The following is a 90,491-nucleotide window of genomic DNA, read 5'->3' as shown; positions in this document are numbered from 1 at the left end:
CCTATAAACTAGACACTTTTTTTATATGTGTCCGGTCTATAGGTACCATTTTAAAGATTATATCTCGATTTCATACCTTTTTATATTTTCACAACTATTACCCTAGCTTAGTGATAATTACTATTTTCTTTCAACCAATCTTAATTTCCATATACCATCCATTATAATTTAATATCCAAAAATTATAATCAGCTTTCTAATAACTTATAAATCTCCTCTTCATTTTCTGTTACATTTTCCTTGATATTAACCATATTCCTATTATCTAAATACCATTTATAGCAATACTTTAGCCCCTCAACCATAGATGTTTCCTCTAAAAAGATTTCATGTATATCACTTACATCTAACACATTATCATAATTAAAGAATGGGAAGAAGTCTCTTTCCCCATACCCTTTATTCTCATAGTAAAAATGCTTCTTAATGGCACTCTTATTTGCGGCTCTTTCACAAAGCTCTATCCATTCATTAAATGTTACAGTTGCACTATTGCCCACGTTATAAACTGATATATTTCCACTTTGTTTCTTTAAAAATACTGATACTATTTTAGCCAAATCTTTAGAATAAATAAATTGAATTTTAGTTTCACCTTCATTTGGAATCAATATAGCTCTTTCATTGATAATATGATGAAAGATAAACCCTTCTCTCGCTGCATAATTATTTTCACCATAAACATATGGAGGTCGAAGTATTACTAACTCTGTATTAGTGTTTTTAAACTTGTCAATTAAGAATTCCTCAGCCTGAATTTTATTTGTTCCATAAGATCCCCAATACCTATTTTCACCCATTTTATCGTCTTCATTAATAGGGATTTTACAGATTCCAATATCATATATAGCACTTGAGCTTATAAATATAAATTTCTCTAACTCCTTATAATTAATAGCTTCATGAAGTATTTCTAACTGAATTTTATCTAACGCGGATACATCTATAACATAATGAAAATTATACTCTCTAAGTGCTTCCTTCATATTTTCTAAATTATTTCTATCACAAACTATATTTGTAATTCTTGTATCTTCTACCTTTCTACTCCCTCTATTTAAGGTATAAATCTTATAATTACTATCCACATTTAATAAATCTTCAACAATTGCTTTTCCTATAAAATAACTTCCACCAAGTATTAAAATATTTTTCATTACTTCCCCTCTACTTTCATAAACTTTATCTAATTCCCAACTCTTCATACTTATTGTACCATTTATTCAAATTTATCCACAAACATTTTCTCTCTATATAAATTATAAACATATACATACTTAATATATTTTTATATGCACGAGCTTAAGATAACACCCTTTAATATAATATTTAGTTTACATAATAAACATAGAAACACCTAAGAACACTGAAATTCTTAGGTGTTTTAAACATAGATTATTATTTTATGGATTTAATTATATAGCAGTCTTTAGGCACATCACAAAAGTTATATCTTCCTCTATAATCTGTATATGTAAACTGTATCGGAAAATATCTCTTTTCACCAATGACCCTATATAAAACTACCACAGCTTTATCAACTGGTTCATTACATTGATTAGTAATATATCCATATACCTTACTATGTTTACAAGGATATAAACATATTTTGCAACTACTATTTTTACATAGGTTGATTACAAATTTTTCTATTTTATATCCTTCCTTATATACTATAACCTTATAGCTGCCTGTTGAAATATTTTTAAATATAGCTCCCCCATCACAATAAGTTAGCTTCTTTATTAAGCACTTTATATTACACGGCTTAATTATTATAATTGCCCCATTAATAGCTTTATTGTGTTCATCGCTTACATTAAATTTTATATTTACTTTCATATTATCTTCATTAAATAATATGAAGATAACTAGAAAAAGAAATATTGCATTATTCATATTTCATACCTTCTACAATTAATTGTATTTATTAAAAGAAAAGCTGATTACTAATCAGCTCTTCTACAGTTTTATGGTATAACCACATCTTCAGTTTGATTAGATTTAACTTTATAACTTCCTTGTGGAACATTTATAAATAGATAAACACCAGATGAATTAGTTTGAGTAAATGCAATTGCAGTAAGTGAAGTATCTAGGTTAACTTTGTATAATACAACATCTGCTGCTACAATAACTTGATTATTATTATCAGTAATTATACCAGAAACAGTACCTCTTGAAGCATTTGGATTTTGATTAAGTGCGATTAATGCAGGAACTATTTGGCCTGAAGTAGTTATACTAACTGTACTAGATGTCCCTATATATCCTAGCGCAGATACCCTTATTGAATAATTCCCTATTGCTAGTCCTCTAAATACGAACTGACCATATTGGTTTGTATAAGTTATTGCTTGAAGAACTTCAGTGGTATCACTATTAACTAGGTATAATGATACTACAGCTCCATTAATTGGTGCAGAATTTGATAAATCTGTTAAATCACCAGCAATTATTCCAAGTTGAGTAGATGGATCACTTGTAAGTGTAAAGTTCTTAGTTATCACTTGCCCTGCTGTAATAGTAAAACTAACACCTTGTTGTAATGCCATTCCTGCCGCAGTCGCAAAAATATTATAACCTGTGCCAGCTGGAAGATTATCTAGGGTATAGGTTCCATCTGCTGCGGTTATAGCGTGAAGAATTGGATTATAATTTGAATCCATGATTTTGATTAAAGCATTAGGAATTGGATTTCCTAATGTGTCTATTACTGTACCTGTAACTTTCCCTGTATTATTTAGCGGTTGAGGAGTTAACTGCAAATCTAACCTAATTTCCTCGCCTACTGTTTGAATTTGTTTTGTTTGAGATTGACCCAATATATAAATATCCTGTTGTATGGTTGACATAATTTTAACCACCTTTATATAGTTTATATCTACATCATATGAATAATAGTATTAAAGTGTTATTCATATTTCACAACTTTAATTTCTTTCTTCTACCCTTATATAAATAATACTAAAGGCCTATCCCAATATAGGTTTTTCTGAATATAATATATTAGAAACTCACTTTATGGAGGTGTAAAATGTATAATCCTTCTAATTTTGTAATCAATCTAAATGCAGGTCAACTAATTAATATTGTAACCGGAGGCACAGCCTCTTTAATATTTAATATAGAAAATAAAGATTTAGTCGATACACTATATAATTTATCCTTTACTTTAACCCTTGGTGATGGAGTTATTTTAATAAATTCTTCAATCCCTTATACTTCAGTTAATGGAAATATTTATTCATTTACTAATATAAAAGATCTTGCTCCAAATGAGATAGATTATAAAGTTACTATAGATATAAAACTAAACACCACAACAAGTAACGGTAATCCGATTCCCTTTGGAACATTAATACCTTGTAGTTTTCAAGCTTCAGCAGATACTATGCCAAGAGGAAATTATGATAATAATAATGAGATAATACAAGCGCTATCCTCATTTTCTTTTAGTGCAAGTAAATATATCATTTATAAAGTAAATCCCCCAGCTCTACTACTCGGCAAATCTTACTCTAGTAAGATAATAATCCAAACTTCTACTACTACCGGTATAACCTTCGATAGTATTAAAGATATATTGGGTAATGGTTTAATCTATTTAGGAAATCTAATTATAACTGGCTACTCTTCATCAGCCCTTAGTAATGTCCAAGTTATAATGCCTAGTGGATCAAATAATAGTTATCAATTGTTATGGAGTAGTATATGGATTCCAGCAAACACCATTGTAACTATTCAGTATGATGTTAAATTTAATGAAAGATATTATATAAACGGTTCTGCTACAGGAGCCTATATAGAAAATGGCTCTTCTATTTCAAACCAATTACTTTGGATTATTGAAGGTATAACTCTATCTTCTAACTACACCTTTATTGCATATGAGATAATATTACAAATAGTATTGTCAAAATATGTTGTTGATATAAATGAGTCATTAATTTACTCTATATATTTTTATGGCAATTTATATCATGATTTATTAAGTCTAAGTGGATATCTAACTACTTCAGATGGACAAATATTAGCTAACAGTAGCACTCCTATGTATGCCTCAAAAAATATTTCTTCGGGTGGAATTACTCAAGTTACTTGGAACGTAGGAAGTGTTGCTGCTGGATCTACTGCTGTTATAACTATAGGCGGTACTATAGCTAGTCAATATCTTAGTAGTGGATTAAATATTTTAGCTGGGGACACCTTAAATATTTCATCAATTTGTAATGCAATAAGTGCCGCAAATAATAAAGTCATAAGTTCTTCTGATTCAGCTATTCTAAGTATAGGAATCCCTTCTGTATCCAAAGTTATTACTGGATATTACTACGCAGATAATACACCTAAATCCTATAATGTTTTAGCTCCAGGAGACCATATAAGTTACAAATCCACTTACAACAGTACTAATGTAAGTGCTCCTGCAAATCAAGTTAAACTTTTCGACTTTTATCCTTATATGACTACTAATATAAATGGAATAAACTATGAATATTCCTCTACCGATTACCCTGGTACAGGCGTTGTTCCCGTTGATCCAAATGGGGTTCTGTGGTTTGTTAATGAAATCCCTGGAAATCAATCCTTTGATATTAATTACAACACCCAAATTGACTATACTAACAACGGTATTGCCTTTCCTTATAATTTATTTAAAATGCAAGTAGTAAATTCAAATGGTATCGCTTATTCCAGTAGAAGTCAGGTTGAATTCACCTTAGGAACTCCAAATTTAATACTAAATAAAACTGTATCACCTAATGATCCCAATAATGTTAGGATAGGTAATATTTACACGCTTTCAGCCACTTTAACTAACGATAACTCAAAAACAAATGTAACCGATGGATTTAATATAACTTTTACTGAATCTCTTCCAAGTGGTGTTACCTTAGATTCACAATCTATTGTAGCTAAGTTAGATGGTATTACAATTCCATCAAGTATCCTTGGAAATTCAATAATAATCAATATTCCTAATTTAGCTCCTGGAAGCATATTTACTCTAACCTATAATATATCTATAAATGACACCTTAGGACCAAATGAAAATTTTATTTTTATAAGTTCTTCAACTGTCCCATACACTCAGGTTTACGATGAAACTAGAACAAACCTTCAATATAATTTAAGTGGCCTAACAGCTCAAGTAATCTTAAGTTCAAAACCTATTTTGCTAACCTTAAGTAGCGATACACCTACAAAAATTGTAGGTGATACTGTTTACTATACCTTAAATATTACAATTCCTATTGGGCAAAAATTGTCATCTTTATACGGTTTAATACTAATACCATCTGCTCAGTCCTATTCTGATAATGCTTGGTTAAATGACACTCCGATAACTGCTACTCTATCAAATAGTAGAGTTATTTTCCCAACGATAAATAATATAGATACTACCACATCTTCAATAACCTACAGCTATAGGATTCAATGTTTAATTTCTAACTCAATTATTTCAACACAAAACCCACTTTACACTTTAGAAACTTATTATGGAAATCTAGGCTATGTAACTATGTTAAATGATTCTAATAATATAGGAGTAAATAATACCTTAGTAATAAATCACCCTCATGTAGATATAAATATCGGATCTTCAAATGTTATGAATGGCTTTGTATCCTCTTATATTATAAATAACACTAATACACTATATACGAAGGTTATGGCATCTAATATAAGTAGTGTTACAGCTAAAAATATTGATTCAACTATTACCCTTCCTAACTATTTAAATTTTAATTCGGTAGTAATTTCTTCAAGTGGAGTTAATTCATCCTACAATAGTCAAACTAAAACATTAACCATGACTGTAAGCACCATTAATTCCTCAGACAGTCAATATTTAATTTTTAAGTCCAACCTTTTATTAGGTGTATACGCAAGTAACACCTTAATTATAAGTGGCAATGTAAATGAATATTTTAATTCCATTTCCACTACAAAAATATACACTTCTGATTTGATTTTTAATAATCAACTATATATAAACAGTCTTCTGAGCTTTTTACCACTAAGTTTTTATGCCTTGGTCGGCAGTAATGCTGCCATTAATTTATCTAGAATTGGGGAACCAACTCAAATCGAATATATCTTAACTAATACGGGTCAAGGTATAGATAGTTATACTATAACACTAACCCCAATAGCTTATGAGTATGATGTTTATATAGGAACGACCTTCATAGAAACCGTTGCCCCTAACTCCTTTACAACTGTAACATCACCTTTACTAACTAATATCAATCCAGGAAACAGTAAATATATAACATTAAAATATACAATTCCTCTAGGTACTCAAGAACCTTTCTACGGAACTACTTTAGTAACAGCAACTTCTCTAAATAATTCGAATACAACTAAATTAATTCCAACAACATTACAAGATCCTTAAATACAAGCCAACTGTATTAAATTAGAGTAAAACCTATGCTAATGGCATTTGTGAAAATCTTACTATACAACTAAAAGCTGATTCTATAAATATAGAATCAGCTTTTTAAATTTATAATTATGATTGATTTGAATTTTCTTATCTATCTATACTAACCTTACGCTAATTTAAACTGCTCTTCATCGTAGCCAGCGAATACTACTAAAACTATAACTTTAATTACCTCAAATACTTTTTTCATAATTTCTACCTACCTTTGTTTATCATATTTAAGTTTAGAACATTTTTGTTTTTACTTATCTCATTGTCCGTTGTTCCAACCCCATGACCTTATTATAAGGCAGATAGTTATATTTACATATTTAAGTTTATTACATTTACATTTCATTTTTGTAATGTAGCTATATTACTTAATAAATATTAGTTGTCCCTTAGAAAGTCCCCATGTCTCATCAGCAAAGCTAGCAACCCTTTTAGAATGAGTTACAATAATTATGCATTTCCCCTCTTTATGGGCCAGCTCCTCTAATATTTTAAGTATTTCATCTTCAGTTTCATTATCTAAATTACCCGTCGGTTCATCAGCTATAATTATATCTGGATTATGGGATAGAGCTCTAGCAATTGCAACTCTTTGCTGTTCTCCCCCTGATAATTTTAGAACCTTTCTTAATGCAGTTTCATGATTTATTCCAACTCTGCTTAATAACTCTAATGCGTAAGTTTTTCTATCAGAGACTTTTACCTCACTAATATCCATTGATAATAATATATTTTCAATGGCTGTTGTATTAGTCAAAAGATTATACCCTTGAAATATAACTCCAATATCCTTTGCTCTATAATTATCCTTGTCTATACTATTTAATGACTTATCATTATATAGTATATCTCCACTTTTATAGTTATCTAGTCCAGAGATTAGTGATAGTAATGTAGTTTTCCCTGCACCTGATTTCCCTACTACTGAATAAATTCTCCCTTTTTCAAAATCTACACTTATATCCTTTAAAATCAACTTTTTGGTGCCTTCATATGAATAGGATACATTTTTTACACTTAGTACTGCCATAATACCCTACCCCCTCTCTGTAAGTATTCTTCTTGGTTCATATTTTGTAATGTAACTTACTCCAACAACACTACTTATTAAAACCATTAATAGTGCAACTCCAGTTACTTGTAATAACGCTTTTTGATTTAATGTTACATCGATTTCAGATATTGTATCTTCCTCTACCTGGCTAGATATAGACCCTACACTAACTGTCATCCCCTGACCTGCCATACCTTGAGTTGTTTTTTGTGCTTCTATTTGTTTTTGTAATAATGAATTTGATACAGGTTGTGATACTGCACTACCAACACCTATTCCAATCACTAAACACATTGTGGTTATTATTAATGACTCTGCTATTAACCCTCTTGCTACTTTACTTTTTTTCATTCCTATAGCACGTAATACTCCAATTTCATATTTTCTTTCTCTTATTGATAATGTATTTAGCAATATCAATATTACTGAACCTAGTCCTAATACCACGAGTACAAACATTAGTGTAGTAGATCCTAATCCTTCTACTGGTGCTACTATTCTGTTATAGCTAAATTCATCAGTAGTCACAGTATATATATCTGGCAATCCCTTAGATCTTATTTCTTTTTCAAAATCCTTAATCATATCAGGATCCTTTAAATAATACTTAGCTTGAACATAAACTTCTCCATTCCCTACTATTCCATCTATGGTTTCAAAGCTAGTTAATATTTCATTTCTTCTGTTCATGAATGCTTGTTTAAACGGCATTCCACCATATTCCTCTGTAGAATCCAAATATATACCTGTTACCTTTAATTTATATGAATCATCCTTTGTTTCCATAACTCTGTTAACTTCTATAAAATCTCCAACTTTAATATTGTTTAGTTCCGAAAATTCTTTACTTACAATGCATTCATCTTTTTCTTTATATATTTCACCATCACTTATTTTTCTCTTACCATTTTTAAATTCTTCTAGTGACTCTAAACTTGAATTGCCGATAACCTTTATTGTTGGTGGAATCATCTCTATTGGTTTTCCATTTTCGCCAATCATTTGACTACTTATCATCATCCCATTATTTCCATTATCAACATCTTCATCAAGTGCTTTTAATGTGTCTGAAATTGCTCCAATATCTGATGAAAATATGCTCTCTTTTAAATATTCAGATTCAGCAAAATCAAAATATTCCTTAGGCTTTATTTGTTCTACAGGACCCATAGACACAAATCCACCTTGCCCTTCTTCTTTATTTTGACTCATTATTTTTTCCATATCTGGTGTTATGGAAACTTCGCTTCCAAACCTATTTTTATAATCTTTTATGATTTCATCTGTTGTTGTATTAATGCTAAAAGCAACTACAGTTGAAGCTATTATCCCTAGTATTATTATTCCTATTAAAGTATTCCTACCTTTGTTTAACCAAATATTTTTCATGGCATTTTTTAAAATATACATTGCAAATCTCCTCCACTTCACTTTCTGTGTCTATAGTATCAAAAGCTATGTTAATCTATTGTTAATGCCTTAAATGCCATATAAAATTTTGCACCTTTCCCACTTTCACTATCTACAAAAGTAATTCCACCACAAAGACTAGTTATTTGATAAACAAGATTAAGACCTATACCATATCCATCTCTCTTTAAATTTTCACCTCTATATTTATAGTTAAATATTTTATCAATAATTTCTTTATCTACCCCATTCCCACTATCTTCAACCCGAATTATAGCACTGCCATTTTTCTTATATGCTTTAACTATAATTTTACTATTATCACCATATTTTATTGCATTTTCTATAAGATTGCATACTGATCTATATATCCAAATTTTTCTTCCTTTTATCATAGGTATTTCATCTTCATCTATTTCAAGTTCTATATTCTCATAAATTTTACGATGCTCATCAACTGCTTCAGCACATACAATTCCCAAATCCACTTCTTCCTCATATTTCACATCTTCTGTTGCATTTAATGCTAAAATATCATCTAAACTCGAACTCATTTTATCAACTAATCCTATTAATTCATCATGTTCTCCAAGTTGTATTTTCGCCCTCATTATTGCTAATATATTCTTCTGCTCATGACTTATATATGAGTTAATACTATTTGCTTCATTCAATAATATTCTTATTTTTTCTGAGGACTTAGCTAGTGAATTTCCTATTCCACTAAGTTCTCCTACAAATATATTTTCATTTATTTCATCTGCATTTCCATTAATTATATTTGGCAGAGATGATGCTATTTTCTCTATAGGGTATATTATTTTTCTACTTATAAATTTAGATATTAATATAGATATAACCATTACAATTGCAAATACCGCTAACATTATTGCAATACCACTCGTAATTATTTTTTCCTTGTAATTTCTTTGCATATCCATACTTGTAATTACCCTTGACGGTAACTCAGATACCTTCGTTGAAACAGCTCCATAAGTTAATCCGAGTCTAATTTCATCTTGACTATATGAAATTAGATAATTACCTACCTTTGTTATCGGTTTATCTAGCTTAGTAATTAAAGCAAATCCTAATATTAGCACTATCATAGTAATAAAAAATGAATATGTTACTAATAATATGTTTAATTTCCCTTTATACGTTAGTCTCTTTCCCATATTTTGTATCCTTTCCCCTTCAATGTTATTAAAACATCTCTTTCAGCTACAATCTTTAGTTTCTTCTTTAAATTAGATATATGTACCCTAAGTACCGAAGAAAAGGGATCAAAAAACTCATCATAAACATGTTCTGCAATATCCTCACTAGAAACAACCTCTGGATGATTATTAGCAATATACTCTAATATATCAAATTCTTTAGCTGACAGCTTCACTTCTTTTGAACCATAATTAACTACTCTAGTTCTCGGATTTATCAGTAGCTCCCCTATCTTTATCTCTGAATTTACTCTTCCATAAAACCTTCTTACAACAGCATGTATTCTTGCTCTTAACTCCATTAAGTCAAAGGGTTTTACAACATAGTCATCAGCACCTAAATCTAAACCCATAGCTCTTTGCTTTATTTCATCTCTAGCTGTAACAATTATCACAGGTATACTTATACGCTTCTCTCTTATCCCCCTTAAAACTTCTAATCCATCCTTATCTGGTAAATTTAAATCTAATAAAATAGTATCATATTCATTAATAAATATTTTTTCTTCGCCTTCTGCTCCTGTATTTGCTATATCAGAACAAAATCCAAATTTCTCTAATCCGCGTTTCACTATGCTAGCTAATTCTTTATCATCTTCTATAATAAGTACCCTCACACTACACCTCTTTACTTCAATCGATTAATTATAATATAATCCATGTTAATCTAATGTTAACCTTATTTCATATATATTATATTGCTGTTGTCTTTATTAAACATATATATTTATTTAAAATATATATGACATCTCGTCTATTCATAAGTTTTTTGTTTATCTATATCTATTTAAGGTATCCATTTACACCTATACCTTTAACTACTAAATTACAAACATATTAGGTGCAATAATAAAAGGTTATCTCAAAATGATAACCCCTTATTACTAATATTGATTTCTATTTGTTTTTTCTTCTCTTTATTAGTGCTACAGCACCCACACCCGATAAAGTTACTCCCCCTAAAATCATAAATCCACTTCCAATCATTACTCCTGCTTGTGGTAGTTTATCTTTATTTCCACCTTCTTTATCTGGATTTATTGTTTCATCTATATTAGGTTCTTCTGGATTTGGTTTTGTTGGTTCCTCTGGATTTGTAGGCTCTTCTGGGTCTGGCTCTACAGTTCCATCCCCTATAGCACTAAAATCTACCCCAAATATTTTTTGTACTTCCTTGTTATAAATAGCTTTAGAATTTCCAAATTTGTCATTAAAAATTACATGACTGATTTGCCAGTCATTACTGTCCACTAAGAATTTTGCATCCCCTACGTATTTACCATCTTCATAGTTTAAAACTACTTGTTGCTTTTCATTATCTTTCCCTACATATTCTACATACGCATTATCTCCATATTGTGTATTTGGAATAATGTATATCTTATCATTTTCTGATTTTATTGCTTTAATTAAATCATTTTGTTGTATTGTGTATTTAGAACCATCATTTCCATTGGCTATATGGACTTTCGCCGTACTTCTATCTCTACTTTCATCTGTTACAAACACTTTCAATCCATAGTTTTTTAATGTTAATCCTGATGGAACTCCTGAGTAATTCCCTGTATAGTCATTACCATCACTAAATATTGGATTCATAAATTGACTATTATCCTTTACAGTATAAGCATCTTCTCCTGAACCACCGTTGATTTCAAGTTTACTTCCAGTTCTCAAGCTAAATGCAGCATCATGCATTTGATAATTCATTTTATCTATACCTGATTTGCCGTTCTTATACTCATATTTTATAGGATTTTGATCTGCATCTACTATCCCTACACAAACTTCCCCTGGATGATTACTTGTATTTTGATCTGGTTTAAATCCATTATACTTTTGATTTATATACCATATTATTAAACCCGGATCATATTCTAAACCCGGCCTTCCAATATTAATATTTTTCAACCCTTGGTCAACTAATGTACCAGCTCCACTGTTTCTCCATTCTAGCATATAATAATGGTCATATACTTCTATTCCATTGCTTTGTTTAAATCCATCTAAATTAAATTTAGTAGTGCCTTCTGCATTGTCTACAAATATTTTTTTATCACTATCTAATATTTTTATTTCATCAAAATATATTCCTTCTTCTGAAGTATTTGAATCTGACTTAAATCTAAATCTTATGTCTATTTTTTTATCTATAAATTCACTTAAATTAAAAGAAGCATTAAGCCACTGGCCTCCTGAAGTACTAGTTATACCCCAACCTGGGTTTCTCTGCTTAATACTATCCGGATCATTTTCAACTATCCATGGATCTACTTTATCTGTAGTTAATCCAGTTTCATCTTGTATTGTTTTCCACTCACTTGTCCCGACTTCTTTTACTTGAATAGATGCAAAATCAAAACCTGGATCTATACTATACCATGTTTTAAATGTTAATTTTGGTGAAATTGTACCTGCTAATTCTATCGATTCTTTTGAAGTCATATAATTTTCTAAGTAATCCCCTTTACTACTAAAATAGCAAATTTCGCCTTCTGATGGAGTTACTATTTTCGCTCCTTCTGCTTGTGGTAATTTTATTTTTATAGCATCATTATTTTGCCCTTTTAATGTAGCTTGGTCTAGAACTATATCAATACCTTTTTCATCAATATTTTGCAAATCAAGAATTTTGGAATTTTGCCAATTAGCTGTTCTTCCCCTTTCTTTAGAATCTTGTTGTAAAAACTCCTTACCCCAAGCTCCATAACTTACTGGTTGAGACCCTCTAGGATTCCCAGTATAACTCCCACCCATAATAGACCAATTCTCTACTGGTGGTTTTGAAGTTCCATCAGTACCATATAAGTCCGGAAGTCCTAGAACATGTCCAAATTCATGGTTGAAAAGATCTACTGGCAAATCCTGTTCAAATATTGTGAAATCTTCCATTTTAAATTTTTTTCCACTTTTATCTATTACTTCTGGATTCTTTTCTACCAGCTTTGCTCTTTGTTCTACTGAAAGTTTAGTCATATCTTCTCCAAAAACATTAAACCCCCATCTAAAAGGCCATATAGCATCCTCACCAAGTGATCCTCCACCCCATTCTTCACCTAATCCTGGATGAAGAACTACTAAACTATCTATAATTCCATCAGGTTCATTATAATTTTTATCACCATCTAAATCCCACTTATCTTCTATATCAAACTCAGATAATTCTAAGTCTTTTGATGCTTTCTCAATGGCTTCTTTCACTAAATTTCTAGCTCGTGGTTGATCACTGCCATCTTTATTAGATCCATATTCAGCTGCATTATTATCTGCTGTGTACCATCCCATAACTTTTCCTTCTAACTCATAAGCTCCACCAGACTCCTCTTTAAAGAACTTGTTTACTGTTATGTGCTCCCCTCCATCAGACGTTTTATAGGTATCATCTCCAAAAAATAATTCCTCATAAAACTCAGCAGTAGTCTCTGCCCCTGAAAAAGCATTAATCCTCCAATCTTCCCTAGCATCCAACTCAGTATACTTATAATCTGGAAAATCGATTAAAATAACTAATGGTTTTGCTGTGAATTTTTCACTACTATACCCCCTTTTCTGAATAGTTGATAGCGGATTATTAAATCCCCCATCTGTATCTGAATAAACAGATACTGCTGAACCAATTACACCCAACATAATAGAACCTGATAACGCTAAGCTTAGAAGTTTTTTGTTTTTCATATTCATCCCTCCCAATATAATAAATGCTCTATTCTAGAAATATCCCCCGGCATACAATTTCAAACAATAGAATTAATTTTAATACCTTCTATCATTTTTCAGAATATTTCACTAAAATAGATTATATACCATATTTGTAATTTTTTGAATACTTTTTATATATTTTGTGAATTTTTTTATAACTTTTTTATTTTGCATATAATTATCAACCAACTATATTCACCTTCATGAAATTTGAGAACTGTAATAAATAATAGCTTTAAAGCATTTATAATTATATAAAAAACCTTGGTGTTAACTTAACTCCAAGGCTTTGATAATTAGATATTATTTACTTCTCTCTCAATTCTTTTAAGGGCATCTGTCAATACTTCTCTACTTGTTGCTATATTCATTCTTTGAAACATGTCACCAGCCTGTCCGAACATGCTACCTTCATTTAACCATACCTTGCACTTTTTAAGAAAGAAATTTTTCAGTTCTTCTTTTGACATGCCTAAGTCTGTACAGTCAAGCCATAATAAATATGTTCCTTCTGGTCTTTGGATCTTTATTTTAGGAATTCTTTTTTCAATAAATTCTATAGTATAATCAATATTACTTTCCACATACTCCATCATCTCTTGATACCATTCTTCTCCCTTTGAATAGGCTGCTTCTTGTGCTATAGCACCGAGAATTGTTGGTCCTTCTACACAATCCCTATCCATCTGAATAACATACTTATCTCTTAATTTCTCATTCTTTATAATTATATTGGCAGTTTTAAACCCTGCAATATTAAAGGTTTTGTTTGGTGCGGTACAGATGATTGAATGCTGTGCAAACTCTTCACTAATTTTAGCAAAAACAGTATGTGTATTTGGTTTAAATACTATGTCAGCATGAATTTCATCTACTACTATTAATATATTATTTTTTATACATATTTCCCCAACTTTTATTAACTCTTCTTTTGTCCATACTCTCCCTACCGGATTATGAGGACTACAAATTATCATCATTTTAGATTTTTTAGTTATTACTTTTTCTAAGTTTTCAAAATCCATTTCATATCTACCATCATTACAAATAAGTGGGTTTTCTACAACTTGACACCCTTTATTTTTAATTATTTTGTAGAATGGATGATACACTGGAGTTTGAATTATAACTTCATCTCCAGGTTGTGTAAAAGCTGCAACTAGACTATTTAAACCTGGTACAACTCCCTCTGCAAATTTTATCCAATTCTTCTCTACATTCCAATCAAACCTTTTTTCAAACCAATCCATAGCGGCTTTGTAATATGAAGGTTGTATACGTGAATATCCAAAAACAGGATGCTGTAATCTATTTGTTATTGCCATTGCTATTTCCTCTGGCACTTTAAAATCCATATCAGCAACCCATAAAGGTAAAATTTCACTATCACCATGGGTTCTCTCTATTAGTCCCCATTTTAAAGAATCACTATTTATTCTATTCACCTTTTCATCAAAATTGTATTTCATAAACTTTCCCCCTATTTTTTTAAATCATTTTTCGTAATTTTTCTGCAACTTCTACTGCTAGTAATCTTATAGCTATTTAAAAACAATTTAATCTCTATTAATCTAACTATATATAAGTTCTATTTCCTAATAATATAATTTAACTGAAAACTCCTTTAATCTTCATTAAATTACATACTTATACTAATATTATATATTTTCCATTATCATATATCACTACTTTACAGTAAAAATATAATTATATTTCTAATTTTTTATATAAGTTCTATGTATCAGATTTATCAATAGGTATAACACCATATATAAAATATCACTATAGTTCATAATATTTTCTAAATTCTGTGTATAATCTTATATAGAAAGACTTGATAAAATAATTTGATAGGAGAATTAATATGGATATAAAAAAAGATTTACCTATAATATTTGACGAATTTGCAGAGGCACGAAGAAATTCCTTCATAAAGGTAAAGGAATTAAAGGATAATAACATACCTGTCATTGGAGTATTTTGTACATATATGCCACAAGAACTTCCCCTTGCAATGGGTGCTACTGTTGTATCCCTTTGCTCAACTTCTGATGAGACTATTTCTGAAGCTGAGAAGGACTTGCCACGTAACTTATGTCCTCTTATAAAATCAAGCTATGGTTTTGCTAAAACGGATAAATGCCCATTCTTCTATTTCTCTGATCTAGTAGTTGGTGAGACAACCTGTGATGGGAAAAAGAAAATGTATGAATATTTAAGTGAGTTTAAACCTGTTCACGTTATGGAGCTTCCGAATTCACAAAGTGAAGAAGGCTTAAAACTTTGGAAAAGTGAAGTTATAAAGTTCAAGGGAGTTCTTGAAGAAAAATTTGAAACTACTATAACTGATGATAAAGTTAAAGAAGCTATCAAGATTAAAAATGAAGAAAGAAAGGCCCTTAAAGCTTTCTATGAACTTGGAAAATTAGATCCACCTCCAATGTTGGGACAAGATATGTTTAAAGTACTTTATGGAGCTACTTTTAAATTTGATAAAACTGAAATTCCAAATGAAATTTACTCATTAATAGAAAAAATTAAGGGTGAATATGAAATTGAGAAGAAATACGATAAAAAACCTCGTATACTTATAACTGGATGCCCAATTGGTGGTGCAACTGAAAAAGTTATAAAAGCTATTGAGGATAATGGTGCTAACGTAGTTGCTTTTGAAAACTGCAGTGGTGCAAAAGCTATAGATGAATTAGTTGATGAAAACAATCCTGATATATACGATGCAATTGCTCGTAAATATTTAAACATCGGATGCTCTTGTATGACTCCAAACCCTAATCGTCTTACTCTACTTGATAAAATGATAGATGAATATAAGATTGATGCTGTTGTAGATGTAGTTCTTCAAGCATGTCATACCTATGCAGTGGAGACTCTTCAAATAAAAAGATTTACAAACACTAAAAAAAGCATTCCTTATATTAGTATAGAAACTGACTATTCAACAGCTGATATTGGACAACTTAATACAAGAATGGCTGCTTTTGTAGAGATGCTTTAAGCCACTTGAAAATGGACAACAAATTAAAGGTGCTAACTTATTTATTTTTGGGGGATTCCTAAACTATAATTATTAAATTATATTCATTAACATAATCGGGATGTCTAAAATTAACCATATTCTAAACTGGCATTAAAATTCCGTAATCATTATTTGAATATTTTTAAGCACTATAACTTACAGGAGGAAAACTATGTTTTATATAGGTATAGATATAGGTTCAACTGCAGCTAAGGTTGCAATCTTTCATGATGATAATATTATAGATACTTTTACACTTCCAACTGGGTGGAGTAGTTTAGAAACTGCTAAATCCATTGAAAAAATCTTGGAAGAAAGAAGTATCTGCAAAGAAAATAGAAGAGTAATTGCAACTGGATATGGTAGAGTATCTGTACCCTATGCAGATAAATCTCTTACTGAGATTACTTGCCATGGTAAGGGTGCTGCTTATATATATGAAAATAATTGCACTGTAATTGATATTGGTGGGCAAGATACTAAAGTTATAACCGTAGAAAATGGACAAATAACTAACTTTACTATGAATGATAAATGCTCTGCTGGTACAGGTCGCTTCATGGAAATAATGGCAAATACCTTAGGTGTTGATATAAATGAATTATGCAATTTAGCTACAAATGGTAAAGATGCAACTATTAGTTCAATGTGTACTGTGTTTGCTGAATCAGAGGTTATAAGTTTAATTGGTAGTGGAAGAAAAAAAGATGACATCGCCTTTGCTATTGTAGATTCTATTATTAGTAAAGTTTCTACTATCTGTGGAAAACACTCTGTATCACAAAACTATTTTTTAACAGGTGGCCTTTGTAACTGTAAATATATTATAGATAGTCTATCTGAAAAATTAGGTGCTCCAGTTAAGTCAAAGGATAATGCAAGATTTGCTGGTGCCATCGGAGCTGGGCTTCTAGCTATGAAGCTTAAGTAATTTATATACCTAATTTATTAATAATTGCTTGTAACATATTTATCTCATAAATAATGAGGCTATCTCAGGGTTTTCCTTGTGATAGCCTCATTGAACATATTCAAAAATAAACAAGTCAGTACATTTTAATATTTGACTTGTTATTTATTTTCTCATGCCTTACTTTAATTTTCACGGTTCAGTAAGTTATTACCCATTTCTTGCATTAATTTTAATAGCCTCACAATCTATTCAGTAATTTTCATGCTAGCTTCATCTCCTTTTCATTGTAGGTTCAATTTATACCATTAAAACTTACATTCCCAGTGATAATCCACTGTTTACACTTTAATAACTAGCAATTTTTTTCTAAATAGTGCTATAATACTAATAATATTGAAACACACCATTAGAAATTTTAAGGAGATATTACAATGCATAAACAATATGTTAATTACTCAGCAAATATGCCTGTGTCCATAACCTATGAAACTATTAAGAATTACCCTATTCACTGGCATTATTGTATTGAGATTTTATATGTAATAAAGGGTACTATTAACCTTTATATAAATACTGAAAAATATGTTATAAATGAAAATCAAATTGAGATTATTAATATCGATGAAGTTCACAGTATCGAAAGTGATGATCCTGATAATAAGGTTATTATCTTCCAGATAGACCCCTACTTCTTTCAAAAGTATTATGCCGACATAGAAAATATGTTTTTTTATACTAAATCAATAGCTGAAGATTCCCAATATGGGGAAGAATATGAGGATCTTAGAATATTTCTATCCCAAATACTATGTGAAACCGTTCAGAAGCAAGATAATTATGATGAAGAAATTGAATCAATTTTAGTAAAATTACTTTATCATTTAATAAATAATTTTAATTATTTAATTTATCAAAAGGAAGAGCTTAAAGATAATAAAGATCAACTTCAAAGGTATCACAGCATTTCAAAATATATTTATAATAACTATCAGAGCAATATAACTTTGAAGGATATATCTAGCAATGAATACCTTAGTACCCATTATTTATCCCGTGAAATAAAATATGCTACTGGATATTCATTTACAGATTTTCTAAACTTGATAAGGGTTGAAGAATCGATAAAACTGATTTTAGATACAGATATGACACTATCTGAGATTTCCGAAGAGATTGGGTTTTCTCATACTAGATACTTTAATAAACATTTCAAGATTCACTATAAACTTACACCTCTTCAATTTAGAAAAAAATATAAAGCTACATCTCAGGAATTAGATAGGGCTACAAAGTTTGAAGTTTTCCACCTAAATGATAGTATCGAATCCTTGATATATTATTTGGAGGACTACGATAGATTTAATTATGAAGATAAAATTCACCAGCTTAACTTCGACATGGAGAATTTCATTGGATCCTTCAATAAAGATTTTAAAAAAACTATCACCATTGGAGATGCCTTTGATTTATTAATTGAAGATAACAAAGATACTCTAGAAGAACTTCAAGGAGAAATGGATTATGAATTCGGAAGAATCCTAAATCTTTTCAGCACAGATATGGCAATATTCCCTGGTTCAAAGTTTCACAACTGGAATAGAGCAAAAGATGTTCTTGAATTTATAGAATTTCTTGATATAACACCTATCATTGTTTTAGACTTAAATAATCAAAGCTTAAATAATGATGAAAATATTAATTCTTCAGTGATAAATATTAATAATCCTAACGGTAGCAATAGCTTATTTGAAAATATAAATACTATATACGAAGACTTTAAAAATATTCTTACTTCCTTCATGGAATACTTTAATGCTATTGAAACTCTTAACTATAAAAACTTTAAGTTTCAATTTGCTTCCAACTTTCCAATGGATTTTAAAGAAGATATTATAATTATTCTAGAAAATGATAATCTTGAAGTTCTAGACGATGTCTTTGCCATAAATAATGAAATAAACAACATATATGATACTGCATATATGGTTCCTTACATTATAGATAATGTAGTTAACACCCAAGGTGATTTAAGTTTTATAAGAGCCTTTGACGTTCTCGATAAACAGGTAAATATAACTAATGAACTATTCTTTGGTTATCCTGGATTAATAAATGATAAGGGAATAAAAAAACCCTCCTTCTATGCTTATTCCCTTCTTAATAAATTAGGAGATACCTTGGTAACTAAAGATGATGGCTATGTGGTAACTAAAAGCGATAACCAATATCAAATTTTACTTTATACACACCACGATAATATTAGTGATTTGATATCTACAAGTAGCTTTTCAAAGCTTAGAGGTCTTAAAAATGCTACCTCTAAAAAATTATCCCTAAACATTACTAATATTCATTCTGATATAAATGTAACTACTTATAAAATCAATGAAAAGATAGGTTCTTCCTATAATTATTGGATTGATATGGGTAGACCTACTAGACTTAATAAAGAGGAAAATGGCATCCTTCATAAAGCTTCCTATCCTGAAATTAAATTTAAGTACTCTAAGAAAAGTACTGTAATAAATATTTTAACTACCCTTAAAACCTATGGAGCCATATTAATTTTAATAAATGAGGTACAAAAACCTCGTAAATAGTTATGAAAATTTGTAGGTTCCACTAAAAATGCTTAAAACTAAGTACAAAAACATCTTATTTAAGGTGCTTTTGTGCTTTTTTACTTATTTTTAAAATTGTTAACTTGGTGGATTAGTACTTTTTGCTGGGCACTTAAGTGAATGTCTGACGATGCTTTTTAGCATATAATAATATTATAGAAAAAATTTTATAATACACTTTTAATAAACTTATATCTATTTTAAAAATATAAATTTATAAACTAAAATGTTCCTACTACAGATTAATAGTAAGAACTTTCGAAATATTTAGTCATCAGAGGTGGTACTTATGGGAATTAACCCAAACATTTTTTTAGACAATAAACCTTATAGAATTCTTCTTAAATTTGCAATACCAGCAATATTTTCATTGTTTGTTGCAGAACTTTACAATATGGTAGACACAGTATTCGTTGGAAGATTTATCGGTCCTAACGCAATAGGTGCATTAACTGTAGCATTTCCTATTCAACGTTTTCTTATCGCCATGTCATTTTTAATAGCAATAGGTGCTTCAACCTATGTTTCTAGATTTTCTGGAGAAAAAGAACCTAAGAAAGTTAAAGGAACTATAATAAATTCAATAATAATTATTATACTAATTCAAACTATAATTCCATTTATATTGTTTTTATTTAGAGGAACTATACTTTATAAATTAGGTGCTAGTGATGTTACCTACGGATTAACAAATTCTTACGTGTCTATAATTTTTCTAGGGGCACTTTTCCAAGGTCTTACTATTGTTTGTTCATATATAATGACTGCCCTTGGTAATTCCAAAATTGGACTTTACGCAAACAGTATAGGTGCAGTTTTAAACATTATAATCGACTATTTACTAGTAGCCCATTTTTCAATTGGAATAGCAGGTGCTGCTATAGCAACTGTATTTTCTCAGTTTATAGGCTTACTATTTGTACTTTATAAATTTAAGGATGTAATTAAACACTTTGAAATTAAATTCTCACTTAAACAAATTATATATAGTATAGATATATCATTACTTAAAGGGTTAGTTGCAGTAGGATTTTCAACCTTTGTTATTGAAATTTCAGATGCCGTGGTAGCTGTAGTTTTAAATAATCTATTAATAGTTGAAGGTGGCGATGCTGCGATAATAATTGTAGGAGTAATAACTAAAATATCCATGTTTATGTTTATAGCTATAATAGGTATCAGTTCAGCTATGCAGCCAATCGTTGCCTTTAACTTTGGAGCTGGCAACCATTCTAAAGTGAAGAGTGTAGTTAAAGCCTCAATAAAAACTGTAACTGTAGTATCATTAATGTTCAGCGCAATCTTAATGTACTTTGCTCCTCAAATGATAAGTTTATTCTTAACTGATGTATCCTTATTACCTGAGGCGGTTCGTGCCCTTAGAATATGTATATCACTACTTCCTTTAGTTGGATTCTATTATGTAGGAATTTACTACTACCAAGCTATCGGAGAGGCAAAAAAAGGATTCAGATTATCTTTATTCAGACAGTTGATAGTATTTATACCTTTAGCTGTAGTTTTTGTAAATACATTCGGGATTATGGGTGCATGGATTGCATACCCAGCATCTGACTTAATATCCGCAGTGTCATCTTTCTACCTACTAAATAGCACTTGGAGAAAAGGTGAAAATATAGAAACAATACCAGTATAGAAAAAAGTGGCCGTCTCAGAGTAGCCGGCCACTTTTTTCTAATTATACTTAACTTTTTCATAAACCTAAGTAGTATAAATTTTAGTATCGCGAAGATTTCCCAATAATCAAAGCCGACTTTTTCAAAAATTTATAATTGATGGAAAGCCTTATCTGCACCGATTAATTAATCTTATTAATCTACCGTACTGTTCCAATATATTATTTCTACCTTTGTTTTGTGAGTAAATATATACTTGCCCTCAACCTTTTTAAAGTTTCTTTTCACAAAATCATGTATTACTGATTTTTCCTCTATATTTCCAATTTCAGCTTTTATTCTTCCATATATATCTTCTAAACTTTCAAATTCAATTTCACTTTCAACATCTATATACTGTATATTTGCGCATATGTTTAAAGAATGAAGAATGTTTGGTATATAAATATAATCTAAACAAGTCTTATCGTTAAATCCTAAATTCATATATAAATCATTAAAAAAAGGTTTCTGTATAGTGCGAACTATTATTACCTTTTCTCTAGCCATGTTATTCATTTTAATAAGTGCATCTCTTATATTCCATATTCTATATAATGAATTTACTGATAAAATATAATCAGATTTTTCTATATTTACATCTCCCCATTTCCCCACCACAGTTTCTATATTGGTAACATTTAAGTCTTTCGCTTTACTCTTAAGAATTTCTAACATATCACTTGAAAAATCAATTGCTACTATTTTTCTACACTTACTTGCTAATGGAAGTGTAAACTTTCCCGTTCCCGGTCCAATTTCAATCACCTCTTTATTTTGAAGAATTAAATTACTTGTAAAATTAAATACATCCTTAGAATAGTCATAAAGTGTAGGTCTATTATCATATTTGGGCGCTAATACCTTCCAGAAATCCCTCTCTATATTATCATCGAAAGCCCTCTCCCTAGCATAGCCATCCTTCTCTTCCATATATTTTTTCCAAATTTTTTCATAATCTATTTCCCTATAATTCAAACTCATAATTTACTCCTTACACTTAGTAATTTTATTACACATATACCTTACACTGTAATAATTCTTAAAATTTAGTTCAATATATTCACTCAACCTACTACCTTAAATTATTTTATTACGCACTTTGTTATAACTAAAATTCACTTTGTATACTATTCTTAAAAACTAACAAAATCCTCTATAAGCATCTTTGTATATTCATTTGTAGCATCCTCATACAGTCTATCTGCTTTAATAGTCTCAACTATTTTTCCATTCAACATTATAGCTATATCGTCACTAACCGCCCTTACCAAATCTATATCATGAGATATAAATAAGTACGTTATTCCAAACTCCTTTTGTACTTTTCTTAAAACTTGTATAACCTGTGCCTGTACAGATACATCGAGCATGGATGTTGGTTCATCTAAAATGATAAATTTTGGATTGAGAAGCAATGCTCTAGCAATTACAACTCTCTGTATCTGACCACCACTCACCTGATGCGGATATCTTGATAATATTTCTTCACTAACTCCTACAAATTTTAAGTAATATTTTATTAATTCTTCACTTTCTCCATTTTTATAAGTCCTATATATCTTTAATGGTTCAATTAAACTATTCTTAATAGTCTTCTTCGGGCTTAGTGCTGAATCTGGATGTTGAAATATTATTTGCATATTTCCTCGAAGTTCTCTCATTTGTGAAAAACTATAATTACTTATATCTTTTCCACTAAAAAATATTTTTCCGCTATCAGCCTTTATTAGTTTTAAAATAACTCTAGATAATGTTGATTTACCACATCCACTCTCTCCAACTAATCCCAATGTTTTTCCTTCTTCTATTTCAAAAGAAACATTGTCAATAGCTTTTATTATCCTCTTATGTATTAATCCACTCTTAAATTCCTTACTTAAGTTCTCTACTCTTATCATAAAGAAAGCACCTCACTTTAGAACTATCAACAGAGTACATACCAGGTTCTTCGTTCTTACATCTCTCCCTTGCATACTTACATCTAGGGTTAAATCTACATCCGTTCGGTAATTTTGTTAAGCTAGGTGCCATTCCTTCTAATGGAATTAGTTTTCTGCTTGGTTGCGCATCTATTAACCCTTTAGTATAAGGATGCTTTGGATAATTAAATATTTCATAATTACTTCCCTGTTCTAAAACTTTACCAGCATACATAACTACAACTTCATCACATAGCTTCCTAGCAAGCATTAAATCATGTGTTATAAGAATCATGCTAACTCCACTATCTGTCTTTAGCTCTTTGAATACGCTATATACTTGCTTTCGTATAATTGCATCTAATCCTTTAGTTGGTTCATCTGCAATTATCCAGTTAGGATTTAGTGCCATACCCATAGCTGTTAATGCTCTTTGGCTCATTCCACCACTTAGCTGAAAACTATAAGAGTTATATACACTCTCAACACTTGAAAATGAGAACCGCTTTAAAACATCTAAAGCCTTTTCTTTACAACATTTTTTATTTTCATGATAATAAAACAATTCATTAATGTGCTCTCCCACTTTTAGAATAGGATTAAATGCGGTTGAAGGATTTTGTGGTATAAGCGCTATCTCTTTCCCTCTTATATTGCGTATTTTTTCACTATCCATAGATAATAGGTCTTCATCTTTATAAAAAACACTTCCGCTTCTTTTAGCATTGCTGGCAATAAGATTTAGAATCGAAAGCCCTAAAACTGATTTTCCACTTCCAGTTTCTCCAACTATTCCAGTAATTTTTCCGTGACTGAAAACTAAATCTACTCCATCTACAGCCCTTACCATCCCTTCTTTTGTATAAAAATGAACTACTAAATCTGATATTGTTATATCTTTGTCCATGATTTTTTCCCTTTCAAAGACATTAATTTCTTTATCTTATACTACGTCTTCATTATCTTATGATTAAACTTATATATTTAATTTGAAAATGTTTATACCCTATTTAATTACCATTATAAATGTCTTACTAAATCTATCTCCACATAAATACATCCATAATTATATATATTTTTTCTATATTACCCTCTTATAAATATTGACTAAAAAAATCTCTCTTTTCATCAAAAACATCTCTTAATGCATCCCCTATCAAATTTATGCTAGAACAAAGCATCAATATGCTACATCCAGGGGCTAATAGAAGATGAGGATATGACCTAAAGTAAGTTTTTGCATCATTAATCATAACTCCCCAATCTGCTTGTGGTGGTTGCATTCCTAGCCCTAAAAAGCTTAAAGAAGCCATAGATAATACAACTTTTCCTATTCTAATTGTGAAAAGCACAATAAATGGTGCAAAAATATTAGGAAGTATATAATGTATTATTATATGAATATGGCTAGCTCCCAAAGCCCTAGCTCCTTCTATATATTTTTCTTCCTTCACCTTCAAAACCTCTCCACGTACTATTCTTGAAAATCCCGCCCAAGAAGTTACAACGATTGCAATTAACAAACTTCTGATTCCAGGACCTAATACTCCTGCTATAGCCATCATAAAACTTAACCCTGGCAATCCTTGAAATATAGTTACCACAACCTGAATTATATTATCTACAACTCCTCCACAGTATCCAGAAATAAGGCCTATAACTGTTCCCATTATCATAGTGCACACTGTTGCTATAAATGATAGAAATATAGATACCCTAGCTCCATGTATAATTCTACTTAAAACATCTCTTCCTAGTGCATCTGTTCCAAGTAAATGTGCCTTAGATATTCCCATTAACCTCTTAGTCATATCTACCTTATTTGGATCATATGGTGATAAAAATTCTGCAAAGACTCCTGTAAATACCATTATGATAAGTATTATAAATGATAACTTGTAAATCCATGAAATACGATTAAATTTATCCATTCTACTCCCCTCCAAGTCTCATACGAGGATTAAGAATTAAGTAGCATAAGTCTACAATCAAATTAAAACCCACAAAAATTAATCCTGTAAATACCACATACCCTTGAACTACTGGGTAATCTCTACTCATTATTCCTTTTATAACATAACTCCCCATGCCAGGAATACCAAAGATAACTTCAACTACTGTGGAACCACCTAAAATACCCCCAAAATAATTTCCTAGTAATGTTACTATTGGCATTAATGAGTTTAAAAATGCATATTTAAATGTGATAACTCTTTCTGTTAACCCCTTTGACTTTGCCGTTATTATATAATTTTGACCCAATGCATCTATTAGCGTTGCTCTATGCAACCTCATAATTGTTCCAATAGTTCCTGCTGCCAATACAAACCCTGGCATGATAAGATGTTTAATTGTTCCGTATCCACTTGTCGGTAGCCATCTAAGCTTTTCACAAAATATACTGAGCATAATAATTGCTATCCAAAATCCTGGCATTGATGATAAAATTAGTGATATTATCCTCCCTATCTTATCAGTAGTTGAATCCTTCTTTAATGCCATAATTACGGCTAATGGTATAGAAATAACTATTACAAAAAACATTGCCATTAATGAAACAGAGAAGGTTATTGGAAGCCTTCTCTGTATTTCTGTCCTTATTGGTGTTTTCGTTATATATGACACACCTAAGTCTCCACTCAGTGCTTTTTTAGTCCACTTTCCATATTGCACTAATATATTTTCATTTAATCCTAGTTTTTCTCTAGCCTCATCTATCTCCTCTTGTGAAGGTGCAGATATGCCATCCATGCTTAAATATTCAACTGCTGGATCTCCTGGCGCAATCACCCCTAGCATAAAAGCTAAAAATGTTATTCCTATTAAAACAGGTATAGTCATTATTAATCTTTTAATTAAATACTTGAATGAATTTTTCACTATTTATTCCACTCTAGATTAGATAATGTAGTTCCATAAATTGTAGCTTTATAACCAGTTATTTTCTTGTTGTATGCAATTAAGTTAACATCTTCAAATAGAGGTATGCTTGATGGATTATTCGCTGATATATCTTGAAGTTCATCATATATCTTTCCTCTTTCATCTAAATCCATAGTTACTTTTAATTTTTCTATAAGCTCATCTGCTCTTTCATTTTTATATCCTAAAGAATATGCCTTATTGCTTGAACCTTCACTTCTCATATAGCCATCAAATATAGTAAAAGGCTCTGCATTTGGAAGACCTTGAGTATGAAGTGCCATGTTATAATTCCCAGTCTTTTGCGCTTCCTTGAATGCTGCTCCATCAAGTATAGTAATAGTAGAATTTAACCCAACTTCCCTTAAAACAGATTGAAGGTATTCTGCTACTGATTTATATGGATAACGGTCAACCCCATAAGATGGTATTATAAATTCTAACTCTATAGTTTGTCCATTTAACTCTTCTTTAATAATCTCTTTTGCTTTCTCCGGATTATAAACTGATTTTATTTCTTTAGCAAAAGGTGATGCTTGATTTAAAATATTTATTGTTGGAGTACCATGTCCACCATAAAATTCATCAACTATGGTTTGTCTATCTATTAATAAGCTTAATGCTTCTTTTATTTTAGTATTGTTAAAAGGTTCCTTAAGTCCATTTACAGACATAAATTGAGTAATTGTTGAAATTGATGTAGAAGTCTCAAAGTTTTCATCCTTTAATAGTTCTGTAGCAAGTTCCGGAGTGATAGCTCCTAAATCCATAACACCCATAATCTCTTCAGACTTTAATGCTGTGTAACGAGTTTGAGAATCTGGTATTACCTTTAATCTAATATTTTTAACTTTACTCTTTTCTCCATAATAGTTTTCATTTCTTTCAAGTAATGTGAATTGGTCTTTTTCACGGTCTATTATTTTAAATGGTCCAGTTCCTTGGGCAATTGTAGTAAAATCTCCTGTAACTACATCGAAACACTCTGGACTATACATAGCACTTCCAAATCTAGCCATATTGTATATTAATGTTGATATAGGCTCACTAAACGTAAGTTTAACTTCATAATCTGACACTTTTTCAAAGCTTTCTAAGTTTGGATATGTTTTATCCACATTGAAAGAATAGAACGGTGAACCCTTAGTTTTCATATTTGTATATCTTTCAAAGTTCTTTATAACTGCATCTGCATTTAAATCTACTCCATCATGGAATTTTACACCTTCCTTAATTTTGAAAGTCCATTCCTTATAATCCTCTGTATTTGACCACTTTTCAGCAAGTTCTGGAGTTGGAGCTCCATCATCACCTAACCCTATTAATGGTTCCCAAACATATAATATAGAACTTGTATAATAAGCATCTGTTTCTCCTGGTGCTAAATCTCTAGCAGCTGCTAATACAACTTCATTCTCTTCATTTAATTTACTTGCACCTTCATTTCCATCTTTACTTCCACTTGCACATCCTGTCAATACTAGCGCAAATACAATAATTGCAAGTACAATGATCATTAGTTTGTTTTTGATAATTTTTCTCATAATCTTTATCCCCTTATTTTAAATTAGAGCAATAAAAAAAACTCTAGCAAATTGCTAAAGCTACCCATATCATGCTTATAGTTTTAAAAGATGTAAACTCAGTTGCTCCCCCTGATTCTACAATTACTAATATCTAAGATGGGTATTCTGACTTACACTTCTTCCGCCTTCTACCCTTCCCAGAAAAAAATCCAGTGGTTATGTAGAACTTGTCCATGATTACAGTGATGGGTTCGTGACGGAATTTAACCGTGCTTCCCTTATCCTAAATACGTTTATTTACTTTTACCACACTTATGATATAATGTAAAACGATTTTTGTCAATATTTTAAAAATATATATAATACAAAACATTTGAATAACTATAAATCTAAGTCCCAATACAACATCAAACATTATAGGTATATCCTTGCTAAAACCTTAATTCACGATTTTAATTTTGGAGGAATACATCCCTTATTAGTCCAGATTTATTAGAATATTTCTAACTTAATAAGTGTGAACTATTCCAATTACAAAAGTAGGAGCATAAATTTAAACTTATGACCCTACTTTATAATATTAAAACCTACATATATTTTATATTGCTAAATCCTTCTTATTATAAATAACATAAGTTATTACAATAGATACAACTATTATTCCTAATCCTAAAAGCACAAATTTCATATCAAATCCATCTTTTATAATATTTGCCGGTGCTACATATTCAAATGGAGACAAATATAAAAACCCTTTTAAACTCTCTTTCAACTTTCCAATGACACCTAAAACATAGGTAGTAAAAAATATTCCTAAAGAAATAGATATTGCTTGTTTACCATTTTTCAGCAGCACTGATATTAAAAACCCAACTGCCATAAATATATATCCCAAAAATGCCATTCCTATAAGTATAGTCTTCACATCTACAATTAAAGTCATAATCTCCACATCTTCAGGCTTAACTATAATGGAAACCCCCATGGTAATAGCTCCGACTATAATCATAAATATCATAAATATAGCTGCTGAAGATAATAATTTTGCAGTTACTATCTTACTTCTTGTAATTGGTTTTGAGTATAAAAACTCAATAGTTCCCTCACTTTCTTCCTTAACTAGTGCAGACACACCAAGTATTGCTCCATAAACTCCAGCAGCCATTGCTATATATTGAATTACATACGCCGTATAATCTGCAATCTTACTAAAATCTACAGCACCACTAATATTAAATGCTTCCATCATAGCTGGTGGAAATGCATCTAACTTAGTAGAAATTAATTCTTGGAGTCCGCTATCTTTCATACTTGGATAAAAAGACATAAACATTATTATTAAAAGTCCACAGGCTATACCCCATATAATTGCTGCTTTCAAAAGCCTTCTAAATTCAAATTTAAACACATTCATATTACTTATCCTCCCCACTTATATAATAATCCATAAAGGTATCTTCTAATGTATGCTCACCTATTAATAATTTCTCAACTTTAAACTTAGACATTGATTTAATTAAATCATCAATATTTCCCATATAGCTAAATGTAATCTCACCCTTATTATTTTCTATTACTTCACCTTTATTATCTTTTATAACTTTTTCATCTATGCCATCACCCTTTAGTATAATTTTAAATCCAGACTTTTTAGCAATCTTGCTAACTTCAAGAACATCAATGATTCTTCCAGCCTTAATAACCGCTACTCTATCACATAAATTTTCTACTTCGACCAAGTTATGTGAGGATAAAAACACTGTTGTTCCCTTAGCTTTCTGTTCCTGTAATATATCAAAGAGCTTCTTTTGCATAAGTGGATCTAACCCATTTGCAGGCTCATCTAAAATAAGTAGCTTTGGATTATGAATAAGCGCTTGAACTATTGCAACCTTTTTTTTATTTCCAAGACTAAGTTCACTCATTTTTTTATCTAAATCCACCTCTAGATATTCACATAACTTATCTATTTTTTCCTGACTACAGCCTTGATAGAATGTTGATGAATACTTAATAATATCCTTAACCTTAGCTTCATCGTAAAATTTTATTTCACTTGGTACATATCCAATCTGCTTCTTTATTTCACTGCTTTCCTTAATTATATCCATTCCGAAGATCTTACCTTCACCATCAGTCGGGAATAAAAAATTTAAAATAGTACGTATAGTTGTAGATTTTCCAGCTCCATTAGGACCTACAAACCCAAATATTTCCCCTTCTTTTACTTGTAAGCTTACTTCTTCTATACCCCTACTTTTTCCATAACTCTTTGTAAGTTTCTTTGTTTCAATAATATACATTTCTCTTCCCCCATTTTTATTATTTCACTATATCTTAAGCTACTTTCCATTACTCTTACATTTACTACACCAGCTTTACTTATCAATATTCTCTACCTACCTTTTACATATATTACAATTTGATTTTTAATATACATAGACATAAGTTTCCATCACAATTTTTCCTTTGAACTCTTATATATCTTAAGCTTTTCATTAAACTGTTCTCCCGTAGCCTTATTATATATTGAAATAGACCATGTAAATGCCAAAAACCATGCTGTAAATATTACCAATGAAATGCCTATGTTTTTTATACTTCCTACATCAAACCAATTAAAATACATTGCCCATAAATATCCCATTATCACCAATATTACATAATGAATAAATATCTTTGTACAAGTTTTTGTTTTAAATAAAAAATTTGATGTATATATTAGATATTGTAATCCCGTTAAAATTATAGATATGATTAGCATTTGCCATATTAACCCCAATGATATGTTGTCTATTCCAAAGAATGGAGCCATTAGTGTATATGTTATAATCTCCCCTGCAAAAAAAACGCTTGCTATAAGTTTCATTTCTGTTGAATTTTTAATTAAATCTCTCATAACTCTATCCTCCTTTAAAAGTTTAACTTACTTTTAAGTTTAGGTACGTATTGCCTCGATACAACTAGTTTCTCATTATTCTCTAATAGAACCTCTAACCTTCCACCAAACATATGAGTTATATTCTTAATTTTTGCTAGATTTACTATATTGGATTTTGATCCTCTAAAAAAATCTGTACTCTCAAGCTTCTCTTCTAGTTCATATAATCTAAGATGGGTTTCGTAAATTTCCTTATCCATATAGATAAATGTCTTTTTGTCTACTGATTCAAAATAAAATATTTTATCTATATCTAAAATGAATACTTGTCCATCTCTTATACCCTTTATTTTTTTATCTAAAGCCTTAATTTCAGCTATAATTCTGGATACTTTATCATCCTCCACTCTGCAATTTATAATAATTTCAATATCCTCAAATTCCTCAAATTCATTTACTATAATCCTCATTCAAAGCCTCCCATTCACTACCCACTTTAAGTATATAAGTTGAATTTTAATAAAACAACAAATTTATACTAAGTTGCATAAATATAGCACTAAGTTGCACTTCAAATAAAATTGAAAACCTTGTGGATATTATAAATCAACCAAAGCCTCCGATTCTAACCTTTCCCAAATTATCTATATGATTATTATTGTAATAATGCTACTGCTGTTAGTCATAGAGTAAATATAAACAAACTAAAAACCACACTAACCTATGAACAGCCCCCCGTCTACTTGACAGGGGGCTGTTCACTAAAATGATTAATGTGGTTTTATATCTATTCTACATTACATATATTTTAATAATTTTCACATTTTCTTTCAAAATATGCTTTTGGATGAGCACATACAGGACATGCTACTGGTGCATCTTCACCTTCATATATGTATCCACAATTACGGCATTTCCAACCTAGTGGCGCTTCACCATTAAATGTTTTTCCCTCACGTAGGCTATTTAGTAATTTCAAATAACGTTCTTCATGAGATGCCTCAACTTCTGCAACAAGTTCAAACTTCTTAGCTAGTGCTTCAAAACCTTCTTCTCTAGCTTCCTCTGCCATATGCTTGTACATATCTGTCCATTCATAATTTTCACCAGCAGCTGCTGCCTCAAGATTTTCTTCTGTTGTCCCAATTCCATGAAACTCTTTAAACCACATTTTAGCATGTTCCTTTTCTTGATTAGCTGTTTCTAAAAAAAGTTCTGCTATTTGCTCAAATCCAGCCTTTTTAGCTACTGATGCAAAATAAGTATACTTATTTCTAGCCTGTGACTCACCACTAAATGCCTCCATTAAGTTTTTCTCTGTTTTTGTACCCTTATACTTAGACATATAACTACCTCCAATAATCTATAAATTTTAAGATATCTAATATTTATTATCTTAGTATAAGATTAACACTACGATTAATTACTGTCAAATTTCAATTGTCAGTTACTTTTCTATCACACTTATTCCTTTGTCATTTACTCTTTGTATAAACTCGTCCTTATCTTTATCCTTAAATTTACAATTTTCTAACTCTATAATACTCAAAGTCTCTGACTTTAAAACTTCATCCATATTATCAATATTATCAATGTATATATCTGTTAAATTAAGAGTAGTTAACTTAGGAAATTTATCTATACCTTCGAAGTTAATATTTTTTGCAGAAACAATATCTATAGTCTCTATCTTCTTATGTCCCTGCAATTTATTTATTTCTATATTTCCACCTTCAATATCTAAAACTTTTAAGTTCGGAAAAGCTTCAAGTCCTTGAAATTCACCCTCATTAGGGTATATAATTCCTAAGGTTTCTAGTGAATTCATTGTATCTAACTTTGAAATTTTATTCAAATCTCCATACCACACAACCATCTTATTTAAATTACTTAATTGACTTATGTAAGAATAATCTTCAATTTTTCTAGCATCCCATATATATATACTCTCAATATTTTTCATATTTTCTATACCTTGAAGCGTATTCACATTTCGATCATAAGGTGTTGATAACTCTTTTATATTTAATAAATCCGACTCTTTTATCTTTCCCTTAATTAAATTTTCTTTTTTCACATGTATATATAAACCATTATCCTTTATAATATTGTCCATATAAATATAATAATCTAAAGATAAAAAACCTAATATGAGTATTAGAACACATGCAGTCTTAACTTTTTTACATCCGGACTTACTCTTATAATTATTGAATAATAAGACAACTGTTATTACTATTATTGTAACAATATTTATAGGTATATTAACTCCCATTTCAATTAATATGTAAGAAAAAAAGATCATAGTTGGAATTAAAACTATTGATTTATCCGCAGTATTATTTTTTATACTCCAAATTGCTATCCCGGAAAATAAATAAAGAAGTGAAATATACACAACTTCCATCCATATCTTCGTATGAATCCCTATAATCTCAGCTATCATTAATCCAATTATAGTTACCAGCAAAAATATTTCATTAATCATAGTATATTTTTCATTTTTATTTTTTGTATTATTATTGCAATTACTGTATTGTCTTGGATTCATGTATTTTAATTCCTCCCCATACCTCACGTTATATTCCATTGTCAGAACCTTAATTAATGCTCTACCTGATAGTTAATAGAACTACACAAATATTGTATCACACTTCTCAATTGTATTGTACTTAATATTATGAACTGAATTAACTCTTCATCTACAACTAAAATATACCCTATATCGTAGACAATTTTAAAATTATCTATGATATAGAGTACATTTCTCAGTTTATTTTTACACTAATTTAAAATCAATTTATAGTTATTAAGGTCATTTGAAAACATTTTAATAAAAATTTATTATTAATAACTATTTACCTTCTACAATACCATTAAAATCTACTTTAAACCCTTCCCCATTAGATTTTATTATATGGCCTGAACTATAAGGTTTTCCTTCTATTGTTATATATACTTCTTCCACACTATAATAATTTCCTAAAGTATTAGCTATGCTTTGAAGTAACATAAGCTCTGGTCCTGATCCAAGATTCATATCCTTTACAAAGCTACTTGTTAAATCTACATGAACTCTACCATCATCATTTAGATATAAACTATTAATAGTTACATTTGAACTAAATAGAGTTCCTTCATCATTTCCCGGAAAATTTTTAAATATATTTTGCAATATTAGCTTAGTTATATCATTAGTATTAAATACAATCTCCTTATCCTGATAGTGAATTTTATCCACATTAATATTTGGATAAAAAATTCTCACTGTTTGAGTCAACTTTGCACCCTCTTCAATTCCTTGTAATGTTGATGTGATTTTCATATTGTCCGAGTCGCTAACATATTTTACCAGCCCTTTATTAATAGCATAGTAATGTAAACTCTTCTCTCCACTTTTTTTCTCTGTAGTTACCTCAATAGTGCTATAGTTACCACTCGGTGTTGATATCTGTACATCTACACCAGATATATATCGCTTACCACCATCTGGTAATGTCCAACTGGTTCCCTTAACTAATGGTTCCTTTAATAAAATTTCACTAGAATCTGATTTTTTAGTTGTAAAATTTTCTCTATAATAACAGGTATTCCTTTTAAATGTTTGTATCAATTCTCCATCCTTAACCTGAAAAACATTTACTGTTTCAGTTCCACCATTATTACTTCTTATTTGAAACTTATCTCCAGCTACATAATCTACATAGGCTACATACTCTGCATACTCATGATTTTCTCCTTTGTAGCTATATTTCACATTTTCCTTAATTTGAATGTAATCATTTATTTTATATTTAGGGACTTCCACGGCTTGTTCATTACTGCCAACTTGAGAATTATTATTTACATTTCCATCATTACTTACAACGTTATTTTTAACCTGACAGCCAGTTAAAAATATTCCTATGGATAAAATAATTACATATGCCAATTTTTTATTCATTGTATTTCCTCCTTAACCTGCTATATACTATACATTATATATTATATACGCATTTGAATACAATATAATCCACATAAACCCTAATTTTCTATTAACTATTGATTAAAATATCAATCTACAATAAAAAGTATATTTTAAGTGCACCGTTTCATTATTCCACAACAGTTTACTCACCCTTCAATACATCTAACAATTTAATATCCATACCCCTACTCAAATCCTCTAGCTTGTCTACCTGTTCCCCTGCTAACTTACCCATAGAGTATCCCTTACATGCCAAAATCACACCATCCATACTACTAATATATTTCTTGTGAATAAAATTAATTTCATCACTATGCTTCAATCCTTCTGCTTGATTTTTTAAATCAACTAATTTATTTATACCCTCTTCTGTAATTTCATCTTTCTTCATGTCATCTACAATCTTATATGCATCTCTGGATATATCCTTTACATCCATTGTATATGCAAAATCTGTCTTATATCTGCTCATTTCATAAGTTATAGATTTTTTTGCTATAAATATGTTGTAACAAGATATTCCAACTGTTAGCAAAAGAATTATTGCTATTATAGTTTTAAAAACTCCTTTAAGTACTTTAATCACTAATATAAGTAACCCTACTCCCACCAGTAATAGAACAATGTTGTCTGTTGTAAATCCTGTCATATCCATTTCCCCTCACTTATAAATTATTAATAGACCTTATATAATACTACTCAATAAGCACTCTCTTATTCTTACTAAATTTTGCTGTAATAAACCTTCGAGTAACCTTAAAAGTTGTTAGCCACTGAATATGAGCATTGTTTTTCCCATTTTTCAGCATCCTAGGTACAAGAAATTTTGCTACAGTTTCTGGTTTATCGCCAAGTATATTGAATATCTTCTTAAAACTTTCTTCCTCTATGGCTTTTGAGTCACTTCCATCTGGAGATTTTGTTATAAAATCAGTGAGCATCATACCAGGTGATAACCTTCCAATTTTCACCGATGTATCTGCGAGTTCCTTAGCTAAAGCTTTTGTAAAATAAGTAACGGCTCTCTTCGATGTACCATATAGAATTGTTTTCTCAATCATCCTGCCATCTGAACCTAATCCCTCCATATTCCAAATCTGTCCATCGCCTTGTTCAATCATGTACTTAGCCGCTATCTTTGAACCATAGATTACCCCTTTAATATTAGTGTCTATAACTTGCTCAACAAATCTGTCCTCAGTATTCCAAAGCAATTCATATGAACAATTTTTACCAGCATTATTAATCCAAATATCTATATTTCTCCATCTATCTTTAGCTTGAAACCAAATTCTTTCAATTTGAAACTTGTCCATAACATCGCAAATCAAAAATTGAACTCTTCCTTTATGCTCAATTAATTCTTCCTCACACTTTATCAATGACTCTTCTGTTCTTCCACATACTGTGACATTACATCCTGACTTTAAAAATTCCCTCGCCATTGAAAGCCCTATGCCCCTTGTACCACCAGTAATAATAACATTTTTCAATACAATCACTTCTATCTTCCCCTCTATTTTTCTTATTTATATTGTGACTTTCACTATTGTCCATGTCTCACTTATTATTGTAAAGATTTGTATATATTAGATTATAATATATTTTACAACATTTAATAAGATATTTTCTAATTAAATTTTATTTTATTTTCCACCTAATTATATTCAATAATAGTAGCTAACATTTCTCTTGTTTATTTTGTAAATTTTAACACTAAATAAGTGTGAATCCATATTATATATTAAACTAAGATAAAATTAACAGGAGGCTACAAATGATTGGTCTAACTTCAATACACTATATTTACTTAATTTTCATATTAATAATTTTAATTGCCATGATTAAAAAAAGAGATGTATCCTTAATTTGTATTATAGGTATATTTATAATTGCATTAATTAGTACTAAATCTATTCCTCTATCGGTCATTAGTCTATTTAATGGTTTTATATATGCCATAACAGAGCTACTACCAACAATTCTTATTATTTCAATAATAGCAGCATTAAGCAAAATTTTGAGATATACAGGAATTAATAGAGTTATGATAAGTCCATTTGCCAAACTTATTAAAAATGATTTCATGGCTTTTTGGATAATTGGTTTAATAATGATGGTTGCTTCCTACTTCTTTTGGCCATCCCCAGCAGTAGCTCTAGTTGGAGCGGTTCTCGTACCTGTAGCTATAAAAGCCGGTCTTCCTGCAATAGGTGCTGCAATAGCAATGAACTTATTTGGTCACGGCATAGCACTTTCCACTGATTTCATTATCCAAGCTGCGCCTAAATTAACAGCAGATGCAGCTGGTGTTTCAGTTCAATCTGTTGTTGCTGCAAGCGTTCCTCTAATAATTGTAATGGGACTTGTAACCACTATTACAGCTTTTATAATGTTAAAACGTGATATGAAAAATGGTACTCTCGAAAACTTAGTTTATGATGAAAAATTAGATGAAGAGGATGAAATAAATGAATTAGTTTTATCCAACGGTTGGAAGATTGCATTTGCTATACTAGTTCCAGCACTTTTTATTGTTGACGTGTTTATTATGATATCTCTTGGTCTAAAAGGTGGCGATGCTACAGCTTTAATTGGTGGTACAACACTATTTTTATTGATGGCTATAGCTATAAAAACTTATAAAAACAGTTCTCTTGAAGAATTAACTACCCACTTTGTATCAGGGCTACAATTTGCATTTAAAGTTTTTGGTATAGTTATACCAATTGCAGCATTCTTCTATATTGGAGATAGTGGATTTTTAACTATTATAGGAAAATTCTTACCTGAAGGCTCCTTAGGCATAGTAAATGATTTAGGGTTTGCTTTATCTCAAACAGTTCCTCTAAATAATATATTCAGTGCCTTTACTGTAACAGGTATAGGCGCAATTACTGGCCTTGATGGCTCAGGATTTTCCGGAATATCCCTTGCTGGATCAACTGCTAAGCTATTCGGAACTGCAACAGGTGCAAGTATACCTACTTTAACTGCACTAGGCCAAATAGCCGCAATTTGGGTTGGTGGTGGAACTATAATTCCTTGGGCAATCATTCCAGTATCTGCAATTTGTAAAGTATCTCCTTTTGAACTGGCAAAACGAAACTTTAAACCAGTAGTATTAGGATTGATTGTTACATCTCTATTTGCACTATTTCTATTATAACTAAATTTAATTAAACTATTTAAACCTATGTGTTGAATGACTGTTTAAAATGAACTTTACATCATCTAAGACATAGTCTAATCTATAAACCTAAATAAAGATGTTATCTTAATTTTGCTTAGATAACATCTTTACTTTATTAGTTGAATATTCGTCCTATTAAGGTTAATATATATAATGATTTAAAATTAATGGAGGTATATATATGGATGTAATCTTAGGACTTATTCTATCTACCATAATATTTATTTTTAGTGTTATCAACGGTGTTGACACTTTAATTCCACTATCTACTGTTTTACTAATATTTTTTATTATATCCCTTAAAAAAGGTATTACCTTCAAATCTAGCATTAAAAACTTACTTAACGGCGGTAAAAAATCCTTAGGTGTCTTACAAATTTTCGTATTAATTGGTTCCATCGTATCCCTCTGGATGATTTCTGGCACTGTACCTTCCATCGTATATTATGGTATTAACCTTATCCACCCTAATCTATTTGCTATCAGTGCCTTTATACTTTCGGCTTTAATTTCAATGCTTCTTGGAACCTCTTTTGGCACAATTGGCACTGTTGGAATATCTTTAATGGTAATGGCAAGGGCTGGTGGTGGAAACATATATGTTATAGCTGGTGCTATCCTTTCTGGAGCATATTTAGGGGACAGGTCTTCACCAATGTCTTCAAGTGCAAATCTTGTAGCATCAATAACAGACACAAATCTATATGATAATATAAAAAATATGATTAGAACCTCTATAATTCCTTTAACCTTAAGCTGCATACTTTACTTAGTTTTATCGATAATAAATCCAGTAGACTACGGCAGCTCAGATATTTTAATTCAGCTTACAAATAATTTTAATATAAATCTTATTGTACTACTTCCAGCCTTAATAATTATAGTACTTTCATTATTTAAGGTGGATGTTAAAACCTCTATGTACATAAGTATGTCAGTAGCTGCTGTTATCGCCTTTGTAATTCAAGGTGAAACAATAATATCAATATTAAAAACAGCTATATTTGGCTTTAGCTTGCCCGTAGATAACTCACTTCACCACATTATTAAAGGTGGTGGTATTGTATCTATGATAAAGCTTGTTATTATCGTATTTCTTTCTTCAGCATTAACCGGAATTTTTGAAGGAGCAAATATGCTTAGTTTTATTGACTTAACCCTATCCAAAATCGAAAATCGTAGCATGCTATTTTTAACTACTATAATTACAAGTATTATAAGTGCTATGGTTGGTTGTACACAGGTTCTTGCTGTTATGCTTACAAACATGACCCTTGGAAAAACTTATGAACGGCTTGGATTTGATAAAACTATACTTGCACTTGATTTAGAAAACACTGCCATTGTAATCGCTCCGCTAATTCCTTGGAATGTTGCAGTGCTTGTACCTCTCACAACCCTTGGCGTTGATGCAAGAGCTATTTTATTTGCTTTCTATTTAATGTTTATACCTATATTAAATTTAATTTATATATATATTAAAAGTAGTAAGTTAAATAAAACTTCTACATTCAACGATGAAGTATGTTAATACTACAATAAATCTTCCATAAGGAAAGGTAGCTTACTTCGCTACCTTTTCTTATTCATATTTTTAACAACTAGAGATACCCTCATTTTACTCTAATTCATGTTGTTCAATCTATAAAGCTTAAACTCCTTACCAATCTATCTTCTCCTATTATTGTATTACTAAATACAGACTTTGCATTGTGTACAAATTCATTTGCATCTAACATAGCTGGACTAAAATGAGTTAATAATAATTCATTAACCTGACCATCTTTAGCTAAAGTTGCCGCTTCCCTATATGTCATATGTTTATTTTTTATAGCCTTATCCATATCTTCATCCTTGCCATATGTACCTTCACATATAAATAAATCGCTATCTTCTATAAAACTAGGTATTGTGTCTAAGGGTCTGCTATCCGTTACTAAACTAACTTTAATTCCTTTTCTTTCATCTCCTAAAACCATATATCCATTATACTCTTTGCCTTCATGTATCACCCGCTCTTCTTTCTGTAACTTGCTCCATATAACTTTAGGCACATGATTTTTCATTGCCTTTTCAACATTAAATTTTCTATCTCTATTAAAGTACATACTATAACCGATACACGGTGATGAATGCTCTAATTCTATAGTCTTTAAAATTACATGCCCTTTCTTTTCATTGCTTACATACAACCCATCCTTATTAAGACTTAATTCAACTACAGACAGATTTTCTATTATCTTGATTTCATAGGGTAGATATTTTGCTATTACTCTAAGACCATTTACTATTTCCGTAATTCCTTCTGGCCCTATAATTGTTAGTGGCGTATCTCTCCCACTATTACCTATTGTAGAAAGTAATCCTGGCAGTCCAACGATATGATCTCCATGATAATGCGTTATACATATTACATCTATTGTTTTAAATCCCCATCCAATAATTCTCATAGCAACCTGTGTGCCTTCACCGCAATCTATAAGTATCTTTCTTCCCTTGTAACTTAATAAAGTTGCAGAAAGACCTCTAAATGGCATAGGCATTCCACCCCCACAACCTAATAAACAAATGTCCAACATATTACTCACCCAACCCTTTCTCAATATTAAATCACTTAATATATTACCCCATTTAATTACTGTTAACCTATTTTTTATAAGTACATACAATTAAACACAAGAATATTTTACATTGTATTACATATTATCGGTGTATTAAAAAATAATTTGTTAATTTCTTGTTTTTTGTAGTGTATTTTTGCTCTATATGTTATAAAATAACTATGGGTGAAAAAAATCATTAAAATTATATTTTACAATTTTTAATTCATTTTTCTAATTTATCAAAAATATTAATTAAAATTATTAATTTGGATTAATGTGAAATTTTTTTCTACGGATTTTACATTCGCTTAATATAACTTATTTACATAACAGGGGGGTTTATTATGGATTTTCTATTAAACGGGATAATGAATATGACTTGGCAACAAGGAATAATGTGGTTCATTGGTGCAGGACTAATATGGCTTGCTATCAAAAAGGGATTTGAACCAGCACTTTTATTACCAATGGGTTTTGGTGCTATACTTGTAAACATACCACTATCAGGAGCTGTTACCCAAACCATTCATGGTATTGCTGAAATAGGTATAATTGATAACCTATTTAACATGGGTATCGCCAATGAACTATTTCCACTAATATTATTTATTGGTATTGGAGCTATGATTGATTTTGGTCCACTACTTACAAACCCAAAAATGCTTTTATTTGGAGCTGCCGCACAATTCGGTATTTTCTTTACAATAAGCTTAGCAGCATTATTAGGTTTTCCTTTGAAAGATGCTGCATCAATAGGTATTATTGGTGCTGCTGATGGCCCTACTTCAATATTTGTTGCTAACTTCTTTAAGAGTAACTATATTGGACCTATAACTGTGGCCGCTTACTCATACATGTCATTAGTTCCTATTATCCAGCCTTTTGCAATAAAGCTTGTGACAACAAAAAAAGAAAGACAAATAAGAATGACATATAATCCTTCTTCAGTTTCTAAAACAGCAAAGATACTATTCCCAATAGGAGTTACTATGATTTCTGGTCTTATAGCACCTACATCTGTGGCTCTAATAGGATTCTTAATGTTCGGTAACTTAATTAGAGAGTGTGGAGTTCTTGAAAGATTATCTTCTACTGCACAGAATGAATTAGCAAACCTAGTAACATTACTTCTTGGTATTACAATAGCTTCTAAAATGAAAGCTGAGTTTTTTGTTACTTCGACTACTTTTATGATTATTGGACTTGGACTAATAGCCTTTGTTTTTGATACTATTGGTGGAGTATTATTTGCAAAGTTCATCAATCTTTTCTCAAAGCAAAAAATCAATCCAATGGTAGGTGCTGCTGGTATTTCAGCATTCCCTATGTCTGCTAGAGTAATTCAAAAAATGGGACAAAAAGAAGATCCACAAAACTTCCTATTAATGCATGCAGTAGCCGCTAACGTATCTGGACAAATTGGTTCAGTAATAGCCGGCGGATTAATCTTATTCTTAGTTGGAGGTGGAATGTAATGAATATTGACGCATTTATACAAAGTTTGGATATAATGTGGAAAGGTATGGGCGGAATTTTTGTAGTAATGCTCATAGTATTTGTATTCATAAAAGCTCTAACTTACTTTTTCCCAGGAGAAGACTAAAATACAAATTTTAAGGAACCCATTGCGGGTTCCTTTATTTTGCTTTTATTACGTTTATACTTCCTATCTAAACTTATTTTATTCATATTTAAATTAATACCCTCAGTGATTGATTCTAAAACTTCTTAAATATCTACCTTCCCCATCCACATTATGTGGTGTTGCAACAAACCCTACTTTCACTAAATATTCATTAGTGGCTCCAAAAATTTGATGCCATAATTCATTTGCTATTTCTTTCATATCTACTTCATGCCTTACTGATGTTAACCGAGATCCACTTATATTAAAATTCTCAAATACGTCTTTTACTATTGGATATATCCCATTAAGTATAGTATCTGATATTTTTTTAATAACTGTTTTATTTTCAAATGCGTGAAATACTGGAACTTTTATAACTACGGCATTATTAATATCATCAATTTCAACATATTCTAATTCCTCTAAGAATCCAGCTAACCCTTTTTCAGTCTCACTTAATTCATTATATCTAAGGTTATCACTAATAATTTTACATATTAATTCTCCACACTTATTGGCAGTTTCTCTATTCATCTCATCTACAACTTTATTGTAAGATATGTTTAAATCATGGAATGGACTTGCGTTATCAATACTTTTTTGGGTAAGTCTAAAAAACCTATACAAATCCTTCCTTGATCCATTTGAATCTCCAAAGCTATTAAATACAAATTCAGAAGTCCTATAGTTATTACTACTGCATAATAATTTATTACTATGATTTTCTACTGCTTTGCTATTTTCATAAGCAACTATTAAATAATCTCTATTTCCTGGTTGCAATTTTGAAGTGCAAAATGTATTTCTTTCTTCAAAAAATTCAAAGGCTGTGCCATCAAAAACTTTATCACAAATTATATGATAAAGTAACCGCTCATTACTGTGTTTCTTTGAACACCTAAGTTTTGCAACATTACTATATAATATATCTTTCATAGAAATTATTTTTCCCCCAATAATCTCTCCTATATTATTTATGAGGCTCTCCATATTTTTAACATCGTCCTCTAAAAACACCGGAAATTTTATTCTATAGGTATTGTCCTTAACTTCTATTGCATTAATCAATTTGAGCTCATTAATAATACCATGAATTATTTCATCATTTTCCATGTTTAAATTCTTTGCAATTTCATAATTTGATATTGAAAATGGCTCATTAACTGCAATTAAATATAATATTTCAGCTGCATATTCTTTACTTGTTACATATGCAGGATTGTAACAATCATACTCACCAATCTCTCCAAAAAAATAGAGATTTAGTTTTTTATTATTCATATTAATTTTCTCCCATATTTTATATTTCTGATATCATAGTCCACTTATCTATATCTTCAAATCCTAATTTCTTATATATTCTTCCGGCTAATGGATTATCGTAAAATAAGCATAATGTTTTTCCTTCACTTAGTAGGTCATAACATAATTTAGATAAACAGTTTGAAGTTAATCCCTTATTTCTGTTTTCTTTACTAGTTGCAACACCTACAACCATGGCTGACTTAGAGTTTTCAGCAGTAGTTTGAGAACTTGAAATTATCTTTCCATGTCCATCTTCAATATAATATATTCTTCCAAGATTACTTTCTATAGTTTTAGAAATTTTATCTTCTATACTATCTTTATCTGCACTAAATTCATTAATACTATTAATAAAATCACTTAATCTTTTTACGTCATCGATTTTTACAAGCTTTACACTACTGTCAAACGCTCTTAACAATTTATCATTTGTCAACTCACAAAAATAAGTTTCTCTTTCCTTGTAATCCTGAAAAACATCTTTAAAATCCTTCATTATACTTCTTTTCCCTGAAATCATTTTCTTACCTTCGGCTTTTTTAATCATACTTTTAAATTCATCTATATCACTATGGTACTTCTTATAATACGGAATATAACTCTCATAAAATCTTAGTAGAATTCCTGTGATATTATTCCTATCATCAAAACTTCCCCAAGTCTCCATAAATTCAGTTTCAAAACCAAAGTTTTCCACATCTCCAATTATAAATAAATTAATTGCAGCTTCCTCACTTAAAAATTCAATGACCATCTCTTTATCCTCTTCCATTAACTTTCTTATCATACCATCCACCTCTTCCTCTTAATATTTTTCAATTTTATCTGGCTTATAATTTTCCCATGAAAATCTATGTTGTTTTTTCTGAATAATTATTCACATTCAACAACTATAAGCGGCACCATCATTTCCCACTCCGTTAATCCAGCATGAACTCCAATAAACTTTTTATATTCCGCTTCTGTATTAAATATGGAAATTTCACCAATTGCTATTGCTAAATAATCTCCTAAGAAACCTTGAAATCTATTGTGCTCTTCCCCATGTCCAAAAAGTTTCTTTTCCACTACTTCTTCTCTAGATAAAAGTATAAAATCATTTCCAAATTCTTTTAAAAATTCTTCTTTAAACTTCTTGTCCATTCCTTCTTTAACGTGAAATGCAAGGGATCGTGGCTCTATAGAAGGCATCCACTTTAAACACCCAGTAATTTCTTTATAATTTGATATTAATTTATTTTTCCCATCTATATGTCCATGATCTGCCGTAATAATTAAAAGTGTATCCTTTAACTTTCCACTTACCTCTTCCACCATTTCATTAATTTTAGTTATCCAATAAATACTCTCTTCACTTGAAATCCCCTTAGTATGCATAGATGAATCTGGTTCTGGCCAGTATGTGTAAAGATACTGTTTTCCATCTTTATTACAAAGAGTTTCAACCCCCTCCATAAGCTCATATATATCGCTAATTAAATAAGTACCAAATGGTGATACTGAATGAGCCTCGGACTTTCCTATAGCTTTAATTTTATCAACTACATTCTCATAAGGAATATAACGTGACGCTACATGATAATCTGCAACCTTTTCTCCATTATCATTAGTGTTAATAAAAATATTTACATTCTCCTTAACTTCATCAAAATGCAAACTCCACCCTAGCCATGAATGTTCCATTGGTGCAAGTCCACTTTCTAGAGTCGTTGTTGCTGCTGTTGTAGTCGGTGGATATACAGATGTTATTTCATCTATCATATGTTTTCTAAGAAAACTATCCCTCGGTAAAATGCTTTCAATATTTTTGCTTCCCATGGCATCAAAAACCATAACAACTACATTTTTATAGTTTTTTTCTAAAATACAATCAAGTTTTGGTAATGTAGCATGAGTATGCTTTACTTCAAAGTGCTTTAAAACTGAGTTTGTTAGATTTAAAATACTGTGATTATAATCTGGATATGTTAATTTCATAATTTACTCCTTTTCTCCGCTAGGATGCCTTAGCATTTAATATACTTAAATCCATTTAGGCATCTGAAAATAAATAAATCAGCCCCCTCTAACACTTTGCTTATTATTTATTTTCAGATGCCTTATTTGAATTTCAAATTGCTATAAATTATTCCTATGCAACTCATCAAAAACAATTTTTTCTATAGAATCAACTGCAGATGAAAAACATTCACTTGTAATGTTAGTTATCATAATAATCTGTATATTTTCTTTAGGAAAAACTTTGCTGCATGAAAGAAATCCAGGTATTCCACCAGTATGCCATACTTTCTTTCTAGTCTTTCCACCAAGTTTTACATCATCTAAGAATAATCCATACCCATAGTAATCATTTCCAGTATAAACATGATTACTTAACATTTTATCCAAAGAATCTTTACTCAGAACCTCACCTTCAATTAGCTTCTTATTCCAGGTATATAAGTCATCCAAAGTAGAATATAAAGCCCCTGCCGCATACGGCACACTCATATCTATAAAATCACAGTTAATAAGTTGATTCTGTTCCTCATCGAATGAATATCCACTAACCCTGTTATTAATTATTTTTTTATGATTATCATACCCTGAACCATTCATGGAATATTTATTGAAAATATCTTCTTGCAAACATTCCTCATAGGTCTTTTTAGACACTTTTTCTATTATATAGCCTAATAATATATACCCAGAATTTGAGTATGAAAATTTTTCTCCCGGCTGAAAATCATAAGGTAAATATTTAAATTCTTCTATCAACTCCTCCACACTATGGTGGTTTCTCATATTTTTTGAGAACCCTTCAATTCTAGTAGAATTGAATATTCCTGAAGTATGAGTTAAAAGGTGATGAATCGTTACCTTATCCCCATTCGGGTAATCTGAGATATACTTATCTAAAGTATCCTCTAAATTTAATAAGCCCTTTTCATATAGTTTCATTATTATAACTGCTGTAAATTGCTTTGTTACAGACCCAACTCTATATTTCATTTCTGGTGCATTAGGAATATTTAATTCATAATTAGCCATGCCATAACCTTTATTTATTACCTTTTCATCTTCAAAAGAAACTAGTGTAACTCCACTAAACTTCTCTTCACCTTCAAGTTCATTAAAATAATTATTAATATGCATTTTAATATTCTCTATTATTTGTGTCTTTTCCATATGCTTTTCCCCCTCTATTATAAAATCTTTCTCATAACCACGTTGTTCATATCTATTAAAATCATCTAGTAAATTTCTCAATTTATTCACACTTATTATTAATAAGTTCCAACATATTCATTACTAATTTAGCTGAATTATCTGCAGCTATACTTTCAAAATTGTCATAGCTCTCAGTTGCATTCTCATCAGCATTATCCGAAATACTTCTAATTATTAAAAATGGGATGTTATTTATATGAGCTACATGTCCTATAGCTCCACCCTCCATCTCTACACAAAGCGGATTATATTCTTCAATTATTACATTTTTAACCTCATTATCTGATACAAAACTTTCACCTGTTACAATCCTTCCAATGTGATAATTATGCTTCTTCAAATCACTAATATCATAGGCCTTTACTGCCATATCCTTTAAGCTTTCACAAGACTTAAACTCCTCCTGGAACGGAAATAACGATTTCATTTGTCTTTTTCTTACATCATGATATGTAACATTATCTGAGATAACCACATCACATATCTGTACATTTGTATTTAAACTTCCTGCAATTCCTGTGTTAATTATTTCAGTCACATTAAACTTAGTAATTAATACTTGTGTACAACTTGCTGCATTTACCTTTCCAACACCACAAGAGCATATTACTATACTTAAATTTTTATACTTTCCCAGATAAAACTTAACACCTGCATAGATTATTTCTTCTATTATATTTACTTTAGATTTTATAAGCTCTATCTCAACATCCATAGCTCCAATTATTCCTATAGTTCTCATAACGCACCTCCAATTTCAAAATTAATCATCATATGTTTTAAATTATTCTTTAATAATCCAGTCTCATAATATGTTCACTCCCAAATACTTGTCCATTAAATTCAAATCCACAGTTTTTATAGAGTTTTACTGCATACTGGCTTTCCTTATGGACCCCAAGAAAAATCTTACTATGATATTTATCCTGTTGTATAACTTCCAAAAGCTTCTTTAATGCTTTCTTACCATATCCCCTCGACTGATAATTTTTATCAATCATCATGCGATAAATCCAATATTCACCATCATCTTCATCCACACAATACATCACAAACCCCACCATTGTGTCATCATCATAAACTGCTAATGGTATACATTCTGTTTGCACCTTAGATTGTCCTATCGAAACCGCATTAGATGTAACAAAATCAGCTTGTCCATCCTCAACCTCTAGACTAACGCAATCCCAAAAGTTTTCTTTATTAATCTCTTTGAGTAATATCATTATTTCTTCCCCCAGTTTATGTTATTTTCCTAAATCTCCAAAACATAAGAATAACCATTGTTAGTTTCTTTATACTCATCTCATCCAATATCGATTCCTAAATTTCCTTCTGCAAAATCTCTTGTTTCTTTATGTTAGCATTCTCAAAATTATGATAAAACTTCTGAGCTTCTTCATTTTCTGCAACTGTTAAAAAGTAAAAATCTATACCTACATTCTTTAAATATTTCTCCATTTCCGTAAATAGGCATTGAGCAATTTTTTTATGTCTATATTTTTTTAAAACATAAATCCAATCCACATACACTTGCCTTGATCCCGAAAATGCATAGGAGCTTAAAATACAAAAATCTAATCTACCAATAGCTTTATTATCCTCCAAGCACAATAAGGTTCTAGCATTTTGAAATTCAATGTTATTTAAACTACTTAATGTTTTTTCATAGAAATTCTCTTCTTCAAAGTTTCCATATAAAACCCCTGGTTCTGTATCTCTAGCTTCCTTTTCAAATGTAACACACTGCCTTAAGTTATCTTTATTTAATAATTCAATAATCATAATTTGTATTTAGTGATGTATATTATATTAATAATGTACATCACTAAATCTATCCCCCTTGCATACTAATTGTTATTAATTCATCTCACTTTTGATAATATTAAATTTCTCCTTAGTCATCCTTACTAAAAATATATCTTCATTATTAGTAACATGTTCAAAGCCATACTTTAGGAAAATTTTCTGAGCATTAATATTATTTATAGCAATGTCGTCTTCCATAACTTCTCCCCCATACTGGTTAAAATAATAATCTAGTATCAAATCCAAAGCCTCTTTTGCATACCCATTCCCTCTATGCTGCCACTCTAGCTTTACATTAAAGGTTGCTTTCTTATAGTCTATGTTTGATTTTCTAAAGCTAATTTCACCCACTGGTAAGCTTGACTTATTATATATTAAGAAATATTTATTTAACCCGTCTCCTGGTGAAACCATTCTTTCAAAGAAGCCATCTCTATCCTTTAACTTAAAAGGCCCACCAATCTCCCCTGTTGTCTTTACATCACCCCAAAGTTTTTCCACATAATCTAGTTCTTCATACTCTGGCTCCTTTATATAAACTAGGTCACCTTTTATTTTTAAAAATTCATTATTATTTTTCATATATTAATTCCCCTTATAAGTTTTACTTAACTATAATTAAATTCTACTTTTTTTATTTATGCCTTTGGTATACTACATTTATCTATTTAAATATATAAATCCATTAAAACCTCATCATCATAAACTCCATCTATATCAAAAAAGTTTTTATGGATTCCAACCTTTTGAAAACCCATCTTTTCATAAAGCTTCATGGCTATAGTATTACTAGCTTTAACTCCAAGGCTTATATTTTTGATGGTACCGTGATTTCTTGCATAGTTTATAAGTTCATCCATTACAGTGGTACCTATACCTAATCCCCAATACTCTTTTTTTACTGAAATAGCTAAATCCGCATTATGAGCTATTCTTTTTCTTTTTGGTGCACTAATTTGTGAAATACTTACAATCTTATCATCTATAAAACCTAAAATCATAAAAGTATTGTCATCTTCATTTACACCTTTAATATGCTCCCTTTCTTGTTCCACCGTAAGACGAAACTCATCCTTTCCAAATAGAAGGTTATCACTTTCTCCACCAACTATATTTAAATATTTAATCATAGCCTCTGCATCATCTACAGAAGGTTTTCTTAACACTAACCTTTGTTCATTTTTCAATTCTATTTCTCTCAAAATATTATTCATGTACCAATCTCCTCACGTATATCAAATGATTCTACTCAGAATTTTTATTAACCAAGTTTCATCTCCATAATTCTACTTCTAGTTTTCATATTTTCATTCTCATAAAATTTTATTGCACTTTCATTGAACTCCCATACCATTAACTCTAAACTCTCTACATTAAATTCCAACGCAAGCCTTTTTCCTTCATCAAATAAGCTTTTACCTATTCCTTGCTTTCTATAATTTTTAAGAACACATAAATCCTCCATATAAGCAACTGATCTTGGCACAAGTGCATTATTTTCACCTACATTCTTGATAGAAATAATACATAAACCTACAATAATTGAATCAATCTCTGCTAAAATTGAAATCTTTTTATCATCATTAATAATATTAATAAACTCTTCTTTAGGAATTATTATGCATATATCTTTATAAATATCAGGTCTATTCTCCACATGCAATGCATGCACATCATCCATTAAAATATTTATATCAGTAAAGTCATTAATTTCAAAATTTCTAATTACCACCTTCGACATATCTTCCTCCTTATAACTAAATTATATTGATAATGATTCACATATTTTCGATTCGCAAAATTCTGAATTTAACATATCCATGAAAACTTCATCAAATTCATTTTCACCATATATAATAGCTTTTCTTCTTCTCCCAATTTCTTTAAATCCTACCTTTTTACATAACCCTATAGCTCTTTCATTAAATGAAAAAGTTTCTATCATAACATTTCTTAAATTAAGTACATTAAATGCAAAATCTAATATTAATTTTGTTGATTCTGTCCCAATACCACTATTTCTGCAACTTGAATCTCCTATGAATATTCCAAGTACAGCATTTCTATGAATAAGATTTACTCTCATAAGCCTTATAATTCCTACCGCATTATCACTTTCTGAATCAACTATGTAAAAAGCATATCCACGCTGATTCATACTATTTAAATAATCCTTTTGTGTCTGGAATGTTATCATATCTGATATATCTCCCGTTCTTATAGACACTCTTAAATCATTACTCCACTGTGCTACTTTTTCAGTTAATCTATCATCAACTGGAGATAAGTAACATTTATCTCCCACTATTTTTTTTAAAAACTCCATTTATATTCCCCCAATTTGATAAATATATTAATCTTTATCAACCTATATTATTACTGCTCCTTAAACCATTCTATAGTCAAAATTATCTTCCAATATCTTATAACCTATCTTTGAATAAACTCCGTTGGAGATTGGGTTATTCTTATCTACAAAGAGACTACAAAACTTATTTCCCCTTTCTAGATATAGCTTACTTAAATGATAAACTACAGCTAGTCCATATCCCTTTCCACGTTCTTTGCTATTAGAATAAACTAGACTAACTGAAACTCCATTAACTAACTGCCTTGTCGTAGCTGCCATGGAAACAGGTATATGATTTTCATCTTCAAATATATAAATGCATTTATTTTCAATCCTCATTGTTAGCTTGTCTTTAAAATCTTCATAGGTCATATCCTCATTTAATGCTTCCTTAGCAAATTTAATATGCCAATCTGATATTATATTTAAGTCACTCCAAGTTGCTTCACGAAAGGTTCCTTTCGGTAATAAAATATCCTTATTTATCTCGCTTAACTCCATAACATCCATAGCTAAATATTCCTTAAACTCACAACTACTTCTTACGCTATACCATGCTATAAATTCATCACAAATCTTTTTATTAGCATTAACACCATTTATATTAGTTTCACTATCTAATAAATAGTCAACCAAAGCTCTAACTGCCTCACCTGTATTCTTCTTTAGATCACTTATTAATAAGTTATGGGGAGTTACATTACAGAAAATAATATTTACTTCACCATCATCATCTTCAACTCTTCCAAATAACATCTCTTTACTTACTGTTTTATCTTTATTTGTATAACTATTAAATAAAATCAATTGAGTTACAGCTTCTTTTTCTAATAAAATGTTCTCATTACTATCTAAAAATTTCTTAACGGTATCATATATAACTATATTCATATTAACCCTCCCCTAATTTTTTATTTCTTTCACTATATATTCCATGATTAAAGCCAATCATTAATTACATCTTACATAACTCCAGATTCAACTATACTGAATTTATTTTCATCACAATTTATTTCGCCAACAGCTCCATAAGGAATAATCATCATCGGAGCTGTATGTCCAAAGTTCATATTAATCATAATAGGTAGCTCTGTTAATCCTAGTTCTTCTCTAACTACCTTTAAAATAACACTTTTGTACTCTTCATAATACATATTGTCATAAGGCTTTCCAAAAATTATTCCATTAATACTATTCAAAATTCCTTGGGAACCATAATTTCGTAACCAATACTCAAAATATTTAGGACTTGGTTTATCCTCAGAGGTTTCTAAAAATAATATAGTATTATTCCATATTTCCTTATTTGGCCATAGTTCTGTTCCTTTAACCATCTCTAAAACCTCTATGCATCCACCTATAAGTTTGCCTGTTACACACCCTTTACCCTGTAATACTTCATAACCACTGCTTGGATAAACAGCCCTCTTTATATCTTTATTACACTCATCCCAAGGTAGATATTCACTTGTCCAATTATCAGAAGGAAAAATATTTCCTATAGTATCATTATCAAATAAAACTTTATTCACCCAATGAGATGTGTAATCATGCATCTTCACATTTTCAGCAAACTCTGCTAGCACTGAAGGACCATAAAAACTAGAAAGCCCTGCCTTTAAACACATCATGTGATTTACTGTAGTATCTGAATATCCCATGAAAATCTTAGGATTATTCCTTATTGTTTCAAAATTAATGTACGGTAGCATTCTAATACTTTCCTCTCCACCAATACATGAAAAAATAGCTTTTATGGATTTATCCTCAAAGGCCATCATAAGATCCCTTCCACGACTTTCAGGATTATTATATATATACTCAGTACCCTTCAAAGTATTTGGCATCTCCACCACGTGAAGTCCAAATTCCTCCATTAGCCTTTTCTTCCCTTGATTATATCTCCACAATATTTCCTTATCTCCAGCACCACCCCAAGATAAACTTATTGTAGCTACCTTGTCTCCTTTTTTTAGCCCTAAAGGCTTTATTAAATTCATTTAATCCCCTCCCTATAACCATTCGTTTAAATATATTTATTCTAATCAAACTCCAGTAAATAAGTTCTTTGAACCCATGTGTGGCATTGTGAATTATTTTAAATCTAAATATTTAGTATTAACTCGACCCATTATTATTGAATCTACATAAACTCCATTGCCTAAATATTTATCATATTTTAATAAACCTTCTTCTATAAACCCAAATTTTCTATATAAACTTATTGCTATTAGATTATTCAACTAATATTTTCCCCAAATAAAGAATTAAACATTTCATTTGATATCTTTGTAAATTCTTTCGGTGTTGAATACTGGTTTTTAAGATTAACACTTTCCCACGTTGCAGTCCAAATCAAATATTTATCTAAAAATAATGTATTTTTCACTTTTAAGTGACAGCCATCACGAACTAACAATCCATCCTCAGCTATTTTTTTTATATCAAAATATAACCTAGCACCTGGCTTATATTTCATTTGCTCATCCATAATAATTTCATTATTTTGCTTTGATAAGACAACAATTTCACTTGAAACTGTGCCACCAGAAAACATTATATAATCACTATAATCTTTTGGATCACCAAGCAATCTTCCGATTGGTTCCTCTTCGCAATTATAATGTTCACTTCTTAAAATATTCCAACATTTTAAACATCCATCTGTCCTAATCTTTTCCCAATTTTCTCTTGTTGTGCTATGGACTAAAACTTTGGGTTCATTTTCCCTAAGAAATGCCTCATTATAATGATGATTGCTATATGTTTCTTTTGCTTTTTCTAAATCCTGTTCCCCTACAGACAAAATTATATTTTTACAATAGCTATTCTCATATCCTATAAAATCCATCAAATTCAATTCCCATTTATCACAGTTCTTACTAATCTTCAAAGAATATACATTTGAATGACTGCTACCATTCATAATTTTATATTCTTTAGAATCTGTTAAGGCAAAAACAATCCAATCATCTGTGTATTTTTCTCCTGTAAATGGGTTAATATCTTTAGCTTCAAAACCTGTATCTGTTATATATACCATAATCTCACCACCATACAATATCTTATGTTTATAATAGATTATCTAACATTCTCTTCCTATATTTCTTCTATTTTAATAACCTTCATTTGAATTAAACTATTTCTTATAAATTCCTCAACTTGATCATTAGTTTTTAGCACTTTAATATAATCGATAAACTTTTTTTCCAATTCATCTAATGAAATCTTAAACTTCCCAAGAAATCGATCTTCAAATTCATTATCTAAAGAACTATAAAATTCCTTGAACTTATTTACTCCAAAAATATCAATAATATATGCTACAAAAGCTCCTGCTATGGTATAGGTTATTATATGATTATGTTTATAAAATCCTTCTTTGTTAATTAATTCTCCTATATTTACATATAACCCTCTATTTATAAAAAAGTTTACCCAGCTATAATTAGGTACCCCCCAGTATCCTTTATCAAAGAACATCGCTAGTCCCTCTCTAATAAATGTCTGAGGTGGTATTCCTAATGTATTGTATGAGATAACATGAGCATCCTCATGAAATCCAGTGCATTTAACTTTATCGTTATATACTGCATACACTTTATCTGGTTCACTAGCAAAACCATTACAAGGTTCATTATCACCGTATATTTCCCCAACTTCCTCAGGTGAGTTGCATAAATAATAGTTAATTTTAGATACCATTTTAACATCTAAGTAATTACATATATATTCATGACATGTCTCTTGTAATTTTATTATTTCCTCAATATCTTTTTCTGCATTTGAACCCATATTATAATTAAATATATAATTTTTACTTTCGCTTTTTTTCAAGTTCCATCACCTCAGTATTTTATTTCTTCCTAAATAAATCTTTTGTTTTTAATCCATTAGCTTTAATCCCTTGCCTCCATCCTCGTTCCCCTGCAAGTTTATAGGCAAGCCTTGGAAAATTAGGTTTAATAAATAAATTCTCTCCGCTCTGGCCTTTTAAAATATTATTTGAAACTACTTTTAATGCTTCTCCTAAATTTTTATTAGGTCCATGTCCAAGTGGAACATTTTTAACTGATAACAGCATTCCACCACCGCCAATACCAATACCTTGCCCCCATTTGAGCTTTGATTTTTCGCACCAGTTTTCTATCATATTAATGGCTAATATATTCTGCTGACCTTCATAAAATCCACAGTTTACTAAGGCATAAACTCTAATATCTTTCTTATCTGTAGCACTAAAAAATTCTTCTAGTTGAATTAAACACCTTAAAAGATGAGATGGAATTCCATCTACATACAATGGAAATGCAAAAACTATGGCCTCACACTGACTAATCTCTTTCATCTGATCATTATCAATCTGATGCTTTCTAAAGGAATACTCAAAAATACTATGACTTTCATCAAAAAAACTTTTAAGACCTTGTAATATATGCCCTGATCCACTATCCTTTGCTTTTGGACTTCCATTAATAAGAGCTATCTTCATAATATATTCTCCTCCATCTCATCAACCCTATTAACAAAGGTTACATTGCACTCCTCATAGTTCATATTAGCTGAGTTTGATGCAACTAATTTTTTAGCAGTTTCCCTTTCCTTTTCTGCTATATTTTCCCCATAAAACCATACCATCATATGAAATTTATTATTATATCTTCTTCTATGGTGCATTTCCCCATTCTTTATCATAAAATAAGGCTGAACATAGGAAATACTTCTATCAAATACATTCTTCACAAAGGGACTAAATCCACCATAACAACATCTACTGATAACAATAACTTCATCACATTTTGATAAGTATTCTCCCATATCCCCATATTTATCTCGTATTACACACGTAGCTGGAGTCTTTATCCAACATCCAAAACACCCAACACAGTGATTAATTGTCCCATCATCTGATATTACTTGTGTATCCTTCAACGGATTTGGAAATAATCTTTCAAACTCTTTATGATTTAAATCATGTATTAATAATTTCATTTTAAGCTCCTCCCTTCAACCTATTATATGATTTGGACTTGCAACATTTTCGCTATACTTTCTAAGTTCAAAATATTTCTTACTTAGGTAACTAAAAAAACACTTCTTAAGCTCTACCTATAAATAATCCATGCTGACTATACCCAAGTAAGCTTTCTTCTTTGCAAGTTTCAAGATGATATTCCATCCATATATTAAATTCTGTTTCATTAAATTTGTTAATTTTTTCTTTTAGAATTATGCCCATGCCATCTGTACCAATATGTTCTAGCTTAGATACATTACTTTTATTCATAAGTTCCTCTATGCCCTTAACTGTTGAGAAATAAAAGCAATCTCTTTCATCATCATACTCTTTTCCTTCTATATATATTTTCCTTATACCTTCATCATTTATGTTCTCACTATCTCTATTAATCATATCTATAAAAGTTGAAAAACGATTAATATATGCTGCGGCTAAAATTCCTTGTGGTTTTAATACCCTCTTACATTCTTCTATACACTTAAATCTATCTTCTTCACTCATGAGATGATACAGTGGTCCAAGGCACAATACTACATCAAAAGTGTTATCTTTAACATTTTCCAGATTCAACACATTCCCCTGAAAAACATCTAAATTCAAGCCTTCCTTTATAGCTCTTTCTCTCATAATAGATACATGTTTTGGTGATAAATCCGATGCCGTTATATCCATACCCCTTTTAGCATAATGGAATGAATATCTCCCTGTTCCAGCACCTATATCTAAAACCTTAGTATCTCTATTAATGTATTTATTCAAGAAATTTATTGTTGTAATAAACTCAACTTCATGAGCCTTATCCTTAATAAGTCTTATATCTTCCTCATATGCATCATAATAATTCACAATAGTCTCCATAATTATCCCCCATTTATTTTTTATTTAGCTATCTTTAATTAACCTTTTTAAAAATTCAACATTTCCATAATAATAATCCGTTGCTTGTACATATGCCCAACTACAGTTTCCTACTCCAAAGGTTAATAGGTAAACATATATCCTTTCCTTAAATCCCCTATCAATATTTAAGTATTTGTTATATCCTCTTAGAAATGAAGCTTCTAATTCCTTATCATCTAAAAAGTATCTATAATATAGGCTACTAAAATCTTGTTCTACATTTCTTGGATAAGCCGTTTCGAAATCAATTACTCCAGATACCTCATAGGTATCATTATTTCTTCTAACCAAAATATTTCTACCATCAAAATCTCCATGAACAAGTCTTGGCTCAACATCACTATTTATTAACTCATAATTACTTCTAATTTCATCAATAGCCTTACTTATTATTTCTTCATCTGGCAATTTCTGATTGTAAATATCCTCTATGTTTCTTTCACTACATCTCATGAAATATTCTCTGTAATCTTTAACTGGATTTATAGGAATTCCACCTTCATCCCATTCTCCAATGAATTCAAAAATCTTAAATGAATGCAATTTTCCAAGTTCTTCTCCCATCGTATTAAAAATATTTATCTTATTTTCATAAGATAATTTATCCATTACACAATCTAAAACTTCCCCTTCAATCCACTCCGTAATTAGCCATTGCTCTCCGGTGTCTAAATTCCCATAGGCATATACACTAGGGCATCTTACACTACTTCCTTCTAAAAGCTTTAGAGTTGCAATTTCTCTTGCCCGACGCTTATCTATATAATAAAGTTTAAATATATACTTTTTCCCACTTTCCAATGCTATTTCATAAACCAAATGCCTTTTAATACTGTGATTTCCTACAGGTTTAATAGTAAAATTACTTTCTTTTAATATTTCTTCAAGTATTTTTTTTATTTCTTCATGAGAATAATTTAACATCTTTTCATCTCCCACTAGCTAAAATAAGCCCTATTTATCAAGGATCCTACCAGCAAATTCCCTAGCACCATTAACAGCTTCCACAGTTTGAAATGCTACTTTGTCATCCTCGTCCCCATCCCTTACAGAATACATTCCTAGATAAAGTAGCTTTGAATGCTCACAAAGACGCTTTATCCCCATTTCAAATGGTTCAGCTGCATACTTCACATCATATCCATGGGTTGCAATTATTGCACATTTTTTTCCATCCCAAAGGGAACCTTTACCACTTCCATAAAACTTGTTCATTCCATAAAATCGATCAAGCATTGCCTTCATTTCTGGCGGGCAATACCAGCTGTAAATAGGTGTTGCTAAAACAAAGCAATCCGATTGAAGTATTTTTAATACAATATCCTGCATATCATCATTTTGCTTACACCCATATTCCCCTGTTACATTTTGACAAGCATAACATCCACCACAAGAAGAAATATGTTTGTCTGCAAGTGTAATATAGACTAACTCCGCGCCATTAACTTCTAATTCTTTAATAAATGGTTTTAATAATTCAACTGTATTTCCATTAAGCCTAGGACTCCCCATTAAAATACAAACCTTCAAATTTCAACACCTCCCAAATATGTTAATTCACTTAAAACCCCAACTAAGTAAGTCTCACTTTATAATCCTTTTATATTTTTAGAAAAGCTCTTTCTATCCTCTTGATCCTCAAACAGATTAAACCAATCACATATTTCTATTGCAAAATCGATAAATGCTATTCCCTGAGCAGTTATAATATTCCCATCTCTTACAACTCTCTCTGAAACAAAATTTTCTCTTGGGAAAGGGTCCTTCTCTCCAAATACCTCAATATGTTTCTCTGTCCATTCAATCGCAGGTGTTGTATATTTCACATTATCAAGAATACCTGCTTTGGCTAAGAATATTGTTCCTGCACCACATATAGCACTTATTAATTTCCCTTTCACATTCAAATTATTAATTAACTCCATTAATTCTGGCTTAGTATCACCATACCATCCACCTGTAATTATTAAACCTTCTGCTTCTTCCTCTAACACTTCACTAACTAATTTTGATGGCTTATATAAAATTCCAGAACGCCCTTTAATTATTTTATCTTCATATGCAATTGTAACTATTTCTTTATCTGCACTTGTACTTAATAAGTGAGTAATTAATGTTATCTCATAATCTGTCATTCCATCGAAAATAAATACTAATATTTTATTCATGTGAATTCACCTTCCCATATTTCTAAATCTCATTTTTCAAAATTAAAATTCCTTTTTAAGACGTCATTATTTTCTGTGTAATCAAAAAGTTAAACTCTAATCTTTACTTCTATACTACAATTCCAACTTAATTAACCCTATTTTGTCATATACCCTTTTTCTGCCAAACTAATAAATCCTAATTTATCATAAAATATTTCTGCATCGTTACCTACTGTAATATTTAGCCTTATAGCTGGATATTTTCTGAATAATAAACTTAATGTTCTTTGAATCATTTTTACTCCTAATCCTTTTCTTTGAAACTTTGGATCCACAACAAAATCAAGTATATAAGGTAACCCATTAATAAATCCAACAATACATGCACCAATAAATTTATTTGTAATATTATCAAAAATTAACGTAGACCACTCATTCTCAATATTCATTGCTTGTATATGGTTAAAATATACTTGAACATTTGAAACTTGATCATTATATGATTGAGAAGCAATACACTCAAGTTTATTATTACTATAGGTGTCAAAATAAAGCTTTGCCATATCTCCAGCATACTCAATTTGGGGAGCTATGATTTTATACCTTTCTTCCCATGTAACATTAAATTCATTAGTAGCACATACCATAAGTTTCTCAATTTTCTCCAGTCGAAACCCAACATTTTTAAAATGCTCCATTAACCTTAAATTAGAATCAGGAATTACTATGACCTTGCTTTCATCAGATATAAAATTAACATACAATGCTAATTTTTCTATTAATTCCTTATTGTTATGAAATGGTGGAATAGTGAATATACACTTAATAATATTGGGCTTTATAAGAGCCCCACCTATTCTTTTACCATCTCTTTCTATCCAATAAGCAAAATCAAAATTCTTGTACCGATCAATGTCATTCTGAAAACTTAATGTCATCCATTCATTAAAATTGCTTATCCTATAAATAGCATGATACCTTGCCCACTCTTCCGGATTGGCCTTATAAATTTTATATTCACCCAAGTTACACAATCGATTCCATCCCCTTTTATCTAACTTATTTATTTTGAAATATACTTTGTATTGTAGTTTGAGATTTTATAATTTCTTCATCAGTATCAACTACTTCAAATATAATTTTTCCATCATACTCTTTTAAATAATTTTGAAAAATTAACTCAAAGTCAAGTTCACCTTGTCCTATTGAAAGATGTTCATGTTCTACACTAAAGTGCTTGTCTGCTATATGTATGCATTTAGGAAACTTCACTTCAATGATTCTTTGCAAATGTTGATAGTCATCAATGTGGGCAATGTCAAGAAGCAATTCAACATCTGGGTTTCTATCAAATACTATTTTCAAATCATCTGGTGTATAATTAATCTTATCAATTACGCTATTATTCTCAATATATAATTTTATCCCCTCATCTTTAAGCAGTTGATTTGTTTTGTGAATATTATCTGCAAGTAGATATATTGTCTCTTTAGTTACAGGAATACTTTCACATACCGGATGTATAATAACTTCCTTATGTTTTAGAAACTTCAATATTCTAATCAATTCACTATTGTATTTATCATAATCATCAATATCATAAACCGCATGAATTATTACCGGAAATTTAGAATTTAAAACATATTCCGCTTTCGGTGCTAATACTTTATCAAGTATCAATTCATCCTTCACAAACCAGATTTGCATGAAACCAAATTTATTAAGTTGTGAAAATTCTACTTCCTCTTTATAATCATTAAACCACCTTATGCTTCTTCCATATTCAATCATAACTAAACACCTTTCTTTTTTATATTTTAAGTGGAGTTTATCTCTTATATTTGTTTGTATTATAGTACCTATATATAATTACTAATGTCTCTTTTCTAAGATTTCTTAATCCGCTTAAAATAGATAATAAGTCAAAATAACCCATCAGACTCACTCATTCATCTTTGAAGATGCCTTAAGTTCATTAATCAATAGCACTTCTTATACTATCTATTTCATTTTGTATAAAATCTACAAATTCAATTAACAATTCTTGTTGGATGTTAAGTTCTATAGAAACATCATTATGTGAATTTAAAGCCCCTTGAATAATATTCCTATACTTATTTGGGCAATTTAAGTATCCCCATTCTCCACCTTCTTGTTTTGAAGATATTATTCCTTCCTTTAAATAGTACAAAACCCTACATAGATTCAACACATAATAAATTGGATTATCAAATACTTCTTCTTTTACATTAGAAATATCCTTGATTATTGAATCTATATAATATTTCCTTGGAACTTTTTCAAATACCTGCTCTATAGGTTTTCCACTTATACATCTTCCTCTTTCACATAGTACAGCAATATGTGCAGCCAAATCATAATCTACTGAATTTGAACAAAAATAATCCAAGTTATTTTCATACCTTACCTTATGATAATCTGAATAATGTAACTGAAATGGTGTTGGATATTTGAATCTTCTACAATTGCTTTCTAAAATAACACTCATCTCAAATCCCTTTTTAGGACCATCCTTTGATAAATCAAGTAACACTTCAACTAATGCTCTCATAACATCCTTGCTAATTTCACTTTCTATAACTACTAAAAAATCAATATCGCTTGATTGTTCATTAAAATCATTCATGACTAAAGAACCATGTAGATATATTCCTATAAGGTTTTCTTGTAAAATACTTTTATAAGCATTCACTATCTTTTCTAACAAATACTTAACTGACTTCATTGCATGCACTCCTTTACTATATCAATTTAATAATTATTTAATTGATAACTCTACATGCCTAGTAATCTCATTGAATTATCAAAGTGAATCCCAGAGAAATTATTCTCTCTTACAATATATTTATTTACATTGTTTATTTCACACCACATAATATCATCAACTTCATTAGACTTTCCAAAAGGTCTTGAACTAACAAAAGCTATAAACCCGGACATAATAAGTTCTTTTGGTTTGAAATAATAGCTTGTAACATATTTCATACTTTCAACACTCTGACCTGTCTCTTCCATTACCTCTCTTACTACTGTTTCTTCTAATGTATCTCCATTTTTAACATAGCCTGAAACTACTCCCCAATTAGTTTTTGAAATATAATTTTGCTTTAATAATAATACTTGATTCTTCTCATTAATAACTAAAACCTCAACACAGCTATTGGGACTATCAAAGTAAGGTGTGTTACAATTAACACAAAATTTAACCAAACCCTCATCTCCGATATCTTTCACCCCAAGTTCTAACCCACACATTGGACAATATTTAAATTTCATAAATCATCTTTAGCAAAAGTAACTATAATTATTCTAGCTCTCATGCTAACTCCTCCCCTTTATCTTGATTATTAAATTTATTTGCCTACTAAGTTATTTTCCATTTCATATTCAGATGATAAAGTTCCTTGATGAAAAATCATTTTCCAATTTCCATCATAATATTTCCATACTGAGCTGCGAAGCGAATTCTTTTTATATTTATCAATTTCATTATGTTTTATTAAATTATACATTGCTAATACACAATCATTTGATAATTCTTTTACTTTAAAATCTAAGACTTCCCAATCTAATATATTATTATCATCCACCGCTTGATGAATATCACCGTTCTTATAATTATATACATTTCCCGAACTACAGAATTCGATGAAATCATTTGATAATATTTCATTTATTCTTTGTGATGATTTTCTTACTTCTGACTTTAATAAATCTTTCTCTAATTTCAATATATGATCTTGAATAGAATTCATTTTATCTCACCTCTATTTAACTTGATACTCCCCTTACTTTTCCCTTGAATAAAGCTCTGCCCATGCTGGGAAAAAACCTGAGTTTATAGCAATGTTCTGTGAGTGAAAATGAGATTCTACCGTTCCATAAAAAGGTACCTTCCCTCGCTTTAATATCTCATTTTTTAATAGCGTAACTAACTTTGTTCCTATTCCTTTACCCCTATGCTTTGCCAAAACATCAATACCAACTTGCCACATAGTCTCACTATCTTCACTTGCACCTGCCATACCCATTATTTCATTACCATCAATAGCCGCAACTGCAAGGATGTCTGGATGATTTTCATCAAATGCAAAAGCTTCTCCGAATCTCTCATCATCCCTAAACTGCAAAATTTCTTCTTTCTCATACCATTTCACAGCAATATTACTAATAGATTCTATTGTTGTATCACTTTCATTAGGATTTGGTAGATAATACTGGTGAACATCTGCTATTTCATGTCCAAACTTTTGAATTTCCTTATCTATCGCTCTTAACCTTGGATACACCAAAAGCCATGCTGAGTTTGCATTAAGAAGCTTCTCTTCAAACCATGGCATCATTTTAGGTGATGTACTTATAATTGCTTTGTTTCCAAAACATAATATTTTCAACGCACATCCGTCACTATTATAAATTCTTCTACCCTCAACTAAATTATTTTCAACTATTGTATTGTTTTCTTTTTCAAAATCAGATATTTCACAACTATAGTCCAAAGCTAACTGAGCCTTGGCAATTTGTATAATTTCATGTTTTGTGTACATATTATCACTACCCTTCATACAAATAATTGCATTTGCTCTATATTATTGTTTTACTCAACATTTCCGCCATTGAACCATCATCAATTTCATATGTTTTCTGTGATTCAAACCCCTGATTTAACAATATCTTTTTTGATGCTACATTATTAGGATCTATTATTGCTGTAACTCGTTGTATACTTTTTCTTTCTTCAGCCTTGTTCAATAAGTTCCCTAAAATTTCACTTCCATAGCCTTGTCCCCAGTACTCAGGGATCAATAAATATTCAACCTCAGCTTCAGCAAAATCCTCACTTGTTGAAATATCCCCTAATCCTATAAAATTATTTGTAGTAGCTTCAAAAACCTTAAATGATCCAAACTCTTCACACACTTTATTATTTTCCAACATCTTTTTATAACATTTTTTTGCTTCTTCTAATGTAAATACTCTCCCATAATTCATTACCATTACCTTTTCATTAAAAGCTAACTTTGAAAAATATTTAAAGTCATCCTCTGAGATAAATTTATCAAAATATATCCTCTTATCCATTTTCTATGCCTCCTGTAACTACAATTACGAAATTATCTTGTCCAGTCCTCTTTTAAAATTGAATATACAGCTAGATCATAGAATTCTTTGTTATCACGAAGTTTAACTTTTCTCAAGATTCCTTCGTGCTGCATTCCACTTTTAATCATAACTTTTCCCGAAGCACCATTATTTGTATCATGTCTTGCTTCTATTCGATTAAAACCAACCTCAGAAAACAAATAATCAATTACTGATTTCAGAGCTTCACTTGTTATACCCTTGTTCCAGTAGTTTCTTGATATGTTATATCCCATTTCACAAGAATAGTTCTTTTCATCCAACTTAACTACGGAAATTTGACCAATTACTTCTCCACTCTCTTTTAACTCAATAGCCCAATCATATATATTATCATCCTTATACTCCTTAACCCACATCTCTACTATTCCTTTAGTAACCTCTATGTTTTCATGGGGTTTCCAAGATAGAAATTTTCTCACTTCACTATCAGCTGCCCAATTTTTAAACATATCATATGCATCATCAAGCTCAAATTTTCTTAACAAAAGTCTATCTGTATTTATTACCTCTGTCCCTTTATGAGTTAACATAACAATCTCCCCCTTTTTATTAGTCACCTTTATAAGACCTTCCATACATTTCTTTTTCCTGTATGTCGTCAAATAAATTGAAATATTCTAAGATTTCTGCACCAAAATCTACAAACGTTTAATTTATTGTTTATATTATCTTCATCTAGATAAGTTTATAAATTTTCCAATGTCTCTGAAATTGCTTTAGTGAATATTTCCGGACTTTTTTTATACAACATTTCAAAATATAGGCTCCTTAAAAAATTCCTTATATTCACTATAAGATGATGTTCTTCAGGGTATTTGCCAGTCTTTTCGATATTGCTAAAGTCTTTTATCCATTCTACTATTTCATTGTCATCAATCAAATTCCGGCTAAAAACAGTCATAACCGCGGTAACCAGTCTATCATCTTCTTTATTTATATATGTATAATTATTTATACATACTCTGTTTTTAATTGCATGTAATATTTCGAGCAATTCATCGTAATTAATATATTGTGATTTTGCAATTTCATCTAAAGCATCAGCACCATGTGCCGTAGAGTGAGCCCATCCTTTCTCAACTACATATCCTCTTATATCCTTTTCAAGTTCTAAATACTTAATAACCCTATCCTTGATGTATATCGTTTCTTCCTTAGTTAAAAATTTAGTATTGCTATCTAAATACAATGCAAGCGGAATAAATAAAAGTGAAAATGTACGGGTAAAAACAGAATCAGTATCTTTTTCGCCTATTTTATAAAATAAATGTTCTTCATCGAGACTTATTTTTAACAATTGGTGCATTTGTTCTGATGTAATCACATTATTAATAGTCCATTTAACGAAAGTTGAATATATAAGTTCATCCCTTAACTCATAATCTACAGAACCAATACACTTCATCATATCTAATGATATTTTAATCACATTATCTGGATCATTATTTATATAGCCATTCATCTTTATTTTAATAAGTTTTTCTTTCAATAAATTTGAATTAATTTTATCTAACATTGTTAGTCCCCCCATAAATTCATGTTTATCTAGATTAAATAATTTATGCGATGCTAATCCAATATCTTTGAATTACTTCTCCATCATAAATAACTTCATTCTCTAGTTCTCCACCATTGCTTATTATAGTTTTTGCTGATCCTATATTTTCTTTATCACATGTAACTAAAGCCTTTTCTATCCCCAACTCTTTAGCAATATTTAATGATAGAGAAAGCATCTTCGTAGCATAACCTTTTTTACGCTCTGAAGGCCTAATTCCATAACCTATGTGACCTCCCCTACTTAATAGAAAATCATTCAATTCATGTCTAATGTGCAATGCTCCGTAAATTCTATTATTATCATCAACAAGAAAATACAAGGTCGCTGGAACAAATCCTAACTCTATTGCTTTGCTTGTTTTTTGTTCTGCCCATCTTTCAATTAAGGTGTTATAGTCATAGTTATTTCTCCTTGAAGCACTTGGCACTATTTCACCCTTTTGCTTCTCCCACTCACCTATATAATCCATATATTCCTTTTCCATTTCAATAGTTGGCTCAACTAACTTAAAAATCATAATACTACAACTCCCTTACTTCTCAATACTTTAAAATTATTGGTTTAAGTTATTCAAATCTATCCTTCAAATATTATCTATCTAAATAATTAACGATTATTCTAAGTCAAGTCTGTAGGTATAGTTATCATATATAATATCAGTTCCACATTTTTTAAAAGTACCTTCTTTTTCAATATAAAAGTTAAGTTTTTTTAATACTGCATTTGAACCAATATTTTGCTGTGCTACATCAGCCGTAATTTTTCTGCCTCCACTTATATAACAAAAATCGATTAGTGATTTTATCATTTCTGTAGCATATCCTTGACACCAATACTTTTTATGAATGGCATATCCTAAATCCCAATGTTTTTTGTCTTCGCTTGGAACCGCACTACATGTTCCAATATAATTTCCTGTTGCCTTTGAAACTGCAATAAAATAATAGCATCCATCATAATTTTCTACATTTTCTTTCCATCTCAAATACGTATCACCAGCTTTATCACGAGGGGGGTCTGATAGATATTTCCCCATTTCATTATCCAACCATATATCAAAACAAAATGAAGCGTCTGCTTTCTTAGTACTTTTAATCATTAATCGATTTGTTTCTAAATTTTTTATCATCATATTTAATCCCCCTTGAATTCCATAATATATATCTTATATAATCTCTAACTCGTCGTTAAAGCTCCTTCTCCATAATCGTATTAGCTTCAAACACTTTAGATGGCTTATAACCACATCGTTCATGTAATGCATGATCTCCTTCATTGAAATTAAATACATTTAATCCAATTTTATTGTATCCATGTACTCTTGCACCTTTTTCTACTTCAAGTAAAGCTGCGGTTCCAGAGCATTTTCCTTTGTTTTACTGGCTGAACGAATTAAATTTTCAGCATAATCCTTAATTGAATACTGTTTATATTTCTCAAATTCCTCTTCGGTAATATTTCTAAATTTAATCATCATTCTCCCCCAATAACATTAAAACTTATGTATAAGCTAGCTTTAAAATTATTTTTTCATACTGTCCATCTCGCTTTATCCTAAAACTACACACTAAGTAATATGAATTTCCATACCATCATATGCAAATAATATATCATTGTACTGACTTTCTAATTCTAAATAGTCATTATATGATTTTCCCCAATCTTCTCCTAGGTGAGTTACTATAATTTTTTTTATATTGTATTCTCTTTTTATATTTTGAATTTCATCCATGCTGAAAAGCTCTTTTTTAAGTGGATTATCGCTTTTTAAAATGAAACCATCCTTAAGAATATCACCTACAATAGTACTTCCAATTATTAATACATCTGCATTTTTAAGTATTTCGTTATTAGGGAATGGCTTTACATTACAGGGAGCATATATTACTTTTGTATTATTTTCTTCAAAAACAAATATAGTTGCATGATTTACTTTTAAACAACTTATCTTTATATCATCTATAAATATAGAGCTATCAATAATTTCTCTTTTAATTAAATTTCTAGTCTTTTCATAATAATCTAAATATGCACCAAACTTAAATTGTATAGAATTTATATCAGACATTACATGTTCCATTGCATATACATTTATTGGATTATTGCATTCTCTCCCCTCAGAAACTTCAAGCCAGTTCACTCTAAGTTGCTCAAAAACTCTCATACCAAGAGTATGGTCTGGGTCAACATGACTAAATAATACTGAATTAATACTTTTAATATTTGAATAGTTAATTGCATGTACTATATCTTCAGGAGTATCAACTAATAGATTTATATCTTCTAAAAACAGACTACATCCATATCTTGAAAAAGGTTTACCTTTAGTTCTCGCTTCATTACAAACTTTACACGTGCATAATGGTCGAGGTATTGCAAGGCACCCTCCACTACCAATTATTTTAAATTTCATATATTCTCTCTCCTTATCCACAATTTACAAACTATTACCTTAGTTCTCAACCTGAAATTTGGCACTAATACTATTTGATAATTTTTCTAATGTAATCTGATACAGATTATTCTCATTACTACCAATTTTCTTTTGTTGTTTTTATACACTTAAATCCATTATTCAAATACAGCTGGATAGCTTTATTATTCAAATCTGCTACATATAATGTAATTTGATTAATTTCTGCTTGTTGCAAACGGTTAATAGCAAAAAACAAAAGTTTCCTTCCATATCCTTGATTTTGATACTTTTCCCTAACAAACAAGTGGTCTATCACATTTTCATATATTTCAACAGATCCTATCATCTCTCCATTTGTAAATAGAATGAAAACTTTAGACTTCTTTTTCATCATTTCCGCTCTTGTATAAAATGAATCTGGGTCTTGATTTGTGGCTATGCTCAAACTACGAAAACAATCACAACAAATTTTTCTATAATCATTGTAATATTCATCGTTGTAATTAACTACTTCTATACTTGAATTTACTTTTCCCCCATAATATTGCATCTCATGCACAATAACTTCTGTCATTTTTATCCCCCTTGATTTCATATTCTGTATCTTCTATACTCTCTAACTTGTCGTTAAATCCCCATAACGCTACTATTGATAATAATCTAAGATTTCAATATTGGGGTTTATAATTTAAGTCAGACTAAGCACTTAATCTAATCTGCAACTTAAATTTATGTGCTATTTTTAAGTCTCAACATCACAATCAAACCAACTATCTTACCACCCATGGTATTGTGAGTTAATATACCTTCTGATTGTGCTTATTTTGCAGGAGTTAGAGTAACTTATTCATTGATGTATAATTTGATACTCCAAATCCAAGATTTCCATATAATTGTTTCCCTTTTTCAGTCGCCATTAAATCAACTGCGGCAACCCCTAATAGCTTTGCTTCTGATAAAAGTTCAGTCATAACTTTCGTTGCAATGCCTTTTCCTCTATATTGAGGGTATGTAAAAACATTGTATACCGTACCCACAAGATATGATGAAAACGCTATTATCGGAGGTCTTTCCACTATTGACATAAATGCAGCTGCTAATACTTCATTTTCATTCTCGGCAATGATAGCAATAAATCCCTTGTTAAGGTGCTTAGTAAAATATTCTTCTAACTTAGCTCTAATATCTTGCACTTCTTCTGAAGAATACACACCTTTTTCTGCAAACAGGTATTCCATACGAATCTTTATGAGGAGGTCAATATCCTCTTTACCCATTTTTCTTACTTTCATATTTTTCACCACCTTATATTTATAATCTTCTGTTTGCACTTCACTAAAATTGTTCGTCTAAATCTAATTACTAAATTATAATTATTTTCTATAAATCTTTGCAATACATAACCTCAATAGCATCACTAAATTTCTTAGATTTTTCTGTTAAAACAAACCCATGATTTTCATAAAATTTACGTGCTCTATGATTTTCTTTAAATACCCATAACATTACTTTACTGTATCCTGCATTTTTAATATTGTTTAAGATATGGTTCATCATTTGTGTTCCATATCCTTTTCCCCAATTATCACATAAACTATGAATACATATAATCTCTGAATATCCTTCCATTTCCTCATCTCTTGTTTTATCCCAATAGGCGATACAATGAGAATTTTCTTCAATTGTCAGTATAAATCCATTCCCAATATTTTCATTCAACAACTTATTATATAAATTTACTGCTCTATTCACATCAGTATATCTATCTAAATCCTCTTTAGACAAAATACTATTAAATGCACTTTTCCATGATTCCGTTTGTATAAAAGCTAATGTATTAGCATCACCAACATCTACTTTTCGTATATTAATAACTTTCCCCACAATATTCCTCCTTTAATTTCCACAATATTTTTTACGCAGTTTATAACTAATGCCTCTTAATTCCATTGAATTATTTTTACTACTTAATATATAGGCTACATATAATATGTAGCCTATATTATGAAATATCTTGGCCCTTATGCTCCCTCATTTAGGAATCTGTATTGTGCCATATAAAGGTTATAGTAGAAGCCTCTTAGTTTTAGTAGTTCTTCATGGGTTCCACTTTCTACTATTTCACCACCATCTATTACCATTATTCTGTCACAGTCTCTTATTGTTGAAAGTCTATGAGCAATTACAAAGGAAGTTCTACCGTGAAGTAGTTTATTAATTCCCTTTTGCACTAAAATTTCTGTTGCTGTGTCAATGTTTGAGGTAGCTTCGTCAAGGATTAATATTCTTGGGTTTGCAAGAAGTGCTCTTGCGAAGGATATTAGCTGTCTTTGCCCCACTGAAAGTCTTGATCCTCTTTCATTAACATCAGTGTCATAGCCTTTTTCTAGCTTCATGATAAATTCATGGGCATTAACTGCCTTCGCTGCTGCTATAATTTCTTCATCTGTAGCGTCTAATTTACCATATCTTATATTCTCTTTAATGCTATCTGAAAATAGGAATGTATCTTGAAGCATTACACCCATTTGGCTTCTTAGGGAGTAAAGGTTAACTTTTGATACGTCTTTTCCGTCGATTAAAACTTCCCCTTCAGTGGCATCATAGAATCTACTTATTAAACTTGTTATAGTAGTTTTTCCTGCTCCAGTTGGTCCAACTAATGCGATATTTTCTCCTGGTTTTATCTTGAAGCTTACATTATGAAGAACTTGAATATCTTTCTCATATTCAAAGGTTACCTTTTTAAATTCAACAGTACCTTTAATTGTTGGCATGTCTATACTTCCTTCCATTTCATTTATGGTTGGAACCACGTTCATGATTTCAAAAATTCTCTCTGCCGCAGCAAAGTTAGTTATTAAAGTATTATAGTAAGATGAAAGATTTAGTATCGGTCTCCAAAACATGGTTGTATATGATATAAACGCTGTAATTGTTCCTATAGAAATTTCTCCACTTCTAGTTAGGTTTGCGCCAAATAGAAATACGATTAAAGTACTTGCTCCAAAAGAAACCTCCACTAGTGGCCATAACCAGTCATTAAGTTTAACTGCGTTTAAGAATCCATTTCTAACCTCGCCTACTGCATTATTAAACTTATTTGTAGTTTCACCTTCAAATGTGAAGTTTTGTATAATTTTCATTCCTGAAAAAGCTTCGTGGGTAAAACCATTTAAGTTAGAACGTTTCTGCCTAAAATTTTGCCATCTCTTTCTTGATTGGGTTTGTATTATAACTAATGTTATAAACAATATCGGCAATGTAAGTATTGAAACTAATGCTAGCTTTGCATTCATTGAGAATATAATAACTGCAACTGAAACCATTGTTAGAAATTGTGGAATTAGTGTTGTAACTGATTTATTAAATAACTCTGAAAGAGAATTTACATCTCCCACAACCCTAGCTAAAATCTTTCCAACGGGTCTATCGTCAAAGAATGAGAATGATAACTTTTGTATATGAATATAAAGTTCCTGTCTTATTGTTAGCAATATACTGTGAGTAGTTTTATTCATATTGTAGGTTGAAAACTTACTGGCATACATACCAATAAGATTCATCCCTATAAGTCCAAAACTTATTAATATAAGTCCATTTACATCCTTCGCGCCTATATAATTATCTATAGCTACCTTTAAAAGCATAGGACTTAAAAGCCCAACCCCCATTACCACTAACATTAGTAATAATATTAGACAAACCTTAACCTTGTAAGGCTTTAGATAGGCAACAAGTCTTTTAAATATATCTTTTCCCTTAAGGGTTATAATTTTTTCATCTTGATTTACTGTGTTCTTTGCCATTATGACACCTCTCTTCTCTTTAATTGCGTAAGCCTTAACACCCCTTGTCATTGTTTATTCCCTTATGACTAAAAAGTATATTCAGCCTTGTGATTGTTATAATCTATAGTGTTTATTTTAGACATCTTAAAATGAATAATAAGTGAAAATAGCCGAACTGACTGCCTTGTTTATTTTTTGAAGATGCCTTAATGTTAGAAGCTTGCAGCTTCGTCCTCTGATAACTCTAAGAAATCTTTAAATTGTGTTTGATAAATCTCAAAGTATTTACCCTCTTTCGCAAGTAGTTCTTCATGATTTCCCTGTTCAACAATTCTTCCATCTTCCATATATAAAATCAAATCAGCATTTTTTACTGCGGATATTCTATGAGCAATGATGAAAGTAGTCTTTTTCACTTCTCCATGGTATAGATTTTTAAGTAGTTCATACTCAGTTTCCATATCTAAAGCTGAAGTAGAGTCATCTAAGATTAAAATTTTACTAGCTCTTAGAAGAGATCTAGCAATACATAACCTTTGTTTTTGTCCCCCTGATAATCCTAGTCCTCTTTCTCCAATTAATGTTCCATAGCCTTCCTCTAATGCATCTACAAACTCTTTAGCACAAGCAAGTTCAATGGCTTTTTCCATCTCTTCTCTTGTTGCATCATTCTTTCCATATCTTAAGTTACTTTCAATAGTATCTGAAAATAGGAAGGAATCTTGAGGCACTATAGAGATGCTATCTCTAAGGGATTTTATATCAAGACTCTTAACATCAACTCCATCAACTTCAATGATTCCTTCAGTGGCATCGTAGTTACGTCCTAAAAGTCCCATTAATGTTGATTTTCCTGAGCCTGTGGTTCCCATAATTGCTACGGTCATTCCTGATTTAATATTTAAATTGATATTTTCAAGAACATTTTCCTCATTGTACTTAAAGGACACATTTTTAAAGGAAATTTCACCTTTAATCTCTTCTGGAACTATTGCATCTTCTGTATTTGATATCTTTGCATCTATTGCAAGTATCTTATCTATTTTTCCGATGGAAGCTCTACTTCTAGACATTAAGTTTATAAGCCATCCTAGTTCTCTCATCGGCCAAATTAACATCCATAGATAACTTGAAAATGCCACTAATTGACCTATAGATATTTTGTTGTAAATTACAAGAATTCCTCCAACACAAGTTACAAGCACTACTGAAAGATTTCCTAAGAATTCTTCAAGTGGAAAAAATTTAATCCAGATACCTGTGTGTTCCATTTGTAAATCATAATTTTTAGAGTTATATTTTAGAAACTTTAAAATTTCATGTTTCTCTCTACCAAAGGCTTTTACAAGCTTAACTCCTGCAATATTCTCCTGAGCTGTAGTATTTAATTCTGCAATATGATCACTGATTCTATCATAAACATCATCCATCTTTTTCTCAGATTTCAATGTGATATAAGCAATGATTGGCAATGTAGATAATGCCACTACTGTAAGCGGTACGCTTATCCTTAGAAGTAGTACTGATGCAATTAGAAAATAGATTACATTTTCTATGCATAGTCTAAGACCAAATCCCATAAGTTCTAGAATATTGTCTGCATCCTCCCCAACCCTAGACATTAATTCTCCTGTATTAACCTTATCAAAATAAGAAAATGATAACCCTTCTATATGTTTGAAAAGAGTTTCTTTAACTCCTTTAGATACTGTAATTCCTAAATAATCAAATAAGTATTCCTTTAAGTATCCAAATACAAACCTAACCAAAGTTATACCAACTATTGTCCATAAAACTACAGATAATAGATCATAATTTTTTGCTGTTATTACATCATCTATGAAAATTTCAGTGATGTAAGGCATTGTTAAGTCCGCTGAAATTACCATCAGCATTGATATAGTACCAAGTAAAGTTATTAATTTGTGCTGTTTTACATAGCTTAAGATTTTTTTCAAGTAAATCCCTCCTTGCTGGGTCTAATAAAAATATTTCATTATCTGCAAAACTCTGATGTCTTAAAAATTATTTATAATAAAAAAAGTCATAATCTTATACCCCTCAGGTATAGGATTATGACTTACTTTTACTATAGCGTGATTTCTTAATGAGCTTATCTCACTAAGGGCAAAACTCATCCTTGGCTTATAATAATATACTTCCTTTAACATCCATCAAGTTATAATGATAGTGTTAAATTTATAAGCATGGATAAATATATAAAAAGTCCTTGGTTACCCTAGGACTTTTCTCACAAAATAGTTATTTAAAATAGTCTTTTAAAAACCTATATTTTGAGGTAGGGTTATATTTCTAATATTAAATTGTAGTGAACTATAATTACTGGTATGCGCATTATTTCCATTAATAAACATGGATCTGACACGTACAAAATTATTATTACTTAACATATTTCCTACCTCCTTTTCTTTCTTATATTTTAACTAATCTCTATTTTTAATAATATGCCAACCTATTCTTTACTTATTTAAATCTTATTACACTTCTTTACTAAGTTTTGAAAGAATTTTTATAGTAATATAAGAATTAATTAGTATAACTAATATTTAGCACTCCTTTATTATAACCAGGTTTAGTATTTTATGTCAATACAATTTTCTGAATCTTTTTAAATTTCTTTGTATTTGTCATTTATTCTAAAATTTATTCTACTAAACTTAGTGCTGATGCTGTTATTTCTTCACTAGCAGATGCTATTTCTTGCATAGATGCTGATACATTATTAATAGCCTCATTAACTATTTCTATTTTATTGTCTAATATTTTTGCAATCTCTGTTACTTCCTTCAATATTCCCATCATCTCGTATTGATCTTCACTAGTCGATGTAGAAACTTTTTTCGAATACTCAGATAACTTTTTCACCTCATTAGCTACAACCGCAAAGCCTCTCCCGCCTTCACCAGCTCTTGCTGCTTCAATTGACGCATTTAACGATAATAAGTTTGTCTGATCCGCCACCTTAACAATTTCACCGGTAGCATCACTAAATCTATCCATCTTTTCACTCATAAGATTAATACTTTCTTTTAATTTATGTGCTGTATCCTTTACATGTAATGATTCAATATTTATTTTTTCTACATTGCTCGCATTTAAAGTATTTTGTTCCGTAACTGCTTCTATTTCAGCCATTATTTCCCTAACACCTTTATTTAAAGTTTCTGCTTTCCTAATTCTCTCTTCGCTTAATTTATTATATTCATCTAATATTTTAACTTGCTCATCCTTTTCTTTTAACATTTCCAACTCATTTACAATTTCTTTTTTATTATAATCTATACAATTAGAATATATATTAATCTCATTATGTATTGCTTTAACCATAACATCACAATAATTATATCCACATGAAGAGCAGTTTATTTTTCTTTCGTTAGCAGTTATTTTATTTAGTTTATTAAAAATTTTATCACGTTCTATTTCACTTGGGTCTTTAATATATGACTTAATGGATTTGCCTTCATATTTCCTAAAAAAATCTTCTACTCTTAAATTCTTATCAAAATTATCGAATAACCACTTTTCCTTTTTCTTAGGTATTCTACCCTTTTTTTCTTTCCTTTTTATATTTTTTAAGGAATTAAAAATCAAATCACTGTCATCTAAAAATGAATCGCCTACAGAATCATCAAAATTTGTTCCTGTTCCTAAATTACATCCGTAAGAGCAATTAAGAATGTCTACTAAAAGCGGCAACTGCTTATTATTTTTAGTACTCTCACTATAACCATTTAAATATTTATATGCATGATGTTGACCTTCTATTTGTCTAATCCAAGCATCTGGCATATTATATTCCACATTTTCCCTTAACCCTCCAGGTCTGCTGAATAAAAATCCTAATCCACAATCTACTTCATCAAATTCATACTCTTTGTAAGAATCTATATTTATTTTATTATTTTTAATATACTCCTCTAACCTTTTAAACGTAACATTATAACTAATGTATCCTTTAGTATTTTTATTATGGATTTCATCTGATTTAGCTATACACGGTGATAAAAAAGCTATTCTATCCTTAATATTTTTATATTTATTCATGTAAATTGCTGTACATATCATTGGACTATTTATCGGTGCAAGTTTATCAATTAATTCGGTTTTATACATCTCAATATAATTTACAATTGCTGGACAAGGCTGTGCAATTATTGACTTACCCTTATTCTCATTTATCCATTTTAAATAAGCCCACACTACTATATCAGCGCCATAAGACACATCATATATAAGGTTAACCCCCATTTTTTTCAAAAATCCAAAAAGCTTTTTATAGTCTTTAGTAGTTGCTCTAATTGCTGGAGCTACTACTAAAGATATATTAACCCCTGATTTTAAATCCTGGAAAAATCCCTCTGTATCATCCTTAAATCCTCTCGCATTGTGATCACAAACTTTTATACATTCACCGCAATGAATACATTTATCCCCGTTAATTTTTATCTTATTACCTTTTTCTGTACTATAAGCTATATTCGCTTCAAAAATAGGACAGTTACTTATACACTTGTTACACCCAAGACAATTCTCCTCATTTAAATAAATTAGCCCCTCATATGTATACATATTATCTTTCCCCCAATATGATAATTTTATCTTATAATGCAAAATTATACATTAAGTGCTATATAATTACAATAATTGTTTGCGATTGTTTATTTTAATAAAACTTATATTATTAGGTTCATTTCTTGAAATTCAGATTTTTTACATTACTAAAATAACCCAAACATAAATAAAATAAACAGGTTAGTTAGGTAACGTTCAATTACCTAACTAACCTGTTTAACCCTAATATATTAAATACATATTTGAATTATTTGTACATTAAAATCATTTATACATTTGATACATCTGAGCTCTACATATTCTGCATATTATTTAAACTCTAACGCTAAATCTGTTAAAGCCTTATCACACACTCTATATACAGTCCACTCATCCATAGGTATTGCTCCAAGTTGTTTATAGAATTTTATTGATGGCTCATTCCAGTCTATACACCACCACTCAAATCTTCCACAATCTCTTTCAACTGCTAAGTTTGCTAAGAAAGCAAGAAGAGTTTTCCCAAGACCTTTTCCTCGCATTTCTGGCTTTACATATAAATCCTCTAAATATAAACCGGGTTTCCCAGTAAATGTTGAAAAATTATGAAAAAACAATGCAAAACTCACCGGCTTTCCATCATATTCACCAATTATAACCTGCGCTCCCTTACGTACAAATAAGGATTCCATTAGAATCTCCTCTGTTGCAACTACCTCATGCAAAAGCTTCTCGTAATCTGCAAGTTCCTTTATAAATTGCAAAATTAATGATACGTCTTTTTCCTCTGCAAATCTTAATACATATTTATCTACTTTAGTTTTTATTATGCTTGTCATTGTTTAATCCCCCTAGTAATAATCCTTTGTATCTTGTTATTTATACATGTATAACTTTAAATTTATTCTAAGCTATATATATTATATTCGTTGATAGAATGTAAATTTCCTTTATTTATACTTAGACAAGTCCCATTTGCCAGCTGTAGGTGTATTGTTTTTTTTCTTATTAATACTTTGTTGTATAACTAATACCATTGCAAATGTCGTACAGGTAACCGTAGTAGACTTTTGAATTTCACTTTTATTTGCTTTAAATATTTTTTCCTCTTCCGCTAATTCCAATTTTTCCTCTTCTGTTAAAATTTTTGATGTTTTATACTCTATAGCATCTTGTTCTTGAATTAATACCATACCACTAAATGTACCTAAAAATGTACCATAAGCTGCTATGCATATTAGAACCATTATACTTGTATTTTTAAGCCAACTATCTGATAGTTTATACCTACATATTACATTTTTACCAATGTAGATGACTACCCCAATAAATACCATAATATTTAATATTAGCAATAACGTTAACATATTAACCCCTCCTCAATTTATACTGTAATTATATCATATATAATTGATTTAATTGCTTTTTTTTCCATAAATATAATTTGATGATAAAATTATAACTAAGTTTATATCATTTTTGAATTATGTAGCTATTTTGTGTGTATTTTTTGTATTTCATATATAATAATAGATATTGACTGAAAACATTTAAGTGAATAATTAGTAACATAATGAGTAATATAATTATAAATCTATGTTCTAAATAATCAATTATAGTGAATTATTTTATTTAAACCAATTATAAAAAGGAGAATTGAATTATGAATTCAAATAAAAATCTTAATATAAAGAATGCAGTCCGTGAAAGCTATAAAAGTATCGCCCTTGAATCTATAAAAAAAGGTGACTGTTGTGGTAATAACAAAAAAACTGGAATTACACTAAAAAAATCTGCCACAGAAATCTCTAGTAAAATTGGATATTCTGAAGAAGATATAGCATCAGTTCCAGAAGGCGTAAATATGGGATTAGGCTGTGGTAATCCTCTTTCTATTGCTAATCTTAAATCTAACGAAACTCTCCTTGACTTGGGTAGCGGAGGTGGATTTGATTGCTTTTTAGCTTCAAAAAAGGTAGGTCCTTCTGGTTTTATCATTGGAGTTGATATGACCTATGAGATGTTAAGAAAAGCTAGAAATGCTGCTTCTGATTACAACTATAAAAATGTTGATTTTAGACTTGGAGAAGTTGAAAATCTTCCTGTTGCGGATAATACTGTGGATGTAGTTATCTCCAACTGTGTTATTAACCTATCTCCAAACAAACAAAGAGTATATGATGAGGTGTTCAGAGTTTTAAAATCTGGTGGACGTATTGCCATATCTGATATAGTACTTATGAAAGAGTTAACAAATGAAATGAAAGAAGATGAAAATCTTTATTGTGGCTGAGTTACTGGGGCCTCTTCAGTTGAAGAGTTAACTTCGTACTTAGAAAAATCAGGATTTAAAAACATTGATATTACTACAAAGGCTGTTCCTAAAGAATATGAAGAAAAATGGGGTCATAACTTAAAGGTTGGCGAATATATAATGTTGTCTTATATTAACGCTACTAAGTAATGTAATTATACATTTTATCTAATCTCATTAATTTTTATAACTTATTAATATTTCCCCAAGTATCTTCTATAAAATAAAGGACTGAAATAGCTAATGTAATTTAGCTATTTCAGTCCCTTTATTTATTTATTTATTTATTTCCTTTTTCTTAAACCCAATGCTCCAATTGCAGAAGCAACTATTCCACCTATAACCATTAATCCACTTCCAACTATTCCACCTGTTTGTGGTAGGTTAATTTCTGGTTTTGATGGTTTTGATGGTTCCTCTGGTTTTGCTGGTTCCTCTGGTTTTGCTGGTTCCTCTGGCTTTACTTGTTCTTTTTCTGACATTACATATTTTTGAACTTCACTTATATTTCCTGCTTGATCTATAGCTCTTGCATAGATTGTAGCTTTTTCAGCAACTTCTACAGGGGCTGTATACGCAACCCATATTTTATTATCTAAGCTATATTCCATTTTTGCAGTATCTTCGTCTGTTGACGTTAATATAGCTTTACCCTTTGATTCTGTTATAGCTGGTGATTTAGGCGCAGTTCTATCTGGCACTGTATAAGTTACCACTCCACTTACATTCTCAGCTTTATCTATAGCTCTTGCATAAATAGTTCCTTTTTCAGCTACCTTTACTGGTCCTGTGTAAACTGTCCATGTTTTATTATCTAAGCTATATTCTATTTTTGCTGTGTCTTCATCTGATCCAACTAATGTTACCACACCTTTTTCTTCAGTTAGCACTGGAGCTTTAGGTCCTGTTTTATCTGGTATTGTATAACTTACAACTCCACTCACATTTCCTGAATCATCTATAGCTCTTACATAAATAGTTCCTTTTTCATCTACCTTTACTGGTGCTGTGTAAACTACCCATGTTTTATTATCCAAGCTATATTCCATTTTTCTTGTATCTTGATCTGATACAACTAATGTTACCATACCTTTTTCTTCTGTCAACACTGGAGCTTTAGGTGCTGTCGTATCTGGTACTGTAGGAACCACAGGTGCTGTTCTATCTGGCACTGTATATTTTGTAACCTCACTCACATTTCCTGACCCATCTACAGCTCTTACATAAATAGTTGCTTTTTCAGCTACCTTTACTGGTGCTGTATATGCTGTCCATGCTTTATTATCTAAGCTATATTCTATTTTTGCTGTATCTTCATCTGATTTAACTAATGTTATTAACCCTTTTTCTTCTGTTAAACCTGGTGCTTTAGGTGCAGTTTTATCTGGAGTCGGTGCAATTTTATCAACTTTATTTACGATAATCTCTTTAACCGTAACATGTCCTGCTGTATCTAATGCTTCAACTATTATTTTATTTTCACCATCTACTAATTTAACTTCGTATGCAAGCTTATGCTCAGCTGATGGAAGGGTATCAAAATATGACCAATCTGGTGCTATATTTTTAACCATATTCCCATTCACTTTTATTTTTAAGCTTGGTAAATTATCAGTTAATTTACCTGAAATAATTATAGAATCATCTGTAGTTTCTTTAGGTGTATTATCCATTTCTATAACTGGAGCTACTGTATCTACAAATATTTTATGGGCAAATCCTATTTCATTATTTGCAGCATCTCTAGCCGCTACCATAATGCTATGATATCCATCTTTTAATTCTACTTCTGCTGAGAATTCCCAAATTCCCTTATGAGTATTAAACTTTAATGGTGTGTTTTTACCTTGAATAGTAAATTCAGAGATTGCAGACGCATCTTGAATAGTTCCTGTAACAACTACTTTACTCTGATTTACTACTCCAAAGAATTCAGGCCCACTCACCATAACTGTTGGTATTGTTTTATCACCTTCAGAAGGTCCAGTTGGCTCTTTAAACTCTCCTGGTATAGCTTCTGATAAATTAACAACTTCTTTATTTCTTGCATAGTCATATATCTCTAAAGTACAGTTTTTATAATCAACATCCTTTAAATTAAAGATCCCTGTATCATTAGTAGTAATCTCTTTTCCTTCATTAACCAATACATATTTATAAACTTGACCTACATTATTGTCCTCTGCAACTACTGTTAACTGATTTGTTTGTTTATCATAGTCAATAGATTTCATAGTCGGCTTAACTGTATCTACATTTATTTTAAAATCAAAATTTTGCCATTTTGCATCCTCGAAATCTATTCTAGATTTAACTCTATAGGTATACTGACCATCTTTAACCATAGTATTATTTGCTTTTCCATCCCATGCAGCCTCGTTTAATATGCTATATTTAGGTTTTTTACCATCATAGTAATGCTTTGTTAAATTAGCATCCTGATATATGGTTCTTATAACATCTCCATTACTATTTAAAACCTCAACTTCTAATTCTTTAGCATTTCTTAGATATGAAAGTATAGGAGTTATTGCATCATTAGCTCCATCTCCATTCGGTGAAAATGCTATTTTGTTTCCATCTGCTACTTTTCCATTAACATTAACACCTAGGAAATCATAATCACCACCACCAACGGCTGTCCCCATAGCTGTAAATCCATAGAATGAATTTCTTTCTTCATCATATATTGATGCGTCTATAATTGGCGCTTTATCCCACTCACCTTTAAATCCAACGTATGGAATGCTTAACTCTGGATTAATATCATTTGGATCTGTTAAAGTAACAAAGCCTTCCACATATCCACCATTAACAAATGCTTCTTCCATTGTAACTCCACCATAAGCGGTTATCGTATTACTTAAATCTATAGTAACATTCAACATTTCACTACCTTTGGCAGGCACTGAAATAATTTTATTATTAAAAGATATTGGAAACTGTTTACTGCTTTTATCAACTAAATTTTGTGCTTGCAAATACGTGGAATCCTCATCACTTAAATCTGTTTGAACTGTACCTGCTACATTGTAAGTTAATTCTTTATCGCTATAATTTTTAATTTCTACAGTAAATGTTGCAGATTTCCCTAATATTTCTTTTAAGTTTACTTTGCATTCTCCACTAGTACTATCTGTAACTATTGCAGGTGTTGTAGTTGCTGCCTGTAAATCCATAACTCCTGCACCCTGTCTTCTAGGTGATGTATAGTTGGCTCCAGCAAGTACTCCATATTTTTGCAGATTACCATTATCAACATGAGCCTTTGCAGTACTCATTAATAAATTTTTAGCCATCAAAGCTCTAGCTTCTCCAGTTAATGCAAATTCTTTATCAACTCTTTGAAGTACTAGTGCCGATCCTCCAGCAACATGCGGTGCAGCCATAGATGTTCCACTCATATTTTGATATCCATTATTGTTAGCTGTAGACCAAATATTTCCGCCTGGTGCAGTAATTTCTGGTTTAAATTCTAAATTTGGAGTTGTTCCCCACGATGTAAAAGTCGACATTTTTCCTGCTGATGGATTAACAGCTGATGCCGATTTTCCATTTAATATAACTGCTGTATCTTTTATCTTGCTTTCATTTGAAATCGCAATACCGTGAGATCTACCTATAAATATTGCTGGTATATTACCACCCTCTGTTGGATAAGCCATATTCATAAGACCATCCCCACCAGCAGCACTATTGTAGACTATAACGCCAATAGCTCCAGCATTTTGAGCATTCAGTATCTTTTCAGAAAATGTAAATGTTCCACGCTGAATTAATGCGATATTCCCCTTAACTGCTGCTGTGAAGTCAGCACCACTTCCACCAAGCCCACAATCAACTACTTTAAGATTTTTACCTTTAAATGCATCTAACATATCTGGTCCCGCAATTGTATAAGGTGCTATACCTGCTACACCATTTATTTCATATTCTAAACCAAACCCACTTAGAATATTATTTTCGATAGATGCTACTTGAAGAGAATCTGTAGCAAGTCCAGGTGATCCAACAACACCATAATCTGGATTTGCTGCATATGGATTTTTATATCCACTACCAAATACATTTGAGTTGCCAGCAGATATTGCCATAACAACACCGTTGTCTACAGCTCTATTAACAGCGGCCTGTTCTAAATCTGTATCATCAACATATGATGCCGTAGAACCTAAGCTCATGTTAACAACATCTGCTCCAAGAATAACAGAATCATCTATAGCTTTTACAATAACATCTCCGAAGGTTGAACTCATAGATGGATCATTACCAAATACTTTCATAGCAAGGATTTGAGCTTCTGGAGCCACACCTTTAATTCCATCATTTTTTACATCTCCGTTAGCGCCTACAGTCCCTGCAACATGCATACCATGCATAGATGCATCTGGTCCTAAATCTAATATTTCTTGATTTTGATCCATATAATTATATCCGTAAGGCACTTTTGAAGTTCTATAAGTACCAGCTAATTTCTTATCTTTAGCTATAGCTTGTACTTCATCTATCTGGAGTTCCGCTTTAGTAGGATCTGTAACTAGCATATCTCTATGAGTTGAATCTACGCCGGTATCAACAACTGCAACAACGGTACCCTCTCCATTATATCCTAACGCCCAAGTTTCTTTAGAATTTATTATATCTCCACTATTATTCATCATAGGCTCTGGTCTATCATATTCATTCGCAATTGTAACTGATTTAACACCTTTTACTTCTTGTATTTTTCTTGATTCACCCAAGGTTGTTTCAATACTAAATCCATTTGCTACATTTGTAAAAGTATTAATAACTTCAAACTCAATACCCTTATTACTAATATCATTTTGGACAGTGTCTTGAACTTTTAAAATTGACTTCTGGATACTCTTAACCTCACCAGTATTCATTTCATCAATCTTCAAGCCTTTTCTAGTTGCAATTTCAATTACTGGCTCTGACTCAAGCTCTACAACAACTCTAACTTTATCAGATTCCTTAATACTTTTAAGTCCATCTTCCTGATCAATTTGTGCTTGTAAAACCATAATTTGTTCTTTGCTCTCACCAAGTGACTTTATCAGCTCATTAGGCATGGCTAAAGCTGATACATTAGAACCAAGCACCAATGAAAGTGAAAGTCCTACCGCTATCCCTTTTTTTAAATTCATTCAAATCCCCCCAAATATAATTTCTTTTACCAATGATGATTTTGATTAATCATAGTTTCACCAAAACCAATTACTTGTTACAATAATTTTAACATTATTGTAATATATTTCAATTTATTTTTTCCATTATATTCCATTATATTTATCATACTTATTACATATTATTATTAATTATTATGTTTCTTAAATCTTTATGTGTAAATTTTCAACAATTTGCTATATAATATTTCCAAAAGCGATAATTACTTTTTTATAAATTTTTGTTAATTTTAGCTACAGAACATTTATTATTAACTTACTTTAGATTAAACTTATGTATGAAGAACATATCTACTTAACTTAAAATATTAATAACAAGGAGGAATACTATGAAAGATTTATTAGATAAAGGTGCGGTTATCCAACGAGATAAAGAAACTTATGCTATAGCACCACATTTAGTTGGAGGTGTTGTTACACCTCAGCAACTTAGAGATATTGCCGATGTAGCTGAGAAATATAACGTAGCTGCACTTAAGCTTACAGGAGCTCAGCGTATTGCCATTGTAGGCTTAAAAGAAGAGGATATTGATAGCGCTTGGGCTGATTTAGGTATGAAACCTGGTGCTGCAATTGGTTTATGCGTTAGAAGTGTAAAAATCTGTCCTGGAACTACTTTCTGTAAAAGGGGTCTTCAAGATTCTATGGGGATTGGTTCTAAAATAGATGAAGCTTTTCACGGAAGAAATCTTCCTAATAAATTAAAGATAGGGGTTAGTGGATGTCCTAACGCCTGTGGTGATAGTCATACAAGAGATATAGGGTTAATTGGTGGAGTTAAGGGCTGGATTGTTTATGTTGGTGGTAAAGGTGGCGTTAAGCCTAGACTTGGTGATAGACTAGCTGTTAATGTACCTGCTGAAGATGTATTTGACCTAATAGAAAAAATAATCCAAGTATATGATGAAAATGCCCATGAAAGAGAACGAATTGGAAATTATATAGATAGAATTGGGTTAAATAGCTTTAAAGATAGAATTGGATTAAGTGATTAAAAAAATAAATAGGACTGTCTTAAATTTGACTTAATACTAAACCTATGTTGAAATTCAACTTATATTATTTCCGCTAAACCCTTAGCTATCAATAGTATTTAAGTTCAATTTCAACATTTGAATAAAGCATAGGTCACTAATTTTAAAACAGCCTATTTATATTAACTTGATTATTACCGATTAGATCTTATTTATTATTTATTGTTTAAAATTAAAATTACTTCTTCTACAGAAACTAAATTTTGTTCACCTGTTTCCATATTCTTAAGCAGAATTTTATTCTCAATTTTTTCATTTTCCCCAATGATTATAACATTGGGAATAGCTAACTTATTAGCATATTTCATTTTCTTAGGGAATTTTCCACCCTCAAGATATATATCAACTTTTACGCCAGCTTCTCTTAATTCATTACAAACCTTAACTCCATACTCAAAGTCTTCATCCATTGGAATTACTAAAACATCTATTAAAGAATTACTATTTAAATCTATAATGTTACTCTCCATAAAGCTCCAAAATAATCTTGTAAGCCCTATAGATATTCCAACTCCAGGAAGTTTTTTTTCAGTATAATACTGAGCTAGATCATCATATCTACCACCTGAACATACTGAACCAAACTCAGGATAATCATCTAAGAATGTTTCATATACAGTTCCTGTATAGTAATCAAGACCTCTAGTTATCTTAAAATCTATGATATAGTTTTTATCTGGAATACCGAATGCTTTTATATATTTATTTACAATTTCGAGTTCTTCTACACCCTCAATAAACCTTTCATGCGTTACTGTGCTATTTTTCAGCATCTCAATTTTTTCATCATTGCTACCTTCAGACGTAATAAACTTTATTAAGCTTTCTATCCCTTCACTAGTTGAAATATACTCACTTAGTTCTTCTCTAACCTTGTCTTCTCCTATTTTAGCGAGTTTATCTATACATCTTAAAACCTCTGTACATTTATCTATGTTTAAACTTCTTAAGAATCCATCTAGAATTTTTCTATTATTAATTCTGATTTTAAAGTTATCAAATCCAAGTTCCTTAAATATTTTATAGATTGTGCTTGGAATTTGAGCATCATTAACAATACTTAAAGTACCATTCCCTATAACATCCACATCACATTGATAGAACTCTCTAAATCTACCTCTTTGATTTCTTTCACCTCTATACACTTTCCCCATTTGGTATCTTTTAAAAGGAAAAGCTATTTCCTCCATATGTTGTGCAACATAACGAGCAAGAGGTACCGTTAAGTCAAATCTCATTGCCATGTCAGTGCTTCCTTTAGTTAAAGTGTAAATTTGTTTTTCTGTATCTCCACCAGTTTTTGCAAGTAAAACTTCACTTTTTTCAATTATTGGAGTATCTATTGGAAGAAATCCAAAAGACTCATAGTTTCTTCTAATAACATCATACACATTATTAAACGCCACCTGTTCTCTTGGCGTAAGCTCCATAAATCCTGGTAATATACTTGGTTTTGTAATTTTTGTACTCATAAATTATCTCTCCTTAAATCTATATTATATAACATTAATCATCTTTATCTTTGGTATATAATCTTTATTTCACATTAACACCAACGCCCTATTTATAGCTTTGTAGCAACAAAAAAATCCCTAAAGACATCATATCCTTAGAGATTTAAACTTCTATATCTCCATAGATACATTGCCCTCACACAAATAGGCCTATATCTATGGTTTATTTTCAAACCTAAGATTATAAGACCTCGTAACTATGATGATGTTGATGTTTTTCATTTATTAAATATTTCATTTCAATCATCTCCCATTAAACATAATTTATCACTTTATAAATTCTCTGTCAATAAGTTTCCATTATTCTCAGAAGAACTTCACGAATAAAATTTAATAAAATCACGTTCTCTCTTGATATTACATGCATTGTTATATATACTTTGTATAATAATGTTAATAGTATTAATATTATTTATCTACATTTCATATAATTAAGTTTAGACAATATCTATTTTTTATAATATATTAATTCTACTTGAGAATATACAGAGGGGGATGTTAAAATTGTCAAATACTTTAGTCGTATTTTATTCACTTGACGGAAATTCAAAACTAATCGGAGAGGAAATTAAAAATATACTTAATTGCGATATATTAGAGTTGAAACCAATTAAAGATTTAAATCCGAATAGTTTCAAGCTTTCTAAATATTTGTGGGGTGGCAAACAAATTATAATGAATAAAGCCCCTGAGCTTAATCCCTACACTATAGATTTTAAAAAGTATGACAACCTATTTATTGGCAGCCCAATTTGGGCTGGTACCTATGCACCTGCACTAAAAACCTTTTTTATAGAAAATGAAATTAAAGATAAAAACATAGGCTTATACTGCTGTCATGGTGGTGGAAGTTCTAAAGGTATTTTCGCTAATTTTGAAAAAGAATTAAATCCGAATAATGAGATCTTAGGTAAAATTGAATTTCAAGACCCATTAACTCTTTCTAAGGATGATAGCAAACTTAAACTTCATCAGTGGGTTAATTCCCTAAAACTTAGATAACTCCTTATCTCATCTAGTTAATCTTTATTTGACTTGGAGGTGGTTTCATGGAATCGTATTTTATACTACTTTTTATAGCTACTCTATTTTTATTACTTGGAATACTAATAGGTAAATTCAAATGCTACTGGTTAATTTCTGGCTACAATACCTCAACAAAATCCGAAAAGGCTAATATAGATATCAAATCTCTAGGTAAACACATGTCACATATGTGTTATATTATATCAGGAGTTAATATTCTTGGTATTTTTTCAAATTACCTTTTTAAAATGTCTATCGTACCTTTTATAATTGCAACTGTAGCCATCACCATCTTTTACCTATTTTTTCTTCAAAAATTTGACCATAATCCTAGTTCAAAAAAAGAAATCAAAATTGTGCTAATTGTGGTCTTATTTATAGTACTGTTAATTAATATACCTATGTTTATCCTTGGATTTAGTGCACCTAAGATAACTGTTAATGATAGCTCTATAAGTTTATCTGGTGGATACAATGCTAATATAGATCGAAAAACCATTGAGAAAATAACTCTTGTAGATGAAACACCAAAGATTATTATGAGAACTAATGGAATTGGCCTTGGAGAATTACAAAAGGGACACTTTAAGCTTGAAGGAAATAAAAAAGCTATGTTATTCTTAGTAAGTGAGACTGGGCCATTTATTGAAATTATAAGTAATAGTACAACCTCTAATTATTATATAAATTATAAAGATTCTATAAAAACTAAGGAAGCCTTTGAAAATTTAATGGCTGAACTAAATGATAACTGTGAATAACCAAAGAGGCTATCTTAATTTAATTTAAGATAGCCTTTTGGGTTAAAATTATTTAATTAAATAATTTTACTAACTCTTCTTCCTTAATTTCAACTTCCCCCTGTGTCTCACAAATATAAACTTGCAATCCAGTAAAATCCTTTATTACTTTTAAATTATCAACGTGTATAAAGTTATCTCTATCAAAATTATTTAGGATAATTCCTTTTATTCCAATATTATGATTTCTAGCATATTCAACTGTAAGCATAGTTGAGTTTATTGTTCCAAGACCTGCATCTGATACAATAACTATTTCTAAATTTAATCCCTTAATAACATCCATTAGCATAATCTTTTCACTTTGAAGATATATTGGACATACAATACCTCCACTTCCTTCTGAAAGAACAAAATCATATTGCTTACTATGATTCTCATAATGGTTAATAATTGTCTTAAGGTTTATTTCTACCCCTTCTAGCTGCGCTGCTAAATGAGGAGATGATTCTGTTTCTAATATATATGGAATGGAATCATTAAAATCGCCTTCTATGCCAGCCATATTATAAACATATTTTGCATCACCAGGTATTAGTTCTTTTTCAACACCTACTATTGCTCCACTAAGAGCCGCCTTAAAATATCCTACTTTCATTCCAGCCTTTCTTAACTTCCTTAGTAAATTCCCACTTATATAGGTTTTCCCAACATCTGTGCCAGTAGCTGTTATAAAAACACCCTTACTCATGATTCTCCACCTTAAATCCAATTTCCTTAACTATTGCTATATCTTCTTTCGTAGAAATCCCAGAAGTAGTAAGCATGTCCCCTGATATGGTTGAATTAACTCCGGATTTAAAGGCAGCTCGTCCTTTATCATTTAATAGTGCTCTTCCTCCAGCTAGCCGAATTGATATAGTTGGCATAATAAACCGATATATTGCAATGGTTCTAAGTAAGTCCTCATAGCTGACTAAATCATTATTTTCCATTGGCGTGCCCTTTATTGGATTTAGAACATTTATAGGCACTGAATCAACTTCAAGATTTCTAAGTTCAAAAGCCATATCTATTCTATCTTTAAAATTTTCTCCAAGTCCAAGGATTCCACCACTACAAACCTCCATACCGACTTTCTTTGCATTCTTTATAACCTGTACCTTGTCTTCATAAGTGTGAGTTGTACAAACATTTTCAAAGAAACGCTTTGAGGTTTCAAGATTGTTATGATAACGTGTAACTCCTGAATCCTTAAGCATCTGTAATTTTTCTAAGCTAAGTAGTCCATGAGATCCACAAAGTCTAACCCCACATTGTTCTGATATCTCACGATTTATTTCACAAACTTGTTTAAGGTCATCATCATCCATTGTTCTTCCAGATGTTACAATTGAAAATCTCTGAACTCCCTCTGAGTAGTTAGATACTGCATTAGAAACTATTTTTTCTAGTGAAAGTAATGAATATTCATCTACATTTGTATTGAAATGCACTGACTGGGCGCAGTACTTACAATTTTCTGAACATCTACCACTCTTTCCATTTATAATTGTACATAGATTGAATTTGTCCCCACATAAAATTTCTCGTATTTCATTAGCTGCATCACAAAGTTCTTCCAACTGTACCTCAAGTAATCCTTCTGCCTCTTCACGTGAAATTAAATAACCTTGTAATATTTTTTCTTTTAGCTGCTGTA

General features: G+C 30.4%; 85 protein-coding genes and 1 riboswitch (1 of these 86 only partly in view). Of the genes, 13 read left to right on the top strand and 72 right to left on the bottom strand.

Annotated elements, in window-relative coordinates; translation table 11 throughout:
• Positions 1-188 precede the first annotated feature (188 nt).
• From RSA29_RS12530 to RSA29_RS12520, 3 genes are all read right to left on the bottom strand, one after another.
• Positions 189-1,205 (bottom strand): NAD-dependent epimerase/dehydratase family protein, encoded by a 1,017-nt coding sequence (locus RSA29_RS12530; RefSeq protein WP_346941963.1) that lies wholly within the window; start codon positions 1,203-1,205, stop codon positions 189-191.
• Between the two features lie 193 nt (positions 1,206-1,398).
• Entirely contained in the window at positions 1,399-1,899 is a 501-nt protein-coding gene (locus RSA29_RS12525) for a hypothetical protein (protein ID WP_346941964.1), read from the bottom strand.
• 71 nt (positions 1,900-1,970) lie between these two features.
• A complete protein-coding gene (locus RSA29_RS12520) occupies positions 1,971-2,855 on the bottom strand; it encodes a carboxypeptidase-like regulatory domain-containing protein (RefSeq protein WP_346941965.1) in 885 nt (294 codons plus the stop codon).
• 182 nt (positions 2,856-3,037) lie between these two features.
• Between RSA29_RS12520 and RSA29_RS12515 the strand changes: the two genes are divergently transcribed.
• The gene (locus RSA29_RS12515; RefSeq protein WP_346941966.1) at positions 3,038-6,406 is read left to right on the top strand and encodes a hypothetical protein; all 3,369 of its coding nucleotides are present in this window, start codon (positions 3,038-3,040) and stop codon (positions 6,404-6,406) included.
• Positions 6,407-6,812: 406 nt separating this feature from the next.
• Here the strand turns inward: RSA29_RS12515 and RSA29_RS12510 are convergent, their stop codons facing one another.
• The 6 genes from RSA29_RS12510 to RSA29_RS12485 all read right to left on the bottom strand — a co-directional run bounded on the left by RSA29_RS12510 (position 6,813) and on the right by RSA29_RS12485 (position 15,300).
• The gene (locus RSA29_RS12510; RefSeq protein WP_346941967.1) at positions 6,813-7,478 is read right to left on the bottom strand and encodes an ABC transporter ATP-binding protein; all 666 of its coding nucleotides are present in this window, start codon (positions 7,476-7,478) and stop codon (positions 6,813-6,815) included.
• Positions 7,479-7,484: 6 nt separating this feature from the next.
• The gene (locus RSA29_RS12505; RefSeq protein ID WP_346941968.1) at positions 7,485-8,912 is read right to left on the bottom strand and encodes an ABC transporter permease; all 1,428 of its coding nucleotides are present in this window, start codon (positions 8,910-8,912) and stop codon (positions 7,485-7,487) included.
• Positions 8,913-8,962: 50 nt separating this feature from the next.
• Positions 8,963-10,090 (bottom strand): HAMP domain-containing sensor histidine kinase, encoded by a 1,128-nt coding sequence (locus tag RSA29_RS12500; protein ID WP_346941969.1) that lies wholly within the window; start codon positions 10,088-10,090, stop codon positions 8,963-8,965.
• Positions 10,075-10,749, bottom strand: coding sequence for a response regulator transcription factor (locus tag RSA29_RS12495; protein WP_346941970.1), 675 nt, complete (start codon positions 10,747-10,749; stop codon positions 10,075-10,077). Before RSA29_RS12495 ends, RSA29_RS12500 begins: the two co-directional genes overlap by 16 nt.
• A gap of 280 nt (positions 10,750-11,029) precedes the next feature.
• Positions 11,030-13,807 (bottom strand): immune inhibitor A domain-containing protein, encoded by a 2,778-nt coding sequence (locus tag RSA29_RS12490; RefSeq protein WP_346941971.1) that lies wholly within the window; start codon positions 13,805-13,807, stop codon positions 11,030-11,032.
• A 320-nt stretch (positions 13,808-14,127) separates the two neighbouring features.
• Entirely contained in the window at positions 14,128-15,300 is a 1,173-nt protein-coding gene (locus RSA29_RS12485; RefSeq protein WP_346941972.1) for a MalY/PatB family protein, read from the bottom strand.
• Between the two features lie 395 nt (positions 15,301-15,695).
• Between RSA29_RS12485 and RSA29_RS12480 the strand changes: the two genes are divergently transcribed.
• From RSA29_RS12480 to RSA29_RS12465, 4 genes are all read left to right on the top strand, one after another.
• On the top strand, positions 15,696-16,847 hold the full coding sequence (locus RSA29_RS12480) for a double-cubane-cluster-containing anaerobic reductase (RefSeq protein ID WP_346941973.1): 1,152 nt from the start codon (positions 15,696-15,698) through the stop codon (positions 16,845-16,847).
• Between the two features lie 193 nt (positions 16,848-17,040).
• Positions 17,041-17,799, top strand: a complete 759-nt coding sequence (locus tag RSA29_RS12475) for an acyl-CoA dehydratase activase (RefSeq protein ID WP_346941974.1) — start codon at positions 17,041-17,043, stop codon at positions 17,797-17,799.
• A gap of 413 nt (positions 17,800-18,212) precedes the next feature.
• On the top strand, positions 18,213-20,381 hold the full coding sequence (locus RSA29_RS12470) for a helix-turn-helix domain-containing protein (protein ID WP_346941975.1): 2,169 nt from the start codon (positions 18,213-18,215) through the stop codon (positions 20,379-20,381).
• Between the two features lie 310 nt (positions 20,382-20,691).
• Entirely contained in the window at positions 20,692-22,059 is a 1,368-nt protein-coding gene (locus RSA29_RS12465) for an MATE family efflux transporter (protein ID WP_346941976.1), read from the top strand.
• Positions 22,060-22,234: 175 nt separating this feature from the next.
• On the opposite strand, the gene RSA29_RS12460 is transcribed toward RSA29_RS12465, so the two are convergent.
• The 15 genes from RSA29_RS12460 to RSA29_RS12390 all read right to left on the bottom strand — a co-directional run bounded on the left by RSA29_RS12460 (position 22,235) and on the right by RSA29_RS12390 (position 36,798).
• Complete coding sequence (locus RSA29_RS12460) at positions 22,235-23,062, bottom strand: class I SAM-dependent methyltransferase (protein ID WP_346941977.1); 828 nt, start codon at positions 23,060-23,062, stop codon at positions 22,235-22,237.
• A 152-nt stretch (positions 23,063-23,214) separates the two neighbouring features.
• A complete protein-coding gene (locus RSA29_RS12455) occupies positions 23,215-23,979 on the bottom strand; it encodes an ATP-binding cassette domain-containing protein (RefSeq protein ID WP_346941978.1) in 765 nt (254 codons plus the stop codon).
• A complete protein-coding gene (locus RSA29_RS12450; protein WP_346941979.1) occupies positions 23,954-24,907 on the bottom strand; it encodes an ABC transporter ATP-binding protein in 954 nt (317 codons plus the stop codon). The genes RSA29_RS12455 and RSA29_RS12450 overlap by 26 nt, the downstream gene beginning before the upstream one ends.
• A 187-nt stretch (positions 24,908-25,094) precedes the next feature.
• Entirely contained in the window at positions 25,095-25,931 is an 837-nt protein-coding gene (locus RSA29_RS12445; RefSeq protein ID WP_346941980.1) for an ABC transporter permease, read from the bottom strand.
• 1 nt (position 25,932) lies between these two features.
• Positions 25,933-26,880, bottom strand: a complete 948-nt coding sequence (locus RSA29_RS12440; protein WP_346941981.1) for an ABC transporter permease — start codon at positions 26,878-26,880, stop codon at positions 25,933-25,935.
• Positions 26,880-28,466 carry an ABC transporter substrate-binding protein gene (locus RSA29_RS12435; protein ID WP_346941982.1) on the bottom strand — a complete coding sequence of 529 codons (1,587 nt, stop codon included), beginning with the start codon at positions 28,464-28,466 and terminating at the stop codon, positions 26,880-26,882. The genes RSA29_RS12440 and RSA29_RS12435 overlap by 1 nt, the downstream gene beginning before the upstream one ends.
• 119 nt (positions 28,467-28,585) lie before the next feature.
• Positions 28,586-28,774: riboswitch (cobalamin riboswitch) on the bottom strand.
• Between the two features lie 272 nt (positions 28,775-29,046).
• Complete coding sequence (locus RSA29_RS12430) at positions 29,047-29,862, bottom strand: ABC transporter permease subunit (protein ID WP_346941983.1); 816 nt, start codon at positions 29,860-29,862, stop codon at positions 29,047-29,049.
• Position 29,863: 1 nt separating this feature from the next.
• Positions 29,864-30,751, bottom strand: coding sequence for an ABC transporter ATP-binding protein (locus RSA29_RS12425; protein WP_346941984.1), 888 nt, complete (start codon positions 30,749-30,751; stop codon positions 29,864-29,866).
• Between the two features lie 152 nt (positions 30,752-30,903).
• Positions 30,904-31,347, bottom strand: a complete 444-nt coding sequence (locus RSA29_RS12420) for a hypothetical protein (RefSeq protein ID WP_346941985.1) — start codon at positions 31,345-31,347, stop codon at positions 30,904-30,906.
• A 14-nt stretch (positions 31,348-31,361) separates the two neighbouring features.
• Entirely contained in the window at positions 31,362-31,799 is a 438-nt protein-coding gene (locus RSA29_RS12415) for a LytTR family DNA-binding domain-containing protein (RefSeq protein ID WP_346941986.1), read from the bottom strand.
• Positions 31,800-32,137: 338 nt separating this feature from the next.
• Complete coding sequence (gene rbr, locus RSA29_RS12410) at positions 32,138-32,674, bottom strand: rubrerythrin (protein WP_346941987.1); 537 nt, start codon at positions 32,672-32,674, stop codon at positions 32,138-32,140.
• Positions 32,675-32,776: 102 nt separating this feature from the next.
• Positions 32,777-33,919: a hypothetical protein gene (locus RSA29_RS12405; RefSeq protein ID WP_346941988.1), complete on the bottom strand. Its 1,143-nt coding sequence runs from the start codon at positions 33,917-33,919 to the stop codon at positions 32,777-32,779.
• A 264-nt stretch (positions 33,920-34,183) separates the two neighbouring features.
• Positions 34,184-35,272: a GerMN domain-containing protein gene (locus tag RSA29_RS12400; RefSeq protein ID WP_346941989.1), complete on the bottom strand. Its 1,089-nt coding sequence runs from the start codon at positions 35,270-35,272 to the stop codon at positions 34,184-34,186.
• 166 nt (positions 35,273-35,438) lie between these two features.
• A complete protein-coding gene (locus RSA29_RS12395; protein WP_346933394.1) occupies positions 35,439-35,945 on the bottom strand; it encodes a hypothetical protein in 507 nt (168 codons plus the stop codon).
• Between the two features lie 46 nt (positions 35,946-35,991).
• Positions 35,992-36,798 (bottom strand): SDR family NAD(P)-dependent oxidoreductase, encoded by an 807-nt coding sequence (locus tag RSA29_RS12390; protein WP_346941990.1) that lies wholly within the window; start codon positions 36,796-36,798, stop codon positions 35,992-35,994.
• 275 nt (positions 36,799-37,073) lie between these two features.
• Here RSA29_RS12390 and RSA29_RS12385 point away from each other — a divergent pair, with 275 nt between their 5' ends.
• The gene (locus RSA29_RS12385; RefSeq protein WP_346941991.1) at positions 37,074-38,465 is read left to right on the top strand and encodes a hypothetical protein; all 1,392 of its coding nucleotides are present in this window, start codon (positions 37,074-37,076) and stop codon (positions 38,463-38,465) included.
• Positions 38,466-38,670: 205 nt separating this feature from the next.
• A complete protein-coding gene (locus tag RSA29_RS12380) occupies positions 38,671-40,020 on the top strand; it encodes a Na+/H+ antiporter NhaC family protein (RefSeq protein WP_346941992.1) in 1,350 nt (449 codons plus the stop codon).
• Positions 40,021-40,126: 106 nt separating this feature from the next.
• On the opposite strand, the gene RSA29_RS12375 is transcribed toward RSA29_RS12380, so the two are convergent.
• Positions 40,127-41,068: a ribonuclease Z gene (locus RSA29_RS12375; RefSeq protein ID WP_346941993.1), complete on the bottom strand. Its 942-nt coding sequence runs from the start codon at positions 41,066-41,068 to the stop codon at positions 40,127-40,129.
• A gap of 368 nt (positions 41,069-41,436) precedes the next feature.
• On the opposite strand from RSA29_RS12375, the gene RSA29_RS12370 reads away from it, so the two are divergent.
• Together RSA29_RS12370 and RSA29_RS12365 are read left to right on the top strand one after the other, a co-directional pair.
• Positions 41,437-42,567 (top strand): sodium ion-translocating decarboxylase subunit beta, encoded by a 1,131-nt coding sequence (locus tag RSA29_RS12370; protein WP_346933389.1) that lies wholly within the window; start codon positions 41,437-41,439, stop codon positions 42,565-42,567.
• Complete coding sequence (locus RSA29_RS12365) at positions 42,567-42,695, top strand: OadG-related small transporter subunit (protein ID WP_346933388.1); 129 nt, start codon at positions 42,567-42,569, stop codon at positions 42,693-42,695. The genes RSA29_RS12370 and RSA29_RS12365 overlap by 1 nt, the downstream gene beginning before the upstream one ends.
• Positions 42,696-42,797: 102 nt before the next feature.
• Here RSA29_RS12365 and RSA29_RS12360 read toward each other — a convergent pair whose 3' ends face one another.
• The 43 genes from RSA29_RS12360 to RSA29_RS12150 all read right to left on the bottom strand — a co-directional run bounded on the left by RSA29_RS12360 (position 42,798) and on the right by RSA29_RS12150 (position 78,339).
• The gene (locus RSA29_RS12360; RefSeq protein WP_346941994.1) at positions 42,798-44,000 is read right to left on the bottom strand and encodes a hypothetical protein; all 1,203 of its coding nucleotides are present in this window, start codon (positions 43,998-44,000) and stop codon (positions 42,798-42,800) included.
• Positions 44,001-44,019: 19 nt separating this feature from the next.
• Positions 44,020-44,811 carry a GNAT family N-acetyltransferase gene (locus RSA29_RS12355; RefSeq protein WP_346941995.1) on the bottom strand — a complete coding sequence of 264 codons (792 nt, stop codon included), beginning with the start codon at positions 44,809-44,811 and terminating at the stop codon, positions 44,020-44,022.
• Positions 44,812-44,897: 86 nt separating this feature from the next.
• Complete coding sequence (locus RSA29_RS12350; RefSeq protein ID WP_346941996.1) at positions 44,898-46,001, bottom strand: alkaline phosphatase family protein; 1,104 nt, start codon at positions 45,999-46,001, stop codon at positions 44,898-44,900.
• 141 nt (positions 46,002-46,142) lie between these two features.
• Positions 46,143-47,192, bottom strand: a complete 1,050-nt coding sequence (locus RSA29_RS12345; protein WP_346941997.1) for a serine hydrolase domain-containing protein — start codon at positions 47,190-47,192, stop codon at positions 46,143-46,145.
• Positions 47,193-47,274: 82 nt separating this feature from the next.
• The gene (locus RSA29_RS12340) at positions 47,275-47,976 is read right to left on the bottom strand and encodes a 5'-methylthioadenosine/adenosylhomocysteine nucleosidase (protein ID WP_346941998.1); all 702 of its coding nucleotides are present in this window, start codon (positions 47,974-47,976) and stop codon (positions 47,275-47,277) included.
• Positions 47,977-48,025: 49 nt separating this feature from the next.
• Entirely contained in the window at positions 48,026-48,460 is a 435-nt protein-coding gene (locus RSA29_RS12335; protein WP_346941999.1) for a GNAT family N-acetyltransferase, read from the bottom strand.
• 97 nt (positions 48,461-48,557) lie between these two features.
• Positions 48,558-49,019, bottom strand: coding sequence for a GNAT family N-acetyltransferase (locus tag RSA29_RS12330; protein ID WP_346942000.1), 462 nt, complete (start codon positions 49,017-49,019; stop codon positions 48,558-48,560).
• A gap of 75 nt (positions 49,020-49,094) precedes the next feature.
• A complete protein-coding gene (locus RSA29_RS12325; protein WP_346942001.1) occupies positions 49,095-49,625 on the bottom strand; it encodes a GNAT family N-acetyltransferase in 531 nt (176 codons plus the stop codon).
• An 86-nt stretch (positions 49,626-49,711) separates the two neighbouring features.
• On the bottom strand, positions 49,712-50,257 hold the full coding sequence (locus RSA29_RS12320; RefSeq protein WP_346942002.1) for a GNAT family N-acetyltransferase: 546 nt from the start codon (positions 50,255-50,257) through the stop codon (positions 49,712-49,714).
• Between the two features lie 47 nt (positions 50,258-50,304).
• Positions 50,305-50,784: a GNAT family N-acetyltransferase gene (locus RSA29_RS12315; RefSeq protein ID WP_346942003.1), complete on the bottom strand. Its 480-nt coding sequence runs from the start codon at positions 50,782-50,784 to the stop codon at positions 50,305-50,307.
• Positions 50,785-50,805: 21 nt separating this feature from the next.
• Positions 50,806-51,369: a GNAT family protein gene (locus tag RSA29_RS12310; RefSeq protein WP_346942004.1), complete on the bottom strand. Its 564-nt coding sequence runs from the start codon at positions 51,367-51,369 to the stop codon at positions 50,806-50,808.
• Positions 51,370-51,429: 60 nt separating this feature from the next.
• Complete coding sequence (locus RSA29_RS12305; protein ID WP_346942005.1) at positions 51,430-52,284, bottom strand: GNAT family N-acetyltransferase; 855 nt, start codon at positions 52,282-52,284, stop codon at positions 51,430-51,432.
• A gap of 71 nt (positions 52,285-52,355) precedes the next feature.
• Positions 52,356-53,393: a S66 peptidase family protein gene (locus RSA29_RS12300; RefSeq protein ID WP_346942006.1), complete on the bottom strand. Its 1,038-nt coding sequence runs from the start codon at positions 53,391-53,393 to the stop codon at positions 52,356-52,358.
• Positions 53,394-53,486: 93 nt separating this feature from the next.
• Positions 53,487-53,636 (bottom strand): hypothetical protein, encoded by a 150-nt coding sequence (locus tag RSA29_RS12295; RefSeq protein ID WP_346942007.1) that lies wholly within the window; start codon positions 53,634-53,636, stop codon positions 53,487-53,489.
• Entirely contained in the window at positions 53,633-54,436 is an 804-nt protein-coding gene (locus tag RSA29_RS12290) for a hypothetical protein (RefSeq protein WP_346942008.1), read from the bottom strand. The genes RSA29_RS12295 and RSA29_RS12290 overlap by 4 nt, the downstream gene beginning before the upstream one ends.
• A gap of 56 nt (positions 54,437-54,492) precedes the next feature.
• The gene (locus tag RSA29_RS12285) at positions 54,493-55,230 is read right to left on the bottom strand and encodes a hypothetical protein (RefSeq protein WP_346942009.1); all 738 of its coding nucleotides are present in this window, start codon (positions 55,228-55,230) and stop codon (positions 54,493-54,495) included.
• A 19-nt stretch (positions 55,231-55,249) separates the two neighbouring features.
• Positions 55,250-55,885, bottom strand: a complete 636-nt coding sequence (locus RSA29_RS12280) for a hypothetical protein (protein WP_346942010.1) — start codon at positions 55,883-55,885, stop codon at positions 55,250-55,252.
• Complete coding sequence (locus tag RSA29_RS12275) at positions 55,882-56,385, bottom strand: flavodoxin family protein (RefSeq protein ID WP_346942011.1); 504 nt, start codon at positions 56,383-56,385, stop codon at positions 55,882-55,884. Before RSA29_RS12275 ends, RSA29_RS12280 begins: the two co-directional genes overlap by 4 nt.
• A gap of 106 nt (positions 56,386-56,491) precedes the next feature.
• On the bottom strand, positions 56,492-57,271 hold the full coding sequence (locus tag RSA29_RS12270; RefSeq protein WP_346942012.1) for a class I SAM-dependent methyltransferase: 780 nt from the start codon (positions 57,269-57,271) through the stop codon (positions 56,492-56,494).
• A 24-nt stretch (positions 57,272-57,295) separates the two neighbouring features.
• Positions 57,296-58,237, bottom strand: coding sequence for an aminoglycoside phosphotransferase family protein (locus tag RSA29_RS12265; protein WP_346942013.1), 942 nt, complete (start codon positions 58,235-58,237; stop codon positions 57,296-57,298).
• A 30-nt stretch (positions 58,238-58,267) separates the two neighbouring features.
• Positions 58,268-58,843 (bottom strand): flavodoxin family protein, encoded by a 576-nt coding sequence (locus RSA29_RS12260; protein WP_346942014.1) that lies wholly within the window; start codon positions 58,841-58,843, stop codon positions 58,268-58,270.
• Between the two features lie 59 nt (positions 58,844-58,902).
• Positions 58,903-59,481, bottom strand: a complete 579-nt coding sequence (locus RSA29_RS12255; RefSeq protein ID WP_346942015.1) for a DJ-1/PfpI family protein — start codon at positions 59,479-59,481, stop codon at positions 58,903-58,905.
• A gap of 137 nt (positions 59,482-59,618) precedes the next feature.
• The gene (locus RSA29_RS12250) at positions 59,619-60,497 is read right to left on the bottom strand and encodes a GNAT family N-acetyltransferase (protein WP_346942016.1); all 879 of its coding nucleotides are present in this window, start codon (positions 60,495-60,497) and stop codon (positions 59,619-59,621) included.
• A gap of 25 nt (positions 60,498-60,522) precedes the next feature.
• Complete coding sequence (locus RSA29_RS12245) at positions 60,523-61,254, bottom strand: TIM barrel protein (RefSeq protein ID WP_346942017.1); 732 nt, start codon at positions 61,252-61,254, stop codon at positions 60,523-60,525.
• Positions 61,255-61,438: 184 nt separating this feature from the next.
• Complete coding sequence (locus tag RSA29_RS12240; RefSeq protein WP_346942018.1) at positions 61,439-62,209, bottom strand: aminoglycoside adenylyltransferase domain-containing protein; 771 nt, start codon at positions 62,207-62,209, stop codon at positions 61,439-61,441.
• A 50-nt stretch (positions 62,210-62,259) separates the two neighbouring features.
• The gene (locus tag RSA29_RS12235; RefSeq protein WP_346942019.1) at positions 62,260-62,760 is read right to left on the bottom strand and encodes an NUDIX domain-containing protein; all 501 of its coding nucleotides are present in this window, start codon (positions 62,758-62,760) and stop codon (positions 62,260-62,262) included.
• A 77-nt stretch (positions 62,761-62,837) separates the two neighbouring features.
• Positions 62,838-63,239, bottom strand: coding sequence for a DUF4440 domain-containing protein (locus tag RSA29_RS12230; protein WP_346942020.1), 402 nt, complete (start codon positions 63,237-63,239; stop codon positions 62,838-62,840).
• Positions 63,240-63,272: 33 nt separating this feature from the next.
• Complete coding sequence (locus RSA29_RS12225; RefSeq protein ID WP_346942021.1) at positions 63,273-64,049, bottom strand: GNAT family N-acetyltransferase; 777 nt, start codon at positions 64,047-64,049, stop codon at positions 63,273-63,275.
• A gap of 19 nt (positions 64,050-64,068) precedes the next feature.
• The gene (locus RSA29_RS12220) at positions 64,069-64,566 is read right to left on the bottom strand and encodes a GNAT family N-acetyltransferase (protein ID WP_346942022.1); all 498 of its coding nucleotides are present in this window, start codon (positions 64,564-64,566) and stop codon (positions 64,069-64,071) included.
• Positions 64,567-64,598: 32 nt separating this feature from the next.
• Entirely contained in the window at positions 64,599-65,159 is a 561-nt protein-coding gene (locus tag RSA29_RS12215; RefSeq protein WP_346942023.1) for a GNAT family N-acetyltransferase, read from the bottom strand.
• A gap of 155 nt (positions 65,160-65,314) precedes the next feature.
• The gene (locus tag RSA29_RS12210; RefSeq protein WP_346944432.1) at positions 65,315-66,145 is read right to left on the bottom strand and encodes a DUF2785 domain-containing protein; all 831 of its coding nucleotides are present in this window, start codon (positions 66,143-66,145) and stop codon (positions 65,315-65,317) included.
• 43 nt (positions 66,146-66,188) lie between these two features.
• The gene (locus RSA29_RS12205; RefSeq protein WP_346942025.1) at positions 66,189-66,707 is read right to left on the bottom strand and encodes a GNAT family N-acetyltransferase; all 519 of its coding nucleotides are present in this window, start codon (positions 66,705-66,707) and stop codon (positions 66,189-66,191) included.
• A 96-nt stretch (positions 66,708-66,803) separates the two neighbouring features.
• Positions 66,804-67,322 carry a GNAT family protein gene (locus RSA29_RS12200; RefSeq protein WP_346942026.1) on the bottom strand — a complete coding sequence of 173 codons (519 nt, stop codon included), beginning with the start codon at positions 67,320-67,322 and terminating at the stop codon, positions 66,804-66,806.
• A 201-nt stretch (positions 67,323-67,523) separates the two neighbouring features.
• Entirely contained in the window at positions 67,524-67,664 is a 141-nt protein-coding gene (locus RSA29_RS12195; protein ID WP_346942027.1) for a hypothetical protein, read from the bottom strand.
• 93 nt (positions 67,665-67,757) lie between these two features.
• Positions 67,758-68,603, bottom strand: coding sequence for an MBL fold metallo-hydrolase (locus RSA29_RS12190; protein WP_346942028.1), 846 nt, complete (start codon positions 68,601-68,603; stop codon positions 67,758-67,760).
• A 118-nt stretch (positions 68,604-68,721) separates the two neighbouring features.
• On the bottom strand, positions 68,722-69,180 hold the full coding sequence (locus RSA29_RS12185; RefSeq protein WP_346942029.1) for a GNAT family N-acetyltransferase: 459 nt from the start codon (positions 69,178-69,180) through the stop codon (positions 68,722-68,724).
• 259 nt (positions 69,181-69,439) lie between these two features.
• Positions 69,440-69,898: a GNAT family N-acetyltransferase gene (locus RSA29_RS12180; RefSeq protein WP_346942030.1), complete on the bottom strand. Its 459-nt coding sequence runs from the start codon at positions 69,896-69,898 to the stop codon at positions 69,440-69,442.
• A gap of 88 nt (positions 69,899-69,986) precedes the next feature.
• Entirely contained in the window at positions 69,987-70,490 is a 504-nt protein-coding gene (locus RSA29_RS12175; protein WP_346942031.1) for a GNAT family N-acetyltransferase, read from the bottom strand.
• A 137-nt stretch (positions 70,491-70,627) separates the two neighbouring features.
• On the bottom strand, positions 70,628-72,415 hold the full coding sequence (locus tag RSA29_RS12170; protein WP_346942032.1) for an ABC transporter ATP-binding protein: 1,788 nt from the start codon (positions 72,413-72,415) through the stop codon (positions 70,628-70,630).
• A gap of 194 nt (positions 72,416-72,609) precedes the next feature.
• Positions 72,610-74,355: an ABC transporter ATP-binding protein gene (locus RSA29_RS12165; protein ID WP_346942033.1), complete on the bottom strand. Its 1,746-nt coding sequence runs from the start codon at positions 74,353-74,355 to the stop codon at positions 72,610-72,612.
• Between the two features lie 706 nt (positions 74,356-75,061).
• Positions 75,062-76,990, bottom strand: coding sequence for a [Fe-Fe] hydrogenase large subunit C-terminal domain-containing protein (locus tag RSA29_RS12160; protein ID WP_346942034.1), 1,929 nt, complete (start codon positions 76,988-76,990; stop codon positions 75,062-75,064).
• 311 nt (positions 76,991-77,301) lie between these two features.
• Positions 77,302-77,811: a GNAT family N-acetyltransferase gene (locus RSA29_RS12155; RefSeq protein ID WP_346942035.1), complete on the bottom strand. Its 510-nt coding sequence runs from the start codon at positions 77,809-77,811 to the stop codon at positions 77,302-77,304.
• 111 nt (positions 77,812-77,922) lie between these two features.
• Entirely contained in the window at positions 77,923-78,339 is a 417-nt protein-coding gene (locus RSA29_RS12150; protein WP_346942036.1) for a hypothetical protein, read from the bottom strand.
• 296 nt (positions 78,340-78,635) lie between these two features.
• On the opposite strand from RSA29_RS12150, the gene arsM reads away from it, so the two are divergent.
• A complete protein-coding gene (gene arsM / locus RSA29_RS12145) occupies positions 78,636-79,436 on the top strand; it encodes an arsenite methyltransferase (RefSeq protein WP_346942037.1) in 801 nt (266 codons plus the stop codon).
• A 134-nt stretch (positions 79,437-79,570) separates the two neighbouring features.
• Here arsM and RSA29_RS12140 read toward each other — a convergent pair whose 3' ends face one another.
• Positions 79,571-84,436, bottom strand: a complete 4,866-nt coding sequence (locus RSA29_RS12140; RefSeq protein WP_346942038.1) for a S8 family serine peptidase — start codon at positions 84,434-84,436, stop codon at positions 79,571-79,573.
• A gap of 368 nt (positions 84,437-84,804) precedes the next feature.
• On the opposite strand from RSA29_RS12140, the gene RSA29_RS12135 reads away from it, so the two are divergent.
• Positions 84,805-85,470: an NAD(P)/FAD-dependent oxidoreductase gene (locus tag RSA29_RS12135; protein WP_346942039.1), complete on the top strand. Its 666-nt coding sequence runs from the start codon at positions 84,805-84,807 to the stop codon at positions 85,468-85,470.
• A 194-nt stretch (positions 85,471-85,664) separates the two neighbouring features.
• Here RSA29_RS12135 and hisS read toward each other — a convergent pair whose 3' ends face one another.
• Complete coding sequence (hisS, locus tag RSA29_RS12130) at positions 85,665-86,981, bottom strand: histidine--tRNA ligase (RefSeq protein WP_346942040.1); 1,317 nt, start codon at positions 86,979-86,981, stop codon at positions 85,665-85,667.
• Positions 86,982-87,527: 546 nt separating this feature from the next.
• On the opposite strand from hisS, the gene RSA29_RS12125 reads away from it, so the two are divergent.
• Together RSA29_RS12125 and RSA29_RS12120 are read left to right on the top strand one after the other, a co-directional pair.
• Positions 87,528-88,025, top strand: coding sequence for a flavodoxin (locus tag RSA29_RS12125; protein WP_346942041.1), 498 nt, complete (start codon positions 87,528-87,530; stop codon positions 88,023-88,025).
• Positions 88,026-88,072: 47 nt separating this feature from the next.
• Entirely contained in the window at positions 88,073-88,810 is a 738-nt protein-coding gene (locus RSA29_RS12120) for a DUF3784 domain-containing protein (protein WP_346942042.1), read from the top strand.
• Positions 88,811-88,862: 52 nt separating this feature from the next.
• Here the strand turns inward: RSA29_RS12120 and bioD are convergent, their stop codons facing one another.
• Both bioD and bioB read right to left on the bottom strand, forming a co-directional pair.
• Positions 88,863-89,540: a dethiobiotin synthase gene (bioD, locus tag RSA29_RS12115; protein WP_346942043.1), complete on the bottom strand. Its 678-nt coding sequence runs from the start codon at positions 89,538-89,540 to the stop codon at positions 88,863-88,865.
• Positions 89,533-90,491 carry the 3' portion of a biotin synthase BioB gene (bioB, locus tag RSA29_RS12110; RefSeq protein WP_346942044.1) on the bottom strand. Its footprint extends 4 nt past the window's final position, so 959 of the gene's 963 nt are visible here — the last part of the coding sequence; its start codon lies beyond the right edge, outside the window — the gene reads right to left on this strand; it ends in the stop codon at positions 89,533-89,535. The genes bioD and bioB overlap by 8 nt, the downstream gene beginning before the upstream one ends.

It is taken from the genome of Clostridium sp., from assembly GCF_036660475.1.
GTDB lineage: Bacteria > Bacillota > Clostridia > Clostridiales > Clostridiaceae > Clostridium_J.
This window is presented reverse-complemented; position numbering and strand designations above follow the sequence as displayed.

Coding starts and splice junctions, on each gene's coding strand:
- RSA29_RS12530 (WP_346941963.1), bottom strand. CDS start 1,205: ATGAAGAGTTGGGAATTAGATAAAGTTTATGAAAGTAGAGGGGAAGTA.
- RSA29_RS12525 (WP_346941964.1), bottom strand. CDS start 1,899: ATGAATAATGCAATATTTCTTTTTCTAGTTATCTTCATATTATTTAAT.
- RSA29_RS12520 (WP_346941965.1), bottom strand. CDS start 2,855: ATGTCAACCATACAACAGGATATTTATATATTGGGTCAATCTCAAACA.
- RSA29_RS12515 (WP_346941966.1), top strand. CDS start 3,038: ATGTATAATCCTTCTAATTTTGTAATCAATCTAAATGCAGGTCAACTA.
- RSA29_RS12510 (WP_346941967.1), bottom strand. CDS start 7,478: ATGGCAGTACTAAGTGTAAAAAATGTATCCTATTCATATGAAGGCACC.
- RSA29_RS12505 (WP_346941968.1), bottom strand. CDS start 8,912: ATGTATATTTTAAAAAATGCCATGAAAAATATTTGGTTAAACAAAGGT.
- RSA29_RS12500 (WP_346941969.1), bottom strand. CDS start 10,090: ATGGGAAAGAGACTAACGTATAAAGGGAAATTAAACATATTATTAGTA.
- RSA29_RS12490 (WP_346941971.1), bottom strand. CDS start 13,807: ATGAAAAACAAAAAACTTCTAAGCTTAGCGTTATCAGGTTCTATTATG.
- RSA29_RS12485 (WP_346941972.1), bottom strand. CDS start 15,300: ATGAAATACAATTTTGATGAAAAGGTGAATAGAATAAATAGTGATTCT.
- RSA29_RS12480 (WP_346941973.1), top strand. CDS start 15,696: ATGGATATAAAAAAAGATTTACCTATAATATTTGACGAATTTGCAGAG.
- RSA29_RS12475 (WP_346941974.1), top strand. CDS start 17,041: ATGTTTTATATAGGTATAGATATAGGTTCAACTGCAGCTAAGGTTGCA.
- RSA29_RS12470 (WP_346941975.1), top strand. CDS start 18,213: ATGCATAAACAATATGTTAATTACTCAGCAAATATGCCTGTGTCCATA.
- RSA29_RS12465 (WP_346941976.1), top strand. CDS start 20,692: ATGGGAATTAACCCAAACATTTTTTTAGACAATAAACCTTATAGAATT.
- RSA29_RS12460 (WP_346941977.1), bottom strand. CDS start 23,062: ATGAGTTTGAATTATAGGGAAATAGATTATGAAAAAATTTGGAAAAAA.
- RSA29_RS12455 (WP_346941978.1), bottom strand. CDS start 23,979: ATGATAAGAGTAGAGAACTTAAGTAAGGAATTTAAGAGTGGATTAATA.
- RSA29_RS12450 (WP_346941979.1), bottom strand. CDS start 24,907: ATGGACAAAGATATAACAATATCAGATTTAGTAGTTCATTTTTATACA.
- RSA29_RS12445 (WP_346941980.1), bottom strand. CDS start 25,931: ATGGATAAATTTAATCGTATTTCATGGATTTACAAGTTATCATTTATA.
- RSA29_RS12435 (WP_346941982.1), bottom strand. CDS start 28,466: ATGAGAAAAATTATCAAAAACAAACTAATGATCATTGTACTTGCAATT.
- RSA29_RS12430 (WP_346941983.1), bottom strand. CDS start 29,862: ATGAATGTGTTTAAATTTGAATTTAGAAGGCTTTTGAAAGCAGCAATT.
- RSA29_RS12425 (WP_346941984.1), bottom strand. CDS start 30,751: ATGTATATTATTGAAACAAAGAAACTTACAAAGAGTTATGGAAAAAGT.
- RSA29_RS12420 (WP_346941985.1), bottom strand. CDS start 31,347: ATGAGAGATTTAATTAAAAATTCAACAGAAATGAAACTTATAGCAAGC.
- RSA29_RS12415 (WP_346941986.1), bottom strand. CDS start 31,799: ATGAGGATTATAGTAAATGAATTTGAGGAATTTGAGGATATTGAAATT.
- rbr (WP_346941987.1), bottom strand. CDS start 32,674: ATGTCTAAGTATAAGGGTACAAAAACAGAGAAAAACTTAATGGAGGCA.
- RSA29_RS12405 (WP_346941988.1), bottom strand. CDS start 33,919: ATGGAATATAACGTGAGGTATGGGGAGGAATTAAAATACATGAATCCA.
- RSA29_RS12400 (WP_346941989.1), bottom strand. CDS start 35,272: ATGAATAAAAAATTGGCATATGTAATTATTTTATCCATAGGAATATTT.
- RSA29_RS12395 (WP_346933394.1), bottom strand. CDS start 35,945: ATGACAGGATTTACAACAGACAACATTGTTCTATTACTGGTGGGAGTA.
- RSA29_RS12385 (WP_346941991.1), top strand. CDS start 37,074: ATGATTGGTCTAACTTCAATACACTATATTTACTTAATTTTCATATTA.
- RSA29_RS12380 (WP_346941992.1), top strand. CDS start 38,671: ATGGATGTAATCTTAGGACTTATTCTATCTACCATAATATTTATTTTT.
- RSA29_RS12375 (WP_346941993.1), bottom strand. CDS start 41,068: ATGTTGGACATTTGTTTATTAGGTTGTGGGGGTGGAATGCCTATGCCA.
- RSA29_RS12370 (WP_346933389.1), top strand. CDS start 41,437: ATGGATTTTCTATTAAACGGGATAATGAATATGACTTGGCAACAAGGA.
- RSA29_RS12365 (WP_346933388.1), top strand. CDS start 42,567: ATGAATATTGACGCATTTATACAAAGTTTGGATATAATGTGGAAAGGT.
- RSA29_RS12360 (WP_346941994.1), bottom strand. CDS start 44,000: ATGAATAATAAAAAACTAAATCTCTATTTTTTTGGAGAGATTGGTGAG.
- RSA29_RS12355 (WP_346941995.1), bottom strand. CDS start 44,811: ATGATAAGAAAGTTAATGGAAGAGGATAAAGAGATGGTCATTGAATTT.
- RSA29_RS12350 (WP_346941996.1), bottom strand. CDS start 46,001: ATGAAATTAACATATCCAGATTATAATCACAGTATTTTAAATCTAACA.
- RSA29_RS12345 (WP_346941997.1), bottom strand. CDS start 47,192: ATGGAAAAGACACAAATAATAGAGAATATTAAAATGCATATTAATAAT.
- RSA29_RS12340 (WP_346941998.1), bottom strand. CDS start 47,976: ATGAGAACTATAGGAATAATTGGAGCTATGGATGTTGAGATAGAGCTT.
- RSA29_RS12335 (WP_346941999.1), bottom strand. CDS start 48,460: ATGATATTACTCAAAGAGATTAATAAAGAAAACTTTTGGGATTGCGTT.
- RSA29_RS12330 (WP_346942000.1), bottom strand. CDS start 49,019: ATGATTATTGAATTATTAAATAAAGATAACTTAAGGCAGTGTGTTACA.
- RSA29_RS12325 (WP_346942001.1), bottom strand. CDS start 49,625: ATGAAAAATAATAATGAATTTTTAAAAATAAAAGGTGACCTAGTTTAT.
- RSA29_RS12320 (WP_346942002.1), bottom strand. CDS start 50,257: ATGAATAATATTTTGAGAGAAATAGAATTGAAAAATGAACAAAGGTTA.
- RSA29_RS12315 (WP_346942003.1), bottom strand. CDS start 50,784: ATGTCGAAGGTGGTAATTAGAAATTTTGAAATTAATGACTTTACTGAT.
- RSA29_RS12310 (WP_346942004.1), bottom strand. CDS start 51,369: ATGGAGTTTTTAAAAAAAATAGTGGGAGATAAATGTTACTTATCTCCA.
- RSA29_RS12305 (WP_346942005.1), bottom strand. CDS start 52,284: ATGAATATAGTTATATATGATACCGTTAAGAAATTTTTAGATAGTAAT.
- RSA29_RS12300 (WP_346942006.1), bottom strand. CDS start 53,393: ATGAATTTAATAAAGCCTTTAGGGCTAAAAAAAGGAGACAAGGTAGCT.
- RSA29_RS12290 (WP_346942008.1), bottom strand. CDS start 54,436: ATGGTATATATAACAGATACAGGTTTTGAAGCTAAAGATATTAACCCA.
- RSA29_RS12280 (WP_346942010.1), bottom strand. CDS start 55,885: ATGAAGATAGCTCTTATTAATGGAAGTCCAAAAGCAAAGGATAGTGGA.
- RSA29_RS12275 (WP_346942011.1), bottom strand. CDS start 56,385: ATGAAATTATTAATACATGATTTAAATCATAAAGAGTTTGAAAGATTA.
- RSA29_RS12270 (WP_346942012.1), bottom strand. CDS start 57,271: ATGGAGACTATTGTGAATTATTATGATGCATATGAGGAAGATATAAGA.
- RSA29_RS12265 (WP_346942013.1), bottom strand. CDS start 58,237: ATGTTAAATTATTCTCATGAAGAAATAAAAAAAATACTTGAAGAAATA.
- RSA29_RS12255 (WP_346942015.1), bottom strand. CDS start 59,481: ATGAATAAAATATTAGTATTTATTTTCGATGGAATGACAGATTATGAG.
- RSA29_RS12245 (WP_346942017.1), bottom strand. CDS start 61,254: ATGATTGAATATGGAAGAAGCATAAGGTGGTTTAATGATTATAAAGAG.
- RSA29_RS12240 (WP_346942018.1), bottom strand. CDS start 62,209: ATGAAGTCAGTTAAGTATTTGTTAGAAAAGATAGTGAATGCTTATAAA.
- RSA29_RS12235 (WP_346942019.1), bottom strand. CDS start 62,760: ATGAAATTTAAATATTGTCCAATGTGTGGGTTAGAACTTGGGGTGAAA.
- RSA29_RS12230 (WP_346942020.1), bottom strand. CDS start 63,239: ATGAATTCTATTCAAGATCATATATTGAAATTAGAGAAAGATTTATTA.
- RSA29_RS12225 (WP_346942021.1), bottom strand. CDS start 64,049: ATGAAGGGTAGTGATAATATGTACACAAAACATGAAATTATACAAATT.
- RSA29_RS12220 (WP_346942022.1), bottom strand. CDS start 64,566: ATGGATAAGAGGATATATTTTGATAAATTTATCTCAGAGGATGACTTT.
- RSA29_RS12215 (WP_346942023.1), bottom strand. CDS start 65,159: ATGTTAACTCATAAAGGGACAGAGGTAATAAATACAGATAGACTTTTG.
- RSA29_RS12210 (WP_346944432.1), bottom strand. CDS start 66,145: ATGTTAGATAAAATTAATTCAAATTTATTGAAAGAAAAACTTATTAAA.
- RSA29_RS12205 (WP_346942025.1), bottom strand. CDS start 66,707: ATGATTTTTAAGTTAGTTGAGCCAACTATTGAAATGGAAAAGGAATAT.
- RSA29_RS12200 (WP_346942026.1), bottom strand. CDS start 67,322: ATGATGATAAAAAATTTAGAAACAAATCGATTAATGATTAAAAGTACT.
- RSA29_RS12195 (WP_346942027.1), bottom strand. CDS start 67,664: ATGATTAAATTTAGAAATATTACCGAAGAGGAATTTGAGAAATATAAA.
- RSA29_RS12190 (WP_346942028.1), bottom strand. CDS start 68,603: ATGAAATTTAAAATAATTGGTAGTGGAGGGTGCCTTGCAATACCTCGA.
- RSA29_RS12185 (WP_346942029.1), bottom strand. CDS start 69,180: ATGACAGAAGTTATTGTGCATGAGATGCAATATTATGGGGGAAAAGTA.
- RSA29_RS12180 (WP_346942030.1), bottom strand. CDS start 69,898: ATGAAAGTAAGAAAAATGGGTAAAGAGGATATTGACCTCCTCATAAAG.
- RSA29_RS12170 (WP_346942032.1), bottom strand. CDS start 72,415: ATGGCAAAGAACACAGTAAATCAAGATGAAAAAATTATAACCCTTAAG.
- RSA29_RS12160 (WP_346942034.1), bottom strand. CDS start 76,990: ATGTATACATATGAGGGGCTAATTTATTTAAATGAGGAGAATTGTCTT.
- RSA29_RS12155 (WP_346942035.1), bottom strand. CDS start 77,811: ATGACAAGCATAATAAAAACTAAAGTAGATAAATATGTATTAAGATTT.
- RSA29_RS12150 (WP_346942036.1), bottom strand. CDS start 78,339: ATGTTAACGTTATTGCTAATATTAAATATTATGGTATTTATTGGGGTA.
- RSA29_RS12140 (WP_346942038.1), bottom strand. CDS start 84,436: ATGAATTTAAAAAAAGGGATAGCGGTAGGACTTTCACTTTCATTGGTG.
- RSA29_RS12135 (WP_346942039.1), top strand. CDS start 84,805: ATGAAAGATTTATTAGATAAAGGTGCGGTTATCCAACGAGATAAAGAA.
- hisS (WP_346942040.1), bottom strand. CDS start 86,981: ATGAGTACAAAAATTACAAAACCAAGTATATTACCAGGATTTATGGAG.
- RSA29_RS12120 (WP_346942042.1), top strand. CDS start 88,073: ATGGAATCGTATTTTATACTACTTTTTATAGCTACTCTATTTTTATTA.
- bioD (WP_346942043.1), bottom strand. CDS start 89,540: ATGAGTAAGGGTGTTTTTATAACAGCTACTGGCACAGATGTTGGGAAA.